The sequence below is a fragment of the Klebsiella sp. CTHL.F3a genome (genome assembly GCF_019890895.1).
Taxonomy (GTDB): Bacteria; Pseudomonadota; Gammaproteobacteria; order Enterobacterales; family Enterobacteriaceae; genus Klebsiella; species Klebsiella grimontii.
The window spans coordinates 168,678-284,020 of sequence record NZ_CP082360.1; the positions used below are offsets into that span (position 1 = coordinate 168,678).

Sequence of the window (115,343 nt, forward strand, 5' to 3'; positions counted from 1 at the left end):
GCATCATTGTCGAACGTACGACCTGCTGGTAGCGCAGCTTTTGCATTGCCAGCAGGTCCGCATCGCTCTCATCAAATAGCGGCGTTGGCGGCAGAGCGGCTACGCAGTGCAGTTCGCCAAACGGTCCAAGGATCTCATCGTCGGTAAAGCTGTACTCATTACCGTCGTGGTTCAGTTCTTCGCGCAGGGCCATCAGCAGTTCAGCGTCTTCATATTCGGCGCGGCTAATCACCCCAAGGCCGTAAATCAGCTTCAGGCGTACAGAAAGGTCGCCAAGCGGCCCGTCGCCGTCCAGCAACGGCTCCACTGCGTATTTCACCGCGTAGTCGTCTTTACGGAATACCTGAAGCACCAGAATATTGACCGCTTCCGTCAACAGTTCAACGGTGGCGATCAGGAAGCTTCTTACGGTTTTGCCAGCATTCAGACGTTCAAGCACACGGTTTTCAAATGCCTGTGTTTCTTCCATTATTGCCTGCATATCTGACATGAGTAATGGGCGCGGTTCGGACCGCGCCAGGTCTTGCCTCATTTGGTGGCGCTGTAGTCGTTAACGGCCTCCGCCACCACTTCGCTTGCCGCGTCCAGACCCGAAATCTGCGCCAGCGCAGCCTGCGGACCTTTCTCGGCAATCAGCGCCGCCAGTTCCTGCGCCTGCGGGTCCTCTTCGCTGCGGAAATGCATCGCCGCGGCGATCCCTTTCACCAGATTCCGATGCGGCAGGCCATATTCCAGCGTGCCGAGCAGCGGCTTAATTAAGCGATCCCCCGCGCTCAGTTTGCGCAGCGGCTGGCGGCCAACGCGCTCAACGTCATCTTTCAGATACGGGTTCTCAAAACGACCAATAATTTTCTGGATGTATGCAGCGTGCTTTTGCGCATCAAAGGCATAGCGTTTGATCAGCACCGCGCCGCTCTCTTCCATTGCCCCTTTGACCACAGCGCGAATATTCTCATCAAGAATCGCGTCGCGAATCGTCTGGTGGCCCGCCAGTTTTCCGAGGTAGGCGGTTATAGCATGTCCGGTGTTTAAGGTGAATAGCTTACGTTCGACAAATGCCATCAGGTTATCGGTTAATTCCATACCTGGGATGTTCGGCAGTTCGCCTTTGAACTGGGTCTTGTCGACAATCCACTCGCTGAAGGTTTCCACGGTGACTTCCAGCGGATCGTGAGTGGCGGAAGCGGACGGCGGAACGATGCGGTCAACGGCGGAATCAACGAAGCCGACGTTGGCTTCAACCCAGGCTTTATCCTCTTCGGCCAGGGCGTTAAAAACGTGGCCCTTAAGCTGGCTGGTGCCGCGAACCATATTCTCGCAGGCGATGATATTCAGTGGGGCCGTAACGCCCTGGGCCTTGCGTTTAGCCAGGCCTTTGGCAATCGCCGGAGCGATGCGCTCGAGCACGACCGGGCCGACGGCGGTGGTCAGCAGATCCACGTGGGCGATCAGCTCCACGACTTCATCGCCGATGCTGCTGACGGCATCAACGCCGGAAACGGTATCAACCTGCTCGTTCTCGCCGACTACGTGAACCTGATAGCTATGACGGGCATTCAGGGCATCAAGAACGACCTGATTTACATCCGCAAACGTCAGCTGTATCCCCGCGTCCGCCAGCAGTTTGCCGATAAAGCCACGACCGATATTACCTGCGCCAAAATGTAATGCTTTCATAGTATTAACCTTAAATTAATGTTTTTACCTGAGAGGGCTGGGGTGAGGCTTTTCCCTCACCCAAACCCTCTCCCCATGACTAAGGAGAGAGGGGGGCGTTTCCCGGCGCACCGCCGGGAGACAAATTACCCTTTCAACAGCGTCAGAACTTCTTCAACGCTGGTGGTTTTCGTCAGACGCTCAATCACAGATTCATCGTCCAGCGCGTTCGTCAGGCTGGTAATGACCTGAATATGCTCGTTATTACGAGCCGCGATACCGATAACCAGGCGAGCCACCTCGTCCTCTTCTTCGCCGAAGCGCACGCCTTCGGGATACTGGCAGAAGACGATGCCGGTTTTCAGGACGCGATCTTTCGCTTCAATCGTGCCGTGCGGTACCGCGATAGACTCACCCAGATAGGTGGAGGTCAGCTTTTCACGGTCCAGCATCGCCTGGACGTATTCCGGCTCAACGTAGCCGCCTTTCACCAGCTGCTCGCCGGCAAACAGAATCGCTTCTTCTTTGGTCGCCGCTTTACGACCGAGGAAGATGTTCTCCGCGCCGAGTTTGAACAGGTTGGTGTCAGCCGCCTCGAAGCTGTCTTTCAGGCTATCGCGGACTTTCTCTTCGTTGTCAGTATGGCGCTGCGCCGCAACCAGACGTTCAGTCAGGCTGGTGTACAGGCCGCTGTCGAGGAAGTTAGTCAGCGAAATATGCTGCGCCTGCGGCACCTGACGCATCGCCCGCTCGGTCAGATCGCGGTGGGTGATGACCAGGTCCACATCCGGCGGCAGGTTGTTAATCGCACAGTTAGTCACGGAGATATTGCTCAGCCCGGCATCCTGCACTTTCTTACGCAGCACGCCTGCGCCCATGGCGCTGGAGCCCATACCGGCGTCGCAGGCGACGATGATTTTACGTACGTGGCTCAGGTCGTTCGCGACATCGCCAGCGGCCAGCGGAGTAGCGGCGCCTTTGGATTCGGCTTTCATATCGTGCATGCGACGGGTCGCGGCTTCGATATCATCTTCTTCTTTCACTTTGCTGGTTTTCAGCAGAACCGCTGCGACCACGAAGGAAACGGCCATCGCGGCGACAATCGCGGCGATATTAGCGAAGTAGGCGCCCTTCGGCGTCATCGCCAGCACGGCCAGGATGGAGCCCGGGGAAGCCGGAGAGACCAGACCGCCGTTAAAGATGGTCAGCGTGAACACGCCGGTCATCCCGCCGAGGATAACGGCCAGAATCAGGCGCGGGTTCATCAGCACGTACGGGAAGTAAATCTCGTGGATACCACCGAGAAAGTGGATGATTGCCGCACCGCCCGCAGACTGTTTGGCGCTGCCGCGGCCGAAGAACATATACGCCAGCAGGACGCCCATCCCCGGACCTGGGTTAGCTTCGATCAGGAAGAAGATCGATTTGCCCAGCTCGTGGGATTGCTGAATACCCAGCGGCGAGAAAATACCGTGGTTAATGGCGTTGTTGAGGAACAGGATTTTCGCCGGTTCAACAAAGATAGACGCCAGCGGCAGCATCTCGTGCGCCACCATGAAGTTAACGCCTGCGGCCAGAATTTTCGACAGGACTTCAACCGCCGGGCCAATGCCGAGAAACGCCAGAATGGCGAGGATCATACCGATGATGCCTGCGGAGAAGTTATTCACCAGCATCTCAAAACCGGATTTGATCTTACCGTCTACCCAGACGTCGAATTTTTTAATTGCCCAGCCGCCCAGCGGGCCGGCGATCATGGAGCCGAGGAACATCGGCATATCCGCGCCGACGATAACGCCCATGGTGGTAATCGCGCCGACCACGCCGCCGCGCTCGCCGCCAACCAGCTTACCGCCGGTATAACCGATCAGCAGCGGCAGCAGATAGGTGATCATCGGACCAACCAGCTTCGCCAGCGTTTCGTTCGGTAACCATCCTGTCGGAATGAATAGAGCGGTGATAATACCCCACGCGATAAACGCGCCGATATTTGGCATCACCATATTGCTGAGGAAACGACCAAAGCTTTGCACTTTGATCTTGATATCGGATGACATAAAACACCCCTTCTTCTGTTTTTGCTATCGGCAGGCTGAAAGCCCGAGGCTTGTTGTTAATAAGGCGGCAGAGGTAGCCGGGCCCTGAGTGATAGTGCGAAATCTGGCACTGAATCGTTAAGCTGTCCAGTCGATGGATTTTTATGTGATTTGGATCACATGAATATAGGGCGATGACGGTCTTTTGTAGTGATCCACATCACAAAATGGATGTGTAAAAAAACAACAGACCGGGTTTTAAGGGGGGATAATGCATTTTTATGTGATGAAAATCACAAATTTAATTTGGCACTTTGTTATTTATCTGTGATGTTTATCACAAAATATTTTCACCAGGATTTAGCCTGGTGTGATCTCGCGCAGGTTATGCCGCGTTCCGCTTGCTGATACGTCACTCAGTAACGCGATAGCTTAAAGAACATTTTAGTCGTCAATGGCGAAAATGATACGGGTGAATTATGCTCATTTTGTCGGCCCATTTTTCATCCGGCCCGGCACACATCCTGAAAATAATTAGCGTAAATCCGAGGAAATTATGTTTCTCAATTATTTTGCGCTCGGTGTTCTGATCTTTGTATTTCTGGTGATTTTTTATGGAATCATCATTCTTCATGATATTCCTTACCTGATCGCGAAGAAACGTAATCATCCGCATGCCGATGCGATTCACGTCGCGGGCTGGGTGAGCCTTTTTACGCTGCACGTCATCTGGCCGTTTTTATGGATATGGGCCACGCTTTACCGGCCAGAACGCGGCTGGGGTATGCAGCATCGGCGGGACGAGACGCCGTCTGAGGCGGTGGAAGAGGGGGACGAAATCAGCGAACTGCGCCAGCGGGTTATCGCGCTCGAGCAGCAAATAACCGGTCTTAGACCGTCAGCTCAACCTCCTTCGGTGGAGAAATAACTCATGGATCTGCTAATTATTTTGACCTATGTGGCAATTGCCTGGTCGATATTTAAAATATTTAAGATCCCGGTAAATAAATGGACGGTTCCCACCGCGGCGCTGGGCGGCGTATTTATTGTTAGCGCGCTTATTTTATTAATGAACTATAACCACCCGTATACCTTTACCGCGCAAAAAGCGGTTATTTCTATTCCTATTACGCCGCAAGTCACCGGGGTGGTCAGCAGCGTCACGGATAAAGCAAATCAACGGGTTAAAAAGGGCGAGGTGCTGTTTACCATCGATCCGGCGCGTTATCAGGCCCGGGTGGACAGGCTGCAGGCCGACCTTGTTACTGCGCTGCACAGCATTAATACCCTTAAAGCCCAGCTTTCTGAGGCTCAGGCCAATACCACGCGCGTTTCGGCGGAGCGCGACCGTCTGTACAAGGATTATCAGCGCTACCTGAAAGGAAGCCAGGCGCGGGTCAATCCGTTTTCTGAAAGCGATATCGATAATGCCCGGCAAAACTATCTGGCGCAGGATGCAATGGTGAAAGGGTCTGTCGCGGAGCAGGCACAGATCCAGAGCCAGCTCGACAGCATGATAAACGGTGAGCAGTCGCAGGTGGTGAGCCTGCGCGCGCAGCTGGCGGAGGCGAAATATAACCTCGATCAGACGACCGTGCGCGCGCCCAGCGATGGTTATATCACCCAGGTGTTAATTCGTCCTGGGACCTATGCCGCCTCGCTGCCGCTGCGTCCGGTGATGGTCTTTATCCCCCAGCAAAAACGGCTGATTGTGGCGCAGTTCCGGCAAAATTCGCTGCTCAGGCTGGAGAAGGGCGACGATGCTGAAGCGGTGTTCAACGCGCTGCCGGGACAGGTCTTTCGCGGCAAGCTGGTTAGCATCCTGCCAGTCGTGCCGGGGGGAACATACCAGGCGCAGGGCACGCTGCAGGCGCTGACGGTGACGCCGGGCACCGACGGCGTGCTGGCGACCATTGAGCTGGAGCCTGATGCCGCCGTAGACGCCCTGCCTGACGGCATTTACGCCCAGGTGGCGGTCTACTCCGATCATTTCACCCACGTTTCGGTGATGCGCAAGGTGCTGCTGCGGATGACCAGCTGGATGCACTATCTCTATCTGGACCATTAGCGGGGTCGGTCCGGCATGAGGTGATTTCTCTCTCTGCTATTTGCCTGCGTCTGCGCCATACTTACTACTTTGTTGGCGAAAGGAGCAGGCAATGAAACTGATCGGCAGCTACACCAGTCCCTTTGTGCGCAAAATTTCCGTCATATTGCTGGAAAAAGCGATCCCCTTCGAGTTCGTCAACGAATTCCCTTACCACGAGACCAACGGCGTGGCGCAGTATAATCCGCTGGGAAAAGTACCCGCTCTGGTCACCGACGACGGTGAATGCTGGTACGACTCGCCCATTATTGCGCAATATCTGGAGCTGCTCGGCATCGCGCCGGATATGTTGCCTGTGGCACCGAAGGCCGCGCTGAAATTGCGTCAAATTGAAGCGCTGGCTGATGGCGTGATGGAGGCTGCGCAAACGCTGGTACGGGAGAAAACGCGCCCGGCGGCCCAGCAGTCGGAAAGCGAACTGCTGCGCCAGCGCGAAAAAATTGCGCGCGGGCTTGATGCGCTGGAAGGGTATGCAGGTGACGGGACATTACGTCCTGATGAGGTCAATCTGGCAACCATTTCGACCGCCTGCGCCATTGCTTATCTCAATTTCCGTCGCGTCGCGCCGGGCTGGTGCGCTACTCGACCGAAGCTGGTTCGGCTGGTGGATTCCCTCTTTCAACGCGCCAGCTTTGCGCGCACTGAACCGCCGGTGAGTTGACCCAGACAGGTAACAGTTTTTGCGCGGAGGCATTACAATTGCTGCTCATTTGTTGACTCCCTCTCCCGTTGGGAGGGGGGAAAATAGGTTCATTCATGACTAGCGAAATTCGTGCGCTTTATACCCGGCTTCCGGCCATCGACCGTTTACTCCGCGACCCCGCATTTTCACCGCTGTTGATGCAATACGGTCATGCCCAGACGGTGGCGCTGCTGCGTCAGATGCTGGACGAGGCGCGGGAATACATCCGCCTGAACCAGGCGCTGCCGGACTGGTGCGAAGCGTGGCTATTGGAGACCTCGCGTCGTTTGACGCAGAGACAGCAAAGTGCGCTGCGCCCGGTGTTCAACCTGACCGGTACCGTGCTACACACCAACCTTGGGCGGGCGATTCAGGCGGAAGCGGCGGTGGAGGCGGTGACCCAGGCGATGCGCGCGCCGGTGACGCTGGAATACGATCTTGACGATGCCGGACGCGGCCACCGCGATCGCGCGCTGGCCGACCTGCTTTGCCAGATCACCGGCGCGGAAGACGCCTGTATCGTCAACAACAATGCGGCAGCGGTGCTGCTGATGCTGGCGGCAACCGCCAGCGGCAGTGAGGTGGTGGTGTCGCGCGGCGAGCTGGTGGAGATCGGCGGCGCGTTCCGTATTCCCGACGTGATGCGCCAGGCGGGCTGTGTCCTGCATGAGGTCGGAACCACGAACCGCACCCACGCGAAAGATTATCGTCAGGCGGTGAATGACAATACCGGCCTGCTGATGAAGGTGCACACCAGCAACTACAGCATTGAGGGCTTTACTAAAGCGGTCGATGAGGCGACGCTGGCGCAGATTGGCCGCGAGCTGAATATCCCGGTGGTCGCCGATCTCGGCAGCGGCTCGCTGGTTGATTTAAGCCAGTACGGCCTGCCGAAAGAGCCGATGCCGCAGGAGATGATTGCCGCCGGCGTCAGCCTGGTGAGCTTCTCCGGCGATAAACTGCTGGGCGGTCCGCAGGCGGGAATTATCGTCGGTAAAAAAGCGCTGATCGACCGTTTGCAGAACCACCCGCTCAAGCGCGCCCTGCGGGCGGATAAAATGACCCTCGCGGCGCTCGAGGCGACGCTGCGCCTCTATCTGCATCCGGAAAAGCTGGCCGCTGAACTGCCGACCCTGCGTCTGCTGACTCGCCAGGCGGACGAGATCCGCCTGCAGGGCGAGCGCATTCAGGCCGCGCTGGCTGCGCATTATGCTGATTTTGACCTGCAAGTTGAGCCATGCCTGTCGCAGATTGGCAGCGGCTCGCTGCCGGTGGACCGCTTGCCCAGCGCGGCGTTGACCTTGACCCCGCGCGATGGCCGCGGCAGCCGGCTGGAAGCCCTGGCGGCGCGCTGGCGTCTGTTGCCCGTGCCGGTTATTGGCAGGATCTACGATGGCCGCCTGTGGCTGGACCTGCGCTGTCTTGAGGATGAAACCCGGTTTATGGAGATGTTATTGAGATGATTATTGCCACTGCCGGCCACGTTGACCACGGCAAAACCACGCTGCTGCAGGCGATTACCGGCATCAACGCCGATCGCCTGCCGGAAGAGAAAGCGCGCGGGATGACTATCGACCTCGGCTACGCCTACTGGCCGCAGCCCGACGGGCGGGTGCTGGGTTTTATCGACGTCCCCGGTCACGAAAAGTTTCTGTCCAATATGCTGGCCGGCGTTGGCGGTATCGATCACGCGCTGCTGGTGGTGGCCTGCGATGATGGGGTGATGGCGCAGACGCGCGAGCATCTGGCGATCCTCCAGCTTACCGGGCAGCCGACGTTAACCGTGGCGCTGACCAAAGCGGACCGCGTAGAAACGGCGCGGGTTGAGGAAGTGAAGGCGGAGGTCGAGGCGGTGCTGGCGGAGTTCGGCTTTACCGGCGCGACCCTGTTCGCCGTCGCGGCGACGGAAGGTCTGGGTATCGCCGGGCTGCGCGATCATCTCCTGCAGCTTTCCGCGCGCGCTCACCCGCAGCATCAGCGTTTTCGCCTGGCGATCGACCGGGCGTTTACCGTCAAAGGTGCGGGGCTGGTGGTCACCGGGACGGCGTTATCCGGCGAGATTAACGTTGGCGATACGCTGTGGCTGACCGGCGTCGATAAACCGATGCGCGTGCGCGGCCTGCACGCGCAGAATCAGCCGGTGGCAAAAGCGTGGGCCGGTCAGCGCATCGCCCTGAATATTGTCGGCGATGCGCAAAAAGAGGATCTCAACCGCGGTGACTGGCTGCTGTCGCTACGGCCGCCGGAAGCCTCTGAACGGGTCATTGTCGAACTCCAGTGCCACACGCCGCTTAGCCAGTGGCAGCCGCTGCATATCCACCATGCCGCCAGCCATATTACCGGCCGCGTGTCGCTGCTCGAAGGCGCGCTGGCGGAGCTGGTTCTCGATACGCCGCTGCGGCTGGCGGATAACGACCGTCTGGTGTTGCGCGATATTTCCGCGCGCCTGACGCTGGCCGGCGCGCGAGTGGTGACCCTCAATCCGCCGCGCCGGGGCAAGCGTAAGCCGGAGTATTTACAGTGGCTGCACGCGCTGGCCGCCGCGCAGGGCGATGACGTCCAGGCGCTGGATATTCACCTTCAGCGCGATGCGGTGCGCCTCGATGATTTCGCCTGGGCGCGTCAGCTCAGCGACGAAGGGCTGAAGGCGCTGATTAACCGTCCTGATTACCTGCAGGCGGGCAATAGTCTGCTGAGCGCCCCGCTCGCCGCGCGCTGGCAACGGAAACTGCTCGACGCCCTGGCGCGTTACCACGACCAGCATCGCGATGAGCCCGGGCCGGGCCGCGAACGCTTGCGGCGTATTGCGCTGCCGATGGAAGATGAAGCGCTGGTGCTGCTGCTGATTGAGCAGATGCGTGAAAGCGGTATTGTTCATAGCCACCACGGCTGGCTGCATCTGCCGGAGCATAAAGCGGGCTTTACCGACGAGCAGCAGGCCATCTGGCAGCGGGTTGCCGGGTTGTTTGCCGATGAGCCATGGTGGGTTCGCGATCTGGCGCGTGAAGCCAACGTAGAAGAGTCGTTAATGCGGGCGGTATTACGCCAGGCGGCGCAGCAGGGGATGATTACCGCGATCGTTAAAGATCGCTACTATCGCAACGATCGGATTGTGGCGTTTGCCAAAATGATCCGCGAGCTGGATCTGGAAAGAGGCTCAACCTGCGCGGCGGATTTTCGCGATACCCTGAACGTCGGGCGTAAGCTGGCGATTCAGATCCTCGAGTATTTCGACCGTATCGGCTTTACCCGTCGTCGCGGTAATGACCATATTCTGCGCGATAAGGCATTGTTCCTTTAGAATAAGCCGGTTGTCCCGGGTCGCGGCGTGAACGCCTTACCCGGGCTACGATAACGCACAAACCTTGTAGCCCCGGTAAGCACAGCGCCACCGGGGAATGTTCACACTTACGCTTCCGTCTCGTTCACCCAGATACGCATCTCGCCTTCGCCGCGGTTGGCCCAGCTAAACCACGGAATAAAGGTTAATACTTGCGGCTGACTGGAGGACTGCGCACGGTCATAGTTCCACAGAGCCTGGTTTTCGGCATCTTCCGCCGTTTGCTTATAGCCAGGCGCCTGGAGAAGTATCTTGCGGGCAAAAATCCCTTTGCCCTCTACAGTGCTAAACCGGGCGTCGCGCGGCAGCTGCAGGTTATGCAATTGCTCGCCGTTATCCGCCTGCTCCAGGCAGTAAACCAGCGGACCGCGCTGGACGGCGACCAAACCGGCCTGGTGGCGCACCAGCGGGTTACCGTAAATGCGGCGCACCGGCATCGGCAGGGTTAACTGTAGCGTGTCGCCCTCCTGCCAGAGATGGCTGATGTGCAGATACCCTTTGCGTACGTCCTGCGTAACCGGCACGCCGTTGAGCGTCACCTGCGGCTTATCGCACCAGTCCGGCAGGCGCAGGGCCAGGGTATGATGCACAGGTGAAGATGAATCGACGACTATCTTCACCTGTTCCTGCCATGGATAGTTGCCGCTGATGCGCAGGCGCAGTGCCTCATTGCCGACCGGGATCTCCACGCTGTTGCCGACATACAGGTTGATGTACAGGGCGTCGTCGTGCGGCGTGTAGATATAGTGCCCCAGCGAGGTGAGCACGCGGGCGATATTCGGCGGGCAACAGGCGCATCCGAACCAGCGCTGGCGGACGGGCTTAACGTGATCGTAAATATGGTTGAATTTTAAGGATTTTGGATTCACTTCCAGCGGGTTGACGTAGAAGAAGTGCTTGCCGTCGAGCGCCATTCCACCCAGCACGGTGTTATACAGCGCGCGCTCCATCACGTCGGCGTACTGGCTGTCGGCTTCCATCTCCAGCATCCGGCGGGCAAACATCATCAGGCCAATGGAAGCACAGCTTTCGGCATAGACCGTGTCGTTTGGCAGGTCATAGTCGCTGCTGAAGGCCTCCCCGCTGCTCTGCGAACCGATGCCGCCGGTGATATACAGCTGACGCTGGGCCATATTTTTCCACAGACGCAGACAATCCTGGCGCTTGCCCTCGTCCTGACTTAAACGGGCGAGATGGGCAACACCGGTCATCAGATAGACGAAACGGACCGCGTGGCCGATGGCGACCGGCTGTTCGGAAATCGATTGATGCGCCTGGCTGTAGGGCTTATCCATCACCATCCACGCCGGACCGTAGGTGTTCCAGTAAGAAGTTTTGCCGCGCTTCTCATATTCGATATCGTAAAAATGCGGCTGCGTTCCGCGCGCCTCAACGAAGTACTTCACCAGCGCGATATAGCGCGGCTCCTGAGTGACGTCGTACAGGCGCATTAACGCCAGCTCGATTTCCGGATGGCCAGGATAGCCGTGCAGCTGATTATCTCCGGGGCCAAACACGCTATCGATGTGGTCAGCGAGGCGGCAGACGACATCCAACAGACGACGTTTTCCGGTGGCCTGGAAGAAGGCGACGCCCGCTTCAATCATGTGCCCGGCGCAGTATAGTTCATGGCATTCGGCGAGGTTTGTCCAGCGCTCCTCTGGCGCTTTGACCGTGAAATATGTATTCAGATAGCCATCTTCACACTGGGCGGCCGCGACCAGTTCAATCACCTCGTCGGCAGTTTTTTCCAGCCCGGCGTCCGGCTTCTGGCACAGCGACCAGGCCACCGCCTCCAGCCATTTCGCCACGTCGCTGTCCTGAAAGACCATGCCGTAGAATTCGCCCTCCTGTCGACCGGCGGCGATGCGGAAGTTCTCTATCGCATGACTCGGGTCCGCCTCTTCGATGCGGTCATTAAGCGCATCCCACTGGTAGGGGATGACGACATCGCGTACCAGTTGCTGGTACTGGCCGAGGAACGGGTCGTTGATTTTCAGTTTGTGCAGATCGACTTCCATAACGGGCATGACGGACTCCTTAAGACTGAACGTGACGCGTGCGCAGGTCAGTGGCAATGCGCGCCATCATAGGATTGTTAAGCTTGCAGGCGCGAATAGTGAAGGCCAGCAGCAGATGGAACAGGGCGGGCAGCAGGGTCTCCATTGAGGAGATGCCCGCCAGGGATGAGGCCGTTTGGTTTTCCACGCCCGGCTGATAAGCCACGTAGATAAACACGACGCTGATAATGCCGGCGCTGGAAGCCCATGCCAGCTTGATAAAGAACAGGTTAAAAGCGAAGTTCATCCCGGAAGAGCGCACCCCGGTTTTCCATTCGCCGTAGTCGTCGGAGAAGGCCATCAGCGAAAAGTGCAGCGGAAGGGTAAAGCCGAGAATAATGCCGTTACCGAGAATGACGACCAGCCACAGGGTCTGGTACGCTTGCCCGGTTGGCAAAAACCACATCGCCACGGCCAGCGCGGCTAGCACCAGGTTGGTGTAGTAGTAGAGTTTGACGGTATCGAAGCGGCGCGAGAGCAGGTTGATGATCACGGAGCCCGCAATCGAGGCGAAGGTTACCATGGTGAAGAACAGCGAGGTGTAGCCGGTGGAGCCGCCCAGCACGTAGGTGATGAAGTACATATAGCCGCCGCCGCGGATATTAAAAACGTTGATCAGCAGGAACGACATTACCAGCATCAGCAGCAGCTGGTCGTTTTTACGCAGCCCGGCGATGTGCTCGCGCAGGGTAAATTTCCCCATGACATCCAGCGAGACGCGTTCGCGAACCCAGAAGAAGCAGCACAGGAACATCGCCACCGCGATGGCGCAGAGTACGCCGACGCCGTACTGATAGCCCTGCGCGGTATCGCCCTTGCCGAGCGCTTTCACCAGCCACGGCAGCCCAACGGAGACTAAGAATCCCGCCACGCCGCACAGCACAAAACGCCATGCCTGACATGAGATAACCTCGCTATGGCGCGTGGTCATGGTGTTGATCAGCGCGCAGTAGGGGACGTTAATCGCGGTGTAGCTCACCGACAGCAGCAGATAGGTGCCGAACGCCCAGGCGATTTTTACCCCCATGCTGGCGTCGGGCACGGTAAACGTCAGGACGCCGATAACGCCGATTGGCACGGCAATCCACAGCTGCCAGGGACGAAAGCGTCCCCAGCGGCTCTGGGTACGGTCGGCCAGCACGCCCATGATCGGGTCGGAAACAGCGTCGAAAACGCGCAGGGCCAGGAATAGGGTCCCGACCAGCGCGGGCGTCAGGCCGAAGACATCGGTATAGAAAAAAGTTAAAAAGTTCATGATCAGGCAGGTAATCACCGTCCCGCCCGCGTCGCCGAGTCCGTAGCCTATTTTTTCCCGAAGGGATAATTTGTCGTCCTGGGCACGCTGTGCCAAATCAGTTGTGGTAATCGGAGCCGAAGTCATAAATAACTCCCGGAGAGGATGTGCGAATAATATCCCACTGAAGTGCGGGCTTTAATTGTGTTATTTGCAAATTACGCTATTTATTCTGCACCAAATGTTGGGGGCAACAAGGGAAGGGAAAAGTATAAAAAGAGGACGATTCCGACCTGATGGTAAAAATGTGATTTCGATCCAGCAGACGGCTATTTTATCGTGAATAATCAAAGGGAATAGGGGTTGTTAATGATATTAAAAGCGGAATATTGAATATCTATGCTTGAATTATCCATGTCACTTCCGATTAAAGTGCAGAACGGCGGATTGTTTATTTCCCGCGGCGTCGGCAGCCATCCGGCGCGCCGGCTTCACTCCTGGGAAATAATCTTTGTGGAAAAAGGGACATTAACGATTCGCGAAAACAACGAGATTTTTAGCGTCAATGCCGGGGACAGTTTGCTGCTCTGGCCGCAGCGATTACATGTGGGGATCGGACAGTTTCCGGCAGATTTAAAATTCTACTGGCTGCATTTTGAAGTGATGTCGGGTGAGGGTGATACGCTGCTTTCTATTCCACAACACATGCGCGTTAATGACCCGCAGTATATTATTTCGTTGTTCCGCCAATTCTTACGCGAGCAGGAAAATATTCATCGTAGCGTGGCGCTGGAGCTGATTCTGTTGCTGATTTTGCAGCAAATTTCGGCGGCAGCAGGCGAACAGCCCGCCGACAGTCCCGGTAACGCGCTGGCGTGGCGAGCGCAGCAAATCATTCGTACCCGGTTTCATTTGCCCCTTTCCGCATCCACACTGGCGCAGGAGCTGCACTGCAATGTGGATTATCTGGGGCGCGTTTATCGCCATGTTTTCCGGCTGACGTTAACCGAAGCGCTGCACCGTCAGCGGGTAAGGGCGGCGGAAAAGCTGCTTATCAGCGATTCCCTGTCGCTTACCGAGGTGGCGATGAAATGCGGGTTTAACGATGTTGGCTATTTTCGCAAGATTTTCCGCAAGCACACCAGCCTGACGCCGGCGGCGTGGAAGCGTCGTTACTGCAAGGAACATATTAATTCGGCGTAGGGTTGATGGGCTTTTCCCGACGGGGACGGGCAGCTCGGACAGATGCGCAGCATCGCCTCCGGGAGAATTCTGCAACATCCTGCACGCTTTCCCCGGGGGCGGCGCAAAGCGCCTGCCCGGGCTACGGGACCGCAGACCGCCGGTAGCCCTGATAAGGCGTTAGCCGCGATCCGGGGAGTCCCGAGGTGTTAGTTTTGTCCGTAATAGGCGTTTGCGCCGTGTTTACGCAGATAGTGTTTATCGAGCAGTTCAGACTGCATATCCGGCAGCTGTGGCGACAGCTGGCGCGAGAAGAGACCCATATAGGCACACTCCTCCAGCACCACGGCGTTATGTACGGCGTCGGCCGCATCTTTACCCCAGGCAAACGGGCCGTGCGAATGGACCAATACCGCCGGGATTTGCGTCGGATCCAGGCCGCGCTGTTCAAAGGTTTTGATAATCACCTCGCCGGTCTGATACTCATACTCGCCGTTAATCTCCTCAACGGTCATCCGTCTGGTACAGGGGATCGCGCCATAGAAGTAGTCGGCGTGGGTGGTACCCCAGGCGGGGAGATCGAGCCCGGCCTGCGACCAGATCGTCGCGTGGCGGGAGTGGGTATGCACGATCCCGCCTATCTGCGGATAGCGACGATAAAGCGCCAGATGTGTTGGCGTATCCGAAGAGGGTTTTTTAGCGCCTTCAACGACTCTACCGCTGGCGATCTCTATGACCACCATATCGTCGGCGGTCATCTCCTCATACTCGACGCCGGAGGGCTTAATGACCATCAGCTTGCGCGTTTCATCGACCGCGCTGACGTTGCCCCAGGTAAAGGTGACCAGTTCGTGCGCCGGGAGCGCCAGGTTTGCCGCCAGTACCTCGGCTTTCAGTTGTTCTAACATGTGAATCCCCCTTCCTGCATCCGTGATTCAATCCAGCGCCGGGCCTGGATAATCTCCAGCACCGGCTCGCTGGCTTTCTCCGTCCACATCTCAATCAAAAATGAACCGCGGTAGTTCAGCTCGCGCAGCGTCTTAAAAATGCCGACAAAATCGACGCATCCTTCGCCGAACGGCACGTCGCGGAACTGTCCGGGGCTATCGTCGGTCACGGGCAGCGTATCTTTCAGGTGGATGGCGGCGATACGATCGATGCCCAGCTTCAGCTCGGCGGTGACGTCGTTTCCCCAGGCGCTGAGGTTGCCGACGTCCGGGTAGACGGTAAACCACGGTGACGAAAGCATCTCGTCCCACTTTTTCCATTTGCTGATGGAGTTCATAAAGGCGGTGTCCATGATCTCCACCGCCAGCATTACCTGCGCGGCAGCGGCCTGTTCTACCGCCCAGGCCAGCCCTTCGGCAAAACGCTGCCGGGTGCCTTCATCGTGCTCTTCGTAATAAACGTCGTAACCCGCCAACTGGATGGTGCGGATCCCCAGATCGCGCGCCAGGCGGATGGCTTTGGTCATGATCTCCCGCGCCCGATCGCGTACCGCTTCATCGCGGCTGCCAAAGGGGAAACGGCGATGGGCGGACAGGCACATTGAGGGGATGGCGACGCCGGTTTCCAGCATTGCGCTCACCAGCGATGCCCGCTGGCCCGGGGTCCACTCCAGGCGCGAAAGGCGTTCGTCGGTCTCGTCCACCGACATTTCGACAAAATCAAAACCGCAGCTTTTGGCCAGCACCAGCCGCTCAGGCCAGCTGAGATCCTTCGCCAGCGCTTTTTCATAAATACCTAACGGGTGGCTACGCATGCTGTTCTCCCCAGATAGCGTCGATTTGCGCGTGGAATTCGGCGGCAACCCGCGCCGGATGGGCGGCGCCTGCCAGCGCACGCCCGGCAATAAAGGCTTTGACGTTGATATCTTTGAACAGCGGCAGATCCGCCGGGGTAATGCCGCCGGTGATCGATAGCTCAAGGCCGATGTCGGAGAGCGCTTGCATGCGCGCCAGATCCGCCTCCCCCCACTGCTGCCCGCTGGCCTGGGCATCGCGTCCGCGATGGTAAATCGCCTGATGGACGCCGGTACGGTACCAGGCGCGGGCGTCATCCAGCGTCCAGTTGCCGAACAGCTCCATCTGAATCTCACCGCCGCAGGCCTGGGCCACGGCGTGGCCTTTCTCGACCGTGGCGAGCGGCGCGGCGCAGATGATGGTCATCCAGTTGGCGCCAGCGCGAAAGGCCTGCTGCGCCAGGGTTTCACCGGCGTCGGCGACTTTCCAGTCGGCGACGATGATCTTCTGCGGACACTGGGCGCGCAGGGCTTTAACCGCGCTAAGCCCTTCGGTTAAGCAGAGGATGGTTCCCGCCTCCACAATATCAACGTGATCCTGTAGCAGGGCGACATCGCGCTGCGCAGCCTGAAGGCTGGTGTGGTCGAGCGCCAGCTGCAGTAATGGTCGGCTCATAATGCGTGCTCCTTAATACGGGCGTGATAGCCCTGTAGTGCTTCAATCAAATGCAGGTAGTGGCGGTATTTGCGCTGATAGCGCGCGTGGGCGGTCATATCGGGCAGCAGCGTGCGCACCGGGTGCTGCCGGGCGTGCCGGGCTTCGCTAAAGCTGCGGTATACGCCAGTGCCGACGCGAGCGGCGAGGGCCGCGCCATAGCAGCCGGTCTCTTCCACCTGCGGCAGTTCAACGCGTAAGCCGGTGACGTCCGCCAGCATTTGCATCCAGACGTCGGAGTGCGCCGGGCCGCCGGTGACGCGCAGGGCCTGAACGCTTGTAAAGCGTTCGCGCATACGGTTGAGATGGGTCATATGGCTGAATACCACGCCTTCATAAACCGCCTGCAGCAGGTGGGTGCGGGTATGCAGCGCCTGCATGCCGTAAAAGCCGCAGGTCATCTCCAGCCCGGCGTTGCTGCCGTAGAGAAACGGCAGAAAAAACAGCTCGCTACCGGCTTTCGGCAGGCTGGCTACGGCCTGATTGATCTCAGCAAACGAGAGATCGCCCCACTGGGCGGTAAACCATTCGAGGTTGCCGGACGAGGTCGGGCTGGCTTCGTGAACGATATACTGGCCGTCATTGACGTAGCGGCCATAGACATAAGGATGGGCTTCGTGCTCGCGCAAACCGTTGGCGATCCCGCTGGTGACGGCCCAGGTTCCCATTACCGCATTGAGGGCCGATTCATCCTCAATCCCGGCGCAAAGGGCGGTGGAGACCACGTCAAACAGGCCGCCAACGACGGGAGTACCCGCCGCCAGACCGGTTAAAGCGGCTGCCTGAGCGGTGATCTCCCCGCAAATTTCGGCTGACCCTACAACGGGTGGCAGCGCGTTATCGATTTCACCGATGCCCAGCCACTCGGTCAGGCGCGGGTCGTACTGGCCCGCGGCCATGTTGTAAAGGTTTGACTCGGAGATGTTGCTCTCCTCACAGCCTTTCACGCCGGTTAAGCACCAGCGCAGATAGTCATGCGTCATCATGACGCAGCCTATCTGCGCATAGCGCTGAGGTTCATTGTCTTTCATCCAGCGTAAAAGGGAGACCGGATGGCCGGTCCATAACGTTTGTCGGGTAATGGGGTAGAGTTGTTCCGGAATACCATCCTGCTGCCATTGATGGATGATGCCCATCGCGCGCCTATCGGATGAGAGGATTGCCGCTCCCAGCGGTTTGTCATTTTTATCTAGTAAAAACAGCCCCTTGCCTTGAGCTGAGATGCCTACACCGCGGATGCGGGTATTGTCGATGCCGGTACGTGAGAGCAATGTGGCGATAACCGCAGCACACTGTTGCCATAACGCATACATGTCGCGCTCTGCTCTACCCGGCTGTGGACTGAGCGTGCGCAGCGGCAGGCGCTCTACGCCTGCCTCCCGGCCTTCACGGTCATACAATCCGGCTTTCAGCCAGCTTCCGCCGCAGTCTAACCCCAGCCAGTAATCGCTCATAACTTATTGCACCTCATCAACGGCTTTCAGGAGATCTGCGCCCTGAGGGCTGTCTTTCAGGAACATATCGCGTACCTGGTTACCGAGCACATCGCTAAAGGTTTTACGATCGATATCGGTCAGAACTTCCACTCCGGCTTGCTTCATGCCGTCGATGATTTTTTGCTGATCTTCGGCGACCAGTTTGCGCTGATATTCGCCGGCTTCTTTGGCGGAACTTAGCAGCGCTTCCTGAAACTGCGGGCTTAAAGAATCGAATTTGGTTTTATTGATCACCAACAGCAAAGGAGAATAAGCGTGGTGAGTCAGAGAAAGGTACTTTTGTACTTCATAGAATTTGGCCGACCAGACGACATTAATAGGATGTTCCTGGGCATCAATCGTGCGGGTTTCCAGCCCGGTATAGACTTCGGAGAACGGCATCGGAATCGGATTCGCACCAAAGATTTTAAAAGCCGCGATATTCATTGGGCTGTTATTGGTACGAATTTTTAACCCTTTTAGATCGGCAGGGTTTTTTACCGGCGTACGGGAGTTAGTAACGTCACGCCAGCCATTTTCCCAGTACGCGAGAACTTTTAGCCCTTTTGACTCGAGTGATTTTTTCAGTTCATCGCCGACTTTACCGTCGAGCGTTTTATGCGCATGTGGGGTATCGCGAAACAGGAATGGAACATCAAGTAAGTTGAATACCGGGGCCAGGCCGGTGAAATTGTTTGAACCGGACATTTCCATATCAATGGTTCCGCCACGCACCCCGCTGATCATCGCCTGTGCGTTACCTAATGTGCTGTCAGGAAAAAGTTTTAAGGCCAATTCGCCATTGGTTTTTTCTTTTAATAATTCGTTAAATTTTTTCGCAGCAATATGTTGGGAGTCAGTTTGCGGTGTTTCATAACCAAAACGTAAAGACTGCGCCGCCAGAGACGACATGCTGAAAACTGTCAGGCCAGCTATGAATAATGAACGAGCAATAACATGTAATTTCATAATATTATCCTTTAATTAATCCATTTAAGCGGTGTGGTAATTAGCTCGGGAATAAAAATAAATAGAACCAGCAGCGACATCAGGACAGCAACGTACGGGAATACGCCTCTCACCGCGTCATCAAACTTTAATTTTGCTACGCCGGATATCACGTTAAGAACGTTACCGACCGGCGGTGTGATTAACCCTATAGAGCAGTTAATAATGAACATGACTCCGAAATAAATAGGGTCAATGCCTGCTTCTTTAACCAGCGGTAATAATACGGGGGTAAGAATTAACACCGTTGGCGTTAAATCCATCACCATACCCACGACCATAATTGAAATCATAATGACGATAAATAAGAGTCGCGGAGAGTCGACCAGCGGCTGCAGCAAATCTGACACCATCATTGGCAATTCCGCGATAGTAATCAGCCAGGCGGATACTTGTGCCGCGGCGACCAGAAACATGACGACAGAGGTTGTTTTGGCAGCATTGACCAGCACGTGGTAAAGACTGGAAAACGTTAATTCCCGATAGATAACGACGGCGACAAAGAGGGCGTAAAACGCGGCAACTGCCCCAGCTTCTGTTGGCGTGAAGAGCCCGGAACGGAAGCCGCCGATGATAATCACCGGTAAAAACAGCGCCCAGATGCCTGAAACTAATGATTGCCAGATTTCACGCGTTGTTGCTTTGGGCTGGGAGGGAAGATTTAATCGCCCGGCTTGCCACCACCATGTGAGCATAAGCGCCGCGCCCATCATGATTCCCGGTGCGATGCCAGCCATGAACAGCTTGCTGATAGACAGACCGCTGGAAACGCCAAAGATAATAAAAGGAATTGAGGGTGGAATAATGGGTGCAATGATCCCGCCGGAAGCGATTAACCCAACGGAGCGGTTGATCGGATAGTTTGCCGAACGCATCATCGGCACGAGCAGCGCGGCAACCGCGGCGGTATCCGCCACCGCAGAGCCAGAAAGACTGGCCATGATCATGGCTGCAATAACGCCTACGTAGCCCAGGCCGCCGGGTTTATGGCCGACCAGCTTCATTGGCAGATCGACGATTCGCTTTGACAGGCCGCCCGCGTTCATGATTTCCCCGGCCAGAACAAAAAAAGGAATCGCCAGCAGGGAGAAACTGTCTGCCCCGTTAACCAGAGTCTGCGCCATAATCTGCACGTCAAACATATCCAGGTATGTCATCAGAGCAGCGCCGCAAAGTAGTAACGACCAGGCGATGGGTAAACCAATCGCGATCCCGCCGAGCAGGCAGCAGAGAAATATCACCACGGCCATGATTAGGCTCCTTGCTGTGGTTGTTGAAAGGAATCGTTACGCGTTATTAAGCGATACAGCCGACGCAGTTCGATTAATGCGATGGCAACGCTTGTGGGCAGACAAGCGATATACATCAGGCCAATCGGTAAACCGAGGATTGGCGAGTGATCGCTCCAGTCCTGCATCGCTTTTTGCAAACTGCCCCAGCCTAGTGCGATGCATAACAATAAAATCAGCGAATGTGTCAGTAGCGAGAGACGGCGTTGATTCGCTGGTGAGAGTTTTTCCACTACAAAGGTGACCTGAACGTGAGCGTTATCCATAAATGCAACGATGGCACCGATAAATGTCAGCCATACAAAGAGATAACGAGATAATTCATCCACTGATAAAATACTGCTCTCAAAACCATAACGTAAAACCACATTAATAAATACAATGCAGGAAAGTACGGCAATTAATACCGCAAGTATGCCCTCAAGTACCCGCTTCATAACGACTCCATCAGGTTGTGGAACTTATATTTTTTGCGCTGAATATTGGAACTTAACTTCTTATGCCTGGTGTATATTAGGTCCGGTACAAAAACGAATTGTTCGTCGTAAATTAAGATTTTAATACTTGAGTCAGGTCAACCGCTGGGTGGCTTTCGCCAGAGTATTAATACCGTCACGTAATATACTAATGCGGTGATTAATATCGGCGCTGGCATTGATTTCCAGCAATTTAATCCCGGTAAACCGCAGCGGATCGGGATCGGCGGCGGTAATGAGCTCCCTGGCATGTTTCTCGGTCATCAGGCTTTGCGAGCAGAAAGGGGAGAATGGAGCATGGAGATCTTGCCACGCGCCGTACTCTCCGCTCTGCGTCGTGCCGGAGAACATCAGCGCACCGAGCTTTCCTGCCCGTTTGGCCTGATGCACGTGGGTTAGTGGCAAACGACTATTCTGCCCTTCAATGGCGGAACGCGCCCAGTTAATGCAGATGCTGATGTCATAGTCAGCAATGGTTTCCAGCACGTTTTCTAACGGTAAGAATCCTTTGCGCGGTGCGGGGCCATTCATTGCGTCGCAGTGTTCGAGCACCAGCTCGCAGGACCAGTCCCAGCGGGTAATTTCTTTTAATGAACGGGCAAAGGCGTCGGTCGCCTGAGCCACGTTGGCATTGCCCGCCAGCGGGGCGGCGTGAAGCTCAAGGGCAATGACCTTTCCGTCGTTATTGCCATTGATTTTAGCGATCTTCTGCTGCAGGTGGCGATAGTACTCCACGCAGGCTTTGCGCTGCTCTTCGTCGCTGGACGCCAGCCCAAAGCCGCCGTTTTCACCGCGGCGGCGCATGGTCTCCATAATGGCGGTGACAACGATTTGCCAATTTCCCGGCGTATGGCGCAATAACCACTCGTCGCCGAGTGGATGCAGATGTTCAAGGCAAGGCTGCTCCAGCCCACGAATGTTTGGGGTATCGGAGAGCTGTCGCCAGAATTCCGTCTCTTCCTCTTCACTCTTTTGGTGAAATGAGGGGGCACAGGGGTACGCACCGATAATGTAACCGGTATTATTCGAATTCATAGTGTGCTCCTGAAAATAATTTTCTATAAAGCCGCTATTGCAACTTTAACGACTATTTTCCTGATTGGCGTAGCGATATTTTTATTACAACCTGGCCGATGAACATCCTGCGGGAAAAAAATCGCGTAACTTCCCGGTATCATTTCAATGAACGACTCATGCTCACTATCGTGGTAAAAAATAATATCACGCTGTTCTAATAAGGCTTCGTTTATTTCATTATTGCCGGTATCAATAGCAATACCGATTTTCTCTTCACCCGACGCCAAAAATTGAATATCCAGATAGCGGCGATGCACCTCGGGACGATTGTCAGCGGCATCGCGGGTGGTTAAATCGATGATCTGCGCGTAAATATTTTTACCATCAATCTCCACGACGCCGGGTTCGTGCGTGCGAAAGTCTGTGGTGCGTAAAAAATGAAGCGCTTTCTCAATCGCGTCTGGCAGATGACATGGATTCGGCTGCGCGATATGACCAAAGATCATATTTTAACTCCCTACAACGCTTGAATTTTAGCCCAGACGCTATCGTCAATGGTGATGCCGTTACGACGATTTTCATCCAGCAGTTTCGTAAATTCATGACCAGGCAGACGAATGGCCACGTTTTCATCTGCCCGTTCAGCGGTGGTGACGAAATCCATAATCCGCTGCAGTTTGGCATCACGGGTTGCGCCGTCGATCAGCTTATCCACTTCAATGGCGATGAAGATCTGCGAAACGCCATATTCATCGCTGTTTTCCTGGGTGACTTCAGCAACGGAGGAACCGTTAGAAAGCAGAGTGGCTATCATATCCAGCACGATGGACAGACCGGAGCCTTTCCAGTAGCCCATTGGCAAAATGCGGCGATTTTTTTCGATTACGCCAGGCTCTTTGGTCAGATGACCCTCATCGTCGAATCCACCATCCACGGGCAGTTCGCGGCCGGCAAGGCGGTTAACTTCCAGCATACCGTAGGAGAACATCGACATCGACATATCCACCATGGTGATCGGCGTCGACGGAATGGCGACGATCAGCGGGTTGGTACCGATGCGGCACTCTTTAGCGCCCCAGGGTGGCATCACGGCGATGGAGTTGGTCCAGCAAATGCCGATATAGCCTTTTTCCGCCGCCTGCCAGCCGTAGCTGCCGCCGCGCATCCAGTGATTGGCATTACGTAGTGCGATCAAACCGATACCGTGCCCGGAGGCCAGCTCAATGGCCCGATCCATCATCTTTTTCGCCGTCAGGTTGCCGATGGAGCGTTGGGCATCCCATTGTTCGATGGCGCCGAGGCTGGTCACCCGCTGCGGTTTAGCTTCAGGGATAATGTCGCCGTTATCTAACTGTTGGATGAAACGCGGAAAACGGTTAACACCATGGGAATAGACCCCGGACTCGGTTGTTCTGGCGAACATTTCAGCGCACTCGTCCGCCGTTTCTTCCGTGATATTTCGTGACCGTAGCACACGATAGAAGGCCTCTTTTAACTCTGCGAAAGTTACTTTCATCCCAGCTCCCCTGGTCGATTCTTAAAAATGATGGTATGTTTTTTTATCTCTAAATTTCACAATGCGAAACCTGATTCCAAATATATAGATCAAAAATTAACAAGGCAACGATATGTAACTTTTTTAAAAATCATTAAAATCAAAATTTTATGCTTTTTATGTTGAGATCGTGAACTACAACACACTTTGAGCTACCATCTGAGTGCCAGGAAAAGGAGGGGTATTTCTGATGAACCTGAACGATGAAAAAGAGAAACCAGCAGGAAGTCAGAGCCTGTTTCGTGGCCTGACGTTGATAGAAATTTTGAGTAACTATCCGAACGGCTGCCCGTTGGCGCACCTGTCGGAATTGGCGGGATTGAACAAAAGTACCGTTCATCGCTTATTACAGGGGCTGCAGTCCTGCGGGTACGTGACGCCTGCCCCGGCGGCGGGGAGCTATCGTCTGACGACAAAATTTATCGCCGTTGGCCAAAAGGCTTTGTCGTCGCTGAATATTATCCACGTCGCGGCGCCGCATCTTGAGGCGCTCAATCTTGCCACCGGCGAGACGGTGAACTTCTCCAGCCGTGAAGATGACCACGCCATCCTGATTTATAAGCTGGAGCCGACCACCGGCATGCTGCGTACGCGCGCTTATATTGGTCAGCATATGCCGCTGTACTGTTCGGCGATGGGGAAGATCTACATGGCGTTTGGTCACCCTGATTATGTTGAGACTTATTGGGACACGCACCAGGACATCATCCAGCAGCTCACCCGTAATACCATCACCACGTTACCCGCCATGAATCTAGAGCTGGCGCAGATCCGCGAGCGAAACATGGCGATGGACAGGGAAGAGAACGAGCTGGGCGTATCGTGCCTGGCTGTTCCCGTTTTCGATATCCATGGGCGCGTGCCTTATGCCATTTCTATCTCTCTATCAACATCGCGCCTCAAGCAGGTGGGAGAGAAAAATTTACTCAAGCCGCTGCGCGATACGGCAGAGGCGATTTCCCGCGAACTGGGCTTTTCCGTGCGGGAAGGGTAAGGCAGATGACCAGATTATCCCGGGCATCTGAGAGAAAACGCCGCTGACTCCATTCAGGATCAAGGCGCGGAAGCGGTTTTTTCTGGCACTCTGCGTTTTTATCCCCAATGGAGCAAGGATGAACCGGTTTATTCTCGCGGATGCGCAAAAGTGCATCGGCTGCCGTACCTGTGAAGTCGCCTGCGTGGTGTCCCATCAGCAGGACCAGGACTGTTCTGGCGTCTCCGCCGCGCGCTTTGCGCCGCGGATCCGCGTGGTGAAAAATGATGAACTCTCGACGGCGACGCTGTGCCGCCAGTGCGAAGATGCGCCCTGCGCCAACGTCTGCCCCGAGGGCGCAATCCGCCGCGAAAACGCGGTCTGGCACGTGGATCAGCGCCGCTGTATCGGATGCAAAAGCTGTATGGTGGCGTGTCCCTATGGCGCGATGACCGTGATGCGGGTGGAGGAGGGCGTACAGGCGCTGAAGTGCGATTTATGCAGCCATCGCGAAGAAGGCCCGGCCTGCGTGGCGGCGTGCCCGACCCAGGCGCTGCGCTGCATGGAGCCGATGGAGCTGGAGAGAATAGCCGCTGAACGTCGCCAGCGGATGGCGCTGGCGATGTAGCGATGACGCCTTCTTACGGTGTGTTCCCGGAGGCGGCGCTTGCGCGCCTTGTCCGGGCTACCTGTCCGCAGATCGCTGGAAGCCTGTAGCCCGGCTGAGCGCAGCGCGAGCCGGGAATATATCTGGATTATTCAGGATTCTGGCGCCCGTTTACGCGCCCTGTTCACCCCATGCGCGTTCAACCTCTTCGGCGAGAATCTTCACGCCCGCTTCAATCTTCGCCGGGTCCGGCACGTAGTTCATGCGCATGCACTGATGCGTGTGCGGCCACGGCTTATCCAGGCCCGGGAAGAAGTAGTCGCCCGGCACCATCAGGACGCCGCGCTTTTTCAGGCGCTGGTACAGCAACTCGGTAGAAATCGGCAGATCCTTAAACCACAGCCAGAGGAATATCGCCCCTTCCGGCTTATGAATCAGGCAGCGATCTTCCGATAAATAGCGGCGAATAATGGCGATAGTCTCCAGCACGCGCTGGTAATAGAAAGGCTTAATCACCGTTTCTGACAGGCGCAGAAGATCGTTGCGCTTAATCATCTCGCACATCATAGCCGGCCCCATTCCACCGGGGGCGAGGCTGATAATGCCGTTCATATTGCTGATGGCGGTGATGATTTTTTCGTTTGCGATGATAATCCCGCAGCGGCTACCCGGCAGGCCCAGCTTGGAGAGGCTCATGCACAGCACGATATTCGGATTCCACAGCGGCCTGGCGTCGCTGAAAATAATCCCCGGGAACGGAACGCCGTAGGCGTTATCAATCACCAACGGGATGCCGTGCTGGTTGGCCAGCGCATCCAGCTTGATCAGCTCATCGTCGGTGATCACGTTACCCGTTGGGTTGGTGGGGCGGGAAACGCAGATCATTCCCGTCTCGTCCGTGACCTGCAAATGTTCGAAATCCACGTGGTATTTAAACTGGCCTTCCGGCAGCAGCTCAATATTCGGGCGAGTGGCGACAAACAGATCTTCTTCGAGGCCGGAATCGGCGTAGCCGATGTACTCGGGCGTTAACGGAAACAGCACTTTACGGGTGGTTCCATCCGCACGACGGCCTGCGAAGAGGTTAAACAAGTAGAAAAACGCGCTCTGACTGCCGTTTGTCAGTGCAATATTCTGTGGTTCGATCTCCCAACCCAGTTCATCACGCAGCATCTGCGCCAGCAGGGCCAGCAGCTCGCTTTTACCCTGCGGACCGTCATAATTACAAAGCGCATCAAGGGCTTTGCCGCTGTTCAGCATGTCGGCCAGCAGGCTATGGAAGTAATCATTCATTTCCGGAATCTGTGCGGGATTGCCGCCGCCCAGCATGATGGCGCCCGGCGTACGCAGGCCGTCATTGAGGTCTTCCATCAAGCGGGTGATGCCCGAATGACGGGTAAATTTGTCGCCAAAAAGTGAAAATGTCATCGCGATTAGTCTGTCGGTATTCCAGGAAAGTGGGTAACCATAACGCCAGTGCAGACAGGGTGCAAATCGAGGTATCAGGAAGATATTTTGTTTTTATGCTGTGAGAGAAAATATTTTTGGATGTTTATCCTGAAAAGGCTCCCCCGAACGCCAGGGGAGCCATGGGGCAGAAAGCTACTGCTGACCTGCCCATACCACCATCACTTTGTCATCGCCGTTCTCGCGAATAAAGCCGTAGCCTTTCGCCATCGATAGCGTGGTTTGTTTACCCATGCCAATCGCCGGGTGACGGGCGCGGAACTGGCCCAGTTTCTCCCAGTGGGTCACGCTGCGCGCGGCTTTGCCGTTGACGTCCTGCCAGTTCATATCTGAACGCGTCCCCTGAAGCGGATCGGAGCCGGTCGGACCGAACGGTCGTGAGGATTCATCGCCGTAGAAGATCTGCACTGCGCCAGGCGCGAGCAGCAGCAGTTCCGCCGCCGTGCTGCCGCCTTCTCGGAACAGGCTGGTATCGTGTGAGGAGAGGTAGCTTAATACATTGAAATCCTGAAGCTTCTCCGCCATATGTTGCCAGGTGAGGTCTATGTTCGCCAGGCAGCTTGTCGCTTTCGCCGCCTGATCCTGGTAATCAAAGTTCAGCATGGCGTCAAAGCCGTGGCGATAGTAGTCGCTCTGCATCACGCCGTGGCCCCAGGCTTCGCCGGTCATCCAGAACGGCGCGTTATCCAGCGCTTTGTCCGGATTGGCTTTTTTCCATTCCGCCAGCGCTTCAGTGGCCTGAGTTTTTAATTGCAGCCAGGCGGCCTGCTCGACGTGCTTGGCGGTATCGACGCGGAAGCCGTCGATACCGTAATCGCGCACCCATTGGCTCAGCCAGTGGGTCAGATAATCGCGCGGCGTATAGCCGGGGATCGCTTTGGCCGCGGTATCCGGCTTATGGCGATAGAAGTTCGGCAGGCCGGATGGCTCCGTGGATTCGGTTTTCAGATCCGGCAGGAAGGCCAGCGACATGGTCAGGTCGTCAAAGCCGGGGTTGTCGTAGTCGCCGATATCGGTGCGGATCCATTTTTTACCCCACCATTTCTCCCATCCGGCTTTGTCGCTGAAGTTGATGTAATCGTTAAAGCTGTGCCAGCTTTGGCCCGCGCGGGGCTTCCAGTCGGTCCAGCGCTCTCCGAAGGTCTTTTTCAGTTCATCTCCCTGGATGTACAGCGAGCCGAACTGAAACTCCTGCATATCGGCTAGGGTCGCGTAGCCGGTATGGTTCATCACCACGTCGAACAGAATGCGGATCCCGCGCTTGTGGGCTTCATCGACGAGGCGACGCAGATCGTCTTCCGTCCCCATATTAGCATCCAGCTTCGTCCAGTCCTGGATGTAATAGCCGTGATAGGCGTAGTGCGGGAAATCGCCTTTCGTACCGCCGCCGACCCAGCCGTGGATTTGTTCCAGCGGCGAGCTGATCCAAAGGGCGTTGACGCCGAGCTGCTGGAGGTAATCCAGTTTGCTGGTCAGGCCCTGCAGGTCGCCGCCGTGGAAGGTGCCAATTTCCTGCATGCCGTCTTTGTGGCGGCCATAGCTATTGTCGTTGGCCGGGTTGCCGTTGACAAAGCGATCGGTCAGGACGAAATAGACGGTGGCGTTATGCCAGTTGAACGGCGCGGCGGCTTCCGTTTCCGCGCGTTCAAGCAGCAGCAGACCATTGCTGTTGAATGCCGGCTGGAGGGTAATTTTACCGCCGCTGACGGTCGCGATATTGCCGCTGTAGAAATCGCGAACTTGACTGCCTTCGGCGAAGGATTTGCTGACGTCAATGGTGAGCGGCTTGCCATCCCATTTCGGACACTGTTTCATCTGCGGCGCGGCGGCGGCGGTCTGCTTCTCCTCCAGAGAGACCATCAGGGTTGGCGTACCTGAACGGGTATCGACTTCCAGTGTATAGCGGCCATCGCGGAATACGCGCCACTGCGGCGCCGGATCGCGGCAAGGCTCCATAGAGAGCATCTGGTTGAGCTTGATCGCGCCGGCAGGCTGCCAGCACTGTTGGTCAAACGTAATCCGCAGAGGGCGCGTACCCTTTGCTACCTCGTTTTGACTGATAAATCTGCCGGTGCCTTCTTCGGTAAAGGCGGGGAAATCTGCGGTAGTCCAGGCGGCGAAGGCCATCCCAGGCAACAGCAGCGACGCAAGCGCAGCGAGTTTCATTCCGGAGTCCTGTGTGCGGTTTTTTGTTCAGTTTGCGCGTCCGGCAGTCCCATGAACTCATCCCAGCGGCGCTTTTCCAGGGAGGATGGAAAAGGGTGAGTGATCGCGTTCAAAAAATGAGCAAAAAATGAGAAGGTAGTCGCATTTTTGTACTGTTGTCAGGATGCGGAAACCGATTTCAGATGACAGCTTTTCGGAATTGGACTATTTCTGTGGGTGCGTCATCTGGGTATTTTTGATACTATTCGCGATTCAACTATCGATTTTTTGTGAAAAACAAGGCGTTGGAATGATTGCATCCGACCAGGAGACCTAATGATATCGACTCCCATTCGACGATATGGGGCCGCGATACTCATGTTACTTACCTGCATATTTTCAGGTAGTGTGCTGGCAACAACACACACAGCAACAACGAGTCATAAAGCCCCAATCGTTAAGAAGCAAAGTACCGTTAAAGTAAGCAAGGTAAGCAGTAAACAAGAGTATTCTCGCAATAGTGTAAAGAGCAGTTCACTTCCTGATTTGCGAAAATACCCTTCCGGGACACCAAGGAAAAAAGCGTTTCTCCGGACGGTAATGCCTTATATTACGAAACAGAATCAGGTGATTACCGCCGATCGTAACTGGCTTGTTTCAAAGCAGTACGATGCGCGCTGGTCGCCAAGTGAGCGTACTCGACTGAAAGAGATCGCCTCTCGCTATAAAGTGAAGTGGTCCGGCAATACTCGCCATATTCCATGGAACTCGTTGCTTGAGCGCGTCGACATTATCCCGAATAGCATGGTTGCCACCATGGCAGCGGCGGAAAGCGGCTGGGGAACGTCAAAGCTGGCGCGGGTGAACAACAATCTGTTTGGTATGAAGTGTGGCGGTGGAAACTGCCGCGGCGCGGTGAAGGGCTACTCCCAATTTGATTCGGTGGAAGAGTCCGTTCAGGCCTATGTCCGAAATCTGAATACGCATCCGGCCTACTCGTCATTCCGTAAATCGCGTGCGCAGCTGCGTAAAGCCGATCAGGAAGTGACCGCCAGCACGATGATTCATAAGCTGAAGGGCTATTCGACCAAAGGGTCGAGCTATAACAACTATCTCTTCGCGATGTATCAGGATAACCAGCGGTTGATAGCCGCGCATATGTAATGGATTATCCATGACATTATTAATGCCCGGCGCGTAAGCCCGGGCATTTTTCTTTGCGCGCTACATCATCACTTCGCTGTGCCGGTCGCGGTACTCCTTCGGCGTCACGTCGTACTCTTTCTTAAACACCGAGTAGAAATACTGCAGCGAGGGATAGCCGCACATCTGTGAGATTTCGTTAATCGAAAGGGTGGTCGATACCAGCAGGCTGCGCGCTTTTTCCAGTTTTTCGCTGTGGATCACCGTATGAATGGTTTCGCCGACTTCCTCTTTGAAGCGCTTTTCCAGGTTCGAGCGGGAAATGCCCACGGCGTCCAGCACCTGCTCCACTTTTATCCCTTTACAGGCGTGGTTACGAATATAGTGCATCGCCTGGATAACCGAGGGGTCGGTGAGCGAACGGTAGTCGGTGGAGCGGCGTTCTACCACGCGCATCGGTGGGATAAGCTGACGCTGAAGCGGCAGCTCTTCATTCTCCAGCAGGCGATGCAGCAGCTTTGCCGCCTGGTAGCCCATCTGACGGGTGCCCTGCGCAACGGAGGAGAGCGCCACGCGCGACAAGTAGCGGGTCAGCTCTTCGTTATCTATGCCGATAACGCACAGCTTTTCCGGTACCGGAATATGCAGGCGCTCGCAGGCCTGTAATACGTGGCGGGCGCGGGCGTCGGTAACGGCGATGATGCCGGTTTGCGGCGGCAGGGTTTGCAGCCAGTCGGCGAGGCGGTTTTGCGCATGCTGCCAGTTTTCGGGCGCCGTCTCTAGACCCTGATAGACCACGCCGCGATATTTCTCTCTGGCGACCAGCTGGCAAAACGCGTGTTCGCGCTCGGCGGCCCAGCCCTTACAGCTGGAAGCGGGCAGGCCGTAAAAGGCGAAGCGGTTGATGCCTTTTTCTTTGAGGTGTAGAAAGGCGCTCTCGACCAGCGCGGCGTTGTCGGTGGCGATATAGTGAACCGGCGGATAGCATTCCGGCCGGTGAAAGGAGCCGCCAACGCCGACAATCGGCACATTGACGTCGATCAGCAGATTTTCAATTTCCGGATCGTCATAATCAGCAATGACGCCGTCGCCTAACCACTCCTTGATGTTTTCAATCCGCGCCCGAAAATCTTCCTCAATGAAGATATCCCATTCCAATTGCGATGCCTGAAGATACTCGCCAACGCCCTCAACGACCTGACGGTCATAGGCCTTGTTGGCGTTGAATAACAGCGTAATACGGTGACGCTTTTCAAACATAGTGTTGTTCCTGGTCTCTCTTGCAGGCCATACAATACCGGCCAATGCCCGGATTATTTCAAGTTACTTGTGCCTAAGTTTGGCTGTAGCGCAAATAATTCGGGCATTTTTTTTCACTGTCCTCAGTTCCGACGTTTAGTGGCTGAATCCATCCACACCGCGAGCAATAAAATGACCCCTTTGACGATGTACTGCCAGAAGGTGGCGACGTCCATCATGCTCATGCCGTTATCCAGCGCGGACATGATGAAAGCGCCCATGACTGCGCCCGCGACGCTGCCAATGCCGCCGGCCAGGCTGGTACCGCCGATCACGCAGGCGGCGATGGCGTCCAGTTCGGCGATGTTGCCGGCGGAAGGGGAACCGGCGCCCAGGCGCGAGCTGAGAATCAACCCGGCGATCGCCACCATCAGGCCGTTAATGGCGAACACCGCCAGCTTGGTGCGCTCCACGCTGATACCGGATAAACGCGCGGCCTCCAGGTTGCCGCCGATGGCGTAGATGCGGCGCCCAAACGCGGTACGGGTGGCCATAAACATGCCCGCCAGCAGCAGCGCGGCGAGGATCAGTACCGGCGTCGGGACGCCGCGATAGTCGTTTAACAACCAGATGGCGCCCAGCACGATAACGGCGGTGATCGTCTGACGGCCAACGGTTGAGGCGGAGGCGGGCGTGGAGAGGCCCAGAGCCTGGCGTCGCATACGGCCGCGCCACTGCCAGATAATAAATGCCGCCATACCCAGCACGCCGATGCCAAAGCCAATACCATCAGGTAGATAGCTCTGGCCGATTTGCGACATCGCCGGGCTGGTGGGAGAGACGGTGGTGCCGTTGGTGATGCCTATCAGAATACCGCGAAATGCCAGCATCCCGGCGAGCGTCACGATAAACGAGGGGACCTTACGATAGGCAACCCACCAACCGTTCCAGGCCCCCAGCAGCAGACCCAGGACGAGGGTAACCACAATTGTCAGCGGTAGCGGCCAACCGAGCCAGACGTCAAAGATTGCCGCCGCGCCGCCGAGCAGGCCCATCATTGAGCCCACGGAGAGGTCGATCTCGGCGGAAATAATCACAAACACCATGCCGACCGCGAGAATGCCGGTGATAGCGGTCTGGCGCAGCAGGTTGGAGATATTACGCGCGCTCAGATAAGCGCCTTCGGTAGTCCAGGTGAAAAACAGCATAATGGCCACGATGGCGGCGATCATCACGAATACCTGGAGGTTCATCCCCTTCAGCCCTGACAGCGCGCCGGCAGTAGGCGGGGTGAGTTTCATTTCAGACGACGTGTTCTTCGACATGGCGTTCGCTCCTCAGTGCGGCTTCCATTACCTGTTCCTGGGTCAGACCCTGGTTGATCAAATTAGCCTTCAGCTTACCCTCATGCATCACCAGCACCCGGTCGCTTAGGCCAAGCACTTCGGGCAGCTCGGATGAAATGACAATGACGGCGATCCCCTGCTGCACCAGCTGATTAATCAGCTTGTAGATTTCATACTTGGCGCCGATGTCGATGCCGCGGGTAGGCTCATCGAGTATCAGAATGCGCGGGTTCAGTAGCAGGCAGCGGGCGAGGATCGCCTTTTGCTGATTGCCGCCGCTCAGACGACCGATCGCCAGCTCCGGCGATGAGGTTTTGATCTTCAAACGCTGGATGGATTGCTGAATACAGTGCTGCTCTCCGGCATCGTCAAGACTGCTCAGCGGACCGGTAAACTGGTTTAACGCGGCGAGGGTGATGTTTTTACCCACCGCCATGACCGGCACAATACCGTCTTTCTTTCTGTCTTCCGGTACCATGGCGATGCCCTGGGCAATAGCCTGCTGGCAGCTGTGAATCGTCACCTGCTGGCCATCAATAAAGATTTTTCCTTGCCAGCGGCCCGGCCAGACGCCGAACAGGCACTGCACCGCTTCGGTACGGCCCGCGCCGACCAGCCCGGCGATCCCCAGAATTTCGCCGCGCCGTAGCGAGAAGGAGACGTCATTGACGCGCTTAATGTGGCGATTCACCGGGTGCCAGGCCGTCAGGTTCTCCACCCGCAGGATTTCCTCGCCGCAGCTGTGGGCTTCGCTCGGGTAGAGGGCGGTAAGCTCGCGGCCGACCATCATGGTGATAATGTCATCTTCGCTCATGCCGTCAGCGTTGCGGGTGCCAATATGCTGCCCATCGCGGATCACGCAGATGGTGTCGGAGATGGCTTTGACTTCATTGAGCTTGTGGGAAATGTAAATGCAGGCAATACCGTGATTTTGCAGATCGCGAATAATATTCAGCAGAATTGCCGTCTCTTGTTCCGTTAATGAGGCGGTGGGTTCGTCGAGAATTAACAACCGCACCTGCTTGTTCAGCGCTTTTGCTATTTCAACCAACTGCTGCTGACCAAGGCCTAAATCGCCGACGCGGGTGTCGGGTGATATGGCTAAATTGACCTGGGCCAGCAGCTTCTCGCAGCGCAAAGTCATGGTTTCATAATCCAGCAGACCGTGGCGGGAGATTTCCGCGCCGAGAAAAATATTCTCCAGAACGGTCAGATGTTTTACCAGCGCCAGCTCCTGATGAATGATGGCAATCCCTTTGCGCTCGGTATCGCGTATATGGCCCGGCCGCAACGTTTCCCCGGAAAAAATAATCTCTCCCTCATAGCTACCGTGCGGATATATTCCGCAAAGGACCTTCATGAGCGTGGACTTACCGGAGCCGTTTTCGCCGCACAGCGAGACCACTTCTCCGGCGTTAAGCCGCAGACTGACATTATCAATCGCCTTCACCGTACCGAAGGTTTTAGTAATGTTTTTCATTTCGAGTAACCAGGACATAGAGACTCCACATAAGCGATATCCGGCTGAATGGGGCAACGCCCCCGGGAGAGGGCGTCAGAGATTACAGCTCGCTTTTTTTGTGGAAACCGTCTTTGATCACCGTCTGATCAATGTTGTCTTTATTGACCTCAATGGGGGTCAGCAGCCGTGACGGGACATCTTTCAGCCCATTGTTGAGCGTGGAATCGGCCTGCGGCTGCTTGTCGTTGCCTAGTTCGACGGCGATTTCAGCCGCGGTGGTGGCAAGGGTGGTGATAGGTTTATAGACGGTCATCGTTTGGGTGCCGGCGATAATGCGCTTCACGCCGGCGAGGTCGGCATCCTGTCCTGATATGGCGACTTTGCCTGCGAGTCCCTGGGCGCTTAATGCCTGGATGGCGCCTCCAGCGGTGGCGTCGTTGGAGGCGACGACCGCATCAATTTTATTGTTGTTGGCGGTCAGGGCGTTTTCCATAATTTTCAACGCATTTTCCGGTAACCATCCGTCGACCCACTGATCGCCGACGATTTTAATTTTCCCTTCATCAACATAAGGCTTGAGGACTTTCATTTGTCCGGCACGGAAAAGCTTGGCGTTATTGTCCACCGGCGAGCCGCCCATCAAGAAATAGTTACCCTGAGGCACTTTATCGACCAGACTTTGCGCCTGCATTTCACCCACTTTTTCATTATTAAATGAAATATAAAAATCAATGTCGGCGTTATTGATAAGACGATCGTAGGCGAGAACTTTAATTCCCTCCTGTTTCGCCTCTTTTATGACATTGCTCAGCACCTGGCCGTTATAGGGAATAATCACCAGAACGTCGACGCCACGGTTGATCATATTTTCGATTTGCGACATTTGCGTTTCTTCGTTGCCATTGGCTGACTGGACGAATACTTTTGCACCTAATGATTCTGCTTTGTTGACAAAAATATCGCGATCTTTTTGCCAGCGTTCAAGACGCAAGTCGTCAATCGCCATGCCAATTTTAACTTCTTTAGCAATGCCCGACAGGCTGGTGAGGATGAGTGAAGCGCAGAGCGTTAGGCAAAGGTTCTTTATCTTCATAATAATAACACCTTTTTTGTAAAGTGCAGGATAAGACGAACGATAAAAATAAACGGCCTGATACGTAGCAGATTTTTAACGCGGAAAGGAACGCTGGCAATTATCTATGCTTATTTTGCCGTTATGAAATTTTGTTTATTTGTTAATTTATGACCGCGATCGTACTTTAATAATTAGTTCTCACCGTATTTCATTGATCTTTCGTGGCGGAAGCGGCGGAATGGGGCCGCTGACGTATTATTTTTGCGACCTGGCGCACGTTTGTGGATTCTCTCAATCACGGTGTGAAATAACGTAATTGAGGAAACTAAAAAGAGAATTCTATATTGGCTTATGACTTATTACTCGCCGCATCCCTGAATATGGAGTTCATTATGCAGACCTATTTTGACCAGCTCGATCGCGTTTGTTATGAAGGCCCGAAATCCGCTAACCCACTGGCTTTCCGTCATTACAACCCGGATGAGCTGGTGCTGGGCAAACGGATGGAAGACCATTTACGCTTTGCGGCCTGCTACTGGCACACCTTCTGCTGGAACGGTGCCGATATGTTCGGCGTGGGCTCCTTTAACCGCCCGTGGCAGCAGCCGGGTGAAGCAATGGAAATGGCGAAACGTAAAGCCGATGTCGCTTTTGAGTTTTTCCATAAACTGAACGTACCGTACTACTGCTTCCACGACGTCGACGTTTCTCCTGAAGGGGCATCGCTGAAAGAGTATGCCAATAACTTCGCACAAATGGTTGATGTGCTTGCGGAAAAACAGCAGCAAAGCGGCGTCAAGCTGCTGTGGGGCACGGCAAACTGCTTTACGAACCCGCGTTACGGCGCCGGTGCGGCAACCAATCCGGATCCGGAAGTGTTCAGCTGGGCGGCGACCCAGGTGGTGACCGCGATGGATGCGACCCACAAACTGGGCGGTGAAAACTACGTCCTGTGGGGCGGTCGCGAAGGCTATGAAACCCTGCTGAACACCGACCTGCGTCAGGAACGCGAGCAGATTGGCCGCTTCATGCAGCTGGTCGTGGAGCATAAACATAAAATCGGCTTCCAGGGTACGCTGCTGATTGAACCGAAACCGCAGGAGCCCACCAAGCATCAGTACGATTACGACGCGTCTACCGTCTACGGCTTCCTGAAACAGTTCGGCCTGGAAAAAGAGATCAAGCTGAATATCGAAGCGAACCACGCGACGCTGGCCGGCCACACGTTCCACCACGAAATTGCTACCGCCATCGCCCTCGGCCTGTTTGGTTCCGTTGACGCTAACCGCGGCGACCCGCAGCTGGGCTGGGATACTGACCAGTTCCCGAACAGCGTTGAAGAGAACGCGCTTGTGATGTACGAAATCCTTAAAGCGGGCGGCTTCACCACCGGCGGCCTGAACTTTGATGCTAAAGTGCGTCGTCAGAGCACCGACAAATACGACCTGTTCTACGGCCACATCGGTGCGATGGACACCATGGCGCTGGCGCTGAAAGTCGCTGCCCGTATGATTGAAGGCGGCGAGCTGGATAAACGCGTTGCCAAACGCTATGCCGGCTGGAACGGCGAGCTGGGTCAGCAGATCCTCAAAGGCCAGATGAACCTGGCGGACATCGCCCAGTATGCCACTCAGCATAACCTGGCGCCGCAGCACCAGAGCGGCCATCAGGAACTGCTTGAAAACGTGGTTAACCGCTACCTCTTTGATCGCTGATGATGGCGAAAATGCCCGGCGGGTCCGGGCATTGGTTTAACCGATGCTTTATTCCCGTTAGTAAGGAGAGGCTGTATGTATATCGGGATTGATCTCGGCACCTCGGGCGTTAAGGCCATTCTGCTCAACGAGCAGGGCGAGGTCGTGGCTTCGCACACCGAAAAGCTCAACGTGTCGCGTCCGCACCCTTTATGGTCTGAACAAGATCCTGAGCACTGGTGGCTGGCGACGGACCGCGCGATGAAAGCGTTGGGCGCGCAGCACTCTTTGCGCGCGGTTAAAGCGTTGGGCATTGCGGGTCAGATGCACGGCGCGACGCTGCTCGATAAGCAACAGCGCGTCTTGCGCCCGGCGATCTTGTGGAATGATGGCCGCTGCGGCGAGGAGTGTGCGCTGCTGGAGGAGGAAGTCAGCCGTTCGCGACAGATCACCGGTAATCTGATGATGCCGGGATTTACCGCGCCGAAGCTGTTGTGGGTGCAACGTCACGAGCCTGAGATTTTTAGGCAAGTCGATAAGGTTCTGCTGCCAAAAGATTATTTACGTTTGCGTATGACCGGTGAGTTTGCCAGCGATATGTCCGATGCCGCCGGAACGATGTGGATGGACGTGGCGCGCCGCGACTGGAGCGATGAAATGCTCGCCGCCTGTGGGTTGAGCCGCGATAACATGCCAGCGCTTTTCGAAGGATGCGAAGTGACGGGCTCGCTGCGTCCGGCCGTCGCGCAAGCGTGGAATATGCCGGAAGTATTGGTGGTGGCCGGCGGCGGCGACAACGCGGCGGGAGCGGTTGGCGTAGGTATGGCGGATGCGGGCCAGGCGATGCTGTCGCTGGGGACCTCGGGCGTCTACTTTGCCGTCAGCGACGGCTTTCTTAGCAAACCGGAAAGCGCCGTTCACAGCTTCTGCCACGCGTTGCCTGGACGCTGGCATCTGATGTCGGTCATGCTGAGCGCGGCTTCCTGCCTTGATTGGGCGGCGACATTAACTGGCCTGGGCACGGTTCCGGCGCTGATTGCGGCAGCGGAAGCGGCGAACGACGATGCCGATCCGGTCTGGTTCTTGCCTTATCTCTCGGGTGAACGCACGCCGCACAACAATCCGCAGGCGAAAGGCGTCTTTTTCGGCCTGACTCATCAACACGGTCCGGCGGAGCTGGCGCGGGCGGTGCTGGAGGGAGTCGGTTATGCTCTGGCGGACGGCATGGATGTGGTTCACGCCTGCGGCGTCAAACCGGAGAGCGTCACGCTGATTGGCGGCGGCGCGCGCAGCGCCTACTGGCGGCAAATGCTGGCGGATATAAGCGGCCAGCAGCTTGATTTCCGCACCGGCGGCGATGTCGGACCGGCGCTTGGCGCGGCGCGGCTGGCGCAGCTGGCGCTGCATCGAAATGTCGCGTTTTCCGATCTGCTCCCGCAGCTCCCGCTGGAACAGGCTCATCTTCCGGATGCCGAACGCTTTGCGCGTTACGCACCTCGTAGGGAAACTTTCCGCCAGATTTATCAGCAGCTTTTACCGCTGATGTCCTGAAACATTCGCCCCTTTCACGGGGCGAATTCATCTAATGAATATTTTTAAAATCATCTAGTTATCGAGTGTATTGATATATTCCGAATTTGTCGTTTCAGATGCGAAAAGTGCGGATAATCACGTTCTGGCAGTACACAATGGGGCCTGTCTTATGCCAGGGAGGCCTCATGAAAAATAATATTATTCCTAAGCTATTGATGTCCCTTGGGGCACTGGTTTATCTGCTGGGGATCTGGCGCACCTGTCCGTTATTTAGCGGCAAGGGCTATTTTCTCGGCGTTCTGGTGATGGGCATGTTCGCGATTTTAGCGCATCAACGTACGATGCAGGAGAAGGGGCCAGACGATGGCTTTGCTTCGCTGTGCCGCCTTGTGCTCCTGCTGTCGGTCGGTTTACTGATGGTCGGCGCCTGGTTCGTACCCGCCGGATGGAACGAGAAGATCATCTACGTGGCGGCCTGGTTTGTGTGCTTATACGGCGTTTCCGCGATGCCCCAGAAAGCGCTGGACGCACAGGCTGCGCAGAAAGATTCCTCAGAACGGCCTTAACTGACAAAGCGGCGGACATCAAACCGCTGAACCAGCATTGAGAGCAATAAACTTCCCAGCAGCGCAGCGCTGAATATCCAGACAATATCTAATAACGGCCAGCGGGACAGCGCCAGTCCGCTGGCGCGGAGCGCGTGGATAATCAACGCATGAAAACCGTAAATCCCTAATGAATGGCGTGCAACCAGCGCAATAAGAGGCAACTCACGCGTATTCAGCGTATTTTTTACCAGCGTCAGAAGCGCTATCGCGCAAACAAAAACCGCGGGACCGCAATATAAATACCAGGTATCGCCAAAGTCGCCGCGCCAGCGCAGTTCGTGCAGCGTACCGCGTGATATGACCCATACTCCCGCGATGAAAAGGCCAGCGCTGAGCGCAGTCAGCCATTTTTTATCGCTATTCATCATACCGATTGCCCGGCCTAACACGCCATACATCACATAGTAGAACGTATCCCCGTTGATATAGAGATTGATCGGCAGCCACTCGACTCCTCCCGCTTTCACCGCCACCATATTAGGATTCGCCAAAAGCCCGATGATCGCCATCAGCGCCAGCAGCATCTTGCCGCTAACCGGTTTGACCTGAACCAGCGGTGAAAGCAGGTAAATGACGACGATTGCGAAGAAAAACCACAGATGGTAGAACACCGGTTTTTGCAGCAAATTCTTCAGCGATAGCTCAACGTTGATGTGGGTAAACAGGGTGATATAGAGCAGCGACAGCGCGCTATAAAAGAGGATGCACAGCGCGATGCGCAAAAAGTGCCGGGGCTGGGCGCTGCGCTCGCCGAAAAACAGATAGCCTGAAATCATGAAAAATAGCGGCACGCTGACGCGAGACGCGGAGTTGAGGATATTGGCTACATCCCACGTCAGCAGACTGACGGTGTGCGGGTGCGTGATATACCAGGTGGTGCTATGAATCATGACGACCATCAGGCAGGCAATACCGCGCAAATGGGTAATCCAGTGTATTTTTTCCTGCATCAGTACCTCTGTTTCTCCTTCTCAGACAGGGTCTGACTGCCCTTATCCGCTTGTATCGCAGTGGAATAATCCGAGTTTTTCATCATAGACTTGTCGAGGTGTGGTCCAATTCGCACAATGAGCCGGTTATTTAACGTAACCTGCACGATAACAATTTACTAACAAGGCGGTCGAGAAAAAATGGTGATGAAATATGCGTTTTCTGGACTGCTGCTGTGCATGCTTGCGGGCTGTAGCGCAACGCCGCCTCAGCCAGCGCAGAAGGCGCAAAAAGCGCGGATAACGCCGCAGGCAACACTCAATATGGCGCAGCTGTGCAAGGATAATGCCGCCGTACGTTACAGTACAGGCGTGCGTCAGATTGACGTCAGCCATTTCGAACAGTTCCGGGGGAGCTACGAGCTTTCGGGCAAGACTGCGCGGAATGAACGCTTTATCTGTTCTTTTGACCCGGACGGGCAGTTTTTGCATCTTTCCATGCGCTAGATGCGCCCGCGATGGCGCTTATTTCCGCAATTTTCCCTAAACAATCCCGTTTCATACTGTATATCTCGCAGCCAGCGGGTATACTGGCTCCTTCCTTTAAATCCACACGTATCCAGCACGAAATCATATGCAAAAGTTTGATACCAGGACCTTCCAGGGCCTGATCCTGACCTTACAGGATTACTGGGCTCGCCAGGGCTGCACCATTGTTCAACCACTGGACATGGAAGTCGGCGCAGGCACTTCTCACCCAATGACCTGCTTACGCGCATTGGGCCCAGAGCCGATGGCAACCGCCTACGTGCAGCCTTCCCGCCGTCCGACCGATGGTCGCTACGGTGAAAACCCGAACCGTTTACAGCACTACTATCAGTTCCAGGTGGTGATAAAACCTTCTCCGGATAATATTCAGGAGCTGTACCTTGGGTCTCTGAAAGAGCTGGGTATGGATCCGACCATCCACGACATTCGCTTCGTTGAAGACAACTGGGAAAACCCGACGCTGGGTGCCTGGGGTCTGGGTTGGGAAGTGTGGCTGAATGGTATGGAAGTGACGCAGTTCACCTACTTCCAGCAGGTTGGCGGCCTGGAGTGCAAGCCGGTAACCGGCGAGATCACCTACGGTCTGGAGCGCCTGGCGATGTATATCCAGGGTGTTGACAGCGTTTACGATCTGGTCTGGAGCGATGGCCCGCTGGGTAAAACTACCTACGGCGACGTATTCCATCAGAACGAAGTGGAGCAATCCACCTATAACTTCGAATACGCCGACGTGGATTTCCTGTTCTCCTGCTTCGAGCAGTATGAGAAAGAAGCCCAGCAGCTGCTGGCGCTGGAAAACCCGCTACCGCTGCCTGCTTACGAACGCATTCTGAAAGCCGCCCATAGCTTTAACCTGCTGGACGCGCGTAAAGCCATCTCCGTCACCGAGCGTCAGCGCTATATTCTGCGCATTCGCACCCTGACCAAAGCAGTGGCTGAAGCTTACTATGCTTCCCGTGAAGCCCTTGGCTTCCCGATGTGCAACAAGAATAAATAAGAGGCGGCCATGTCTGAGAAAACTTTCCTGGTGGAAATCGGCACTGAAGAGCTGCCACCAAAAGCCCTGCGCAGCCTGGCTGAATCCTTTGCTGCGAACGTGACCGCGGAGCTGGATAACGCCGGCCTCGCGCACGGTAAAGTTGAATGGTTCGCCGCGCCGCGCCGTCTGGCGCTGAAAGTGGCGAATCTGGCGGCTGCGCAAGCAGACCGTGAAGTCGAAAAACGCGGTCCGGCGATTGCCCAGGCGTTTGACGCCGAAGGTAAACCGAGCAAAGCGGCTGAAGGCTGGGCGCGCGGCTGCGGTATTACCGTCGATCAGGCTGAACGTCTGGCGACCGATAAAGGCGAATGGCTGCTGTATCGTGCCCACGTGAAAGGCGAGAGCACCGAAGCGCTGCTGCCGAACATGATCGCTACCTCGCTGGCGAAGCTGCCGATCCCGAAACTGATGCGCTGGGGCGCGTCTGACGTGCACTTCGTGCGTCCGGTTCACACCGTGACCCTGCTGCTGGGCGACAAAGTGATCCCGGCAACGATTCTGGGCGTACAGTCCGACCGGATTATTCGCGGCCATCGCTTTATGGGCGAGGCGGAGTTCACCATCGATTCTGCCGATCAATACCCAGAAATCCTGCGTGAGCGCGGTAAAGTGATTGCGGATTACGCTGAGCGTAAAGCCAAAATCAAAGCCGATGCCGAAGAAGCGGCGCGCAAAATTGGCGGTAACGCCGATTTGAGCGAAAGCCTGCTGGAAGAAGTCACTTCCCTGGTGGAATGGCCGGTGGTATTGACCGCGAAGTTCGAAGAGAAATTCCTTGCAGTGCCTGCCGAAGCGCTGGTTTATACCATGAAGGGCGACCAGAAGTACTTCCCGGTTTACGACAACGCGGGCAAGCTGCTGCCAAACTTTATCTTCGTGGCCAACATCGAATCGAAAGATCCGACCCAGATTATTTCCGGTAACGAGAAAGTAGTTCGTCCGCGTCTTGCGGATGCGGAGTTCTTCTTCAATACCGACCGCAAAAAGCGTCTGGAAGACAATCTGCCGCGTCTGCAAACCGTACTGTTCCAGCAGCAACTGGGTACGCTGCGCGACAAGACCGATCGCATTCAGGCGCTGGCCGGCTGGATTGCCGGGCAGATTGGCGCAGACGTTAACCACGCGACCCGCGCGGGCCTGCTGTCCAAGTGCGATCTGATGACCAACATGGTCTTCGAATTTACCGATACTCAGGGCGTGATGGGGATGCACTACGCGCGCCATGATGGCGAAGCGGAAGATGTGGCGGTTGCCCTGAATGAGCAATATCAGCCGCGCTTTGCCGGTGACGCCCTGCCGTCAAATCCGGTTGCTTGCGCGCTGGCGATTGCCGACAAGATGGATACTCTCGCGGGTATCTTCGGGATTGGTCAGCGCCCTAAAGGCGACAAAGATCCGTTCGCGCTGCGCCGCGCTGCGCTGGGCGTGCTGCGTATCATTGTTGAGAAGGACCTCAATCTGGATCTGCAGACCCTCACCGAAGAAGCGGTGCGCCTGTACGGCGATAAGCTGACGAACGGCAACGTGGTCGATGATGTTATCGACTTCATGCTGGGACGCTTCCGCGCCTGGTATCAGGACGAAGGCTACACCGTCGATACCATTCAGGCGGTACTGGCGCGTCGTCCGACCCGTCCGGCAGACTTCGATGCGCGCATGAAGGCGGTTTCGCACTTCCGTACCCTCGAAGAGTCCTCCGCGCTGGCGGCGGCGAACAAGCGCGTTTCCAATATTCTGGCGAAATCGGACGTTACGCTGAACGATATCGTTCACGCCTCCGTGTTGAAAGAAGCGGCTGAAATCAAACTGGCAGGCAATTTAGTCGTGCTGCGCGATAAGCTGCAGCCGTACTTCGCCGAAGGGCGTTACCAGGATGCGCTGATCGAGCTGGCGTCCCTGCGCGAGCCGGTTGATGAATTCTTCGAGAACGTGATGGTCAACGCCGAAGACCAGAACGTGCGCGTGAACCGTTTGACGCTGTTGTCCAAACTGCGCGATCTGTTCCTGCAGGTAGCGGATATTTCCCTGTTGCAGTAAGCGTATCGCTAATAATAAAAAACCTGCCTCAGTGCAGGTTTTTTTTATGCGTATACTATAAATAAGCGAACCATTAATAATTCTCTGATCAATATTTTTGTTCAATATATAGATTCAAGAAAAATATTTTAGGAATATGCCAGCGCAGTCTGGTCAGATATTTGCGGTAGAATAGTTGTGGGTGTTTGAGACTGTTTGTCTCAGGCGTTCAGCAGGAGACAAATAGAGAAAAGCCCCACCTGATGATAAATCAAAGTGAGGCTCCCCTATGCATCAACACCATAAGAGTAGCCTCTTACCTGTTGGAAATCAACACCGGAGGCGAGGAATGCCGCAAAAGCATCTGTTGTTTGGCTTAATAGTGATTTGCTTCACTATTTTATTATTCACCTGGATGGTTCGTGATTCACTGTGTGAATTACAGGTCAGACAGGGGAATATCGAGCTGGTGACATTCTTAGCCTGTGAAATTAAACGGTAAGAGCATCTGGCGGGGAGCGATTCCCGCCAGACTTACGGCGTTAGGTATTTTCAATGCACCCTGTTTTTTTCATTAATTAATTATTTTGCCTCCTGATACAGGAGGCTTTTTTTTCGCAACCATCGTCTGTTGAAAAAACAGGCTTGAAAAGTATACCGCAGTATGGCTATCCTATGCTCCGACGAATCCCTCGTCTCACCGGAGAGCACGCGCCAAATGAACAAACACGACTGATGAATTTCGCTCCTTGCTTAGCGCTATTTGCGAGCAGGGGAAGTATTGATTTCATTCAGGAGTGCTTATGGCTCATTGTGCCCAATCCCCCTCTTTTCTTTTGCATCAGGTCACCTGTCAATTTGCGACGGGAGATACGCTTTTTGGTCCGCTGAATTTATCGCTGGAAGGCTCCCTCTGCGGGCTTGTCGGGCGCAATGGCGTCGGTAAAACCCGACTGTTGCGTTTACTGGCGGGCCTGGACTCGCCGTCGAGCGGCCATATCGAACGTATGGTTTCGGTAAGCTACGTTGCTCAGCAGCATGCGATGACTCCTGATACGACGCTGGCGGAGTGGCTAAGCTTCGAATTCGTTTTTTCTGCTCTGGCGCGTCTTGAGCGAGGCGAAGGGCGAGTTGACGATCTCGAACGTCTTGATGGCTTTTGGGATCTTCCGGATCGTTTGAATGCAGGCTTCCTGGCCGCTGGCTTAGGGGAATTTTCTCCCGGACGGCTCGCCTCTTCGTTGAGCGGCGGGCAAAGAGTGAAGGCGCAGCTCTGCGCAGCATTCTTGTCCGGCGCGGATTTTCTCCTGCTTGATGAACCCACCAACCATCTCGACAGACAAGGCCGGGCGTGGTTCTATCAGCAGCTTGAGCAATGGCGCGGCGGCGCGCTTATCGCCAGCCATGACCGCGAGCTGCTGGCCCAAACGCCGCGCATCCTCGAGCTGACGTCCGCAGCTTTGCGCAGCTACGGCGGTAACTATGCGGATTATCAGCAGCAGCGTGAGCTGGAGCAGCAGGCGGCTCGCGCCGCGCTGGAGCATGCCGTCATCGAACGGCGGCGTACTCGCGCAAGGATGCACAAAGAGCATGATGCCTGCCTGCGGCGCTCTGCGCAGACGTTGCGTACTATTGATACGCTAAATATCGCTTCATTCGAGCGGGTTGCTTACAAAGGCGCGGCGAAAGAGCGCCCCGGAACCCTTAAGCGCCAGCATCGTGAACAACGTAGCGCGCTTAACGATGCGGTGGTTCAGGCGCGGGAGCGGGTCGAGGAGGACAACCCGGTGATGTTTACTCTGCCCGGTAGCCAGGTCGCTGCGGGAAAACAGGTGCTGGAGCTGGAAGCGTTGCGGCTGGCGTATGCACCTATGGCGCCGCTGAACTGGCGCATGGATGGGCCGATGCGCGTGGCGCTGCGGGGCCCCAACGGCTGCGGTAAGACGACGTTGCTTAAAACGCTGCTGGGCCTGGAGTCGCCGCTTTCAGGACGCTGCCGCTTATCGGTAAACGCGGCGTATCTGGACCAGCATCTGACCCAGCTGGATCTGTCATTATCCGCAATGACGCACCTGAATCTCGGCGATACGCCTTTGGAAGAGGGCGTGCTGCGCAGCCAGCTGGCGCAGCTACAGCTGGGGGCGGACAAAGTCCATTTGCCGCTATCGGCCCTTAGCGGAGGAGAACGCCTGAAGGCGGCGCTGGCCTGCGTGCTCTGGCGGAGGGAAGCCACGCAGCTACTGTTGCTGGATGAGCCCACCAATCATCTCGACCTGGCGTCCACCCAGGCGATTGAAAAAGCGCTGGCGCAGTTTCCCGGCGCGATGCTGGTGGTATCGCATGATGACGCCTTTTTACAGGCGCTGAAGCTGACCCACTGCCTGGAATGGCGGGAAGATGGCTGGCGCTTTGAGCGGCGATAAATGCAAAACCGCCATCCCCGGGATGGCGGTTTCTTATCGCACAAATAAAAAAATCCCCGCCGTTTGGCAGGGACTTAAGAATTTTGAGCTTTTTAAGCTTACAGGCTGGTTACGTTGCCAGCTGCCGGGCCTTTAGCGCCGCTTTCGATGGTGAAGGAAACTTTCTGACCTTCGTCCAGAGATTTGTAGCCTTCGTTCTGGATAGCAGAGAAGTGTACGAACACGTCTTTAGAACCATCGTCAGGAGTGATGAAACCAAAACCTTTGTCAGCGTTGAACCATTTTACGATACCAGTCATTTTACCGGACATAGTGAATTACCTTTAAAAAAAATAAATGAGCCTTTCGGCGTTACGGTCTGGACTACAGATTTGAAGCGATAAAGGGAAAGTTCACTACCGGGGTATCAACGGATAACCTTTGAAGGACTGCTCTATTCGAATGCTCTGTGGTCTTTACATCAAACCTGCGAGCATTAACGCATGTTCACGTTGTGATAGCAAACTTTTTTTTCATTGGCATGAAAACGGTCCTTTATCAGGACCGCTAGCCGAAACCAAAAAACGCTAAAATTATGAGTCAATAAGCTGTCTTGAAAGCTGCGGATTCGCCTGTATCAGGCGCATCAGCTTAAGCTCCGTGGGAGAGGGCTTCACGCGTCTCGATTCCCACTCTTGTACCATTGCTACACTGACGCCCATGGCGCTGGCAAAATCATCTATTTTCAGCCCGGTGCCTTTGCGTAGCTGGTCAAATTCAATGCTTGCGGCGGGCTTACGCGTCAGCGAGGCCGCCTGTGCCTGATCTTTAAAAATAATTTGTTCAAGGTTGCTCAGCAGTTCAAATGCAGGATCTTTATATTCCATTGAGAACTCCTCTCTTTCATACGGCGGAGGGTGAATTATGTAGAGCCTCTTAAGAATAGTCGGAAAAAAAAGTCAGGAATGATTACCGTGGTAATTATTTATCACTTGAGGTTCTTTACGTCCGTTTCCAGCGGTATAACGTGCTGAAAAGTAATAGAGAGAGCCGTTAAGAAAATTATTGTAAACAGATAAGAAGAAAAGCGGAAAAGGCCAGCGCGCGCCCGCTGGCCGGTGTATTACGCCTTTTGCAGCTTCTTCACATCGCCTTGCGAAGCCGCGGGTTGCCGTTGGCCCAGCTTATATTTGACCAGCAGCGCAATGGCCGACAGGAAGGCCGGAATAGCCAGCAAGGAGAAAATCGTTTCGAAAGAGAGCTGGGCCTGCATCAGGAACGCGCCGCTAAAGGCGCCGAGGATACCGCCAAAGCGGCCAATCCCTAACATCCAGGCCACGCCGGTCGCACGTCCCTGTGTGGGATAGAAACCGGCGGCCAGCGCAGGCATTGATGATTGCGCGCCGTTCATAATGCTGCCGGCGATAAAGACCATTATCCCCATCAGCAGCAGGTTATGGGTCGAGAAACCAACCAGACAAACGAACACGCCGGTCAACAGCCAGCCCACGGCAACCACTTTGTTTGGGTTGAGCTTATCCATCAGCGCGCCGAGGATAAGCACGCCAATACCGCCGCCCAGCGGGAACAGCGCGGTGATAATAGAGGCCTGACTCATCGTCGCGCCGGTTTCGCGGATGAGCAGCGGCAGCCAGCTGGTCAGCAAATAGAAGATCAGCAGGCCCATAAAGTAGGTCAGGCAGAGCATGATGGTGCCGACGGCGTAGCGCGGAGAGAAAATCACGCCGATGGATGATTTCTCTTGTATCTGGCCCGCTTCGCGTAGCTCAAACTCAGCCTGCTCGGGAACCGGCGCGATGCGGCGCAGGATCGCGGCGATACGCTGGGCAGGTTGGCGTTTGACCACCATATAGCGCGCGGATTCCGGCAGAAGAAAGAGCAGCACTACCGCCAGCAGCAGCGGCATCACTCCGCCAAGCACCAGCACGCTTTGCCAGCCGTAGTGGGGGATCATCCAGGCGGAGAGGAAGCCGCCCAGCGAGGAGCCCATCGGAAAGCCGACGAACATCAGGTTGACCATCAGCGCCCTACGCCGCTCGGGGGCGTATTCGCTCATCAGCGTCGCGGCGTTCGGCATGGCGGCGCCCAGCCCAAGGCCGGTGAGAAAACGCAGTAGCGTCAGTTGGTTAAGGCTGGTAGCAAAGGCGGTCAGCAGACTGAAGCCGCCGAAAACCACGATGGACATAATCAGAACTTTTTTCCGCCCAACGCGGTCGGCGAGCGGTCCGGCGGTCAGCGCGCCGACGGCAAGCCCGACTAAGGCGGCGCTCATCACCGGGCCTAACGCCGATTTTTCGACGCCCCATTCCTGCACCAGGTCAGAGGCGATAAAGCCGATTATCGCGGTATCGAATCCGTCCATCGCGACGGTGATAAAACATAAGGCCAGAATCATCCACTGGTATTTCGTGAAGGGATGTTCATTGATAAAAGCCTGAATATCGATGGTTGTGTTCTTCATGCGGCATTCCTGGCAGGCAGAGGGGGGGACAGAGATATACCCGTCATACTTCAAGTTGCCTGTGCGTTGGCTTCGCTCGTTCACCCTAGTCACTTACACCAGTAAGCTCCTGGGGACTCCCTCACTTGCCGCGTCACTCGGCCTAAGGCCTCGCCCCTTACGGGGCCAGCGCAAGCGCTGTTCAAAACGGTTTAACGTTTTGTCCCGCAACTCGAATTATTTTGGGTATAGATTATTGTTATCTCCCTCGCGATCGTTGATGTTGTTTGTGCGATTATCGAACAATACGCCGTTAATCGCTCATTTAATAAAATCATCGAACGGTGGTTCAGGCAATGCGGGAGAAAAGGGAAGCGTGCGATTATCGTCCGCTTTACGGGCAACTCGGGAGTGAGGTTAAAGTAATCGTAGTAAAATCATATTATTAGATAAACTCGCTGCGCGCTGAACGATGGTGGTAATTGTGATGAACTTAACAGAGGCCGCCGCCGCGCGCTAAAACGTCGAAAACCCGGTTTTAAAGGCGGAAGATTGTCAGGAAAAGGTATCCTGCAAGGCCGACCTGGACTATCCTTGTCAGCGTCTGGCACGTGTGTGTCTGTTTGCGCTTTTTTTGGCTGAAAGGAGTAAAAAAATGGCGACAGGAAAGTCCTGCTCTCGCTGGTTTGCGGCTATTGCGGCCCTGTTAATGGTGGTTAGCCTGAGTGGGTGTTTTGATAAAGAAGGCGATCAGCGCAAAGCGTTCATCGACTTCCTGCAAAATACGGCAATGCGTAGCGGCGAACGTCTGCCGACGCTGACCGCCGATCAGAAAAAACAGTTCGGGCCTTTCGTTTCCGATTACGCGGTGATTTACGGCTATTCACAGCAGGTAAGCCAGGCGATGGATGCGGGTTTGCGTCCGGTAGTTGATAGCGTGAACGCGATCCGCGTACCGCAGGATTATGTTACCCAGCGCGAGCCGCTGCGTCAGGCAAATGGCGCTTTGGGCGTACTGAGCCAGCAGCTGGAGAACGCAAAAATACAGGCGGATGCCGCCCACGGCGCGCTGAAACAGGGTGACGATCTCAAGCCGGTCTTCGACCAGGTCTATAATAAAGTCGTGACGGCCCCGGCGAATGCGCTACAGCCGTTAATTCCGGCAGCGCAGGTATTTACCCAGCAGCTGGTGCAGGTGGGTGATTTTATCGCCCAGCAGGAGACTCAGGTCAGCTTCGTGGCGAACGGTATTCAGTTCCCGACTTCGCAGCAGGCCAGTCAGTATAATACGCTGATTGGACCGCTGGCCGCTCAGCATCAAGCTTTTAATCAGGCGTGGACAGCGGCAGTTAACGCGACCCGTTAATGGCTCTGACAACCCGGGCAAGGCTTCACCTTAGCCCGGGTTTTCTTTTTTCACTTCTCACTTCACCTGCGGATTCACGCAGTTCTTCTCAACATTGCCGTTCAGGGCATCAATCAGATTATCCACCGCGCAGGCCGCCATGTTATAGCGGGTTTCATGCGTGGCTGAGCCAATATGCGGCAACGCGACGACATTCGGCATGCTCAGCAGCGGGGAGTCTTTCGCCAGCGGCTCTTGTTCAAAAACGTCCAGCCCGGCAGCATAAATTTCACCTTCCTGCAGCGCGGCAATCAGCGCCTTCTCATCCACTACCGGTCCGCGCCCGGCGTTAATAAAGATGGCGGAGGACTTCATTTTGGCAAACTGCGCTTTGCCGAACAGGTGATGAGTCTCTTCGGTCAGGGGCAGGATCAGACAGACAAAATCCGCTTCCTCCAGCAGGGTATCGAGATCGCAGTAGCGGGCGTTAAAGCGCTCCTCCGCCTGCGGGTGCTGGCGGCGGGCGTTGTAGAGAATGGGCATGCCGAAGCCCGCGTGGGCGCGCTGGGCGAGCGCCATCCCGATACGCCCCATACCGACGATACCGAGGGTTTTATGGTGCACGTCGTTGCCAAACCAGTCCGGGCCGATGCTTTTGGTCCACTCGCCGGCCTTCACGCGGTTAGCCACTTCCACCACCCGACGCGCGGTGCTCAATACCAGCGCCATCACGGTATCGGCGACGGTCTCGGTCAGTACCGTCGGGGTGTGCATCAGCAGTACTTTACGCGCGTTCAGCGCATCGACGTCGAAGTTATCGTAGCCGACGGAAATGGTCGAAGTTGCACGAAGCTTGGGCATTTTCTCCAGTAACGCGGTATCGACTTTTTCGCTGGAACCCAGCAGACCTACCGCCTCAGCAAACGCGGCGGCGTGCTGTGAAACGGTCTCCGGACGCAGGTTTTTCACCTGCGTGACGGTAAAGTGTTGTTCCAGACGCTGTTGCAGGTCGTCGGGAAGCGTTTTGTAGAGAATGACTGACGGCTTCATGCGGTTCTCCGTTGCGTTAAGGTTTCAGGCGTGACGTGCGCCGAGCGGAAGTTTTTGATTATTAGCAGGCTTAACAATCAAAGTAAGCCATACCGAGACGAAAAGCGCCACTCCCATAAAAATGTACGAGGCTGACGGGCTGCCGGTGGTGCCGTTCAGGTAGCCGACAAACCATGAGCCAAAGAACGAACCCAGCGCGCCCATGCTGTTAATCAGGGCCATGGCGCCCCCAGCGACGTTACGCGGCAGCATCTCGGGAATGATGGCGAAGAACGGCCCGTAGGGGGCGTACATCGCCGCGCCAGCAATCACCAGCAGGGTATAAGAGACCCAGAAATGGTTGGCGCCAACGGCCCAGGAACCAATAAAGGCGAAGGCGGCAATCAGCAGCAGCGGCCAGACGAACAGCTTGCGATTCTGCATTTTATCGGAGGCCCATGACACCACGATCATCGCGATGGTTGCCGCCAGATAGGGGACGGATGAGAGCCAGCCGACCTCGACCATGCCCATATTCTCGCCGCCGCTGCGGATAATTGACGGCAGCCACAGCACGAAACCGTAAACCCCGATGCTCCAGGCGAAATACTGCATGCACAGCAGGACAACGTTGCGCGAGCGGAAGGCTTCGCCGTAGTTGCGCACCGGTTTGATTCCCTGCTGTTCACGCTCCAGCTGCTCCTGCAACGCGGCTTTTTCGCTTTCCGCCAGCCAGTTGACCTGCGAAGGTTTGTCTTTCACCAGCACCCACCAGCAGAAGGCCCAAATTACCGCCGGAACCCCTTCGATAATAAACATTTCCCGCCAGCCGAATGCCTGAATCAGGTAACCGGACACCACCGACATCCACAGCACCGTCACCGGGTTGCCGAGGATCAGGAAGGTATTGGCGCGCGAGCGTTCAGATTTGGTAAACCAGTTGCTGATGTAAATCAGCATCGCCGGCATGACCGCGGCCTCGACGACGCCGAGAATAAAGCGAATCGCCGCCAGCGCGGGAATATTGTGCACCATCCCGGTCAGCGAGGCGCAGGCACCCCACAGGATCAGGCAGATAAAAATGAGTTTGCGTACGCTGCGGCGTTCGGCGTAAATCGCGCCGGGGATCTGAAAGAAGAAGTAGCCGAGGAAGAACAGCGCCCCCAGCAGGGAGGAGATACCTTTGGTGATCCCCAGATCTTCAGTAATACCGGCCGCCGAAGCGAAGCTGAAGTTAGCGCGGTCGAGGTAGGCCAGGCTATACGTGATAAACACGATAGGCATGATGTACCACCAGCGTTTTGTTGCATTCGTCGAACTATTCATAGGTATGCCTCTGTGAGTGAGGTGACGCTCATCATAGAAAAGATCCGTTACGCCGCGCTGCATGTAGGGTACAGAACGGCCTGACGTTGTGCTGAATCTGTTTACTCGCCCAGCGCCTCACGCGTGGGTAAGCCTTCGCTATCGCCCTGAACCTGAATGGCCAGTGAGCCGATTTTGTTTCCGCGTTTCACCGCCTGCCGCAGCGGTTTTCCTTCCAACAGGGCGCTAATCACCCCGACGGCAAAGCCATCGCCGGCACCAACGGTATCGACGACGTTATCTACTTTTATCGCCGCCACGGCCCCCTGTTCGCCGTCGGCCGTTTTATACCAGGCGCCGTCGGAACCGGTTTTAATGATGACCGCACGAACGCCCTGGCCGAGATAAAAGTCGGCGATGGCTTCCGGCGTTTGTAGACCGGTCAGAATCATGCCCTCTTTTAAACCCGGTAGAACCCAGTCGGCCTGAAACGCCAGCTGGTTAAGCTTCTCGATCATTTCGCCTTCGCTTTTCCACAGCGTTGGCCGCAGGTTGGGGTCGAACGAAATCGTTTTTCCCTGCGCTTTCATCGTGCGCGCCGCGCGCTCCAGCAGGGCGTATGAGCTTTCCGACAGCGCGGCGGCCACGCCGCTTAAGTGCAGGTGACGGGCGCTGGCGAAATACGATTCATTAAAATCGTCCGGCGACAGATGGCTGGCGGCGGAGCCTTTGCGGAAATATTCCACAATGGGATCGGTTCCATTTTCGACTTTAGATTTCAGCTGAAAGCCGGTAGCGTAGCGGCCATCGGTACTCACGGCGCGGGCGTCGATTCCCTCTTTCGCCAGCGCGTTGAGGACGAAGCGGCCAAAGCTGTCCTTGCCGATGCGGCTTACCCAGCCGACGCTCAGGCCGAGGCGAGCCAGCCCGGTCGCGACGTTCAGTTCCGCGCCCGCCACGCGCTTCATAAAATGTTCTACTTCAGCCAGCTCGCCGGTCTCTGTGGCGACAAACATCGCCATGGCTTCGCCTATCGTGATGACATCTAATGCTTTTTGCATAACTTAATCCTCGCGTAGCAGGTTGACGTAGCGGCGGGTCACGGCCGTCAGGTCATGGCCAGTCAGCGGAAATTCAATCCCGCGCGGGGCATCGGCGGGCAGGTTATCGAGCAGCGCCAGCCAGCGTCCGGAGGCTTCATCCGGCGGTACGGCGCGAAAGTGCGAATGGTGCGGCTCAGCCGCCTTAACATGAATATAGCTGACGGCCGGGGCCAGGTGGCGCGCGGCCTCTTCCGGCGAGTCGCCGACCCATAGCCAGTTGCCCATATCAAAGGTGAGAGTGATCGGCAGCTGGTTAACCCGGCAGGCGGCTTTGAAGCGCTGCATCGGCGCCAGCTGGCCGCAGTCGGTTTGATCGTTTTCCACCACCAGCGCCATGCCGCTCTCGCGCAAAATATCGCGCAGGGTTTCCAGGCCATGGTGGTGGGTAAAATGGCCCAGCGAGAGCTTAAGCCACAGCGCGTTAAGGGTTTGCGCTTCCTGTAAAAGGTCAGAAAGATGGGGGTTAAGCGCTCCGTCTGCGGCAAACAGGGCTTCCGGCGCGGAATAGCAAACCAGCAGGCCGCGGCGCTCAATATCGGCGGCCAGCTCCGCCAGGCTGTTCAGCTCATCCGCGCTGAAAAGTTCCCGGCGGATCTCTACGCCGTCCGCGCCGGAACCGGCGATAAACGGCAGTACGGCGGACTGCCCGCCAAGCGCTTTAACATGGTCATTCCCGTACGCGGCGGTAACGACAATAATCTTTCTGGCCATCCCAATACTCCCGACGATAATCTGATGCGTTGTTTATTACGCTAGATGGTATCGGTTCCAAAGCAAAGGCCAGGATGTCTAATTTATGATCGCCATCACGAAGGATCGTTAGCGGGAGGTGGAGCCTCTGACGATCAGCTCGCCGGAAAACACCCGTTCGCAGACCGGGTCGTTGCTGCCTTCAATCCGACGCACCACCTGCTCGACGGCGGCGAAGCCAATCTGCCAGGTCGGCTGTTTGAGCGTGGTGATCCCCACGCCCGCCAGTTCGGCCCACTCCAGCTCATCGAAGCCTAGCAGGCCGATATCGCTGCCCCAAATCAGGCCAACGCGTTTAAGCGAGCGTGCCACCTGCAGCGTCAGCGCGCCGTTGGCGGAAATCACCGCCTTGCGCATGCCGCGATGGTGGGAGTGGAAATGGCGCAGGACGTTATCCAGCATCGCGCCATCGTTCAACGGTACTTCGGCGTTTTCCGCGACGATACCGCTGTGGCGCTGCAGGGTGTGACGAAAGGCGCTCAGGCGCTCGCGGCGGGTATTGACCGAGCCAAGGGGTTCGCTGAGGAACAGCAGGGCTTCGAAGCCTTTTTCCACCAGGTGTTCGGTGGCGGTAGTGGCGGCCTGGGTATTATCGAGGCCGACGACATCGCAGGCGAATTCTGGAATCTTGCGGTCGATAAGCACCATCGGCAGCGCCGACTGCTGCAGGCGGTTCAGGCCGTCCTCGCGCATCCCGACGGCGTTGACCACGATCCCTTCCACCTGGTAACTGCGCAGCAGGTCGAGGTAGTGCAGCTCCTGGTCCAGCTCGTTATTGGTATTACATACCAGCAGGGTGAAACCCTTTTCGCGACAGGCGGCTTCAATGCCGCTGAGCACGTTGACGGAGTAGGGATTGGTGATATCGGCGATGATCAGGCCGATCAGCCGGGTGCGGCCATGCTTCAGGCCGCGGGCCATCAGGCTGGGACGATAGTCGAGCTCGGCAATGGCTTTTTCAATCCGCCCCAGCAAATCCTCGGAAAGCAGATGCTTTTCGCCGTTCAGATAGCGTGAAATGCTGGTTTTGCCGGTCTGTGCGGCTTTCGCCACATCGCTAATGGTTGCTCGCGCCGCTTTCGCCATGGTGGCTTCCTTTGCTGAAATCTGCACACACCTTAGCGCGAAAATTCGCTATATCAAGCATTTTGCCCGGCGAGTCGCCGGGCAAAGAGGGCATTACTGCAGCGGGCTGAGGGTAATTTCAACGCGGCGGTTCTGCGCTTTGCCTTCCGCGGTGCTGTTGCTGGCGATCGGGTTCGCCGGGCCCATGCCGGTAGTGCGGATGCGGTTAGCCGCTACGCCCTGGGTGATAAGCGCGCTGGCGACGCTCTCCGCGCGCTGCTGAGAGAGGCGCATATTCAGATCCTGGCTGCCGGTGCTGTCGGTGTAGCCAACCACGTTAACGGCGGTTTTCTCATACTCTTTTAGCACCATCGCTACCCCGGTCAGGGTATTGGCGCCCGCCGGTTTCAGATTGGCGCTGCTGCTGTCGAAGGTCACATTGTTTGGCATGTTCAGCACGATATTGTCGCCATTTCGCGTCACGCTTACGCCGGTTCCCTGCATTTTCTCGCGCAGCTTCGCTTCCTGCACGTCCATATAGTAACCAATGCCGCCGCCCAGCGCCGCGCCGGCCGCCGCGCCGATCAGCGCGCCTTTGCCGCGGTCATGTTTGGAGGAAGAGAGCACCCCTACGCCTGCGCCGACTAACGACCCAATGCCCGCGCCGATCCCGGATTTACCCGCTTCGCGCTCCCCGGTGTAGGGGTTGGTGGTACAGCCAGAAATAGCCAGTGCGCCGCTAACGACAGCCGCAATCATGAGTACGCGTTTTTTCATCTTATTTCCTTAATCCTTTTTATTCTTTGCCACAGCGACCGTGACGGTTGATTATGACGCGCGAAACCGGAGAAAATTCCGCAGAGAGCATCTCAATTTGTAAATAACATTGAACGGCTGAATAACGTGCCGTCACCACACCTGCTATCGCTGACCAGGAGCCCGCATTGCCAACCTCATCCGCCACCAAAACTATCCTCACCGCAGCCCACTGGGGGCCAATGCTGGTCGAAACCGATGGCGAGAACGTCATCTCATCGCGGGGGGCGCTTGATACCCCTTTCGCCAACTCGCTGCAAAGCGCCGTACGCGATCAGGTGCATAGCAAAACCCGCGTACGGTACCCGATGGTACGTAAGGGATTTCTCGCCTCGCCTGAAAGCCCGCAGGGCGTGCGCGGGCAGGATGAGTTTGTGCGGGTAAGCTGGGATCGGGCGCTGGATCTGATTCACGCCCAGCATCGCCGAATTCGCGAAAGCTACGGCCCGGCGTCGATTTTTGCGGGTTCCTACGGCTGGCGCTCAAACGGCGTGCTGCACAAAGCGGCGACGCTGCTCCAGCGCTATATGAGCCTGGCGGGCGGCTATACCGGGCATCTGGGCGATTATTCCACCGGCGCGGCTCAGGCGATCATGCCGTACGTGGTTGGCAACAATGAGGTTTATCAGCAGCAGACCAGCTGGCCAATGGTGCTGGAACATAGCGATGTGGTGGTGCTGTGGAGCGCTAACCCCTTAAATACGTTAAAAATCGCCTGGAACGCTTCCGACGAACAGGGTATCCCATGGTTCGACCGTCTGCGCCAGAGCGGGAAGCGGGTGATCTGCATCGATCCGATGCGATCGGAAACGGCGGAATTCTTTGGAGATGCGGCGGAGTGGATCGCCCCGCATATGGGCACCGACGTCGCCCTGATGCTTGGTATCGCCCATACGCTGGTGGAAAACGGCTGGCAGGATGACCAATTTTTGGCCCGTTGCACCAGCGGCTATGACGTTTTCGCCCGCTATCTGGCCGGCGAGAGCGACGGAACGGCAAAAACGGCGGAATGGGCGGCGGCGATCTGCGGCGTTAGCGCGGATAAAATTCGCGAACTGGCAAAACTTTTCCACGAAAACACTACCATGCTGATGTCCGGCTGGGGCATGCAGCGCCAGCAGTTTGGCGAACAAAAACACTGGATGCTGGTGACCCTTGCGGCCATGCTCGGCCAGATCGGCACTGAAGGCGGGGGTTTTGGCCTTTCCTATCACTTTGCTAACGGCGGCAACCCTACGCGGCGTGCGGCAGTGCTGGCCTCAATGCAGGGTAGCGTGGCGGGCGGTACCGACGCGGTAGCGAAAATTCCGGTCGCGCGCATCGTTGAAGCGCTGGAGAACCCCGGCGCCGCTTATCAACATAACGGGATGGATCGTAGCTTCCCGGATATTCGCTTTATCTGGTGGGCGGGCGGCGCCAACTTTACCCACCATCAGGACACCAACCGGCTGATCCGCGCCTGGCAAAAACCGGAGCTTATCGTGATTTCAGAATGCTTCTGGACCGCGGCGGCGCGCCATGCCGATATCGTCCTGCCCGCGACAACCTCGTTTGAACGCAATGATATGACCATGACCGGGGATTACAGCAACCAGCATCTGGTGCCGATGAAGCGGGTGGTCGCGCCGCGCGATGAAGCGCGCGATGATTTCGAGGTCTTCGCCGACCTCAGCGAGCGCTGGGAAGCGGGCGGGCGGGAGCGCTTCACCGAGGGTAAAAACGATCTGCAGTGGCTGGAGACGTTTTACCAGATTGCCGCCCAGCGCGGGGCGCAGCATCAGGTTACGCTGCCGCCGTTCGCCCAGTTCTGGCAGGATAATCAGCTGATTGAAATGCCGGAGAGCCCCGAAAACGCGCGCTTCGCCCGTTTTGCCGCCTTCAGGGCCGATCCGCAGGCGAACCCGCTGAAAACCGCTAGCGGTAAAATTGAGATTCACTCACCGACCATCGCCGGGTATGCCTATCCGGATTGCCCGCCGCATCCGATGTGGCTGGAACCGGACGAGTGGCATGGCAATGCGCAGGAAGGTCAGCTTCAGGTGCTGTCAGCGCATCCGGCGCACCGCCTCCACAGCCAGCTCAACCATACGTCGCTACGCGAACGCTACGCGGTGGCGGGCCGTGAACCATTAACCATTCATCCGCGCGATGCGCAGGCGCGTAATATCGCCGATGGCGATCTGGTGCGGGTATGGAATTCACGCGGCCAGGTGCTGGCCGGCGCGGTAGTGACTGACGGTATTCGTCCTGGGGTTATCTGCTTGCATGAAGGAGCATGGCCCGATCTCGACCCTCAGGCGGGGATCTGCAAAAACGGTGCGGTGAACGTGCTGACCAAAGATATTCCGACATCGCGGCTGGGCAACGGCTGCGCCGGAAATACGGCGCTGGCGTGGCTGGAAAAATATATCGGGCCCGAGCTTACGCTGACGGCATTTGATCCGCCGACCAATGCATAATCCAGGTCGGATGCTGGGTTTCATCCTGCCATGCGCAGTCTTCAATACGGAAGCCTTGCGCATGGTAGAAATTCACCGCCTGAACGTTTTTCTGGTATACCTCAAGGGTTAGCCAACCGTAGTGTTTTTTGACTTCGCCAATCAGCGCGCTGCCGATACCCTGTCTGGCTGCATCCGGTGCGACGAACAGCGCGCCGATGAAGCGTGACTCCATCACGCTGATAAAACCCTTCAGCACGCCTTCCTGCTCCCATACCCAGGTTTGGGCGGAGGGCAGGTAAACGTCGCGCACTATCGCCAGACTGTCATGCCAGTAGCTTTCGGCGATAAATGGGTGGGCGTGGATCGTACTCTCCAGCCATAGCTCAAGCAGCGGGCCGGTTTCGTTAGCGTCCCAATTGCGAATCATCCTGGCCTCCTGAGCGACAGAAACAGCCGGTAACGTGGTCATTGACCAGACCGCAGGCCTGCATAAAGGAGTAGCAGATCGTTGAGCCGACAAACTTAAAGCCCCGTTTTTTCAGCGCTTTTGACAGCGCATCAGAAGCCGGAGTGGTTGTCGGGATCTCCGCCAGCGCGGCGGCGGTAGTCACCTGGGGATGATTATCGACGAATGACCAGACGAAATCTGCGAAAGGCTCGCCATTTTCCTCCATCGCCAGAAAGGCCCGGGCGTTGCCGATGATGGCCTGAATTTTCCCGCGATGGCGAATAATACCGGCATCGAGCACCAGACGTTCAACATCTTCTTCGCCCATCGCCGCGACGCGAACCGGGTCAAACTGATGAAAGGCGCTGCGGTAGTTTTCACGCTTTTTCAGTACGGTGATCCACGATAGCCCGGCCTGCTGGCCCTCGAGACAAATCATCTCAAACAGCTTGCGGGGATTTTTTTCAGCAACGCCCCACTCGTTATCGTGGTACTCAATGTATAAAGGATCCTGACTGACCCATCCGCAACGTTGCATCTGTCTCTCCCTTTTGTCATAAAAATCAGCCGGGCAACTTGACGGCTGTAAGATAAAGATAATAGTTAATACAGGGTTATTATCCCCAAAACAGGGATAGGATACCCCATAAAAAAACACAGCAACCTTGCCGTTTCGGCTCTTTTTGGAGTCGCATTAATGATAATAAAGAAATGCAATGGCCTCCGGGTATTCCTGGTCCCGGCGTATGTATCCGTCTGGGCGTCGTGTGTTGCCGGTGCGAATGCCTGGCAACAGGAATATATCGCTATCGATACAAAAAGTAATACTGCGGAACGCTATACATGGGACAGCGATCACCAACCGCGCTATGAAGATATTCTCGCGGAGCGGATAAATGCGTCCGACGATCCTTCCGGACTGGCGTTTAATCAGGCGGTCTCTCCAGTGGATAGCGCACGCGGTATGAGCGTCGGCTGGAATTTCTCTCTGACCGAGGGTATGACGTCCGGCCCGGTCGCCAGTTTACATTCCGATCTGACGTCGCCGCCGCTGACCCGCAATACGGCCGGAACCGGCTACGTGAATACGCTGGGCTGGCGGGTAGATTATCAGAAGCTATGGGGCGTACATCCGTGGGCCCAGGTGAGCTATAACCAGGGATTCACGGCTGATGCCGGCGGACAGAATCGCACGCAGGACGGTGCCTGGCGGGACGTGACCTTTGGCGCCGATATGTCGCTCAACTCTCATCTTGCCGCCTGGGCGGCGTTGTCGCAGGCGGACAACTTGCCCAACGGGGCAAACTATCTCTATTTAATGGGCGTGAGCGCCAATTTTTAATTTATTCGTCATGCTTCAAGCTGGAGATGCGTTGGCTGCAATTCTAATTATTTAGGCTAATTATGTAGCATATTTGATACGTTTAATTTACTTCATAATTACAGTAATGACGCATCTTCTGGCGGTGGCAGGTACTAACTTTTCAATGAAAATTTAAGGCGTGAATGTTTTTCACTGTCATTCATTCCGCCTTTAGTGCATTTCATTCCGCGGTGACGGCAGTTCATGCCTTTTTTCCCCAGACTTAAAGGGGACTTCGTTATGGTGGCGGCAGTTAATTATCCAGGACAACTGCTATGAACGCTGCAAACCGTCAATACACCCGCTGGCTTACGCTGCTTGGCACTATCATTACGCAATTTGCGCTGGGATCGGTTTATACATGGAGTTTGTTCAATAGTTCGCTTTCCACCAAGCTGGACGAACCGGTCAGCCAGGTGGCGTTCTCATTCGGCCTGTTAAGCCTTGGCCTGGCGCTCTCCTCATCCGTGGCGGGCAAATTACAGGAACGTTTCGGCGTCAAACGCGTCACCATGGCGTCCGGCGTCTTGCTGGGCCTCGGATTCTTCCTGACCGCGCATTCAAACAGCCTGATGATGCTGTGGCTTAGCGCGGGCCTTCTGGTCGGGCTTGCCGACGGCGCCGGCTATCTGCTGACGCTGTCGAACTGCGTCAAATGGTTCCCGGAACGTAAGGGGTTGATTTCTGCTTTCTCTATCGGTTCTTACGGGCTTGGCAGCCTGGGTTTCAAGTTTATTGATTCCCATCTGCTGGCGACGGTCGGTCTGGAAAAAACCTTTATTATCTGGGGCGCTATCGTGCTGGTGATGATCGTTTTCGGCGCGACGCTGATGACAGACGCGCCGAACCACACCGTCTCCGCGAACAATGGCGTGGTCGAAAACGACTTCACCCTCGCCGAATCGATGCGTAAACCTCAGTACTGGATGCTGGCGGTGATGTTCCTGACCGCCTGCATGAGCGGCCTGTACGTGATTGGCGTAGCGAAAGATATTGCCCAGGGAATGGTGCATCTCGATGTGGCGACGGCAGCCAACGCGGTGACGGTGATTTCCATCGCTAACCTGAGCGGCCGTCTGGTTCTGGGCATTCTGTCGGATAAAATGTCGCGCATCCGGGTGATTACCATCGGACAGGTCGTTTCGCTTATCGGTATGGCGGCGCTGCTGTTCGCTCCGCTGAACGCCACGACTTTCTTCGCCGCCATCGCCTGCGTGGCCTTTAACTTCGGCGGCACGATTACCGTCTTCCCGTCGCTGGTCAGCGAGTTCTTTGGCCTCAATAACCTGGCGAAAAACTACGGTGTGATTTATCTCGGTTTCGGTATCGGCAGCATCTGCGGTTCGCTGATTGCTTCCCTGTTCGGCGGTTTCTACGTGACCTTCTGCGTCATTTTTGCGCTGCTGATTCTTTCCCTGGCGCTTTCGACAACGATTCGCCAGCCGAAAAGTGAAATTTACCACCAGGCTCATGCCTGAAACCGGGCGTTATTACGGCCCCGATGGTTAATTACCTAAGCTAATAGTGCCAATCCAACCAAATGTTTTGTAAATGTTTGGTTGGATCACATTCCCTCCTGATACTTTTTCCTTCCGCTGTGGTCTACTTATCGCGCTTTGTAGAGGTTTCTTATAACCAAGCTAAACGCACTTTATTAACCTGCTTACTTATATCGCTTAAGTCGGGCGGTTTTATCTCTTCGTTTTCCAGGTTTTTTGCATGAAATACATTAAAACGATGACGCAGCTGAAGCTCAGTATCTGGCTGGCGCTGTACATCGGCTGGTTTATGAACGCTGCCGTATTCTTCCGCCGCTTCGAAGGGTACGCTCAGGAGTTTACCATCTGGAAAGGACTCTCCGGTGCAGTTGAGCTGATTGGGACCTTTCTGGTCACCTTCTTTCTGCTGCGTATTTTGTCGCTGTTTGGCCGCCGGGTCTGGCGCATCCTCGCGACCATCGTCGTACTATTCTCCGCCGCCGCCAGCTATTACATGACCTTCCTGAACGTGGTGATCGGCTACGGGATTATTGCCTCGGTGATGACTACTGACATCGACTTGTCCAGAGAAGTTATCGGCTGGCACCTGATTCTCTGGCTGGTGCTGATGAGCGCGCTGCCGCTGGTGCTTATCTGGAGCAACCGCTGCCGCTTCACGCTGCTGCGTCAAATTCGTACGCCCGGCCAGCGGATGAAGAATATTACCATCGTGCTGCTGGCTGGCCTGATGGTTTGGGGGCCAATTCGTCTGCTGGAGGTTCGCCAGAAGAACTTCGAGCGCAGTTCCGAAGTCGATCTGCCAAGCTATGGCGGGGTGGTGGCTAATTCCTACCTGCCGTCTAACTGGCTTTCAGCGCTGGGTCTTTACGCATGGGCGCAGGTGGATGAGTCTTCCGATAATAAATCTCTGATCAATCCAGCGAAAAAATTTACCTACGTTGCGCCGCAAGGGCTGGATGACACTTATGTGGTGTTTATCATCGGCGAAACCACCCGCTGGGACCATATGGGCATCCTGGGCTATAACCGCAATACCACGCCTAAGCTGGCGCAGGAGAAAAACCTGGTCGCTTTCCGCGGATACTCCTGCGATACCGCGACTAAGCTGTCGCTGCGCTGTATGTTCGTTCGTCAGGGCGGGGCGGATGATAACCCGCAGCGGACGCTGAAAGAACAGAACGTCTTTGCCGTCCTCCACCAGCTCGGCTTTACCGGCAATCTGTACGCCATGCAGAGCGAGATGTGGTTCTACAGCAACACAATGGCGAACAATATCGCCTATCGCGAGCAGATTGGCGCTGAGCCGAGTAACCGCGGCAAGAGCGTTGACGACATGCTGCTGGTAGATGAAATGAAGCGCGGGCTGGCGAAGAATCCCAATGGTAAGCACCTGATTATTCTGCATACCAAAGGATCGCACTTTAACTATACCCAGCGCTATCCGCGCAGCTTTGCCCAATGGAAGCCGGAGTGCGTTGGCGTCGATAATAAATGCTCGAAGGCTGAGCTGATTAACTCATACGATAACAGCGTGACTTACGTCGATCACTTTATCGTTAGCGTGCTGGATCAACTGCGGGATAAGAAGGCGATTGTTTTCTATGCAGCCGACCACGGCGAGTCCATCAACGAGCGCGAACACCTGCACGGGACGCCGCGCAAGATGGCGCCGCCGGAGCAGTTCCGCGTGCCGATGCTGGTGTGGATGTCCGATAAGTATCTGGAGTCGCCTGACCACGCAGCCTCCTTTGCGCGCCTGAAGCAGCAGGCGGCAATGAAGGTACCGCGTCGTCACGTAGAGCTCTATGACACCATTATGGGCTGTCTTGGCTATACCTCGCCGGACGGCGGGATTAACCAATATAACAACTGGTGCCACGTTCCTGACGCTGCGGCGAAGAAGGAGTAGCAGAGTGGCGAGTTTCTCGCCGCTTGAGCGACTTTTTCATAATAAGGCATTGACGGGTGTGTATCGCAGCAGTAAGATGCGCCCGCATTCGGTGATTGGCGCAGCCTGGTAGCGCACTTCGTTCGGGACGAAGGGGTCGGAGGTTCGAATCCTCTATCACCGACCAAATTCAAAAAGCCTGCTCAACGAGCAGGCTTTTTTGCATCTGCGCTTTATGAGGATGAGAACCTCCGGGGGTAGAGGTTCGACTCGAGCGGAGCGAGAGAACGTTGCGTCAGCAACGGCCCGCAGGGCGAGCCACGGAGTGGCGAGTTATCCTCTATCACCGACCAAATTCAAAAAGCCTGCTCAACGAGCAGGCTTTTTTGCATCTGCGCTTTATGAGGATGAGAACCTCCGGGGGTAGAGGTTCGACTCGAGCGGAGCGAGAGAACGTTGCGTCAGCAACGGCCCGCAGGGCGAGCCACGGAGTGGCGAGTTATCCTCTATCACCGACCAAATTCAAAAAGCCTGCTCAACGAGCAGGCTTTTTTGCGTCTGTCGCCGGTAAAGGCGCCCAGCACCGCCTCCGGGAATTTCAGCGACTCTGCGCTCGGCTCCCCGGTGGCGGCTGACGCCTTACCGGGGGGGGGGCTACGGGTTCACCGTTGTCTGCGGGCCGGTAGCCCGGACAGATGCGCAGCATCGCCTCCGGGAAAATACGCTGCTTGCTAAGAGTGTAAAAAAACGCCTCCACCCTCATTTCCTGGCGCCAATTCCCTGTTTTGTGACATCTTCCATTGTATTTTTTTATATATACTCCGATCTTTTTTCGCGAAGCTTATGGATAACTTCAGCATTTTCCGCTGTGCGTTTTAACGTTCACGCTATTTATCGCTCACATATTGGTCACATCGCAAGAAATTTTTACCATTTGCCATAATTGCTTATCACTGGCTACCGGAAAATATTAAGGCGTTTATTCTGTATACTGGCCGCTAGCATAAATTTCTCTGCTGGAAATAGCGCTTTGCACTTTTTTTAATCTTTGCCTGCCGATTCTCACCCCGGATGTAAAACCTGGTTGGCTGTATTGACGTTTCCCCATTCTGTTGACAGATTGTAGGGCATGAGGGGCATTTCATGGAGAATCCGTACTGCAACTCAGTCGTTTTTGTGAAAGGAATCCCCATCTCTCTCAACGCTTTCGGGCACCACCGACCGGACCGGGTATATTCTAAATAGTTCGAGCTGCGGGAAGGCGGCAAGCTTGAGAATCCCCAGGAGCATAGATGACTATGTGACTGGGGCTATCGAGCGCAGCCAACGCATCCGTAGTTCGAAATATGACGAATAAAAATAAATAAAGGTCTGGCGGATATATGCAAACAACATCACATTTGGAGCAGAATAATGAGTATTTCCTTGAAAAAATCAGGGATGCTGAAGCTTGGTCTGAGCCTGGTTGCCATGACCGTCGCAGCAAGCGTACAAGCGAAGACCCTGGTTTATTGTTCAGAAGGTTCGCCGGAAGGCTTTAACCCGCAGCTCTTCACTTCTGGTACCACCTATGACGCCAGCTCAGTGCCGATTTATAACCGCCTGGTAGAATTCAAAACCGGCACCACGGAAGTCATTCCGGGCCTGGCTGAAAAATGGGAAGTTAGCGAAGACGGGAAAACCTATACTTTCCATCTGCGTAAAGACGTGAAGTGGCAGGATAACAAAGATTTTAAACCGACCCGCACGCTGAACGCCGATGACGTTGTCTTCTCATTCGACAGACAAAAAAATACCAACAACCCGTACCATAAAGTGTCTGGCGGCAGCTATGAATACTTTGAAGGCATGGGGTTACCTGACCTGATTAGCGAAGTGAAGAAAGTGGACGATAATACCGTCCAGTTCGTGCTGACCCGTCCGGAATCGCCGTTCCTTGCCGATCTCGCTATGGACTTCGCCTCTATTCTGTCAAAAGAGTATGCCGACAACATGCTGAAAGCCGGTACGCCGGAAAAAGTGGACCTCAACCCAATCGGTACCGGCCCGTTCCAACTGCTGCAGTATCAGAAAGACTCCCGTATTCTCTATAAAGCCTTCCCGGGCTATTGGGGCACCAAGCCGAAAATCGATCGCCTGGTCTTCTCCATCACCCCTGATGCTTCCGTGCGCTACGCTAAGCTGCAGAAAAACGAATGCCAGATTATGCCGTACCCGAACCCGGCAGACATCGCGCGCATGAAACAAGACAAGAACATCACTCTGCTGGAGCAGCCGGGCCTGAACGTCGGCTACCTCTCTTTCAACACCGAGAAGAAGCCGCTGGATGATGTCAAAGTTCGCCAGGCGCTGACCTACGCGGTTAACAAAGAAGCGATTATCAAAGCCGTTTACCAGGGCGCAGGCCAGGCCGCGAAGAACCTGATCCCGCCGACCATGTGGGGCTATAACGACGACGTTAAAGACTACACCTACGATCCAGAGAAAGCGAAAGCGCTGCTGAAAGAAGCAGGCCTGGAAAAAGGCTTCACCATCGACCTGTGGGCGATGCCGGTACAGCGTCCGTATAACCCGAACGCGCGCCGTATGGCTGAGATGATTCAGGCTGACTGGGCGAAAGTCGGCGTCCAGGCCAAGATCGTGACCTACGAGTGGGGTGAATACCTCAAGCGCGCGAAAGCGGGCGAACACCAGACCGTCATGATGGGCTGGACCGGCGACAACGGGGATCCGGATAACTTCTTCGCCACCCTGTTCAGCTGCGCGGCGGCAAAAGACGGTTCTAACTACTCCCGCTGGTGCTACAAACCGTTTGAAGATCTGATTCAGCCGGCTCGCGCCACCGATGACCACAACAAACGCATTGAGCTGTACAAACAGGCTCAGGTCGTGATGCACGATCAGGCTCCGGCGCTGATCGTCGCTCACTCCACCGTCTATGAGCCGGTGCGTAAAGAAGTCAAAGGCTACGTGGTCGATCCATTAGGTAAACACCACTTCGATAACGTCTCTATCGAATAATAACAGCGTGTTTCCCCTCTCCCCGCCTTGGGGGGAGGGAATTGACATTTGTGAGCAATACAGACGTCCTGTCACCAGGCGGGTCGTCTCCAGAGAGAATCCGGGTTATGTTGCAGTTCATTCTCCGACGTTTGGGACTTGTCATCCCAACATTTATCGGTATTACCCTTCTCACTTTTGCCTTCGTTCATATGATCCCCGGCGATCCGGTGATGATTATGGCGGGCGAACGTGGTATTTCCCCTGAACGTCACGCGCAGCTGCTGGCCGAAATGGGCCTCGATAAGCCAATGTGGCAGCAGTACGTCAACTATATTTGGGGCGTGATGCACGGTGATTTGGGCATCTCGCTGAAAAGCCGTATTCCCGTCTGGGAAGAGTTCGTACCGCGCTTTAAGGCCACCATGGAGCTGGGCGTCTGCGCGATGATTTTTGCCATCATCGTCGGGATCCCGGTGGGTGTGCTGGCGGCGGTCAAACGCGGCTCTATCTTCGACCACACCTCAGTGGGCCTCGCGCTGACCGGCTATTCCATGCCTATCTTCTGGTGGGGGATGATGCTGATCATGCTGGTGTCGGTACAGCTTAACCTGACGCCGGTTTCCGGGCGTATCAGCGATACCGTCTTCCTTGACGATACCCTGCCGCTGACCGGATTTATGCTGATCGATACCGCGATTTGGGGCGAGCCGGGCGACTTTATTGATGCGGTGATGCATATGATCCTGCCCGCCGTGGTGCTGGGGACGATTCCCCTGGCGGTGATCGTGCGTATGACTCGTTCGTCGATGCTGGAAGTGCTGGGCGAGGATTATATCCGTACCGCGCGCGCGAAAGGCCTGACGCGGATGCGGGTGATCGTCGTTCATGCTTTACGTAACGCGATGCTGCCGGTGGTCACGGTTATCGGCCTGCAGGTCGGTACGCTGCTGGCGGGGGCCATCCTGACCGAAACCATCTTCTCCTGGCCGGGTCTTGGCCGCTGGCTGATTGATGCGCTGCAGCGCCGCGACTATCCGGTGGTGCAGGGCGGGGTGCTGCTGGTGGCGACGATGATTATTCTCGTCAACCTGCTGGTCGACCTGTTGTACGGCGTGGTGAACCCGCGTATCCGGCATAAGAAGTAAGGGGCCATCATGTCACAAGTTACTGAAAATAAAGTTGTCGCCGCACCGGTGCCAATGACCCCTTTGCAGGAGTTCTGGCACTATTTTAAACGCAACAAAGGCGCCGTTGTGGGGCTGGCCTACGTCGCGGTGATGATTATCATCGCCGTCTTCGCCAATTTCATCGCGCCCTATAACCCGGCGGACCAGTTCCGCGACGCGCTGTTGGCTCCGCCGTTCTGGCAGGAAGGCGGCAGCGTGACCCACCTGCTCGGCACCGATGACGTCGGCCGCGATATCCTGTCGCGCCTGATGTACGGCGCGCGCCTGTCGCTGCTGGTTGGTTGTCTGGTGGTGGTGCTGTCGCTGATCCTCGGCGTGGTACTCGGCCTGATTGCTGGCTATTTTGGCGGCGTGGTTGACTCGGTCATTATGCGCGTTGTCGATATTATGCTGGCCCTGCCAAGCCTGCTGCTGGCGCTGGTGCTGGTGGCCATCTTTGGCCCATCCATCGTCAACGCCTCGCTGGCGCTAACCTTTGTCGCCCTGCCGCACTACGTGCGTCTGACCCGCGCCGCGGTGCTGGTGGAAGTCAACCGCGACTACGTGACCGCTTCTCGGGTGGCGGGCGCAGGGGCTATGCGTCAGATGTTCATCAACATTCTTCCCAACTGCCTTGCGCCGCTGATTGTTCAGGCGTCGCTGGGCTTCTCTAACGCCATTCTCGATATGGCCGCTCTTGGCTTCCTTGGCATGGGTGCGCAGCCGCCGACACCGGAGTGGGGCACGATGCTCTCCGACGTGTTGCAGTTCGCGCAGAGCGCCTGGTGGGTCGTCACCTTTCCGGGTGTCGCTATCCTGCTGACGGTGCTGGCATTTAACCTGATGGGTGACGGTCTGCGTGACGCGCTCGATCCCAAACTGAAGCAGTAAGAGGTTCGAGATGGCGTTATTAAATGTAGATAAACTCTCGGTGCACTTCGGCGACGAAGGGACGCCGTTCCGCGCCGTAGACCGCGTAAGCTACAGCGTAAACCAGGGCGAAGTGGTCGGTATTGTCGGCGAGTCCGGCTCGGGCAAATCGGTCAGTTCGCTGGCGATTATGGGGCTGATTGACTACCCCGGCCGGGTGATGGCTGAAAAGCTGGAGTTTAACGGTCGCGACCTGAAGCGCATTTCCGAAAAAGAGCGCCGCCAGCTGGTGGGCGCGGAAGTGGCGATGATCTTCCAGGACCCGATGACCAGTCTGAATCCGTGCTATACCGTCGGCTACCAGATTATGGAAGCCATCAAGGTCCACCAGGGCGGTAATAAGAAAACGCGTATTCAACGGGCGATTGACTTGCTGACGCTGGTGGGGATCCCCGACCCGGCTTCGCGTCTCGATGTCTATCCGCACCAGCTCTCCGGCGGCATGAGCCAGCGTGTGATGATCGCGATGGCGATTGCCTGTCGGCCAAAGCTGCTGATCGCCGATGAACCGACGACGGCGCTGGATGTGACCATTCAGGCGCAGATCATCGAGCTGCTGCTGGAGCTGCAGCAGAAAGAGAATATGGCGCTGATCCTGATCACTCACGATCTGGCGCTGGTGGCCGAAGCGGCGCACAAAATCATCGTCATGTACGCCGGCCAGGTAGTGGAAACCGGCGATGCGAAGGATATCTTCCGCGCGCCTCGCCACCCCTATACGCAGGCGCTGCTGCGCGCGCTGCCGGAGTTCGCTCAGGATAAAGCGCGCCTCGCCTCGCTGCCGGGCGTGGTGCCGGGCAAATACGACCGTCCGAGCGGCTGCCTGCTCAACCCGCGCTGCCCGTATGCAACAGACAAATGCCGCAGTGAAGAACCTGAACTGAACCTGCTTAACGGCGGTCGTCAGTCAAAATGTCATTACCCACTTGATGATGCCGGGAGGCCAGGGCTATGAGTACGCATGAGGCCACCACGCAACAGCCTCTGTTGCTGGCCACCGATCTGAAGAAATACTATCCGGTGAAGAAGGGGCTATTTGCGCCGGAACGCCTGGTCAAAGCGCTGGACGGCGTCTCGTTTACTCTTGAACGCGGTAAAACGCTGGCGGTGGTGGGGGAATCCGGCTGTGGTAAATCGACGCTCGGCCGTCTGCTGACGATGATTGAAATCCCCACTGGCGGCGAGCTCTATTATCAGGGGCAGGATCTGCTTAAGCACGATCCGCAGGCGCAAAAGCTGCGCCGGCAGAAAATCCAGATTGTGTTCCAGAACCCCTACGGTTCGCTGAACCCGCGCAAAAAGGTGGGGCAAATTCTGGAAGAGCCGCTGCAGATCAACACCAGCTTAAGTAAGGAGCAGCGCCGGGAGAAAGCGCTGGCGATGATGGCCAAAGTGGGCCTGAAAACGGAACACTACGACCGCTATCCGCATATGTTCTCCGGCGGCCAGCGTCAGCGTATCGCCATCGCCCGTGGTCTGATGCTTGACCCGGACGTTGTAATCGCTGACGAACCGGTCTCCGCGCTGGACGTTTCGGTGCGCGCGCAGGTGCTGAACCTGATGATGGATCTGCAGCAGGATCTGGGGCTTTCTTACGTCTTTATCTCCCACGATCTGTCGGTCGTGGAGCACATCGCAGATGAAGTGATGGTGATGTACTTAGGCCGCTGCGTGGAAAAAGGGTCGAAGGATCAAATCTTCAACAACCCGCAGCATCCTTACACTCAGGCACTGCTGTCGGCAACGCCGCGCCTGAACCCGGATGACCGCCGCGAGCGCATCAAGCTGACCGGCGAGCTGCCGAGCCCGCTGAATCCGCCGCCGGGCTGCGCGTTTAACGCCCGCTGCCGTCGCCGCTTTGGCCCATGCACTCAGCTTCAGCCGCAGCTGAAGGATTACGGCGGCCAGCTGGTGGCCTGCTTTGCCGTCGACCAGGATCAAAACGGCGAGAAACCGCTGAGCTGATAATCAGGTATTGTCTTCCCCGGTGGCGCTAACGCTTACCGGGGCTACGGGTTCACAGACGCCTGCGTTCCCGTAGCCCGGCTAAGGTGTTACGCCGCAAGCCGGGGAAAATCCCGGCAGCGGCGGTTTATGACTTAATGTACCACCTCATCGCCATTATCAATTGGCGACCAGTCGACTTTTCCTTCTTCCTTAACCTGTCGCCAGGCCATAAAGGTCAGGAACAGCGTGGCAACGCCATAGCCAAACGTCACCGTCGGTGAAGCGTTAAACGCCATCTGATGGCCGTGAATAAAGCCGAAGAACGACAGGACGGTGGCTGCTGCGGCATAAAGCGCCGCCCAGTTAAAGCGCCGGTCGATAATGAACGCGGCAATCGCCCCCATCATTAACCCCGCCAACACCGCACCGCCCCCGGTGGTTGCCATACCGTGATACAGCACACCGTTGTTGGCCATCGTATTAACGACGTCAGCCGGGAGGTTGACGGTATTCGCGCCGGCCGCCGCCAGCGCACCATCGACCTGGCTCTTCGCCCATTCGGCGATATTCGGTACCAGCGCCAACACGATCGCCGGAGCGTGGCGTTTCGGCGACACCTGGAACGCCTGAGCGCCAATGACCAGACCGATAAACAGCAGAATAGGTACGATTGCCACCAGTGGGATGATGGAGAGCAGCAGCGCGGTGAGGCCCAGGAAGCAGACGATGGCCATACAAACACCGGTTGCCAGCGAATAACCAATGCGCCCGCCCATCGCTTTCCAGCCCGGATGGCCGATATAAACCGCAGGTGGAAACGGCGAACCCAACAATGCGCCGACAATCGCGCCCAGCCCGTCAGCCGCCAGTACCGCGCGCAGGTTGTAGCTGTCGCCTCCTACTGCGGCGGATTCGACGTTATTGAGGATTTCGGTAAAGTTGAAAATCCCTAACGGGATCGCCGTCACCAGCAGTGGCCAGACCAGGCTCATCGGGACGTTAAAGACATCAGTAGAAAGCGTGGGTAAATAGAGCGAGAAACGCCCCGCGGCCTCTTTGACTTCCGCCGGATTCATAATGTCGCTAAAGCCAAGCCAGGTCGCGCCCCAGCCCAGCAGGCAACCCACCAGAACCACCGCCAGCCCGCCCGGCAGACCGAACGGCAGCCGCACGTTACCGACCCAGTTGAGCAGGATAATGGCGAAGCAGACAATGCCAATCCAGGCGGTATCAAACATCTGATACGCCGGGCGCATGGCGATAAACGCAATCGCAATCCCCGCCAGCGTCCCCAGCATTGCGGCGCGCGGCGTATATTTACGAATCGCCGGGCCAACCAGCACGCCTGCCAGCACAATAAGGCCGACAATCATTGCCCAGATAAGCCCGAGCTTCCACGCCAGCATCCAGTCTTTATGGATAAGCAGCGTTGGCAGCATGACAACGAACACCACGATGAACATGTGCGGTACGCTTGGCCCGTATGGCAGGGCGGTCACCGTGTCGCGACCCTCGCGTTTTGCCATCCGCCAGGCAAGCCAGGCGTAAAACAGATTACCCAGCGGCAGCGCGATACCTAACGCTGGTAGGATGCGGCCATAAACGGTGGTCGCCGGGATTTGCGCGACGTACAGCGCGAGGCCTGACAGGACCAGCACGTTCAGTAATACGTTGGTAAACAGTCCGAAAAAAGCGTTGAGATCGCCCGTCACCCATAGCGGTGGACGAAATGTGAGTTTTCCTTGCCCCATAATCCTTCTCCTGAAGTTATTCAGTCATGTGGTGGCCGGTGTATGCCCGCCAACCGCCGAGGTCAGTGATCTCCGGCTGGCCTTCCACCAGCCAGGATTCCGCCAGAACGCCCAACACTTCACTACCGTCGTCCAGTAACACTTTGCCGATACAGAGTCCGGCAGGTTCTTTTTGCAGAATATTCCCCAGTCCGGCAGGAGGAACCGCCCAGATTTCGAGCGCGATTTTTGCGCCGTTATCCGGTGAACGAATCATTCCGGGATGATCGTCGTTGATGCTCCAACAGCGGTAGCAGGGGGCCGTTTTATCCTCACGAACGAATTCGGCATTAACGGCAAGCATGTTGGGGTTTAGCTTCAGGCCGCGCATTAGCGTGCCGTTAACCGCAAGCAGGATTTTGCTATCTGACATCGTATTTATCCTTATTTATACCTGAATATAGGGCCGCCATTCGCCGTGCGCATGGCGGCGTAAACTTAACCGGTAAACCGGGTTCCACCGTTACCGTCAATGGCGCGAACGATGGTTTCCGGATTGGTAATCAGCCCAACCCCCGCAGGATTACATCGCAGGAAGGTCAGCATGGCTTCGACTTTTGGCGCCATGCTGCCGGCTCCGAACTGACCGCTTTGCAGCATGGCCTGCGCTTCAGCTAACGTTAAAGTATCGAGCCAGCGCTGCTCCGGTGTGCCAAAGTTGATGGCGACTTGCTCTACGCCGGTCGGAATCAGCAGCATGTCCGCCTGCAATTCGCAGGCCAGCAGCGCCGATGCGCGGTCTTTATCAATGACCGCCTGGGCGGCAATAAGCTTGCCAGACGTATCGCGCCAGACTGGAATACCGCCGCCTCCGCAGGCAATGACTAAGACATTTTGCTCAAGCAGGGTGCGAATAACCGGCGTTTCGATGACTTCTTTTGGTGCCGGTGATGCCACGACGCGTCGCCAGCCGCGGCCCGAATCTTCTGCGATATCCCAGCCCTGAGCCGCCGCCAGCGTCTCCGCCGTTTCCAGAGTCATATAGTCGCCGATAGGCTTATCAGGATGGCTGAAGGCGGTATCGTTTGGGTCTATTAACGTTTGCGTCACCAGCGCGACGGCGCTGACGCTATCAAGACCGCGTAAGGTCAATGCGTTATTCAGCGCGTTCTGGAACATAAAACCAATTGCGCCCTGGGTATCGCCGACCGCGTACTCCAGCGGCACCGCAGGAACGGCGTCTTTGGCGATTTCGCTACGGCGCAGGATAAAACCCACCTGCGGACCATTACCGTGCGTCACCACCACGCGCCAGCCTGCGGCAATCAGATCAACCACATTTTCAGCAGTGGCTTTTACCGCTTCGTACTGCTGTTCCAGCGCATTTTCTCCGGGGTTGCGGATCAATGCATTACCGCCGACGGCGACGACGGCGACTTTATTTTTTTTCATGGTCAGCTCCTTCTGCCAGCGCGCGAAGCGCGGCGGTAAAGCAGGCCAGCGGCGCAGTGGTGATCCCGGCACCGATCTGCCCTACGCCCGCGCGTTTATGCGCAATCCCGGTGTTGATGACCGGGAGAATATTGCGATCAACCACGTAGCGGGCATCGATACCGCAGCCGCTACCGGCAAAGTTCAGCGCGGGCAGCGTGAACGCCGGATGGGTGGCGAGCGTGATTTCCTGCATCGTCAGGCTATGACGGACGGCATCGGCTGGCGTGCCGCCGACGAATTTAACGATGGCCGGGGAGGCTGCCATGGCAAATCCGCCGATCCCGGCGGTTTCGGTAATTGCCGAGTCGCCTAAATCGGCCGCCGCATCGTCGATACCGTAGCCAGGGAAGAACAGGCCATCGACGGGATTAGCCGGGGCCTGGAACCAGCGTTCACCGGTACCAGAGAGGCGAATGCCGAAGTTGACACCGTTGCGCGCCATTACCGTAACCAGCGAGCTGTGCGGCACATCACAGGCGGCATCCAGCATTGATTTACAGGCAGCCATCGAAAGATTAAGGAAGAAATGGTCGTTGGCGGCGATAAACTCCAGCGCTTCCGGGCCGTGTTGAATACGCGCCAGATGCGGCGCCAGGCGTTTAAAGAACAGCCCGCTCGCTGCCGCGTTGCGGTTATGGCACTCATCACCCATATGCAGCGCCTGGGCAATCAGCGGTTTGAGCTCTATTTCGCCGCTGAGCGCCAGCGCCTGCTTCAATGCAGGAGCCAGCACGTTCCCCATCCAGGTCAGGCGGCTCAGCACATCCTCGTTATTGGCCCCGAAACGCAGAACTTTACCGAGTCCCTCGTTGAAGTTACAAAACGCGCGATTGCCGTGAGTGCGGTTTTCTACAATCCACACCGGCATGGAAGGACTGATAATCCCTGCCATCGGCCCGGTGGCGTGGTGATGATGGCACGGTTCGAGATCGACCAGCCCCGTCGCCGCCATTTGCATTGCTTCTTCCGTGCTGCTGGCCCAGCCTTCAAAAACAATCGCGCCAGCAATCGCGCCCTGCATCGGGCCGCACATATCGCTCCAGGCGATCGGTGGCCCGGCATGAAGAATTTTGCGTACGCCGTTCAGGCCGGAGATTGCCTCGCTGGCTTTGGCGACATCGACCAGTACCGGTTGGGCATCAAGATAGCGCTGTAGCGCCTGTTCGTTAGCGGCTTTTATACGCTCGTCGGCCAGCAGGGTCGCCAGCGTCCAGCCCGCCTGTTCATCACCCTGCGCCACGGGTTGCCATTGCAGATGAAGCACTTCGCCACCGGCTTCGCGCAGATTATCAGCAAAACTTTCCAGTCCGAGATTGATAACCGAAAGCGGTTGTTGAAATAAGGTCGTCATAGTTTATTTCCGTTGTTGCGCGATAAATGCCGCCAGGCGAGCGGCCTCGATATTGCTGTCAGCCACCAGGACGCCAGCGCTTTGCAGCAGCGTGATCTGCTGCGCTCTGTCCTGGGGATCGGTATCCGTGCCGCAGACATGAGCAAGCAAGACAATATGGCGCTGTTCAGCGGCTTCAATGCGCTGAATTTCTTCGATAATGGGCAGCAGGGCGCTGCACGGCTCGGCGCTGGCGCCATAGCCCAGCACGATGTCGAATAGCAGGACGGCGGTGCGCGGGTCCAGCGCTTCCGACAGCAGGCGCGCGTTACGCAGTTCCGGGTCAATCATCGGATGCGGGCGTCCCTGGGTGAACTCATCATCGCCCATATCCACCAGACTGTGGCCGTGACCATGATGTTTATCCTGCAGCGCCCGTGCGCCCGTTACAGGGGCATTGGATTCACAGGACAGTCCTGCCGCCTGGAGCGCGAGCTGGGCTTCGTAGCAGAAAGTCCCGCCCGCGAAAACGCCGCGAATGTCGGTTTGCTCCGCGGTCATCTCGCGAATCGATTGCACCGCTTGCTGCCGTAAGGCTTCAGGTAAGGAATGGCTGGCGGGGGCCGTTTCTCCCCGCAGCGTGGCGACCGCGATATCCGCGGCATGCTGCAGACTGTGGGCTGGGATGATGCCATACGTCAGCAGCGTCGCCTCGCTTGTCCCGAGGAAATGGGCTACAACCGGTTTGCCACACTGACGGGCGGATTCCAGCACTTTTTCCATGATGGCGGGTGACGGTGGTTTGGAGATCAGCGCAATGAGCTGCGTTTCGGGATCGTCCGCCAGCATGGCGATCCCTTGCAGCATGCTCAGACCACCAATCTCTTCGTGCAGATCGCGACCGCCGGTGCCGATAGCTTGCGAAACACCTTCACCGAGGTGGTGAATGCGGCAGCTCACTTCCTGTAAGCCGGTACCGGAAGCGGCAACCAGACCAATCGCTCCGCGGCGGACTACGTTGGCGAATCCCAGCGGCATTCCGTTGATGATGGCGGTACCGCAGTCCGGCCCCATCACCAGCAGGTTATGCTCGCGGGCATACTGCTTAATGGCCGCTTCCTGTTCTTCCTGGACGTTATCGCTAAAGAGCATCACGTGCAGCCCGGCGCTCAGGGCTTTAAGCGCTTCGGCGGCGGCGTAGCTGCCGGGAACCGAAATCAGCGCCAGATTAGCCTGCGCGGACGCTCCCACACCTGCGGCGATGCTGGTGGCCGGGCGTCGGGTTGTACCTTCGGTGTTTTCCGTTGCGGCTGGAGGGCTCAGTAACTCACCCGCCAGCGTCAGCGCCTGTTTTGCCGTTTCGTCATCGGCCAGCAGGGCAATAAGCAGATCGTTAGGTCGGGCCTCAAGCGTAATGGGCATTCCCGCATCGCGCATGCGTTCGATATTGGCCGCCGTCGCCATGGCGACAGAAGCTTGCTCAACGCCCTCTAAAGCATTGAGTTTTGCGGAAACCTGCATCAGAGAAACGGAATCTTTATACAGGTTTGGGAAGCAGTGGTAATGCAGAGTCATTTCCTGTCCTCGGGCAATAAGAGGCCACCGCCACAGATGTGGCGGAATGGGGTTATTACCAGTTGTCGAAAAATTAGTTTTGCAGCGCGCCGATAATGCTGGCTGAATCGCTGACCCAGCCGACGATGGCGCCCTGGGCTTTCATCATGTCGAGCGCGGCGCGGTGGAATTCTGGAAAGTAGGAGGCGCAGCAGTCTTCCGGGATGACCAGCTCGTAGCCTCTGTCGTTGGCTTCTCTGGCCGTGGTTTGCACGCACACTTCCGTGGTCACGCCGCAGATAATCAGTGATTTAATGCCGCGAGTTTGCAGAATCAGCCCCAGGTCGGTGGCGTAAAATGCTCCCTTGCCGGGTTTATCGATAATCGGTTCACCGGGGAGTGGCGTGAGCTCCGGGATGATATCGTGCCCTTGTTCGCCACGAATTAAAATACGCCCCATCGGGCCGGATTCGCCGATAAATGTTTTCCCGCCGCGTGTTTTTTTCGCTGGAGGACAGTCCGCCATATCCGCGCGATGGCCTTCGCGGGTGTGAATAATAAATAACCCTGAGGCTCGGGCTTGTTCCAGCAGTTGACGGCATGGCGCGATAGTCCGGCGCAGATGCGAGACGTCATTACCCAGCACCTCGCCAAAACCGGCGGGTTCGACAAAGTCGCGTTGCATATCGATGATGACCAGCGCAGTGCTGGCAGGATCAAACGTGAAATCAAAAGGTTGAGCTTGAATAGTACGCATAAACGATCCCTTGTTAGCTATGACTACACTAGCAGTGTATGGACAGAACGCGATGGCTGCGCAGAAAGGTTTTCTGCTTATCCCTCAAAAAATATGAGGGATAAATCCATATCGGCAAGGCAAAATGGCTGGGGTCCTGATGCCGTGGGGATTACGGCGAACAGGGGAGATCAGCCGGTCGGTCAAGGGGGCGAAAATGGATGTGCAAAAGTGTGAACCCCCTCGGGAAATAAGGTTAACGTATGGCTTTGAATGCACTAAAACATTGCGCCAGGCTGACTTCTGGCCAAGCGGGGCGCGTGCACTCGGTCTTCACCCACGCCTGTAATCTGCTCATGCCGAATGGCGAACTCTGGGTTGTGCAAACCCGCGAAATGCCGCTGGCCCCCAACGGTATCATTGTCGACGTCGACGATTTGCGACTCCGTTTTATCGCCGGGACGAGCGTGGCCTGTTTGCCCCGCGGGGGCGATGTGTCGATGCTCGGTTCGACTCCTGTCTCCACGCAGCTTATTTCTGCCGGAAACGCCGCGAATTTACGGCGTTTCGCCAGCGCATTATCTGTTTTCCTCGCAGGGCAACCCTGCAATGGTATTCGGCTGGCCTTGCAGCAAGAGCCCGCGCTGGCTGATGTCTATCAACGCTTTACCCGCTGGCTGACGAATGGTGAAGGTGATGTCGTTCCCCTGCTGCGTTTTCTGATTGGGCGCGGGGAGGGGCTAACGCCCTCAGGCGATGATTTCCTGGTGGGCGTATTGCTGGTCATGGAGAACTGGCAACATCCCCGGCTCTCCTTGCTGCGCCGGGCTATTCCCCCGCTGTTGTTAGCTACCACGGATATCAGTCGGGAAATGCTGGGACATGCGTGTCAGGGGCGCTATAGCCAGCATTTGTTAGCGCTGATGGCGACGCCTGCGGTTAATTTTCCTGCGGTTGCCGGGTATGGTCATACGTCTGGTCTGGATATGCTGGCCGGGATGGCGGCGGCGGTCAGCGTTTTATACCCGTCATACTTCAAGTTGCATGTGCGTTAGTTTTGTTACTCGGCTCATCCATGAGCCTCGCCCTGCAATCTGTTCCGGACAGATTTGTCGCTCACCCCTGTCACTTACGGAAGTCAAGCTCCAGGGGATTCCCTGCGTCACTGCCTTCCTGCAACTCGAATTATTTAGGGTATATCAGCAAACCCGGTCAACTGAGTTCGGTTAAAAACCCTTCGATGACATCCGCCCGCTGCAACTGCGTCAGCCACCAGTGGCAACAAGGGCGGGGAGGTTCGTTTTGCCAGGCCAGAAAAAGCGGCGTCGGCGGTTTACTGACGTCCACCGGCACGCTAACGAGTCTGCCGTCGTCAATGTAGCGCTGGCAAAAATGGCGGGGAAGAAAGCCAATGCCCAGACCGTGGAGATGCATCGTAATTTTGCTGTGGTAATCGGGAGCGAGCAGCGCTTTTTGGCCGCGCAGTTGCCAGGCAACCTGTGGCTCGAGCTGCACGGAAGTATCCTGGATACAGATTGCCGGGTAGCGGCGCAGATCTTCTGCCTGTAGCGGGCGGTGAACCGCCGCCAGCGGATGGTCGGGCGCAATGGCGAACAGCCACTCAACGGCGGGCATTTCTGCACAAAGGACTTCACCGTGGCGTACCACCTGGTTAGGCGCGCCGATAGCGATATCCGCACGCTTTTCCAGCAGCGCGTCCCAGACGCCATCATGCACATCAATACTCAACTGAATTTCCGTTTGCGGGAAGTGGTGTTCACTTTGTTTCAACAGCGCGTAAATAGGTTGCAGGCTGATAATGTTATTGAGCGAGAGGCTTAAGCTCGTCTCTGTACCGCTGGCAATGCGCCGAGTGGTGTGCTGCAACTCTCCCAGTTCGCTCAGGATCAACTGCCCTTTTTTGATAAAATAACGGCCCGCTTCCGTCAGGATCAGCTGTTTGCCCTGGCGCTCAAACAGTTTGGCGCCCAGCTCGTTTTCCAGCTTATGTACCGTGTAGCTGAGAGCCGTGGGCACCTTGTGCAGCTCTTCGGCGGCAGCACTAAAGTTGCCACAGCGCGCGATGGTGACGATGACGTTCAATGCCTGGACGCTTATCAACATACCCTCTTCCTACCGATATACCCGTCATCCTTCAAGCTGCCTCTTTGTTGGCTGCACTCAGAAACCCCAGTCACATAGTTATCTATGCTCCTGGGGATTTCTTCCCTTGCCGCCTCGGTGCATCTCGAATGATTTTGTGTATAGACTGAAAAACCCCTTCACAATCGGGAACATAAAACGAACATTTATCGAATATAGAGGATCTGAAATCACTATGTCTATCAACTAAGCTAACTCTCTGAATATATTTTATTTTACGCTATTCAAGCTTTCAGGTGGTCTAAAAGGGGGGCAGCAATGATTTCTGATGTTGTTCTTTGTTGTTCGCTCAACGCTTTATATTCCTGGTTTTTGGATAACATCCTGAGCTATTTATTTTGCGGCAGAACATTATTTATTATTTTAATTAAGCGCGGGAGGTGATTTCTAAACGCCTTAAAAAATATTAAAATGTATTCTCTTTAGCCATCGGTTGGCGTGTATTACGCCGTTTTTTAAAATTAAGGCAGTATAAAAAACTACTCTCTGCGAATAGCCTGGCAGGCTGCGGGGGGAAAGACGGCGCCGCCGCCTAAAAAATGGGGCTATCATTTTGAAAAAGAGCTGTTAGTGTAGCCGCACTACCACTATGGTATTACACCAGCCTGACTTATTCATAATAATCAAATCGCGACTAAAGTTAGCATATTGTGACGGGCATGACGCCGGATAAATGCCCAAAAAACAACAAATTAAACTATGCTTTAGCGGCGTAGAATGACAATTAAAACAGATTAAATATGATGTATTTAAATCATGAGGTTATCTATGAACCATTATGATGATTTGCAGCGCTTCAAGGAAAAGACGCGGACACACAGTCTAAAATTCAAGGACCTCTCATCAGAAACCGGCGCCGGTGAAAAAGGCGATTGGGTTATTCTCAATCAGCTTATTCCCGCGGAGGAAGCATCCTCTTTGGCTATGGGCGGATCGGTATCTTTACCCGTGCCGCAGCTGGTACCTGCCAATATGTTTCATCAGGTGGAGCGGACAGCCGTTCAGACCGCGCCGGCGGCATCGTCGGTTGTGCCGTCGGTAATGATTCCAGACCCTGTCGCATCATCCGCGCCGCAGCCTGTTCCCGCGGTGAGTCCTGTTGCTCCGGTGGCCGTAGAACCGGTAGTGCAGGCAAGCGAGGCCGCGACCGGGCAAGCTCCCCGGGCAGCCGTGTCGCAACCTGCTGCACCGCTATCTGACCACGTGACAGCTCCGGCTGTCAGACATCGCCCGGCGATAGCGCCGACGGCGGAAGGGTTTGCCCATCTCTTTGCGACAAAAACCGCAGAGCCGGTAGCAAAAGATAAAGATCAGTCACTGAAATCACTCCTGGAGAGGATCGCGACATGCCGTTGATCTGCGTGTGTTCACCGAAAGGCGGCGTAGGAAAGACGACCCTGGCGGCAAATCTGGCCTGGGCGCTGGCCCGCGCAGGCAGCAAAGTTCTGGCCCTCGATTTTGATGTGCAGAACGCCCTGCGCCTGCATTTTGGCGTCCCGCTTAGCGATGAGCGCGGCTATGTCGCGAAAGCGCTGGAGCTCCATGACTGGAGCCAGTGCGTATTAAGCGCCGGCAGCAATATTTTCGTCTTGCCCTACGGCGACGTGAGTGAAGCCCAGCGACAGGCTTTTGATGAGCGTTTGACCCACGACGAGCATTTCCTGACCCGCGGCCTGGCGGCATTACTCAACTATCCGGGGCTGATTACCATCGCCGACCTGCCGCCCGGCCCTTCACCCGCGCTGAAGGCGCTCACTTCGCTTGCCGACCTGCATCTGGTACCGCTGCTGGCGGATACCGCTTCAATGTCGGTGCTGTCGCACGTCGACAATCAGCGGCTGACCGGGGGCGAACTCAACCAGAAACACGGACACTATTTTGTGATTAACCAGAGCGATAGCCGTCGCCAGGTCAGTCGCGATGTCACGGCGTTGATGGAAGAAAAGCTGGGCGATCGTCTGCTGGGCATCATTCATCGTGATGAAAGCGTGGTGGAAGCGAATGCTTCCCAGAAGTCGATCCTTGACTTTAATTCATCCTCCGCAGCCGCCTTTGATATTGAAATTATTGCCAAAAAAATTTCTGCGCTGTTGGGTATCAATATTGGTGACGGCAAGGTGCATAGCCAGCCTCGCAGGTCAGGGCTTTAATTTAATTGCAGGGCTGCTGAATGAAAAAGACGCTTTTCTGGTTGCTGGTACTGGTGCTTTCGCCGATTGCCGTGCTGGTGGTGATCACGCCGATGGACAGCCAAAAGCAGTATATTTTTGGCCTGCTGAGCATCGGTATTCTTTTCCTGATGGGATTCAGTAAAAATCGCAGCGTTTCCGTCATCATGGTGGTGACATCGCTGCTGATGTCGACCCGTTATATGTATTTCCGTCTGACGCAGACCCTGCATTTTAACTCCACCATCGAAGCGATTCTGGGGATGGGGCTGTTTCTGGCGGAAGTCTATATCTGGGTGATGCTACTGCTTAACTACCTGCAAACGGTCTGGCCGCTAAAGCGTGAAATCGTCCCGCTGCCGGATGATATGAGCAAGTGGCCGACGGTCGATATCTATATTCCCAGCTATAACGAACCGCTTGAAGTGGTGCGTGATACCGTACTGGCCGCACAGTGTATTGATTATCCTAAAGATAAATTAAAAATCTATTTACTGGATGACGGGAAGCGCAATGAATTTGCGGTCTTCGCCGCCGACGTTGGGGTGGGGTATATCACCCGTAACGACAACAAACACGCCAAGGCGGGCAACCTCAACCACGCGATGACGCTGACCCACGGCGAGCTTATCTGCGTGTTTGACTGCGACCATGTGGCAACCCGCGTTTTCCTGCAGGCGACGGTAGGCGGATTCCTCAACGACCCGATGCTGGCGCTGGTACAGACGCCGCACTACTTCTACTCGCCGGATCCCTTTGAGCGCAACCTCTCCGTTGGCCGCAATATTCCTAACGAAGGGATGTTGTTTTATGGCCCGATTCAGCAGGGGAACGATAACTGGAACGCGACCTTTTTCTGCGGCTCCTGTGCCGTCATTCGCCGCGCCGCGCTGGAGCAGATCGGCGGCTTTGCGGTAGAGACCGTGACCGAAGATGCCCATACCGCGCTGAAGTTCCAGCGTCTGGGCTGGAAGTCGGCATTCCTCGATATCCCACTGGCGGCCGGCTTAGCCACCGAACGTCTGGTGGTGCACGTCATTCAGCGTACCCGCTGGGCGCGAGGGATGACGCAAATATTCCGTCTGGATAACCCGCTGCTGGGCCGCGGGCTGACCTTTCAGCAGCGCCTGTGCTACCTCAGCGCCATGCTCTATTATCAGTTCGCCCTGCCGCGCGTGGTCTTTGTCACTGCGCCGCTGGCCTACCTGCTGTTCAACCTGAATATCATCTACTCCTCGGCCAGCCTGATCGTCTCTTACGCGCTGCCGCATCTCTTCCTCGCGATCTACGTCGGTTCGCGCATGAACGGTCGCTATCGTTACAGCTTCTGGGGCGAAATCTACGATATCGTGCTGGCGTTCCACCTGGTGCTGCCGACGCTGGTGACCATGATTTTCCCCAAACGCGGGAAATTCAACGTGACCGATAAAGGCGGCCTGCTGGACGTAGGCTACTTCGACTTTACCGTCGTCAGACCGCACCTGGTCGTCGCCTGTCTGCTGGGCCTGGGCGTGGTGGTCGGTATCGTCCGCGCCATCGGTCACGACTACTTTGCCTCAGACCCGAACGTTATCGCGCTGAACGTCGGCTGGGGAATTTACAGCCTGATCTTCCTGCTGGCGGCCATCGCCGTGGCGCGCGAAACCCGCCAGGTGCGAAAAACGATTCGTATTGACGTCGATATCCCGGTGCTTATCCACTACGCCAGCGGCATTGTCTCCCGCAGCCACACCGCGGACCTGTCAATGGGCGGCTGTCGCGTTAGCGCGCCGGATAACCGTCACCTGCAGGATGAAATTGAAGAGATTGAGCTGATCCTCCAGTCCGGGGCGATCTCGATTCCGGTACGCCAGATCACCGCCGATGAGCGCTTTATCCGCCTGCAATTTGATGAAAATATTCAGCTTTCCCGCCGCCGCGAACTGGTGCGCGTGGTATTGGCCCGCGCCGATGCGTGGATTAACCCGCCGCGCCCGCAGGATAACCCGTTCCGCTCTTTTGCCACCATTTTGCGCTGCGTGTTTGAACTGTTCTGGCTAACGTGGAAAACGCGCCGCAGCCAGCGCCGCCAGCCGCCTGCGGCCAATCCGGCGCAGGAGGATGGTAGCTTATGAAACGCTTAACGACGCTTGCGCTGCTGGCCGGGATGCTCTCTGCGCCGACGCTGCATAGCGAGGAAACGCCCGCTGACGCATTGCCGCAGCTTAACTTTCCGCTATCCGGGACGGAAGCCAACGGCGCATCGGCGGCCGAGGCGAATTCGCCCGCCGCGACGGAGCCCGAGCCGGCAAACGCCGTTCAGCCGGCTTCGCTACCCGCGATGCCGCCGCCGATCGCCCCCGGCATTCCTGATACGGTACCACTAACGCCGATTGTCGGCGGTAACCTGAACCTGACGCAGATGGGTATGCCGGACGGCATCATCCTTAGCGGCGGGCAAAACCAGGGCGGCGCCAGCTTTACGTTGCCCTCCGATCAGGTGGTGACCCACGCTCAGCTGATGCTGGACGTTAAGGTCTCGCCGGAGATGGCGGCCCGCAACGCCACGCTGCAGTTAATGCTCAATGGCCAGCCCCTCGGCACCTTGCCGCTGGGCGCGGACGGCGAGGATATTTCGCACTATCAGCTGGATATCCCGGCGGCGCTGATGGTCTCCAGCAACAACCTGAGCTTTAAGATTAACGACGGCGACGCGATGCAGTGCCGGCTCGATATTCACGACACCTCGCGGGTGACCATTTTACCCGCCTCGCACTTTAGCTGGGAGAGCCAGCAGCTCAATATCAGCAACGATTTAAGCCACTTTCCGCGGCCGTTTTTCGACAGCATGCAGATGACGCCGGCGGATATCGCTATCGCTTATCCGGAGAAATCGACGGCGGATATCTTCAGCGCTGCGGCGCTGGTGTCGTCGTGGCTGGGTATTCAGGCCGACTATCGCGGTATCGCCTTTGACGCGCTGCGCGATCGCCTGCCTGAGAAGCACGGCATTATTATCGGCCACCCCGGCGATCGGGTGGGCGGCCTGACGCTACCGCAAACCGACAAGCCGCTGCTGCGGATCGTTGAGAATCCCGGCAACCCGGCCTATAAGCTGCTGCTGATTGTCGGGCAGAATGACGCCGCGCTGCGGATGGCCGCCTGGCGTCTGACCCGCGGCGATTTCGCCCTGCAGACGGCCAGTATGGAGGTTGATCCGCAGGCGATTCCCGTCGGCAAGCCGTATGACGCCCCGCGCTGGATCGCCACCGATCGGCCGGTAAAAATCAGCGAGCTGATCCGCCAGGATCAAAGTATGACCGTCAGCGGCGTGTGGCATGAACCGCTGCGCGTCGCCTTCCGCGCCGCGCCGGATCTCTACCTGTGGGATGGCGAAACCATTCCGTTGCAGATTGGCTACCGTTTCCCGTCGGAGAGCTGGATTAACGAGGACAAGTCGTTGTTGAGCGTGACGCTCAACAACACCTTTCTCAACAACCTGCCGATGAACAAACAGGGGCCGCTGGAGAAGCTCTGGCGTCACCTGGGCGGCGACGCGCGTCAGGAGCGTTTTACGATCCCGCTGGCGCCGTATCTGATTTACGGCGATAACCAGCTCTCGCTCTATTTTAATCTGGTGCCGAAGGATAGCGCTCCCTGTTCAGTGCTGCTGAACAGCACGATCAAGAGCCGCATTACCGACGACTCGTGGATCGATTTGAGCGGCACCCGGCACTTCTCGCTGTTGCCGAATCTCTCCTACTTTGTCGGCGCGTCGTTCCCATTCTCCCGGCTAGCGGATTACTCGCAAACCACGCTGCTGCTGCCGGAGCGACCTTCGGAAACCCAGGTCGCGATGATGCTGAATCTGGCCGCCCGCTCGGGGAACTCGACCGGCAAAGCGCTGGCCAATAACCGCGTGATGCTGGGCGTTCCTGACGACGTCGCCAATTCGCCTTTTCTACGCGATCGCGATGTGCTGGCGGTGAGCGCGCTTGACCAAAAAGCGTTCAACCAGCGCCTGTTGGCCGACTCTCCCTATAACCCAGTCGAAAACCTGCTGAGCGTGCGTGAACCGGCGCTATGGGCGAAAATTCAGCGCAGGCTGAGCGGCGACTGGGCCTCCGACGGCGTGGATGCCGATCGCTATTTCTCTTCCAGCAGCGCCTGGCGTGGGTTTATTAGCTATCGCTCGCCGTGGAACCCGCAGCGAGTAGTGGTGGTGGCGATGGCCAGCAGCGACGATCAGCTGGCGAAACTCGAAGACGACCTTAATTCACCGCGTATCAATGCCGGTATTCGCGGCGATACGGCGGTGATTACCAGCGATAACGGCGTGCGTAGCTTCCAGGTCAGTACGCCGTTCCCCAGCGGCCAGATGCCGTGGTACATGATGGCGGTGTGGTATGCCAACCAGCACTCCGGCCTGCTGGCTGTGCTGGGGTTAATCGCCACATCGATTCTGGGTCTGGCGCTGACCGCCATGTTTAAACGTCATGCTCGTAAGCGCCTGGAGTCGGGAGATAGCCAATGAAAAGAGTCAGCAGAATGAATAATAAGGCGGCCCGTCAATTTTCCACGCTGTGCCTGTCCGGCGCGCTGACGCTGGGCGCCTTTGGCGAGGCGCAGGCGGCGGGTAACGATGCGGCGCTACAGGCGCTGTTTGCGCAGGCCAACTACTGGCATGAAAAATCCCACGATGAGCTGGCGATGGAATCGCTGCAAAAAGTGTTGTCGGTGGATGCCAACAACGCTCAGGCGCTGTACCTGATGGCGCTGTGGGCGCAGCAGGGAGGCAACCTGCAGGCCGCGGCCCAGTGGCGGGCGCGACTGGAGAAAGCGGCGCCCAACAGTCCCGGCTTGCAGGATCTGGATAGCGCCAAAAAAATGGCCCAGGTCCCGCAGGGGCAGCTAAACCTGGCGAGACAGCAGGCGCGCAGCGGCAACGTGCCCGCCGCGCTGGCGACCTGGCGGAGTATGTTTAACGGCAACGTTCCGCCTTCCGGTCTGGCGGCGGAATACTACCTGACGATGGCCAGCGACAAGTCGCTCTATCCGCAGGCGGTGAGCGAACTGCGTCAATACGTCGCTCAGCATCCGCAAGAGAACGGGCCGCGCGTAGCCCTGGGTAAGGCGCTGACCTGGCGCGAAGAGACCCGGCGGGAAGGGATCGCTATGCTGGAGCCGATGGCCAGCGGCAGCAAAGAGGCCGATGCCGGACTGCGCCAGGCGCTGCTGTGGATGGGACCACAGCCGGGGGATGAACCGTTTTACGATACCTGGATGCAGCGCCACCCGCAGGATAGCGAAGTGCAAAACTACTTCCGTGAACGGCGTAGCGGCCAGGCGCGCGGTCAGGGCTACTCTGACCTGAACAGCGGCAATACCGCCGCGGCGAAGCAGCAGTTTGAACAGGTCCTGCAAACCAATCCGCAGGACGCTGACGCGCTTGCCGGGATGGGCTATATCGCCCAGCGCAGCGGCGATTTTCAGGCGGCTTCTCAATATTTGAGCCGGGCGGCGGATCTCGGCGGCGAGAGTTCTGAAACCCGGCGCCAGCAGGCGGCGGATGCGCTGTTTTACGGCCAGCTCGCGCAGGCGCAGCAGGCCTACAAGCAAGGCAACATTAGCCAGGCGCTGGCGCTCTCCGCGCCCCTGGCGCAGCAGAGCGGAGCCCAGGGCTCGGCGGCGAAGCTGTTCCGCGCCGACGTTCTGCGCCACAACAAAGATCTGCCTCAGGCCGAACAAACGCTGCGGGCGCTGCTCAACGACCAGCCGCAAAATGGCCCCGCCCGGGAGAATCTCTATTACGTCTTGCGTGAACAGAATAAAACTGCGGAAGCCCAGGCGATGCTGCGAACGCTGCCAGAAAGCCTGCAGCAAAAACTGCAGCCGCGCGTGGTCACCGGGACGCCGGGAGACTCCCTGCGTCGGCAGGCGCAGGAGCAGGCCAGCGGTGGTAACGTGACCGGGGCTATCGCCACGCTGCGCCAGGGCGTTTCTCGCTATCCGGACGATGCGTGGATGCGCCTCGATCTGGCCCGACTGCTGCAAAAGTCTGGTAACGACGGCGAGGCGAACGCGATCATGGGCGCCGCGTATCGTCCCGGCGCCAGCAGCAGCTCGCTGTACGCCGCGGCCCTTTTCGCCAGCGAGAACGGCGGCTGGCAGCAGGCGCAAACCCTGCTGGCGAGAATTCCTCCCGCCAGCCAGACCAGCCAGATGCGCGATTTACACCAGCGGGTGAACTACAACCTGCAGCTGGCGACGGCGCAGGGCTATCTGGCGCAGGGGAATACCGTCGCGGCTTCCAATACGCTAAGGGCGATGGCCGCGACGCCGCCAAAAGCCCCGGCTGATGTCGGTAAACTGGCGCGTCTGCTGGCCCAGAGCGGCGATGTGACCACCGCGGTATCGCTGGTACGCAACAATATTAACGGCGGTATCTCGGGTAATGCCGGGGATTACGCAGACCAGGTGACGGTACTTAACCAGGCAGGCCTGACGAACGAAGCGCAGAGGCTGCTCACCAACCCGCAGCTGCAGGCGAGCAGTACGCCGACGCAGCTAGCCAGTATCCGCAACGGCTATGTGATTAACGAAGCGGACCATCTGCGCGAGCAGGGCAACTACGCGGCGGCGTATGACAAGCTGATGGGCGCGATGCAAAGCGACCCGCAAAATACCGACCTGATGTTCGCCATGGCGCGTCTCTATCAGAGCGGCAAAATGAATAAAGAGGCCGGGGTCGTCTATGACTACCTGATGACCCGCGATACGCCGACCCAGGACGCGCGCAGCGGGGCTATTGATGTCGCGTTGTCGGCAGGCGATAACGACCGGGCGGCGCAGCTGGCAGGCGGGCTGCGCCCGGATAATTCGCCGGACCGTTTGCTGCTGCTGGCGCGCGTTGCCGAATCGCAGGGGCATCATCAGCAGGCGATGACCTATCTGCGCAGCGCTCGCGGAAGGCTGCTGGGGTTACAGAGCAGCAACGGTACGCAAACGCCGACCGTGGGCGGCGTGCTGGCGGCGGATAATCCGTTTGTCGGCGTCTCGCGTACGCCGGCGGCGACGCGTACTGCCTCCACCTACGGGCAATATATGCCGTGGCAGGTTTCTCAGGTATCGACGGGCGATGGCAGCACGCTGCCGGGGATCCAGCGCACCGATCTGCCGGTCGAAACCGCGCAGACCCGAATGCTGCGCCAGGTGGACACCATGATGGAGACGTTGCAGGAAAAAACCGGCACCTGGCTGCAGGGGGGCATGGAGGTTCGCGGTCGTGATGGTGAATCCGGCACCAGCAAGCTGACCGAAATAAAAACCCCCCTGACCTGGTCCTCCTCGCCGTTCGGTGATTCGCGTTTCGACTTTACCGTGACGCCAATTACGTTGAACGCAGGGACGGCAACCGGCGACGCCTGGCGGCGCTATGGCGCGAATCCGCTATCAAACGCGGTCTCCAATATGATCTCCACGGCCACCAGCGAGCAGGCGGCGATTGCGGCGATGACCGCTACCGAGCGCACGACGTACTTTGCCAACAATCCGGGGGCGGAGACATTGAGCGGCCTCGGCACGCTGAATGCTTCAGATTTTAATGCCACCACCAGCAGCGGCATGGAGAATCTGGCAAAGCTCGGCACCTATGACTCCGGGCAAGTTGCCAGCTATCTGGCTTCTTCAAATCTGAAACCTAACGTTGATCAGGCCAGCGGTTCGACGGATTCACAGAAGGCGAACGGCGTGGAGCTGGCGCTGGCGCTGAGCGGCGACGAATATCGCGTCGATATCGGCAGCACGCCGCTGGGTCAGGATCTGAATACCGTGGTGGGCGGTGTGAAGTGGTCGCCAAAGCTGACCAACTACCTGTCGCTGATTTTTACCGGCGAGCGTCGTTCGCTGACCGACAGCCTGCTCTCCTACGTGGGGCTGAAGGATTCCTACTCCGGCAAGACCTGGGGTCAGGTGACCAAAAATGGCGGCACCCTGCAGCTAAGCTATGACGATGGCGATGCTGGTTTTTACGTCGGCGGCGGGGGCTATAGCTACCTTGGTCAAAACGTCGCCAGCAACACCAGCATTAACGCCAACGCTGGGGTTTACCTGCGGCCTTATCACGATGAATATCGTCAGTTACAAACCGGGTTGAGTATGAGCTACATGGATTACTCGAAAAACCTCAGCTACTTCACCTACGGGCAAGGGGGCTACTTCAGCCCGCAGAACTACGTCAGCGTGTCGCTGCCGGTCAGCCTGACGGAGAAATATGATAACTGGACGATGAAGCTTGGCGGTTCGGTGGGGTATCAATCGTACAGCCAGGATAAGAGCGCCTATTTCCCGACCAACGCCGAGTGGCAGCAGACGCTCGAGACCGCTGTGAGCAACGGTTTTGCCAAAGAGGCGTACTATTCAGCCACGTCGAAGAGCGGCATCGGCTATACGCTGCGCGCCGGCGCGGATTACAAAGTGAATAAACAGATGACGCTCGGCGGCCAGGTGGGCTATGACACTTTCGGCGATTATAACGAGAGCACCGCCGGCCTCTATATCCGCTACATGCTGGGAGATCGCTGATCATGACGGACAATAATAATGCGCTGGTGACGACCTGGTTTCAGCAGCAGCAAACGCCTGCCGGGTGGTTCGATCTGCTGCTGATTATGGTTGATGGCATGGTCAACAACGCGGGTGAACTGGAGAGTCAGCCCTTTCTGCGACAAATGGGCGAGGCGTTGGCCGATGAGCATCCGCTGCCGGAGTCGGAGACGATCGGTGAGCTGGAAGCCCATATCAATGCGCAGCTCAGCCGCTTTCAGTGGGGGCTGGTGAGCGTTGAGGTGAGCGATGATGGCCTGCGGTTACGCCATCAGGCGCTGCCGGTGAGCCGCGATGAAGCGCGCCGCGTACGCTGGTGTAATGCGTTTTGTGCCATACTCGAGGGGCTTTATTCCCGCTGGCTACAGGGACAGGGCGGCGCGGCGCATGTGGTTTTACAGCGCGAGCGGTTGTTTTCGGTCTCTGACGTTCAGTTTCTTTACTTCCATCCCTGAAGGGTGAATTTATGTCCTTGCGTGCTTTAGCGACAGTCGTGGTGACGACGGTGATGATGCTTCCCCACGCGTGGGCCGATACGGCGTGGGAAAGCTATAAATCGCGTTTTATGATGCCGGACGGGCGCATTATTGATACCGGCAATGGCAACGTCTCTCATACCGAAGGGCAAGGTTTTGCCATGCTGTTAGCGGTGGGCAATAACGATCGCCCCGCCTTTGACAAGCTATGGCAGTGGACCGATAAAACGCTGCGTAACAAAGAAAATGGGCTGTTTTACTGGCGCTACAATCCGGTGGCGCCTAATCCGGTGGCGGATAAAAACGATGCCACCGATGGCGATACCCTGATTGCCTGGGCGCTGCTGCGCGCGCAGCAGCAGTGGCATGAAAAATCCTACGGCAGTGCGTCGGATGCGATAACCGCTTCGCTACTGAAGTCCACGGTGGTCACCTTCGCCGGCCGTCAGGTCATGCTTCCGGGCGCGAAGGGATTCTATCTCAACGATCATCTGAACCTTAATCCCTCCTACTTTATCTTTCCGGCATGGCAGGCTTTCGCCGCGCGGACGCATTTAACCGCCTGGCGAAAGCTGCAGAGCGATGGTCAGGCGCTGCTGGGGAAAATGGCGTGGGGGACATCTCAGCTTCCCAGCGACTGGGTCGCCTTAAGAGCGGACGGCAGGATGGAGCCGGCAAAAGAGTGGCCGACGCGGATGAGCTTCGATGCGATCCGTATTCCGCTGTATGTTTACTGGAGTGACCCGAAAAGCAGCCTGTTGACGCCATGGAAAAACTGGTTCCAGCGCTATCCGCGTCTGCAAACGCCGGCGTGGATCAACGTCAACACCAATGAAGTGGCGCCGTGGTTTATGACCGGCGGGCTACTGGCGGTACGCGATTTAACCCTTGGCGAAGCGCAGGCCGAGCCGCAGATTAGTGCCCAGGACGACTACTACTCCGCCAGCCTGAAGCTGCTGGTATGGCTGGCAAATAAAGACCAGGCGTAAACTGTGGAAGGCGCCTCGAATAACGCGCCAGGGCCGGGTGCTGAAATCGGAAGAGCGCCGTAGAATCATCGGCAAGCCGGGATTACCCGGTGAGGCGCAATGTTGCGGGGGCTTGAACCCCGGCGGCATAGAGAGATGGTTGCTGGAAAGAGAAAACCCCCGCACGTTGTTTGGTATCAACCTGGCAACGTATCGGGGGCTAACCTCGCATCTAGACCATTCGAGGATAGCCGCGAACGGTTGCCATTGCAACAAGGCGGCTGTATGACGCTCGCTCAGTTAGGCCTGGTGCTGTGGGACGATCTGGCGGCTCCGGTGATTGCTGGCATTCTGGTCAGCATCATCGTGAGCTGGATGGATAACCGCAAGTAGCCAGCCGGTGGGTATCTGCCTGCCTTAGTGGCAGCATGCGCCCGAACGGGGCCGCAGGGGTAACATCCTGCGGCCTTTTTCGTTTACTGCGGATAAGGGACCCAACTGCCGCCGTTCAGCTGAACATACGGTTTCCCCTGGTACTGAATGACGATAGCGTTGGAGTTTTCCGACACCGCCGCGCTCTGCGGCAGGTTGGCTATATACTGCTGCCAGTTGATGTCGTTTTCGTCAAACATCTTGCCGTCGAGGGCGCGAACCACCAGCTCAGAAATCGCCAGGTAGCTGCTTGGCTGGTTGATGATTATCGGCGCATCGGGATGTTGCGCTTTAATGCCGAAGAATTTCACTGCCGCCGGAACGTTAGTAATGGACGGACTGGGAATATCGCGCAGGCCGGAAACCTGCATTTTGTCGCCTTTCAATGCTGCACCGTGTTCCGGTACGACGATGACCAGCACCTTACGCCCCGATTTCTCCAGTTCAGTGAAGAAACTGTCCAGCTCATCGAAGAACTTCTGCGCACGGGCTTTATAGTCCGCGGTTTTGCTCTGGCCCGGATAGTGGTTACCGTCATGCAGCGGCAGCGTGTTGTAGAAGGTCGCCGTGCGCGGCGTATTCAGCTTATCCAGCGTCTGCAGCCAGCGGTTCAGCGTTGCCTGGTCGTCATAGACCGGGGAGCCGTCAAAGCCCTGCAGAATCACCGGCAGGCCGGATTGATCCATCAGCGGGCTCTGGATACCGCCCAGCGAGCGCAGTTCTTTCAGGAAATCGCCGAAGATACCGTTGTGACCGAGCATCAACTGCTGAGTAAAGCCCAGCTTCGCGAGGTTTTCAAACAGATAGCATTCGCTACCTGACGGCTGGTAGAGGTTGGCGTGCGAGAGCTGGCCGCAGCTGGCGCGCAGCAGACGCGCCGCCGCCGGGCCGCTGTAGGAGGTCGCCGAGTTAAAGTTTTTGAACAGCAGGTCGAAATGCTTCCACAGCGGATGGTCCGTCAGCCCGGCTGCTTCAATGTCTGACCATGAGAGCGAGCAGATATTGATAATCAGGACATCAAACGGCTGGGCATCGGCCGGAAGCGCGTCCGGGAAAGTGGTTTTACGTTTCTGCTCAGAAGCATAAAAGGCGTTCAGCCAGTTGGTCAGATTGGCTGAAGTCGGCGGCTCGGTTTGCGGCGGAATATCGTTATTCGCCGGCGCGGTATTGGTCGCGATGGCCGTACCGCCGGTCGTATTCGCGGTGGTGTTCGCCGCCACTGCCGTTGGCTGACCTGCCGGCCAAAGGGTGAAAGAGGGCAGCAGCGGGCTGACGACCAGCCAGACCATGATTGCAGAGACGAAAACCGTCACCCGCAGCCACTGGCTGATAAACAGCCACAGAACCAGCAGCACGAAGAAAGCGCCGACCATATTCCAGTTAATAAAGCGGGTCACCAAATCCCAGATATAGTCGGCGCTGAAGCCGGCAATCTGCGAGCCCTGGCTGGCAATGCTTTCCGGGCCGGGCAGCCAGGTGTCGTGCCAGAACAGCATAAAGCCCAGCGGGATCGCTATCCAGTGGCGGATGCGGTGCAGCTTATACTGCGGAATCGGCACCAGCAGGAAGGCCAGAAACACCAGGTTTAACATGGGATGAAAATTGAGGTATCCCGCCCATAGCAAAGCGAACTTCACCAGAAAGTAGAAGTTCCAGCCAGATAAGCCTCGCCAGTACCGCCAGAGCGGAAGCGACGCGGTGGGTGTTTTGGGTTTGGTCATTTCGTTGGTTTGCCTTGCCTGGATGCCGCTTCCCGGCGCAGCACGCCAGCCGGTTTGACATAACGGGGTTTAAAGAACATCAGTCTTAACGTGGTGCGAATACGCCGCTGGTAGTGGCGCGTCAGGTATCCCAGCGGGAAGAACAGCAGGGCGCACAGGACGACCAGCTGAATAATATCGGCGATAGACATCATAAGGTTGGCTCCCCATCAAGGGACAGACGGTGCGCCTCGGGGTTGCGCCGCCAGCTTCGCCCGTCATGGGTCGCGTTGATGGTTTCATTTTTGCCAAGCGAAATGGGCAGCGGCGTGTTCCAGTTTTCCGGCAGAATCCCGCGCATCTGGATGATCTCTGCCGCTATTTGCTTATCTTCAAACCAAATCATACGGTTAGAAAAAATATCGCCGGTTGGTAAAGGGAAAATATGGTTTAACGCGGTATCCAGGTCGTTCACCCGGCAAAATGACAGAAACAGCACCAGGCGATTGTTGCCGATGGTCATAATGTCGCCCATGCGGTTGGGCTTGCACAGCGTCAGCGCCTGCTCTACGCGCAGGCCGGGCGCCGGGCGCAGCGCCACCATCACGCCTTTGCCATCGGCGGGCAGCATGGTGTTGGCCATAATATTATGCACCGCTTCGCAGAAGTCCTCCCATTTCTGGTAGCCGCGCAGTTTTAGCGGCTGGCTCCAGGTCAGCAGAGTATTAAAATCTTCCGGAATATGGCGAGTAAACTGCTGTTTCTGAACGCTTTCTATAAGCGTAAGGCAGCGTGATAACGGCGCGCCGCTGGGAATAACCATATTGGCGCCGCTACTCAGCAGCAGGCGTTCATCGGTGGCGCGGAGGCTTGGCGTTTGCTCACGGACGATAATTTTTAACGCACTGCCGCGCTGTCGGCGCAGGGTATGGATATAGCGTCCCAGCTGTTCAATCTGCTCATTCTGGGTAATGGAGAAGATCAGCGTCGCCGCCTGCGCCATCCTCCCGGCGTTGAAAACGGCGTCGTTGGTATCGAACAGCGTCCAGTATTCGGAAAGCGCGGGAGCCCCCTCCAGTACGCGCAGATTGCTGAGAATGACTTTCTCATCGCTGCGCGGCTGCACCACCGTTTCTTCATCCTGCGCCAGCTGCCAGCCGTTCTCATCCTGGAGAACAATGAGCTGCTGCCGGGCGCTGATGCCTTTTTCACTTCCCCACCAGGCGATATCGAACAGGTGATTATCCCCCTGGTAACGAATACTTGCCAGGCCGGAAAGCGAGCGGTACTCGCGTAATAAAGGGGAGAGTTGCTTATCGATATCGTGCCCGGAATTAAGTACTAATAATGAACAACGATGGTAATTAGTCCATCGATATGATTTTTCAACCCAATTGCATAGATCTTCACTTTTTATATTTTGCCAGGCATTTTCAGCGCATAGCAGAATAAACAAATAATTGCCAGGTTCGAGGGAGCAAACTAAATCACGGTGCATTTCTGCCAGACCCTCAAAGCGGTTCGGCATGCTAAACAACGCGATCTTTTCTGGGCCGCGATCTTTTCCTGGTGCAATGATTTTATTGGGGTTATCGCCCATGACTATCGCCGCAACCTGACTCTTTTTATCCTGGGCTGCCAGCGTATGGTTGAGCAGGCTTACTGCGTCGGCATGGCGGTCGACATTCAGCCACCATACTCCACCAACGGGCATATGGCGTACTTCGTCCCATAATGATGAAATACCCAAAGAATATACGATATCCACGGCGTCCCTCGTGAGACTTGATTTACACTTGATTAGTTTACTAGCGAAAGCGTCAGAGTAAACCTAACATTGAAATTAAAGGACATCAGTTTTAGCATGTAAACATATTTTAAGGATGAACTTACGCCTCTCGGTTTAATTTATTGTATTTTCCAACGGACAGAGAAATGCCAGCAAAAGAGCCTGCTGTACCCACCGATGCGACTTTGGGCTACACGTTTCAAAATGATTTCCTGGCGTTAAGCCGGGCATTTTCCCTGCCTGATATTAACTACCACGATATTTCCCGACGCGAGCAGTTAACCGCGGCGCTAAAACGTTGGCCATTACTGGCTGAATTAGCAGAGAAAAAGTAAGGAAGCCATCGATGGCGATTCTGGGATTACAGGGCGTGCGCGGCGGTACTGGCACCACGTCGATAACCGCTGCGCTGGCCTGGGCGCTGCAGTTACTTGGTGAAACCGTACTGGTGGTGGATGCCAGCCCGGACAACATGCTGCGCTTTTTTTTCAACGTCGATTTCAGCCACAAAGCGGGCTGGGCGCGCGCCCTCATCGACGGGAACGACTGGCGAGACGCCGGGCTGCGCTACACCTCGCATATCGATCTGCTGCCCTTTGGCCAGCTAACGCCGGGCGAGCGCGAGAATATTGACCAGCTTCAGCCGACGCTGGCGCCGATGGCCGGGATCGTGCAGAAGCTCCATCAGCAGGGCGATCACCGCTGGCTGCTGATTGACCTGCCGGACGGTTACTCGCCGCTGACCCGCTCTCTCATTGACGTCTGCGACCGCACGCTGGTCGTCGTGCATCCGGACGGCAATAGCCATATTCGCCTGCATCAGCAGGCGCTGCCGGTCAATAGCGATATTTTGATTAACGATCTGCGCGTCGGCAGCCAGCTGCAGGAGGATTTGTATCAGCTGTGGCTGGAGAGCCAGCGGCGCATTCTGCCGGTAACGATTCATCGTGATGAGGCGATGGCGGAGTGTCTGGCGGCGAAGCAGCCCCTCGGCGAATACCGCCAGGACTCGCTGGCGGCGGAAGAGATACTGACGCTTGCCAACTGGTGTCTGCTGCACTACGCCGGCAAGGGGGCGGAATGATTCGCCTGAGCGCGCTGCTGCTGGCGCCGCCGGTCGGGAAACGGCTGAGCGAGCGCTATCTTGATTACCGCCAGCACGGCGCCTCGTGGTTGTCGGCCGCGCTGGGCTGCCTGTGGGCGTCTCTGGCATGGGCGTTTATGCCGTTGGAAACGCCGCGCTGGCAGGCTATCCGCGAACGTCACGGCGAGTTTTTCCCACATATTAATCCGCATCGGCCGCGCCCGCTGGACCCGATTCGCTACCTGCTGCAAGCCGTGTGGCTGCTGGCGACGCGGGCGCCGGAGCCGGATAAAAAGATCAACTGGCGTTCCCTGGCGGCGCTGGAAGGCGTCCACGGGCGCTACGCCCAGTGGCTGGAAAAGCTGCCGGAAAAGGTCAACGCCCGTACTGGCCATCTGGATAAGCATAAAGAGCTGGGGCACCTGAATCCGAAAATACGGCGGCTTATTCTGGGCACGATAACCTTTTTCTCGCTGATCCTCGCGCTGCTCTGCATTACCCAGCCGTTTAATCCGCTATCGCAGTTTATTTTCCTGCTGCTGCTGTGGGGCGTAGCGCTGCTGGTGCGCCGTATTCCGGGACGCTTTTCGGCCCTGATGCTGATCGTGCTGTCGCTAACCGTCTCCTGCCGCTACATCTGGTGGCGCTACACCTCGACGCTCAACTGGGATGATCCCGTGAGCCTCGTGTGCGGGATAATTCTGCTGTTTGCTGAAACTTATGCCTGGGTGGTGCTGGTGCTGGGGTATTTCCAGGTCGTCTGGCCGCTGAACCGTCAACCGGTTCCGCTGCCGGAGGATATGGCGCAGTGGCCGACGGTCGATATTTTTGTGCCGACCTATAACGAAGACCTTAACGTGGTGAAAAACACCATTTACGCTTCTCAGGGAATCGACTGGCCGAAAGACAAGATCAATATCTGGATCCTCGACGACGGCGGGCGCGAAGAGTTCCGTCAGTTCGCCAAAGACGTCGGGGTGCACTACATCGCGCGCACCACCCACGAACACGCGAAAGCCGGCAATATCAACAACGCCCTGAAGTACGCCAAGGGCGAGTTCGTGTCGATTTTCGACTGCGACCACGTGCCGACCCGTTCGTTCCTGCAGATGACCATGGGCTGGTTCCTGAAAGAGAAAGAGCTGGCGATGATGCAGACGCCGCACCACTTCTTTTCCCCGGACCCGTTTGAGCGCAACCTGGGACGATTCCGCAAAACGCCGAACGAAGGTACGCTGTTTTATGGCCTGGTGCAGGACGGGAACGACATGTGGGATGCGACCTTCTTCTGCGGCTCCTGCGCGGTGATCCGCCGCGGCCCGCTGGATGAAATCGGCGGCATTGCCGTGGAAACGGTGACGGAAGACGCCCACACCTCCTTGCGCCTGCACCGTCGCGGGCACACTTCAGCCTACATGCGTATTCCGCAGGCGGCTGGTCTGGCGACGGAGAGCCTGTCGGCGCATATTGGCCAGCGCATCCGCTGGGCCCGCGGGATGGTACAAATTTTCCGCCTTGATAACCCGTTGTTTGGCAAAGGGCTGAAGCTGGCGCAGCGCGTCTGCTACGTCAACGCGATGCTGCACTTTCTGTCCGGTATTCCGCGGCTGATCTTCCTGACCGCGCCGCTGGCGTTTCTGCTGCTGCACGCCTATATCATCTATGCGCCAGCGCTGATGATCGCCCTGTTCGTGCTGCCGCATATGATTCACGCCAGCCTGACCAACTCGAAGATTCAGGGCAAATACCGCCACTCTTTCTGGAGTGAAATTTATGAAACGGTGCTGGCGTGGTATATCGCGCCGCCGACCTTTGTCGCGTTGATTAACCCGCATAAGGGCAAATTCAACGTGACGGCGAAAGGCGGCCTGGTGGAGGACGAGTACGTCGACTGGGTGATCTCTCGTCCCTATATCTACCTCGTGCTGCTGAACCTGGTCGGCGTCGGGGTGGGGATCTGGCGCTTTATGTACGGCCCGGAAAACGAAATTCTGACCGTCTGGGTGAGCATTATCTGGGTGTTCTATAACCTGATTATTCTCGGCGGCGCGGTGGCGGTCTCGGTTGAGAGCAAGCAGGTGCGGCGATCGCACCGCGTGGAGATGTCGATGCCAGCGGCGATTGCCCGCGATGACGGGCACCTGTTCTCCTGTACCGTCCATGATTACTCCGACGGCGGCCTCGGCGTCAAGATTCACGGCGAGGCGCAGGTGCTGGAAAGTCAGCACGTCAAGCTGCTGCTGAAGCGCGGGCAGCAGGAGTACGCCTTCCCGGTGCGGGTTGCGCGGGTCAACGGCAGCGAGGTTGGGCTACAGCTGCTGCCGTTAAGCAATCAACAACATATCGATTTTGTACAGTGTACGTTAGCCCGCGCAGATACGTGGGCGCTTTGGCAGGATAGCTTCCCGGAAGATAAGCCGATGGAAAGCCTGCTGGATATCCTGAAGCTGGGGTTCCGTGGATATCGTCACCTGGCGGAGTTCTCTCCGCCGTCGGTGAAGGTTATTTTCCGCTCGCTCACCATGCTGGTGGCCTGGTTTGTCTCGTTTATTCCGCGCCGTCCGGAACGCGCAGCGGCGACACTCTCGGCAGAACCGGCGATGGCTCAACAATGATGATAATGCGATGAACAGAAAACTCTCTTTGATTTGTGCAGTAGCGGTGGGCATTGGCGGCTGGTCTCCCTTCGCTTCGTATGCGGAACCGGCGCCGCAGGCCACGCAGACGACGACGGTACCCGGTATCGCCGGTACGGTGGCGGACAGCCAGCCCACGGCGACGCTTGCCGACCCGGCGGCGCCGGTGGTGGTGCTGGATAACGCCCCGACCCGCGACGTGAAGCTGACCTTCGCTAAAATCGCCCCGCCTCCGGGCAGCATGGTGCTGCGCGGCGCGCGCCCTGAGGGTTCGGTAGAGTTCGGCATGCGCAGCGATGAAGTGGTAGCGAAAGCGCTGCTGAATCTCGACTACACGCCCTCTCCGTCACTGCTGCCGGTGCAGTCGCAGCTGAAGGTGTATCTTAACGATGAGCTGATGGGCGTGCTGCCGGTCACCAAAGAGCAGTTGGGCAAAAAAGTCAGCGCGCAGATCCCTATCGATCCGCTCTATATCACCGACTTTAACCGCGTGCGTCTTGAGTTCGTTGGCCACTATCGCGATGTGTGTGAAAACCCGGCCAGCAGCACCTTATGGCTGGACGTCGGTCGCGAAAGCTATCTGGATTTAACCTACCAGTCGCTGAATGTGCGCAACGATCTTTCGCATTTCCCGGTGCCGTTCTACGATTCGCGCGATAACCGCCAGCTGACGCTGCCGATGGTCTTCGCCTCCGCACCGGATGTCCTGCAGCAGCAGGCGGCGGCCATTATCGCCTCCTGGTTTGGTAGCAAGGCGGGCTGGCGCGGCCAGCAGTTCCCGGTCCAGTTCAACCAACTGCCTGACCGTAACGCCATTGTTTTTGCGACCAACGATAAGCGCCCTGACTTCCTGCGCGAGCATCCGCCGGTTAAGGCGCCGACGATTGAAATGATCGACCACCCGGATAATCCGTACGTCAAGCTGCTGGTGGTCTTCGGGCGGGATGATAAAGACCTGCTGCAGGCGGCGAAGGGGATAGCCCAGGGCAATATTCTGTTCCGCGGCAGCAGCGTGACGGTTGACTATGTCAAACAGCTGCAGGCGCGTAAACCGTACGATGCGCCAAACTGGGTGCGTACCGATCGGGCGGTGACCTTTGCCGAGCTGAAAACCTACGAACAGCAGCTGCAATCCAGCGGTCTGGTGCCGGATTCCATCAACGTGGCGCTGAACCTGCCGCCGGATCTCTACCTGCTGCGCGCCAACGGCATCGATATGAACCTGAACTATCGCTATACCATGCCGCCGATCAAGGACAGCTCGCGCATGGATATCAGCCTTAACGATCAGTTCTTACAGTCCTTCAGCCTCAACAGCTCGCAGGATGTGAATAAGCTGATACTACGCCTGCCGGTGCTGCAGGGGCTGCTGGACGGCAAAACGGAAGTGACGATCCCGGCATTGCGCCTCGGCGCCATGAATCAGCTGCGCTTCGATTTCCAGTATATGAACCCGATGCCGGGTGGCTCCATCGATAACTGTATTACCTTCCAGCCGGTGCAGAACCACGTAGTGATTGGCGATGATTCGACCATCGACTTCTCGAAGTACTATCACTTTATGGCGATGCCGGATCTGCGCGTCTTTGCTAACGCGGGCTTCCCGTACAGCCGGATGGCCGATCTCGCCGATACCCTGGTCGTGGTGCCCAAATCGCCGACTGAGGGCCAGGTTGCCACGCTGCTGGAAACCGCCGGCGGCATCGGCGCGCAAACCGGCATGGCGGCCATTAACCTGCGCATGACTGACGACGGTAGCCAGATTAAAGATAAAGACGCCGACCTGCTGCTGATTGGCTCCATTCCGCAGGCGCTGAAGGACGACACGAAAATCAACCTGCTGGTTGAAGCGACCAAAAGCTGGGTGAAAATGCCGATGCGCCACTACGATCTGGCCAGCATCTATCCCGATACCGAGGCCAGAACGCCGAATACCCGCACCGACGTCACGTCGACCGGGCCGATGGCGGCGATTATTGGCTTCCAGTCACCGTACAACGATCAACGCAGCGTCGTGGCGCTGCTGGCCGACAGCCCGCGCGGCAACGAACTGCTGACCCAGGCGCTTAACGACAGCGGTAAACGCGCGGCGATGTTTGGTTCCGTTGCGGTCATTCGTGAGTCGGGTGTTAACAGCCTGAGGGTGGGCGATATTTACTATATCGGCCACCTGCCGTGGTTCGAACGCATCTGGTTTGCGCTCTCCAGCCATCCGGTGCTGCTGGCGATTCTGGCGGCGGTCAGCATCGTTCTGCTGGCATGGGTACTGTGGCGCATGCTGCGTATTATCAGCCGTCGCCGCCTCGATCTTGATGATGAGTAATTGATGATGAACGCGGTACGTAGTGTGGTGTTATCAGTATTGATGCTGGCGGCGGCGCAGGTGAGCGCCGCCTGCCAGTGGCCGGCCTGGGAGCAGTTTAAAAAAGAGTACGTCAGCGCCGAAGGTCGGGTTATCGATCCCAGCGATGCGCGAAAAATCACCACCTCAGAAGGACAAAGCTACGGGCTGTTCTTTGCTCTGGCGGCTAACGATCGCGACGGCTTCCGCAAGCTGTTTGAGTGGACGCAAAACAATCTTGCTGAGGGCGATCTGCGCGCGCACCTGCCGGGCTGGCTGTGGGGGAAAAAGAGCGATGACCAGTGGACGGTGCTGGACAGCAACTCCGCCTCGGACTCCGACCTGTGGATAGCCTGGGCGCTGCTGGAAGCCGGACGTCTGTGGCAAACGCCTCACTATACGGAAGTCGGCAAAGCGCTGCTGGCGCGTATTGCCGAAGAAGAGGTCGCCACGGTGCCGGGACTGGGGCCGTTGGTACTGCCGGGAAAAGTCGGCTTTGTTGATGACGGCGGCTGGCGTTTCAATCCCAGCTACCTACCGCCGCAGCTGGCAACCTATTTTGCCGCTTTTGGCGCACCCTGGCCGAAAATACGCGACAACAATCTGCGCCTGCTGCTGGAGACCGCGCCAAAAGGCTTCTCGCCTGACTGGGTGCGCTACCAGAAAGGGAAAGGCTGGCAGCTAAAAGCGGATAAACCGATTATCGGCAGCTATGACGCCATCCGCGTCTATCTGTGGACCGGTATGCTCGATGACGGCGATAAGCAAAAAGCCCCCCTGCTGGCGCGCTTTAAACCGATGGCGGCCCAGACGGTTGCACAGGGCGTGCCGCCAGAAAAAACCAACATCGCGACCGGTAAAACCACCGGTAATGGCCCCGTCGGCTTCTCTGCGGCGTTACTGCCGTTCTTGCAGAAGGAAGATGCCCGCGCCATTCAGCGCCAGCGCGTCGCCGATGACTATCCCGGGGCGGATGCATACTACAGCGCGGTCCTGACCCTTTTCGGCCAGGGATGGGATCAACACCGTTTTCGTTTCACCGCCGGCGGTGAATTACGGCCTGACTGGAACCAGGAATGCACAAGTTCTCACTAAGCTTATTCACTCTCTCCCTGGGCGTCGCGCTGATGCCGCTGGCGCATGCCGCGACTACCCCTGTTCAGGAGCATCTACTGGAGCAGGTCCGCCTCGGTGAGGCCAGCAAACGTGAGGATTTGGTGCGCCAGTCGCTCAATCGCCTGGAATTGATCGACCCGAATAATCCGGACGTTGTTGCCGCGCGGATGCGCTATCTTCTCCGCCAGGGCGATACCGCCGGCGCGAAGCAGCAGCTGGAACGTCTGGCGAAGCTGGCGCCGGAATCGCCTGAGCTGAAAGCCTCGCGCGATGAGATGAAAAGCAGCACCGGCGATGGTCGCCAGGAGCTGCAGCAGGCTCGTCTGCTGGGCGTGGCAGGGAAGGTTGATGAAGCCATCGCCGCTTACGAGAAGCTGTTTAACGGCGTTCCTGATGATGATGACGCGGCGATTGAGTACTGGACGCTGGTGGCGCGGCTTCCCGCCCGTCATAACGAAGGCATCAATCAGCTGAAAAAACTTAACGCCCGCTTGCCGGGCAACGTCTCGCTGCAAACGGCGCTGGCGAAACAGATGTTTGGCGATAATAAGCCCGAAGAGGGATTTGCTTATCTGGAGCAGATGTCCCGCTCGGCGGCGGGCCGCGGTATCGCGGCGGACATCTGGTTTAACGAAGTGAAAAGCATGCCGGTCAGCCGGGCCAGCGTGCAGGCGCTGCAGCGCTTTCTCATGCAGTTTCCCACCGGTTCCACCTCGGCCAATGCCCGCGTCCTGCTCGATCAGCAGCAGACGCAGCTAAAAGACCCGACGTTCCGCGACCGCGCGGAGGGGCTGGCGGCGGTGAAGGCCGGGAAAGGTTCGGTGGCCGTGGCCGATTTGCAGCAGGCCGTACGGGCGGATGCCAAAGACAGCGACGCGGTTGGCGCATTGGGGCAGGCGTACTCCCAGCGCGGCGATCGGGCGCGGGCGGTGGCCCAACTGAGTAAAGCCATCAAAATGGACCCGGATAGCCCGAGCCGCGATAAGTGGGACAGCCTGCTCAAGACTAACCGCTACTGGCTGCTGATTAAGCAGGGCGATAGCGCCCTCAAAAGCGGCCAGCTGGCGCAGGCGCAAAATAATTACGCCCAGGCGCAGCGTATAGACAATACCGACAGCTATGCGGTGCTGGGGCTGGGCGACGTGGCGGCGGCGCGTAAAGAAAACGCGGCGGCGGAGCGCTACTACCAGCGCGCGCTGCGAATGGATCGCGGCAACAGCCTGGCGGTGCGCGGTCTGGCGAATCTGTATCGCGCCGAATCGCCGGAAAAAGCCAGCGCGTATATCGCCAGCCTGTCGCCGGGCCAGCGGCGCAGCATTGATGATATTGAACGCAGCCTGACGAACGATCGGCTGGAGAAACAGGCCGAAGCGCTGGAGAGCCAGGGCAACTGGGCGCAGGCGGCGGAAGTGCAGCGCAGACGGCTGGCGCTGGATCCGGATAGCGTGTGGATCGCCTACCGTCTGTCGCGGGATCTGGTCAGCGCGGGCAGCCGCAGCGAAGCCGATGCGATCATGCGCGCGATGGTCAACCGCCAGCCTGGCGATGCCGACCGGGTTTACGCCTACGGCCTCTATTTATCCGGAAATAACCAGGATGAGATGGCGCTGGCGCAGATTAACGCCCTGCCTCGAGGGCAGTGGACGGATAATATCCGCGAGCTGGAGGCGCGTCTGCAAAGCGACAGGATCTTGCGGCAGGCAAACCAGTTGCGCGATAGCGGCCAGGAAGACCGGGCGATCGCGCTGATTCAACAGCAGCCGACGTCGGTGCGCTACGCGCTGACGCTAGCGGACTGGGCGCAGCAGCGCGGCGACAGCCTGACGGCGATTGCTGAATATCAGCGGGTGCTGGGGCAGCAGCCGGACAACGGCGATGCGCGTCTGGGCCTGGCGGAAGTGTATCTTGCCGATGGCGACAAAAATGCCGCCCACGCCCAGGTGGCGCAGCTCAAGGGCGAAGACATCGATTCTATCAATATGCAGCGGCGTATAGCCCTGGCGCAGGCCGGGTTGGGCGATCGCGCTCAGGCGCAGCAAACCTTCGCCCGCATCGTGCCACAGGCGAAAGCGCAGCCGCCGTCAATGGAAAGCGCGCTGGTGCTGCGCGACGCCGCGCGTTTCCAGGCGCAGAACGGCGAGCCGCAGCAGGCGCTGGAAGGCTATAAAGATGCAATGGTGGCCTCCGGCGTCGCCCGCGAGCGCCCACAGGATAACGACACCTTTACGCGGCTGACGCGTAACGACAGCAGCGATGACTGGCTGAAGCGCGGGATCCGCAGCGACGCCGCCGATCTTTATCGTCAGCAGGATCTTAACGTCACCCTCGAACATGATTACTGGGGCTCCAGCGGTACCGGCGGCTATTCCGACCTGAAAGCGCATACCACAATGCTGCACGTGGACGCGCCGCTGGCCGACGGGCGCATGTTCTTCCGTACCGATCTGGTGAATATGGACGCCGGGAGTTTTTCGACGAAGAGCGACGGCAGCTATTCGCCGAGCTGGGGTACCTGCGGTGAAATCGCCTGTACCGGCGGCAGCAAACACCAGAGCGACAGCGGCGCCAGCGTCGCGGTGGGCTGGAAGAATGATACCTGGAGCGGCGATATCGGCACTACGCCGATGGGCTTTAACGTCGTTGATGTGGTGGGCGGCCTGAGCTACAGCAGCGACGTTGGCCCGCTGGGCTACACCGTTAACCTCCACCGACGCCCCATCTCCAGCTCGCTGCTGGCCTTTGGCGGGCAGAAAGATAACCCTAACGGCGGCCATACCGGCAAGACCTGGGGCGGAGTGCGCGCCGACGGCGGCGGTGTGAGTCTGAGCTACGATAAAGGCGAGGCCAACGGCGTCTGGTCTTCGCTGGGCATCGACCAGTTGACCGGGAAAAACGTCGCCGACAACTGGCGCGTGCGCTGGATGACCGGCTACTACTATAAAGTGATTAACGAAGATAACCGCCGGGTCACCGTCGGCCTGAACAATATGCTCTGGCACTACGATAAGGATCTCAGCGGCTATACGCTGGGTCAGGGCGGTTACTACAGTCCGCAGGAATATGTCTCCTTCTCGGTGCCGGTCACCTGGCGTCAGCGGACGGAGAACTGGTCATGGGAGCTGGGAGGCTCGGTGTCATGGTCCCATTCGCGCACCAAAACCGAGGCGCGCTATCCGCTGCTCAATTTGATTCCCTCGCAGTATCGCCATGATGCCAGCCAGCTAACGGAAGAGGGCAGCAGCAGTTCCGGCGTCGGTTATACCGCGCGGGCGCTGATTGAGCGACGGGTGACCAGCAACTGGTTTGTCGGGGCGGCGGTGGATATTCAGCAGGCGAAAGATTACACCCCGAGCCACGCGCTGCTGTACGTCCGCTATTCAGCTTCCGGCTGGCAAGGCGATATGGATATGCCGCCGCAGCCGTTGGTCCCTTACGCTGACTGGTAGCAGATTAGACTGAATTATGCGACAGGGCGCCACTCCACGGCGCTCTTCGCGTATACTCGTTGCCTTCAGCCAGGCACGCAGATTCCCTTTCCGGTGGCGCTGAAGCTGCACTGCGCGCTGCATCCCGGAGGCGGCGCCAGGGGCGCCTGTCCGGGCCACCGGCCCGATGGCGGTGGTGAACTTATCACCCGGACGGTTTTGTAGCCCGGTAAGGCGTCAGCCGCCACCCGGGAATGTTCCCCGGTCGCGCTGTGCTTTACCGACCCGTGTAGCCTGCGGGAAAGCCTCCCGATGGCATTGCTTCGCGCCTGGCGGGCGTGAGCGAACAATTTAAGTATATAATCAGCCTGATAACGATCGGTGAGAGGGATCTATACCCGATATACGTTCAGTTTCAGTGGAGAACCCCCGTTGCGCGTCAGCCGTTCACTTACAATTAAACAGATGGCGATGGTCGCGAGCGTGTCCATGGCGTTTGTACTGGTCTTCTGTTCTATTCTGCTGTTTCACTTCGTCCAGCAGAGTCGCTTTACCACGGCCACGCAGTTAGAAAGCATCGCGCGTTCCGTTCGCGAACCGCTGTCAGCGGCTATCCTGAAAGCCGATATCCCTGAGGCGGAAGCCATTCTGAGCCGTATTCAGCCCGCAGGCATCGTCAGCCGGGCGGATGTCGTGCTGCCCAACCAGTTCCAGGCGCTACGGATGCGTTTTATTCCCGAACGCCCGGTGCCGGTAACGATCACCCGCATGTTCGAACTGCCGGTACAGATTTCTCTGCCAATTTACTCCCTGGAGCGCCCGGCCAACCCGCAACCGCTGGCCTATCTGGTGCTGCAGGCCGATTCCTACCGCATGTATAAATTCGTCATGAGCGCGCTCGCAACGTTAGTGACTGCTTACTTACTCCTGGTGCTGATTCTGACGGTGGCGATCACCTGGTGCATCAACCGCCTGATCGTCCGCCCGCTGCGTAAAATCGCCCGTGAGCTGAACGATGTCCCGCAGCATGAGCGTTTGGGCCATCAGCTCACGCTGCCGCGTTTACATCATGATGATGAAATCGGCATGCTGGTGCGTAGCTACAACCGCAACCAGCAGACGCTGCTGCGCATGCACGACGAGCTCTCTTTGCAGTCGACCCGTTTCCCGGTATCCGAGCTGCCGAACAAAGCCTTTCTGATGGCCATGCTGGAGCAAACCGTCGCCCGCCCGCAGGCCTCGGCGCTGCTGATTGTCGCCTGCGAAACGCTACAGGATACCGCTGGCGTACTGAAAGAGACGCAGCGTGAAATGCTGCTGCTAACCCTTGTTGAAAAGCTGCGGGCGATTATCCCGGCGCAGATGGTGCTGACCCAGGTGAGCGGCTACGACTTCGCGATTCTGGCCCACGGTATCAGCGAACCCTGGCAGGCGGTGACGTTAAGTAAGCAAGTACTTACTGTCTTAAATGAACGTTTGCCGCTGCACGGGATCCAGCTGCGCCCCTGCGCCAGTATCGGTATTGCGATGTTTAACGGCGACATTAACGGCGAACAACTCTACCGTCGGGCGTTTTCCGCCGCCGTGACCGCGCGTCGTAAAGGGAAAAACCAGATTGAATTCTTCGATCCGCACCAGATGGAAAAAGCGCAGCGCCGCCTGATGGAAGAGCACGATATTCTGACGGCGCTTGATAACCAGCAATTTGCTATCTGGCTACAGCCGCAGGTGGACGCCAGCAGCGGTAATGTGTGCGGAGCGGAAGTGCTGCTGCGTCAACGGCAGGCGGACGGGAGCTGGTCGCTGCCGGGCGATCTGATTGAGCGTATTGAAGCCTGCGGACTGATGATCCCGGTTGGCTACTGGGTGATGGAGGAGGCTTGCCGTCAGCTTGCCGCCTGGCAAAACCAGGGCATCATGCTGCCGCTGTCGGTCAACGTGTCGTTGCTACAGCTGCTGCATCACGATCGCGGCGAGGAGATGCTGGCCCTGCTCGCACGCTATCGCATCGCGCCGGGTACGTTGGTTCTGGAGGTCACCGAAAGCCGGCGGATAGACGACCCGCAGGCGATTATTTCCCTGCTGCGTCCGCTGCGTGAAGCGGGAGTGCGGATTGCGCTGGATGACTTTGGTATGGGCTACGCGGGACTGCGCCAGCTGCAGCATATTAAATCGCTGCCGGTGGATATCCTGAAAATCGATAAAGTCTTTATCGATATGCTGCCGAATGACATCAGTATGGTGCCTGCGATTATCCAGCTGGCGCGCGGACTGAATCTGCGCATTGTCGCGGAAGGCGTCGAAACCGATACCCAGTACCGCTGGCTGCAGGTGGCGGGGGTCGAGACGGTGCAAGGGTATCTTTTTGGCTGCGCCATGCCGCCTGAAGCTTTTATCGCCCGCTTTTTACCCGCCGCCGTAGAGGATGCAAGTTTGTAAACGCATTGTTAGCTTACGCGAGTCAGCTCAAATAAATTAACAATTACATTTCAATTTCATCACTCGTTATTTCTGAAATGTTTCATGGGTGTTATTTTTAAGCCACGGACGCAATACCCCCTCACGGTCTGTGGTTATATCCAAAGGACACCCTATGAAAATCTCTTTCTTTAAAAGCCTTTATGTCCAGGTTCTCTCGGCCATAGCGATCGGTATTCTGCTGGGCCATTTTTACCCGGAATTGGGTGCGCAGATGAAACCCCTCGGCGATGCCTTCGTTAAGCTGATTAAAATGATTATTGCCCCGGTTATCTTCTGTACCGTCGTGACGGGGATTGCCGGGATGGAGAGCATGAAGGCCGTCGGCCGCACCGGCGCGGTGGCGCTGCTCTATTTTGAAATCGTGAGTACCATTGCGCTGATCATCGGCCTGATTATCGTTAACGTGGTGCAACCCGGCGCGGGAATGAACGTTGACCCGGCGACCCTCGACGCGAAGGCCGTGGCGGTTTACGCCGAACAGGCGAAGGACCAGGGGATCGTGGCATTTTTGCTCGATATTATCCCCGGCAGCGTGATTGGCGCTTTCGCCAGCGGCAACATTTTGCAAGTACTGATGTTTGCGGTGCTGTTTGGTTTCGCGCTGCACCGCCTCGGCAGCAAAGGCCAGCTGATTTTTAATGTTATCGAAAGCTTCTCGCAGGTGATCTTCGGCATCATCAATATGATTATGCGCCTGGCGCCGATTGGCGCTTTCGGGGCCATGGCCTTTACCATCGGCAAATACGGCGTCGGTACGCTGGTGCAGCTTGGCCAGCTGATCGTCTGCTTCTACATCACCTGTATCCTGTTTGTGGTGGTGGTGCTGGGGTCAATCGCCAAAGCCACCGGCTTCAGCATCTTTAAATTTATCCGCTATATCCGCGAAGAGCTGCTGATCGTGCTGGGCACCTCTTCATCCGAGTCGGCGCTGCCGCGTATGCTCGATAAGATGGAAAAGCTGGGCTGCCGTAAGTCGGTGGTGGGGCTGGTGATCCCGACGGGGTACTCCTTTAACCTCGATGGAACCTCAATCTACCTGACGATGGCGGCGGTGTTTATCGCCCAGGCGACGAACAGCCATATGGATATTTTCCATCAGATAACCCTGCTGGTGGTGCTGCTGCTCTCCTCGAAGGGCGCGGCGGGGGTGACGGGCAGCGGCTTTATCGTCCTGGCGGCGACGATTTCCGCCGTCGGCCACTTGCCGGTCGCCGGTCTGGCGCTGATCCTTGGTATCGACCGTTTTATGTCCGAGGCGCGCGCGCTGACCAACCTGGTGGGTAACGGCGTCGCGACTATTGTGGTCGCGAAATGGGTTAAAGAGCTGGACTCACAGCAGCTCGATGATGTGCTGAATAACCGTACGCCGGTAAACAAATCGCACGAATTATCCTCATAAATCCATCTGTTAGGCCCGTAGTCCCTTGCTGGAGTACGGGCTCCTGCGCATAATTAGGGGTCACTGTCGCTGACGCGGCGGTGGCCCTTATGATTATTTCACGTCAACATGCGACATTTTCATCTCCGTGTGGTCTAACCGACGTACTTAACTCACCATATTTTTTCGGCGGCCCTCCCGTGGGCCGCTGTTGTAACCAGGATTGTTCATCAGGGGTTCACATGCAGGGCACAAAAATTCGACTCTTAACCGGTGGTTTGCTGATGATGGCGACGGTCGGTTATGTGCAGGCAGAAGCGCTCCAGCCGGACCCGGCCTGGCAACAGGGGACACTGGCGAACGGGTTTCAGTGGCAGGTTCTGGCCACCCCGCAGCGTCCCAGCGATCGTATCGAAGTTCGCCTGTCCGTGAATATTGGCTCGCTGAGCGAAAGCACTCAGCAGAGCGGCTTTAGCCACTTTATCCCGCGTCTCGCGCTGACGCAAAACGGCGGCCTCCCGACCATGCAGGCCCGTTCGCTATGGCAGCAGAGTATTGATCCGAAGCGTCCTCAGCCGCCCGCCATCGTCTCTTATGACTACAGTTTGTTTAACCTGAGCTTACCGAATAACCGTAACGATCTGCTGAAAGAGGCCCTGAGCTGGCTGGCCAGCGCCGGCGGTAAAATGTCGATCACCCCGGAAGCGGTCAACCACGCGCTGCAGGGCGAAGATATGGTGGCGACCTGGCCTGCCGATACCAAAGAAGGCTGGTGGCGCTATCGGCTGAAAGGGTCCACCATGCTGGGGCACGATCCGGCGGCACCCCTGAAGCAACCGGTTGATATTGCTCAGCTAAAAGAATATTACCAGAAGTGGTACACGCCGGATGCCATGACCCTGATTGTGGTCGGCAACGTTGACAGCCGCAGCGTTGCGGAGCAAATCAACAAAACGTTCGGCGGCCTGAAGGGCAAGCGCGAAACGCCGGTGGCGGTTCCTACACTGTCGCCGCTGCCGACGACACCGGTCAGCATCATGACCGATGCGGTGCGCCAGGATAAGCTGTCGCTGATGTGGGATGCGCCGTGGCAGCCGATCCGCGACTCGGTCGCTCTACAGCGCTACTGGCGTGACGATCTGGCCCGGGAAGCGCTGTTCTGGCACGTACAGCAGAATCTGAGCAAAAGTAATATTAAGGATATCGGCCTTGGCTTTGACTGCCGCGTCCTCTACCAGCGCGCCCAGTGCGCGATCAATATCGAATCGCCGGGCGAGCGCCTGAACGCCAACTTAACCACCGTAGCGCGCGAGCTGGCGAAAGTACGCGATAACGGCCTGCCGCAGGAGGAGTTTGATGCTCTGATCGCGCAGAAAAACCTCGAGCTACAGAAGCTATTCGCCACCTATGCGCGCACCGATACCTGGATCCTGATTAGCCAGCGGATGCGTTCGTTGCAAAATCAGGTAGTGGATATCGCGCCCGAGCAGTATCAGAAGCTGCGCCAGGAGTTTCTCAATTCGCTGACGGTCGACATGCTGAATCAGTACCTGCGTCAGCAACTGTCGCAGGATATGGCGCTGGTGTTGCAGCAGCCGCAGGGCGAGCCGGAATACAACATGAAGGATCTGCAGGCGACGTGGGAAAAGCTGATGGCGCCAGCGCCGGCGGCCGCAGCGGCGCCCAGCAGTAACGGAGACGTTGTGCAAGGGCGTAACGAAGCGACGGATATCCCGCCAGGGCAGTAAAGCAAAACCGGATAGCGTGGCTATCCGGTGAGGTTTATGGCTAATCTGTTTTAAGTATTGCTGGGTTGGCCCGGTGATTTTCCCGGAGACGGCGCTGGCGCGCCTTGTCCGGGCCACCGGCCCGCAGACGGCGGTAAACTCGTAGCCCGGCTAAGCGCAGCGCAAGCCGGGAAGCAGCAGCGCCGATGCTTCTGCTATAGCTCCTGCGGCATCGCCTCGCGCGGGATAATCGCGCCGCGATACTGGATCACCGTGCTGGCGGTCAGATGCCCGCGTTTGGCCGCCGATTCAGCATCGCCCCCGGTCAGGCGCACGGCCAGGTAGCCAGCGCTGAACGAATCGCCCGCCGCGGTGGTATCAACCACTTTCTCTTTCGGCAGCTTAACGGCCGGGACTTCCCGCTGCGGCTGTCCGGCAATCGCCACCAGGCAGGAGTCTGCGCCGCGCTTAACCACCACTTCTTCCACGCCGGCGGCGTGGGTGCGGGCAATCACTTCCGCAACCGGCTTCTCGCCCCACAGCGCGTCTTCGTCATCGAGGGTCAGGAAGGCGATATCGGTGCAGCTCAGCATCTGCTGATAAACCTGCTGCGTCTCCTCTTTGCTGCTCCACAGGCGCGGGCGATAGTTGTTATCAAAGATAACTTTGCCGCCGTTCGCCCGGCACTCACGCAGCAGGGTCAGCAGCTTCTCGCGGCTGGTTGGGCTAAGGATCGCCAGGCTAATGCCGCTGAGATACAGATAATCAAAGGTCGCCAGCTCTTCACAGATGGCCGCGGACTGTTCGCTCTCCAGCCAGAACTTCGCCGCGGCTTCATTACGCCAGTAATAAAAGGTGCGCTCGCCGGTATCGTCGGTTTCGATGTAGTAGAGGCCCGGTAGCCGGTCGGCCATGCGCTGAATCAGGTCAGTCTGGACATTCTCGCTCTGCCAGGATTCAAGCATTTGCTGGCTGAAGGTATCCGTTCCCAGGGCGGTAACGTAGTGCACGCCCAGCGCACTGGCGTCAGTCTGACGCGCAATGTAGACGGAAGTGTTTAAGGTATCGCCGCCAAAGCCGCGATTTACCGCCGCGCCTTTCTCTGACAGCTCAATCATGCATTCGCCGATGACGGCAATTTTCTTAGACATAGTGATGACCTGAAATTAAATCAATATTAACCCTAGTGTGCGCTGGGCCGCTTTTATGGTCAATGATATTAAAACAACGTTCCATTATTTTTTTGACCTGGCGCGGATTATGTGACGAAAACCTCATTCGACGGAGCAACTGGCGTTTCTCAACTATATTCAGGACTGGCGATACGCAAAAGGAGTGCAGAAGGGATGAGCAGAACCCGAAAAACCGTTGCTATTATTTCTGGAACGATAGTCATACTGATCGTTTTGTTTTTTATCGTGCTGGCGACCTTTGACTGGAACCGCCTGAAGCCGACGATTAATCAGAAAGTATCGGCCGAGCTGAACCGCCCGTTTGCTATTCGCGGCGATCTGGGCGTCGTCTGGGAACGCCAGCCCGGTGAAAGCGGCTGGCGAAGCTGGATCCCCTGGCCGCACGTTCACGCCGAAGATATCGTTCTCGGCAACCCGCCTGATATCCCACAGGTCACGATGGTCCATCTGCCGCGCGTTGAGGCGACGCTCGCCCCGCTGGCGCTGCTTAGCAAAACGGTCTATCTGCCGTGGATAAAGCTTGAACAGCCCGACGCGCGACTGATTCGACTGTCGGAGAAGACCAACAACTGGACCTTTGACCTGGCCTCGGCGGGGGCGTCGGAGAAAGATGCGCCGCCTTCCAGCTGGTCTTTCCGTCTCGACAATATTCTGTTTGACCGCGGCAAGATTGCTATCGACGACAAGGTGTCGCGCGCAGACGTGACGATTGTGGTTGACCCGCTCGGTAAGCCGCTGGCGTTTAGCGAGGTGACTGGTGAAAAGGGGAAAGGGCAGTCGCAGAAAGTGGGCGATTACGTCTTCGGCCTGCAGGCGAAAGGCAGCTACAACGGGCAGCCGCTTGCCGGTAACGGCAAAATCGGCGGCATGCTGGCGCTGCGCAGCGAAGGCACGCCGTTCCCGCTGCAGGGGGATTTTCGCTCCGGCAATACCCGGGTCGCTTTTACCGGCACGGTCAGCGACCCGCTTAACCTCGGTGGAGTCGATCTACGGTTGAAGTTCTCCGGTGATTCGCTGGGCGATCTCTACGACCTGACCGGCGTACTGCTGCCGGATACGCCGGCGTTTTCGACCGACGGGCATCTACGGGCCACCTTCAAGGATAAGGCCGGTTCACGCTTCGCCTATCAGGATTTTAATGGCCGTATCGGCGAGAGCGATATCCACGGCTCCCTGACCTACACCACCGGTAAACCTCGACCTAAGCTGGAGGGCGACCTGGAGTCCAGGCAGCTAAGGCTGGCGGATCTGGGACCGCTGATTGGCGTCGACTCCGGCGGCAAAGGAAGCAAAACCGAACAGCGTAAAGGCGAGTCCTCTCCGCAGCCGGCCGGAAAAGTGTTGCCGTATGACCGCTTTGAAACCGATAAGTGGCAGGTGATGGATGCCGATGTGCGCTTTAAAGGACGGCGCATTGAGCACGGCGGCACGCTCCCTATCAGCGACCTCTCCACCCACGTGATCCTCGAACGGGGCGACCTGCGCCTGCAGCCGCTGCGTCTGGGGTTGGCCAACGGCACCATTGCCGGCAGCATTCATCTGGCGGGGGATAAAAAACCGTTGCAGGGGACGGCGAACCTGCAGGCGCGCCGCCTGAAGCTGAAAGCGCTGATGCCAAACGTGGAGATGATGCAGAAAACCCTCGGCGAAATGAACGGCGATGTGCAGCTTCGCGGTACCGGCAACTCCGTCGCCGCGCTGCTGGGCAACAGTAACGGTAACCTGAAGCTGCTGATGAACGACGGGCTAATCAGCCGCAACCTGATGGAAATCCTCGGTCTGAACGTCGGCAACTATATCATCGGGCAGATCTTTGGCGACGATGAGGTGCGGGTAAACTGCGCGGCGGCCAATATCGACGTGGTCAACGGTGTCGCCCGGCCGCAGGTATTTGCTTTTGATACCGAAAACGCGCTGATCAACGTCACCGGTACCGCCAGCTTTGCGTCGGAGCAGCTCGACCTGACCATCGATCCGGAAAGCAAGGGATTCCGCATTATCACTCTGCGCTCACCGCTTTACGTGCGCGGTAGCTTTAAGTCGCCGAACGCGGGCGTGAAGGCGGGTCCGCTGATTGCGCGCGGCGCTGTGGCGGCGGCGCTGGCGACGCTGGTGACGCCAGCCGCCGCGCTGCTGGCGCTGATCTCACCCGCCGAAGGCGAGGCGAATCAGTGCCGGACCATACTGTCGCAGATGAAAAAATAGTCGGCAAGGTGACTCCCCTGGCCGGATGGTCAGGGGAGCGAGTGGAGAATTACAGCGACTGGTGACGCGTTTCGTGAGTCAGCAGCAGCGCGATCATCGTCAGCGCCGCCATGGCGGCCAGATAGAGTCCGACCGCAGGCAGACCGTAGTTACCCTGCAGCCAGGCGGCGATATACGGCGCGACGGACGCCCCGAGGATCGACGAGACGTTGTAGGAGAACGATGCGCCGGTATAGCGAACTTCCGTCGGGAACAGCTCCGGCAGCAGTGCGCCC

90 protein-coding genes, 1 tRNA gene, 2 other RNA genes and 1 pseudogene (2 of these 94 cut by a window edge) are annotated in these 115,343 nt (G+C 57.0%); 49 read left to right on the forward strand and 45 right to left on the reverse strand.

Annotated features, from left to right (window positions below; translation table 11 throughout):
* The 3 genes from mtlR to K7H21_RS00825 form a co-directional block, all read right to left on the reverse strand.
* Positions 1-532: the 5' portion of a mannitol operon repressor MtlR gene (gene mtlR / locus K7H21_RS00815; RefSeq protein ID WP_004137764.1), read on the reverse strand. It extends 65 nt beyond the left edge of the window; only the first 532 of its 597 coding nucleotides appear in the window; the start codon lies at positions 530-532; its stop codon lies off the left edge, out of view.
* Positions 529-1,677: a mannitol-1-phosphate 5-dehydrogenase gene (gene mtlD / locus K7H21_RS00820; protein ID WP_049114683.1), complete on the reverse strand. Its 1,149-nt coding sequence runs from the start codon at positions 1,675-1,677 to the stop codon at positions 529-531. Before mtlD ends, mtlR begins: the two co-directional genes overlap by 4 nt.
* A gap of 125 nt (positions 1,678-1,802) precedes the next feature.
* The gene (locus K7H21_RS00825) at positions 1,803-3,713 is read right to left on the reverse strand and encodes a PTS mannitol transporter subunit IICBA (RefSeq protein WP_049114682.1); all 1,911 of its coding nucleotides are present in this window, start codon (positions 3,711-3,713) and stop codon (positions 1,803-1,805) included.
* Between the two features lie 535 nt (positions 3,714-4,248).
* Between K7H21_RS00825 and K7H21_RS00830 the strand changes: the two genes are divergently transcribed.
* The 5 genes from K7H21_RS00830 (at position 4,249) to selB (ending at position 9,782) form a co-directional block, all read left to right on the forward strand.
* Positions 4,249-4,620, forward strand: coding sequence for a DUF3302 domain-containing protein (locus tag K7H21_RS00830; RefSeq protein ID WP_004126542.1), 372 nt, complete (start codon positions 4,249-4,251; stop codon positions 4,618-4,620).
* A 3-nt stretch (positions 4,621-4,623) separates the two neighbouring features.
* Positions 4,624-5,760 carry an HlyD family secretion protein gene (locus tag K7H21_RS00835; RefSeq protein WP_024359733.1) on the forward strand — a complete coding sequence of 379 codons (1,137 nt, stop codon included), beginning with the start codon at positions 4,624-4,626 and terminating at the stop codon, positions 5,758-5,760.
* 91 nt (positions 5,761-5,851) lie between these two features.
* Positions 5,852-6,460 carry a glutathione S-transferase gene (locus tag K7H21_RS00840; protein ID WP_004126536.1) on the forward strand — a complete coding sequence of 203 codons (609 nt, stop codon included), beginning with the start codon at positions 5,852-5,854 and terminating at the stop codon, positions 6,458-6,460.
* A gap of 95 nt (positions 6,461-6,555) precedes the next feature.
* The gene (gene selA, locus K7H21_RS00845) at positions 6,556-7,944 is read left to right on the forward strand and encodes an L-seryl-tRNA(Sec) selenium transferase (protein WP_142470215.1); all 1,389 of its coding nucleotides are present in this window, start codon (positions 6,556-6,558) and stop codon (positions 7,942-7,944) included.
* Positions 7,941-9,782, forward strand: coding sequence for a selenocysteine-specific translation elongation factor (gene selB / locus K7H21_RS00850; protein WP_087828420.1), 1,842 nt, complete (start codon positions 7,941-7,943; stop codon positions 9,780-9,782). The genes selA and selB overlap by 4 nt, the downstream gene beginning before the upstream one ends.
* A 107-nt stretch (positions 9,783-9,889) precedes the next feature.
* Here the strand turns inward: selB and K7H21_RS00855 are convergent, their stop codons facing one another.
* Together K7H21_RS00855 and K7H21_RS00860 are read right to left on the reverse strand one after the other, a co-directional pair.
* Positions 9,890-11,851 carry a glycoside hydrolase family 127 protein gene (locus K7H21_RS00855; protein WP_087828421.1) on the reverse strand — a complete coding sequence of 654 codons (1,962 nt, stop codon included), beginning with the start codon at positions 11,849-11,851 and terminating at the stop codon, positions 9,890-9,892.
* A gap of 10 nt (positions 11,852-11,861) precedes the next feature.
* Positions 11,862-13,262, reverse strand: a complete 1,401-nt coding sequence (locus tag K7H21_RS00860) for an MFS transporter (protein WP_087828422.1) — start codon at positions 13,260-13,262, stop codon at positions 11,862-11,864.
* A 252-nt stretch (positions 13,263-13,514) separates the two neighbouring features.
* Here K7H21_RS00860 and K7H21_RS00865 point away from each other — a divergent pair, with 252 nt between their 5' ends.
* Entirely contained in the window at positions 13,515-14,318 is an 804-nt protein-coding gene (locus tag K7H21_RS00865) for an AraC family transcriptional regulator (protein WP_004126526.1), read from the forward strand.
* 188 nt (positions 14,319-14,506) lie between these two features.
* Here the strand turns inward: K7H21_RS00865 and araD are convergent, their stop codons facing one another.
* The 10 genes from araD to yiaK all read right to left on the reverse strand — a co-directional run bounded on the left by araD (position 14,507) and on the right by yiaK (position 23,534).
* The gene (gene araD / locus K7H21_RS00870) at positions 14,507-15,205 is read right to left on the reverse strand and encodes an L-ribulose-5-phosphate 4-epimerase (RefSeq protein WP_142445859.1); all 699 of its coding nucleotides are present in this window, start codon (positions 15,203-15,205) and stop codon (positions 14,507-14,509) included.
* Positions 15,199-16,059 (reverse strand): L-ribulose-5-phosphate 3-epimerase, encoded by an 861-nt coding sequence (locus K7H21_RS00875; protein ID WP_004126521.1) that lies wholly within the window; start codon positions 16,057-16,059, stop codon positions 15,199-15,201. Before K7H21_RS00875 ends, araD begins: the two co-directional genes overlap by 7 nt.
* Entirely contained in the window at positions 16,052-16,714 is a 663-nt protein-coding gene (gene ulaD, locus K7H21_RS00880) for a 3-keto-L-gulonate-6-phosphate decarboxylase UlaD (RefSeq protein WP_049113623.1), read from the reverse strand. The genes K7H21_RS00875 and ulaD overlap by 8 nt, the downstream gene beginning before the upstream one ends.
* Positions 16,711-18,207 (reverse strand): FGGY-family carbohydrate kinase, encoded by a 1,497-nt coding sequence (locus tag K7H21_RS00885; RefSeq protein WP_223035511.1) that lies wholly within the window; start codon positions 18,205-18,207, stop codon positions 16,711-16,713. Before K7H21_RS00885 ends, ulaD begins: the two co-directional genes overlap by 4 nt.
* Positions 18,208-18,210: 3 nt before the next feature.
* Positions 18,211-19,197, reverse strand: coding sequence for a 2,3-diketo-L-gulonate TRAP transporter substrate-binding protein YiaO (gene yiaO, locus K7H21_RS00890; RefSeq protein WP_223035512.1), 987 nt, complete (start codon positions 19,195-19,197; stop codon positions 18,211-18,213).
* Positions 19,198-19,208: 11 nt separating this feature from the next.
* Entirely contained in the window at positions 19,209-20,486 is a 1,278-nt protein-coding gene (yiaN, locus tag K7H21_RS00895; protein ID WP_004126509.1) for a 2,3-diketo-L-gulonate TRAP transporter large permease YiaN, read from the reverse strand.
* Between the two features lie 2 nt (positions 20,487-20,488).
* Positions 20,489-20,962 carry a 2,3-diketo-L-gulonate TRAP transporter small permease YiaM gene (gene yiaM, locus K7H21_RS00900; protein ID WP_004126507.1) on the reverse strand — a complete coding sequence of 158 codons (474 nt, stop codon included), beginning with the start codon at positions 20,960-20,962 and terminating at the stop codon, positions 20,489-20,491.
* A gap of 132 nt (positions 20,963-21,094) precedes the next feature.
* Complete coding sequence (locus K7H21_RS00905) at positions 21,095-22,036, reverse strand: DUF4862 family protein (RefSeq protein WP_142468079.1); 942 nt, start codon at positions 22,034-22,036, stop codon at positions 21,095-21,097.
* A gap of 23 nt (positions 22,037-22,059) precedes the next feature.
* Entirely contained in the window at positions 22,060-22,524 is a 465-nt protein-coding gene (locus tag K7H21_RS00910; RefSeq protein WP_004126501.1) for a YhcH/YjgK/YiaL family protein, read from the reverse strand.
* Between the two features lie 11 nt (positions 22,525-22,535).
* A complete protein-coding gene (gene yiaK, locus K7H21_RS00915; protein WP_049113629.1) occupies positions 22,536-23,534 on the reverse strand; it encodes a 3-dehydro-L-gulonate 2-dehydrogenase in 999 nt (332 codons plus the stop codon).
* Positions 23,535-23,763: 229 nt separating this feature from the next.
* On the opposite strand from yiaK, the gene yiaJ reads away from it, so the two are divergent.
* Both yiaJ and K7H21_RS00925 read left to right on the forward strand, forming a co-directional pair.
* Positions 23,764-24,567, forward strand: coding sequence for an IclR family transcriptional regulator YiaJ (yiaJ, locus tag K7H21_RS00920; protein WP_004126495.1), 804 nt, complete (start codon positions 23,764-23,766; stop codon positions 24,565-24,567).
* A 118-nt stretch (positions 24,568-24,685) separates the two neighbouring features.
* Complete coding sequence (locus K7H21_RS00925) at positions 24,686-25,174, forward strand: 4Fe-4S binding protein (protein WP_004126493.1); 489 nt, start codon at positions 24,686-24,688, stop codon at positions 25,172-25,174.
* Between the two features lie 150 nt (positions 25,175-25,324).
* Here K7H21_RS00925 and avtA read toward each other — a convergent pair whose 3' ends face one another.
* Both avtA and K7H21_RS00935 read right to left on the reverse strand, forming a co-directional pair.
* Complete coding sequence (gene avtA / locus K7H21_RS00930; protein ID WP_223035513.1) at positions 25,325-26,581, reverse strand: valine--pyruvate transaminase; 1,257 nt, start codon at positions 26,579-26,581, stop codon at positions 25,325-25,327.
* Between the two features lie 174 nt (positions 26,582-26,755).
* Entirely contained in the window at positions 26,756-28,786 is a 2,031-nt protein-coding gene (locus K7H21_RS00935; protein WP_004126487.1) for an alpha-amylase, read from the reverse strand.
* Between the two features lie 315 nt (positions 28,787-29,101).
* On the opposite strand from K7H21_RS00935, the gene K7H21_RS00940 reads away from it, so the two are divergent.
* On the forward strand, positions 29,102-29,929 hold the full coding sequence (locus K7H21_RS00940) for a protein bax (protein WP_071988248.1): 828 nt from the start codon (positions 29,102-29,104) through the stop codon (positions 29,927-29,929).
* Between the two features lie 60 nt (positions 29,930-29,989).
* Here K7H21_RS00940 and xylR read toward each other — a convergent pair whose 3' ends face one another.
* From xylR to xylF, 4 genes are all read right to left on the reverse strand, one after another.
* Positions 29,990-31,168 carry a D-xylose utilization transcriptional activator XylR gene (xylR, locus tag K7H21_RS00945; protein WP_004126484.1) on the reverse strand — a complete coding sequence of 393 codons (1,179 nt, stop codon included), beginning with the start codon at positions 31,166-31,168 and terminating at the stop codon, positions 29,990-29,992.
* Between the two features lie 122 nt (positions 31,169-31,290).
* On the reverse strand, positions 31,291-32,472 hold the full coding sequence (gene xylH / locus K7H21_RS00950; protein ID WP_049113636.1) for a xylose ABC transporter permease XylH: 1,182 nt from the start codon (positions 32,470-32,472) through the stop codon (positions 31,291-31,293).
* Entirely contained in the window at positions 32,450-33,991 is a 1,542-nt protein-coding gene (locus tag K7H21_RS00955; protein ID WP_004126478.1) for a xylose ABC transporter ATP-binding protein, read from the reverse strand. The genes xylH and K7H21_RS00955 overlap by 23 nt, the downstream gene beginning before the upstream one ends.
* A 64-nt stretch (positions 33,992-34,055) precedes the next feature.
* Positions 34,056-35,048 carry a D-xylose ABC transporter substrate-binding protein gene (gene xylF / locus K7H21_RS00960; RefSeq protein ID WP_223035514.1) on the reverse strand — a complete coding sequence of 331 codons (993 nt, stop codon included), beginning with the start codon at positions 35,046-35,048 and terminating at the stop codon, positions 34,056-34,058.
* Positions 35,049-35,422: 374 nt separating this feature from the next.
* Between xylF and xylA the strand changes: the two genes are divergently transcribed.
* The 3 genes from xylA (at position 35,423) to yiaB (ending at position 38,823) form a co-directional block, all read left to right on the forward strand.
* On the forward strand, positions 35,423-36,745 hold the full coding sequence (xylA, locus tag K7H21_RS00965) for a xylose isomerase (RefSeq protein WP_223035515.1): 1,323 nt from the start codon (positions 35,423-35,425) through the stop codon (positions 36,743-36,745).
* A gap of 75 nt (positions 36,746-36,820) precedes the next feature.
* Positions 36,821-38,275, forward strand: coding sequence for a xylulokinase (gene xylB, locus K7H21_RS00970; RefSeq protein WP_004126469.1), 1,455 nt, complete (start codon positions 36,821-36,823; stop codon positions 38,273-38,275).
* A gap of 167 nt (positions 38,276-38,442) precedes the next feature.
* Positions 38,443-38,823, forward strand: a complete 381-nt coding sequence (gene yiaB, locus K7H21_RS00975) for an inner membrane protein YiaB (RefSeq protein WP_004126465.1) — start codon at positions 38,443-38,445, stop codon at positions 38,821-38,823.
* On the opposite strand, the gene K7H21_RS00980 is transcribed toward yiaB, so the two are convergent.
* Positions 38,820-39,815, reverse strand: coding sequence for an acyltransferase (locus K7H21_RS00980; protein WP_223035516.1), 996 nt, complete (start codon positions 39,813-39,815; stop codon positions 38,820-38,822). The two genes, yiaB and K7H21_RS00980, sit on opposite strands and share 4 nt — an antisense overlap.
* 180 nt (positions 39,816-39,995) lie before the next feature.
* Here K7H21_RS00980 and K7H21_RS00985 point away from each other — a divergent pair, with 180 nt between their 5' ends.
* From K7H21_RS00985 to K7H21_RS01005, 5 genes are all read left to right on the forward strand, one after another.
* The gene (locus tag K7H21_RS00985) at positions 39,996-40,301 is read left to right on the forward strand and encodes a YsaB family lipoprotein (RefSeq protein WP_004126460.1); all 306 of its coding nucleotides are present in this window, start codon (positions 39,996-39,998) and stop codon (positions 40,299-40,301) included.
* A gap of 127 nt (positions 40,302-40,428) precedes the next feature.
* Positions 40,429-41,340, forward strand: coding sequence for a glycine--tRNA ligase subunit alpha (gene glyQ, locus K7H21_RS00990; RefSeq protein WP_004126458.1), 912 nt, complete (start codon positions 40,429-40,431; stop codon positions 41,338-41,340).
* 9 nt (positions 41,341-41,349) lie between these two features.
* Positions 41,350-43,419: a glycine--tRNA ligase subunit beta gene (gene glyS, locus K7H21_RS00995; protein WP_223035517.1), complete on the forward strand. Its 2,070-nt coding sequence runs from the start codon at positions 41,350-41,352 to the stop codon at positions 43,417-43,419.
* A gap of 328 nt (positions 43,420-43,747) precedes the next feature.
* The gene (gene hokA, locus K7H21_RS01000) at positions 43,748-43,900 is read left to right on the forward strand and encodes a type I toxin-antitoxin system toxin HokA (protein WP_139155932.1); all 153 of its coding nucleotides are present in this window, start codon (positions 43,748-43,750) and stop codon (positions 43,898-43,900) included.
* Positions 43,901-44,201: 301 nt separating this feature from the next.
* Positions 44,202-45,821, forward strand: coding sequence for an ATP-binding cassette domain-containing protein (locus tag K7H21_RS01005; protein ID WP_004126449.1), 1,620 nt, complete (start codon positions 44,202-44,204; stop codon positions 45,819-45,821).
* A gap of 98 nt (positions 45,822-45,919) precedes the next feature.
* Here the strand turns inward: K7H21_RS01005 and cspE are convergent, their stop codons facing one another.
* From cspE to K7H21_RS01020, 3 genes are all read right to left on the reverse strand, one after another.
* Entirely contained in the window at positions 45,920-46,132 is a 213-nt protein-coding gene (gene cspE, locus K7H21_RS01010; RefSeq protein WP_004126446.1) for a transcription antiterminator/RNA stability regulator CspE, read from the reverse strand.
* Between the two features lie 261 nt (positions 46,133-46,393).
* A complete protein-coding gene (locus tag K7H21_RS01015) occupies positions 46,394-46,687 on the reverse strand; it encodes an HTH-type transcriptional regulator (RefSeq protein WP_004126445.1) in 294 nt (97 codons plus the stop codon).
* A gap of 236 nt (positions 46,688-46,923) precedes the next feature.
* Complete coding sequence (locus tag K7H21_RS01020) at positions 46,924-48,282, reverse strand: MFS transporter (protein WP_004126444.1); 1,359 nt, start codon at positions 48,280-48,282, stop codon at positions 46,924-46,926.
* Between the two features lie 634 nt (positions 48,283-48,916).
* Between K7H21_RS01020 and K7H21_RS01025 the strand changes: the two genes are divergently transcribed.
* Positions 48,917-49,627, forward strand: coding sequence for a DUF3053 domain-containing protein (locus K7H21_RS01025; protein WP_004126443.1), 711 nt, complete (start codon positions 48,917-48,919; stop codon positions 49,625-49,627).
* A gap of 57 nt (positions 49,628-49,684) precedes the next feature.
* Here the strand turns inward: K7H21_RS01025 and ghrB are convergent, their stop codons facing one another.
* The 6 genes from ghrB to K7H21_RS01055 form a co-directional block, all read right to left on the reverse strand.
* On the reverse strand, positions 49,685-50,656 hold the full coding sequence (gene ghrB, locus K7H21_RS01030; RefSeq protein WP_004126442.1) for a glyoxylate/hydroxypyruvate reductase GhrB: 972 nt from the start codon (positions 50,654-50,656) through the stop codon (positions 49,685-49,687).
* A gap of 24 nt (positions 50,657-50,680) precedes the next feature.
* On the reverse strand, positions 50,681-51,961 hold the full coding sequence (locus K7H21_RS01035; protein WP_004126424.1) for an MFS transporter: 1,281 nt from the start codon (positions 51,959-51,961) through the stop codon (positions 50,681-50,683).
* Between the two features lie 101 nt (positions 51,962-52,062).
* Positions 52,063-53,001, reverse strand: coding sequence for a sugar kinase (locus K7H21_RS01040; protein WP_223035518.1), 939 nt, complete (start codon positions 52,999-53,001; stop codon positions 52,063-52,065).
* Positions 53,002-53,004: 3 nt separating this feature from the next.
* Positions 53,005-53,754 carry a sugar phosphate isomerase/epimerase family protein gene (locus K7H21_RS01045; RefSeq protein ID WP_004126418.1) on the reverse strand — a complete coding sequence of 250 codons (750 nt, stop codon included), beginning with the start codon at positions 53,752-53,754 and terminating at the stop codon, positions 53,005-53,007.
* Positions 53,755-53,862: 108 nt separating this feature from the next.
* Positions 53,863-54,879: a LacI family DNA-binding transcriptional regulator gene (locus K7H21_RS01050; RefSeq protein WP_087828553.1), complete on the reverse strand. Its 1,017-nt coding sequence runs from the start codon at positions 54,877-54,879 to the stop codon at positions 53,863-53,865.
* A gap of 93 nt (positions 54,880-54,972) precedes the next feature.
* Positions 54,973-55,635: an OmpA family lipoprotein gene (locus tag K7H21_RS01055; RefSeq protein ID WP_004126414.1), complete on the reverse strand. Its 663-nt coding sequence runs from the start codon at positions 55,633-55,635 to the stop codon at positions 54,973-54,975.
* Positions 55,636-55,802: 167 nt separating this feature from the next.
* Here K7H21_RS01055 and K7H21_RS01060 point away from each other — a divergent pair, with 167 nt between their 5' ends.
* Positions 55,803-58,133, forward strand: a complete 2,331-nt coding sequence (locus tag K7H21_RS01060) for a molybdopterin guanine dinucleotide-containing S/N-oxide reductase (RefSeq protein ID WP_004126411.1) — start codon at positions 55,803-55,805, stop codon at positions 58,131-58,133.
* On the opposite strand, the gene K7H21_RS01065 is transcribed toward K7H21_RS01060, so the two are convergent.
* Positions 58,096-58,542, reverse strand: a complete 447-nt coding sequence (locus K7H21_RS01065; protein ID WP_004126407.1) for an N-acetyltransferase — start codon at positions 58,540-58,542, stop codon at positions 58,096-58,098. The genes K7H21_RS01060 and K7H21_RS01065 overlap by 38 nt on opposite strands.
* Positions 58,520-59,101: a DNA-3-methyladenine glycosylase I gene (tag, locus tag K7H21_RS01070; protein ID WP_004126404.1), complete on the reverse strand. Its 582-nt coding sequence runs from the start codon at positions 59,099-59,101 to the stop codon at positions 58,520-58,522. The genes K7H21_RS01065 and tag overlap by 23 nt, the downstream gene beginning before the upstream one ends.
* A 159-nt stretch (positions 59,102-59,260) precedes the next feature.
* Between tag and K7H21_RS01075 the strand changes: the two genes are divergently transcribed.
* The 11 genes from K7H21_RS01075 to dppF all read left to right on the forward strand — a co-directional run bounded on the left by K7H21_RS01075 (position 59,261) and on the right by dppF (position 70,377).
* Positions 59,261-59,905 carry a hypothetical protein gene (locus tag K7H21_RS01075; RefSeq protein WP_004126401.1) on the forward strand — a complete coding sequence of 215 codons (645 nt, stop codon included), beginning with the start codon at positions 59,261-59,263 and terminating at the stop codon, positions 59,903-59,905.
* A gap of 296 nt (positions 59,906-60,201) precedes the next feature.
* Positions 60,202-61,404, forward strand: a complete 1,203-nt coding sequence (locus tag K7H21_RS01080; RefSeq protein WP_004126398.1) for an L-lactate MFS transporter — start codon at positions 60,202-60,204, stop codon at positions 61,402-61,404.
* Positions 61,405-61,645: 241 nt separating this feature from the next.
* On the forward strand, positions 61,646-63,334 hold the full coding sequence (eptB, locus tag K7H21_RS01085) for a kdo(2)-lipid A phosphoethanolamine 7''-transferase (RefSeq protein ID WP_004126395.1): 1,689 nt from the start codon (positions 61,646-61,648) through the stop codon (positions 63,332-63,334).
* Positions 63,335-63,423: 89 nt separating this feature from the next.
* Positions 63,424-63,500 (forward strand) — tRNA-Pro (locus K7H21_RS01090).
* 34 nt (positions 63,501-63,534) lie between these two features.
* A non-coding RNA gene (locus tag K7H21_RS01095) (RtT sRNA) lies at positions 63,535-63,666 on the forward strand.
* A gap of 34 nt (positions 63,667-63,700) precedes the next feature.
* A non-coding RNA gene (locus K7H21_RS01100) (RtT sRNA) lies at positions 63,701-63,832 on the forward strand.
* A gap of 894 nt (positions 63,833-64,726) precedes the next feature.
* Positions 64,727-66,334, forward strand: a complete 1,608-nt coding sequence (gene dppA / locus K7H21_RS01105; RefSeq protein ID WP_049113785.1) for a dipeptide ABC transporter periplasmic-binding protein DppA — start codon at positions 64,727-64,729, stop codon at positions 66,332-66,334.
* 107 nt (positions 66,335-66,441) lie between these two features.
* Positions 66,442-67,461: a dipeptide ABC transporter permease DppB gene (gene dppB / locus K7H21_RS01110; RefSeq protein ID WP_004126390.1), complete on the forward strand. Its 1,020-nt coding sequence runs from the start codon at positions 66,442-66,444 to the stop codon at positions 67,459-67,461.
* A 9-nt stretch (positions 67,462-67,470) separates the two neighbouring features.
* The gene (gene dppC / locus K7H21_RS01115) at positions 67,471-68,373 is read left to right on the forward strand and encodes a dipeptide ABC transporter permease DppC (RefSeq protein WP_004126388.1); all 903 of its coding nucleotides are present in this window, start codon (positions 67,471-67,473) and stop codon (positions 68,371-68,373) included.
* A 10-nt stretch (positions 68,374-68,383) separates the two neighbouring features.
* Positions 68,384-69,367, forward strand: coding sequence for a dipeptide ABC transporter ATP-binding protein (dppD, locus tag K7H21_RS01120; protein ID WP_004126385.1), 984 nt, complete (start codon positions 68,384-68,386; stop codon positions 69,365-69,367).
* Positions 69,364-70,377, forward strand: a complete 1,014-nt coding sequence (dppF, locus tag K7H21_RS01125) for a dipeptide ABC transporter ATP-binding subunit DppF (protein WP_004126382.1) — start codon at positions 69,364-69,366, stop codon at positions 70,375-70,377. Before dppD ends, dppF begins: the two co-directional genes overlap by 4 nt.
* A gap of 134 nt (positions 70,378-70,511) precedes the next feature.
* On the opposite strand, the gene K7H21_RS01130 is transcribed toward dppF, so the two are convergent.
* The 6 genes from K7H21_RS01130 to K7H21_RS01155 all read right to left on the reverse strand — a co-directional run bounded on the left by K7H21_RS01130 (position 70,512) and on the right by K7H21_RS01155 (position 77,224).
* Positions 70,512-72,110 (reverse strand): hypothetical protein, encoded by a 1,599-nt coding sequence (locus K7H21_RS01130; RefSeq protein ID WP_004126379.1) that lies wholly within the window; start codon positions 72,108-72,110, stop codon positions 70,512-70,514.
* Positions 72,111-72,126: 16 nt separating this feature from the next.
* On the reverse strand, positions 72,127-72,522 hold the full coding sequence (locus tag K7H21_RS01135; RefSeq protein WP_004126376.1) for an allophanate hydrolase-related protein: 396 nt from the start codon (positions 72,520-72,522) through the stop codon (positions 72,127-72,129).
* Between the two features lie 65 nt (positions 72,523-72,587).
* A complete protein-coding gene (locus K7H21_RS01140; protein WP_142445854.1) occupies positions 72,588-73,541 on the reverse strand; it encodes a carbamate kinase in 954 nt (317 codons plus the stop codon).
* The gene (locus K7H21_RS01145) at positions 73,528-74,934 is read right to left on the reverse strand and encodes a YlbE family protein (protein WP_142445853.1); all 1,407 of its coding nucleotides are present in this window, start codon (positions 74,932-74,934) and stop codon (positions 73,528-73,530) included. Before K7H21_RS01145 ends, K7H21_RS01140 begins: the two co-directional genes overlap by 14 nt.
* A 3-nt stretch (positions 74,935-74,937) precedes the next feature.
* A complete protein-coding gene (gene fdrA / locus K7H21_RS01150) occupies positions 74,938-76,488 on the reverse strand; it encodes an acyl-CoA synthetase FdrA (protein WP_049113789.1) in 1,551 nt (516 codons plus the stop codon).
* A 73-nt stretch (positions 76,489-76,561) separates the two neighbouring features.
* Positions 76,562-77,224, reverse strand: a complete 663-nt coding sequence (locus tag K7H21_RS01155) for a cysteine hydrolase family protein (protein WP_004126364.1) — start codon at positions 77,222-77,224, stop codon at positions 76,562-76,564.
* A 242-nt stretch (positions 77,225-77,466) separates the two neighbouring features.
* On the opposite strand from K7H21_RS01155, the gene K7H21_RS01160 reads away from it, so the two are divergent.
* Positions 77,467-78,258, forward strand: coding sequence for an oxamate carbamoyltransferase subunit AllH family protein (locus K7H21_RS01160; RefSeq protein ID WP_087828560.1), 792 nt, complete (start codon positions 77,467-77,469; stop codon positions 78,256-78,258).
* A gap of 157 nt (positions 78,259-78,415) precedes the next feature.
* Here the strand turns inward: K7H21_RS01160 and K7H21_RS01165 are convergent, their stop codons facing one another.
* Positions 78,416-79,327, reverse strand: coding sequence for a LysR substrate-binding domain-containing protein (locus K7H21_RS01165; protein ID WP_004126358.1), 912 nt, complete (start codon positions 79,325-79,327; stop codon positions 78,416-78,418).
* An 807-nt stretch (positions 79,328-80,134) separates the two neighbouring features.
* Between K7H21_RS01165 and K7H21_RS01170 the strand changes: the two genes are divergently transcribed.
* From K7H21_RS01170 to K7H21_RS01205, 8 genes and pseudogenes are all read left to right on the forward strand, one after another.
* A complete protein-coding gene (locus K7H21_RS01170; RefSeq protein WP_004126356.1) occupies positions 80,135-80,722 on the forward strand; it encodes a cellulose biosynthesis protein BcsO in 588 nt (195 codons plus the stop codon).
* Position 80,723: 1 nt separating this feature from the next.
* Positions 80,724-81,516, forward strand: a pseudogene (gene bcsQ, locus K7H21_RS01175) (cellulose biosynthesis protein BcsQ).
* A 20-nt stretch (positions 81,517-81,536) separates the two neighbouring features.
* A complete protein-coding gene (gene bcsA / locus K7H21_RS01180) occupies positions 81,537-83,648 on the forward strand; it encodes a UDP-forming cellulose synthase catalytic subunit (RefSeq protein WP_087828562.1) in 2,112 nt (703 codons plus the stop codon).
* Positions 83,645-86,047: a cellulose biosynthesis cyclic di-GMP-binding regulatory protein BcsB gene (bcsB, locus tag K7H21_RS01185; protein WP_049114976.1), complete on the forward strand. Its 2,403-nt coding sequence runs from the start codon at positions 83,645-83,647 to the stop codon at positions 86,045-86,047. The genes bcsA (K7H21_RS01180) and bcsB (K7H21_RS01185) overlap by 4 nt, the downstream gene beginning before the upstream one ends.
* Complete coding sequence (locus K7H21_RS01190; RefSeq protein ID WP_004126349.1) at positions 86,044-90,096, forward strand: cellulose biosynthesis protein BcsC; 4,053 nt, start codon at positions 86,044-86,046, stop codon at positions 90,094-90,096. The genes bcsB (K7H21_RS01185) and K7H21_RS01190 overlap by 4 nt, the downstream gene beginning before the upstream one ends.
* The gene (gene bcsD, locus K7H21_RS01195) at positions 90,096-90,572 is read left to right on the forward strand and encodes a cellulose biosynthesis protein BcsD (RefSeq protein ID WP_162626056.1); all 477 of its coding nucleotides are present in this window, start codon (positions 90,096-90,098) and stop codon (positions 90,570-90,572) included. The genes K7H21_RS01190 and bcsD overlap by 1 nt, the downstream gene beginning before the upstream one ends.
* An 11-nt stretch (positions 90,573-90,583) precedes the next feature.
* The gene (locus tag K7H21_RS01200) at positions 90,584-91,582 is read left to right on the forward strand and encodes a glycosyl hydrolase family 8 (RefSeq protein ID WP_004126345.1); all 999 of its coding nucleotides are present in this window, start codon (positions 90,584-90,586) and stop codon (positions 91,580-91,582) included.
* 264 nt (positions 91,583-91,846) lie between these two features.
* Positions 91,847-91,954 carry a type I toxin-antitoxin system toxin Ldr family protein gene (locus K7H21_RS01205; RefSeq protein WP_042926890.1) on the forward strand — a complete coding sequence of 36 codons (108 nt, stop codon included), beginning with the start codon at positions 91,847-91,849 and terminating at the stop codon, positions 91,952-91,954.
* Positions 91,955-92,037: 83 nt separating this feature from the next.
* Here K7H21_RS01205 and bcsG read toward each other — a convergent pair whose 3' ends face one another.
* Genes bcsG through bcsE form a run of 3 tightly spaced genes read right to left on the reverse strand, consistent with a single transcriptional unit; the run spans position 92,038 to position 95,461 of the window.
* The gene (gene bcsG / locus K7H21_RS01210) at positions 92,038-93,714 is read right to left on the reverse strand and encodes a cellulose biosynthesis protein BcsG (protein WP_004126343.1); all 1,677 of its coding nucleotides are present in this window, start codon (positions 93,712-93,714) and stop codon (positions 92,038-92,040) included.
* Positions 93,711-93,908, reverse strand: coding sequence for a cellulose biosynthesis protein BcsF (bcsF, locus tag K7H21_RS01215; protein ID WP_004126340.1), 198 nt, complete (start codon positions 93,906-93,908; stop codon positions 93,711-93,713). Before bcsF ends, bcsG begins: the two co-directional genes overlap by 4 nt.
* The gene (gene bcsE, locus K7H21_RS01220; RefSeq protein ID WP_112165994.1) at positions 93,905-95,461 is read right to left on the reverse strand and encodes a cellulose biosynthesis protein BcsE; all 1,557 of its coding nucleotides are present in this window, start codon (positions 95,459-95,461) and stop codon (positions 93,905-93,907) included. Before bcsE ends, bcsF begins: the two co-directional genes overlap by 4 nt.
* A 167-nt stretch (positions 95,462-95,628) precedes the next feature.
* On the opposite strand from bcsE, the gene bcsR reads away from it, so the two are divergent.
* The 9 genes from bcsR (at position 95,629) to K7H21_RS01265 (ending at position 111,691) form a co-directional block, all read left to right on the forward strand.
* A complete protein-coding gene (gene bcsR / locus K7H21_RS01225; protein WP_004126335.1) occupies positions 95,629-95,817 on the forward strand; it encodes a cellulose biosynthesis protein BcsR in 189 nt (62 codons plus the stop codon).
* An 11-nt stretch (positions 95,818-95,828) separates the two neighbouring features.
* Positions 95,829-96,566: a cellulose biosynthesis protein BcsQ gene (gene bcsQ, locus K7H21_RS01230; RefSeq protein WP_112165992.1), complete on the forward strand. Its 738-nt coding sequence runs from the start codon at positions 95,829-95,831 to the stop codon at positions 96,564-96,566.
* Positions 96,563-99,181, forward strand: a complete 2,619-nt coding sequence (gene bcsA, locus K7H21_RS01235; RefSeq protein WP_223035519.1) for a UDP-forming cellulose synthase catalytic subunit — start codon at positions 96,563-96,565, stop codon at positions 99,179-99,181. Before bcsQ (K7H21_RS01230) ends, bcsA (K7H21_RS01235) begins: the two co-directional genes overlap by 4 nt.
* 10 nt (positions 99,182-99,191) lie before the next feature.
* Complete coding sequence (gene bcsB, locus K7H21_RS01240; protein WP_223035520.1) at positions 99,192-101,525, forward strand: cellulose biosynthesis cyclic di-GMP-binding regulatory protein BcsB; 2,334 nt, start codon at positions 99,192-99,194, stop codon at positions 101,523-101,525.
* A gap of 3 nt (positions 101,526-101,528) precedes the next feature.
* Positions 101,529-102,638 (forward strand): cellulose synthase complex periplasmic endoglucanase BcsZ, encoded by a 1,110-nt coding sequence (bcsZ, locus tag K7H21_RS01245; protein WP_004126327.1) that lies wholly within the window; start codon positions 101,529-101,531, stop codon positions 102,636-102,638.
* Entirely contained in the window at positions 102,620-106,105 is a 3,486-nt protein-coding gene (bcsC, locus tag K7H21_RS01250; RefSeq protein WP_223035521.1) for a cellulose synthase complex outer membrane protein BcsC, read from the forward strand. The genes bcsZ and bcsC overlap by 19 nt, the downstream gene beginning before the upstream one ends.
* Before the next feature lie 411 nt (positions 106,106-106,516).
* Entirely contained in the window at positions 106,517-108,523 is a 2,007-nt protein-coding gene (hmsP, locus tag K7H21_RS01255) for a biofilm formation regulator HmsP (protein ID WP_004126323.1), read from the forward strand.
* A 154-nt stretch (positions 108,524-108,677) separates the two neighbouring features.
* Entirely contained in the window at positions 108,678-109,964 is a 1,287-nt protein-coding gene (locus K7H21_RS01260) for a dicarboxylate/amino acid:cation symporter (RefSeq protein WP_004126321.1), read from the forward strand.
* Between the two features lie 221 nt (positions 109,965-110,185).
* Entirely contained in the window at positions 110,186-111,691 is a 1,506-nt protein-coding gene (locus K7H21_RS01265) for a M16 family metallopeptidase (protein WP_004126319.1), read from the forward strand.
* A gap of 194 nt (positions 111,692-111,885) precedes the next feature.
* Here K7H21_RS01265 and kdgK read toward each other — a convergent pair whose 3' ends face one another.
* Entirely contained in the window at positions 111,886-112,821 is a 936-nt protein-coding gene (gene kdgK, locus K7H21_RS01270; protein WP_004126317.1) for a 2-dehydro-3-deoxygluconokinase, read from the reverse strand.
* Positions 112,822-113,016: 195 nt separating this feature from the next.
* Here kdgK and K7H21_RS01275 point away from each other — a divergent pair, with 195 nt between their 5' ends.
* Positions 113,017-115,068, forward strand: a complete 2,052-nt coding sequence (locus K7H21_RS01275; RefSeq protein WP_004126316.1) for an AsmA family protein — start codon at positions 113,017-113,019, stop codon at positions 115,066-115,068.
* Between the two features lie 49 nt (positions 115,069-115,117).
* Here the strand turns inward: K7H21_RS01275 and K7H21_RS01280 are convergent, their stop codons facing one another.
* Positions 115,118-115,343, reverse strand: the 3' end of a protein-coding gene (locus K7H21_RS01280; RefSeq protein WP_004126314.1) for an MFS transporter. 1,097 nt of this gene lie beyond the right edge of the window; 226 of the gene's 1,323 nt are visible here — the last part of the coding sequence; its start codon lies off the right edge, out of view; it ends in the stop codon at positions 115,118-115,120.

What these genes read in the sequence shown, in the direction of transcription:
- mtlD (WP_049114683.1), bottom strand. Translation starts at nt 1,677, where the DNA reads ATGAAAGCATTACATTTTGGCGCAGGTAATATCGGTCGTGGCTTTATC.
- K7H21_RS00825 (WP_049114682.1), bottom strand. Translation starts at nt 3,713, where the DNA reads ATGTCATCCGATATCAAGATCAAAGTGCAAAGCTTTGGTCGTTTCCTC.
- K7H21_RS00830 (WP_004126542.1), top strand. Translation starts at nt 4,249, where the DNA reads ATGTTTCTCAATTATTTTGCGCTCGGTGTTCTGATCTTTGTATTTCTG.
- K7H21_RS00835 (WP_024359733.1), top strand. Translation starts at nt 4,624, where the DNA reads ATGGATCTGCTAATTATTTTGACCTATGTGGCAATTGCCTGGTCGATA.
- K7H21_RS00840 (WP_004126536.1), top strand. Translation starts at nt 5,852, where the DNA reads ATGAAACTGATCGGCAGCTACACCAGTCCCTTTGTGCGCAAAATTTCC.
- selA (WP_142470215.1), top strand. Translation starts at nt 6,556, where the DNA reads ATGACTAGCGAAATTCGTGCGCTTTATACCCGGCTTCCGGCCATCGAC.
- selB (WP_087828420.1), top strand. Translation starts at nt 7,941, where the DNA reads ATGATTATTGCCACTGCCGGCCACGTTGACCACGGCAAAACCACGCTG.
- K7H21_RS00855 (WP_087828421.1), bottom strand. Translation starts at nt 11,851, where the DNA reads ATGCCCGTTATGGAAGTCGATCTGCACAAACTGAAAATCAACGACCCG.
- K7H21_RS00860 (WP_087828422.1), bottom strand. Translation starts at nt 13,262, where the DNA reads ATGACTTCGGCTCCGATTACCACAACTGATTTGGCACAGCGTGCCCAG.
- K7H21_RS00865 (WP_004126526.1), top strand. Translation starts at nt 13,515, where the DNA reads ATGCTTGAATTATCCATGTCACTTCCGATTAAAGTGCAGAACGGCGGA.
- araD (WP_142445859.1), bottom strand. Translation starts at nt 15,205, where the DNA reads ATGTTAGAACAACTGAAAGCCGAGGTACTGGCGGCAAACCTGGCGCTC.
- K7H21_RS00875 (WP_004126521.1), bottom strand. Translation starts at nt 16,059, where the DNA reads ATGCGTAGCCACCCGTTAGGTATTTATGAAAAAGCGCTGGCGAAGGAT.
- ulaD (WP_049113623.1), bottom strand. Translation starts at nt 16,714, where the DNA reads ATGAGCCGACCATTACTGCAGCTGGCGCTCGACCACACCAGCCTTCAG.
- K7H21_RS00885 (WP_223035511.1), bottom strand. Translation starts at nt 18,207, where the DNA reads ATGAGCGATTACTGGCTGGGGTTAGACTGCGGCGGAAGCTGGCTGAAA.
- yiaO (WP_223035512.1), bottom strand. Translation starts at nt 19,197, where the DNA reads ATGAAATTACATGTTATTGCTCGTTCATTATTCATAGCTGGCCTGACA.
- yiaN (WP_004126509.1), bottom strand. Translation starts at nt 20,486, where the DNA reads ATGGCCGTGGTGATATTTCTCTGCTGCCTGCTCGGCGGGATCGCGATT.
- yiaM (WP_004126507.1), bottom strand. Translation starts at nt 20,962, where the DNA reads ATGAAGCGGGTACTTGAGGGCATACTTGCGGTATTAATTGCCGTACTT.
- K7H21_RS00905 (WP_142468079.1), bottom strand. Translation starts at nt 22,036, where the DNA reads ATGAATTCGAATAATACCGGTTACATTATCGGTGCGTACCCCTGTGCC.
- K7H21_RS00910 (WP_004126501.1), bottom strand. Translation starts at nt 22,524, where the DNA reads ATGATCTTTGGTCATATCGCGCAGCCGAATCCATGTCATCTGCCAGAC.
- yiaK (WP_049113629.1), bottom strand. Translation starts at nt 23,534, where the DNA reads ATGAAAGTAACTTTCGCAGAGTTAAAAGAGGCCTTCTATCGTGTGCTA.
- yiaJ (WP_004126495.1), top strand. Translation starts at nt 23,764, where the DNA reads ATGAACCTGAACGATGAAAAAGAGAAACCAGCAGGAAGTCAGAGCCTG.
- K7H21_RS00925 (WP_004126493.1), top strand. Translation starts at nt 24,686, where the DNA reads ATGAACCGGTTTATTCTCGCGGATGCGCAAAAGTGCATCGGCTGCCGT.
- avtA (WP_223035513.1), bottom strand. Translation starts at nt 26,581, where the DNA reads ATGACATTTTCACTTTTTGGCGACAAATTTACCCGTCATTCGGGCATC.
- K7H21_RS00935 (WP_004126487.1), bottom strand. Translation starts at nt 28,786, where the DNA reads ATGAAACTCGCTGCGCTTGCGTCGCTGCTGTTGCCTGGGATGGCCTTC.
- K7H21_RS00940 (WP_071988248.1), top strand. Translation starts at nt 29,102, where the DNA reads ATGATATCGACTCCCATTCGACGATATGGGGCCGCGATACTCATGTTA.
- xylR (WP_004126484.1), bottom strand. Translation starts at nt 31,168, where the DNA reads ATGTTTGAAAAGCGTCACCGTATTACGCTGTTATTCAACGCCAACAAG.
- xylH (WP_049113636.1), bottom strand. Translation starts at nt 32,472, where the DNA reads ATGTCGAAGAACACGTCGTCTGAAATGAAACTCACCCCGCCTACTGCC.
- K7H21_RS00955 (WP_004126478.1), bottom strand. Translation starts at nt 33,991, where the DNA reads ATGTCCTGGTTACTCGAAATGAAAAACATTACTAAAACCTTCGGTACG.
- xylF (WP_223035514.1), bottom strand. Translation starts at nt 35,048, where the DNA reads ATGAAGATAAAGAACCTTTGCCTAACGCTCTGCGCTTCACTCATCCTC.
- xylA (WP_223035515.1), top strand. Translation starts at nt 35,423, where the DNA reads ATGCAGACCTATTTTGACCAGCTCGATCGCGTTTGTTATGAAGGCCCG.
- xylB (WP_004126469.1), top strand. Translation starts at nt 36,821, where the DNA reads ATGTATATCGGGATTGATCTCGGCACCTCGGGCGTTAAGGCCATTCTG.
- yiaB (WP_004126465.1), top strand. Translation starts at nt 38,443, where the DNA reads ATGAAAAATAATATTATTCCTAAGCTATTGATGTCCCTTGGGGCACTG.
- K7H21_RS00980 (WP_223035516.1), bottom strand. Translation starts at nt 39,815, where the DNA reads ATGCAGGAAAAAATACACTGGATTACCCATTTGCGCGGTATTGCCTGC.
- K7H21_RS00985 (WP_004126460.1), top strand. Translation starts at nt 39,996, where the DNA reads ATGGTGATGAAATATGCGTTTTCTGGACTGCTGCTGTGCATGCTTGCG.
- glyQ (WP_004126458.1), top strand. Translation starts at nt 40,429, where the DNA reads ATGCAAAAGTTTGATACCAGGACCTTCCAGGGCCTGATCCTGACCTTA.
- glyS (WP_223035517.1), top strand. Translation starts at nt 41,350, where the DNA reads ATGTCTGAGAAAACTTTCCTGGTGGAAATCGGCACTGAAGAGCTGCCA.
- hokA (WP_139155932.1), top strand. Translation starts at nt 43,748, where the DNA reads ATGCCGCAAAAGCATCTGTTGTTTGGCTTAATAGTGATTTGCTTCACT.
- K7H21_RS01005 (WP_004126449.1), top strand. Translation starts at nt 44,202, where the DNA reads ATGGCTCATTGTGCCCAATCCCCCTCTTTTCTTTTGCATCAGGTCACC.
- cspE (WP_004126446.1), bottom strand. Translation starts at nt 46,132, where the DNA reads ATGTCCGGTAAAATGACTGGTATCGTAAAATGGTTCAACGCTGACAAA.
- K7H21_RS01015 (WP_004126445.1), bottom strand. Translation starts at nt 46,687, where the DNA reads ATGGAATATAAAGATCCTGCATTTGAACTGCTGAGCAACCTTGAACAA.
- K7H21_RS01020 (WP_004126444.1), bottom strand. Translation starts at nt 48,282, where the DNA reads ATGAAGAACACAACCATCGATATTCAGGCTTTTATCAATGAACATCCC.
- K7H21_RS01025 (WP_004126443.1), top strand. Translation starts at nt 48,917, where the DNA reads ATGGCGACAGGAAAGTCCTGCTCTCGCTGGTTTGCGGCTATTGCGGCC.
- ghrB (WP_004126442.1), bottom strand. Translation starts at nt 50,656, where the DNA reads ATGAAGCCGTCAGTCATTCTCTACAAAACGCTTCCCGACGACCTGCAA.
- K7H21_RS01035 (WP_004126424.1), bottom strand. Translation starts at nt 51,961, where the DNA reads ATGAATAGTTCGACGAATGCAACAAAACGCTGGTGGTACATCATGCCT.
- K7H21_RS01040 (WP_223035518.1), bottom strand. Translation starts at nt 53,001, where the DNA reads ATGCAAAAAGCATTAGATGTCATCACGATAGGCGAAGCCATGGCGATG.
- K7H21_RS01045 (WP_004126418.1), bottom strand. Translation starts at nt 53,754, where the DNA reads ATGGCCAGAAAGATTATTGTCGTTACCGCCGCGTACGGGAATGACCAT.
- K7H21_RS01050 (WP_087828553.1), bottom strand. Translation starts at nt 54,879, where the DNA reads ATGGCGAAAGCGGCGCGAGCAACCATTAGCGATGTGGCGAAAGCCGCA.
- K7H21_RS01055 (WP_004126414.1), bottom strand. Translation starts at nt 55,635, where the DNA reads ATGAAAAAACGCGTACTCATGATTGCGGCTGTCGTTAGCGGCGCACTG.
- K7H21_RS01065 (WP_004126407.1), bottom strand. Translation starts at nt 58,542, where the DNA reads ATGATTCGCAATTGGGACGCTAACGAAACCGGCCCGCTGCTTGAGCTA.
- tag (WP_004126404.1), bottom strand. Translation starts at nt 59,101, where the DNA reads ATGCAACGTTGCGGATGGGTCAGTCAGGATCCTTTATACATTGAGTAC.
- K7H21_RS01075 (WP_004126401.1), top strand. Translation starts at nt 59,261, where the DNA reads ATGATAATAAAGAAATGCAATGGCCTCCGGGTATTCCTGGTCCCGGCG.
- K7H21_RS01080 (WP_004126398.1), top strand. Translation starts at nt 60,202, where the DNA reads ATGAACGCTGCAAACCGTCAATACACCCGCTGGCTTACGCTGCTTGGC.
- eptB (WP_004126395.1), top strand. Translation starts at nt 61,646, where the DNA reads ATGAAATACATTAAAACGATGACGCAGCTGAAGCTCAGTATCTGGCTG.
- dppA (WP_049113785.1), top strand. Translation starts at nt 64,727, where the DNA reads ATGAGTATTTCCTTGAAAAAATCAGGGATGCTGAAGCTTGGTCTGAGC.
- dppB (WP_004126390.1), top strand. Translation starts at nt 66,442, where the DNA reads ATGTTGCAGTTCATTCTCCGACGTTTGGGACTTGTCATCCCAACATTT.
- dppC (WP_004126388.1), top strand. Translation starts at nt 67,471, where the DNA reads ATGTCACAAGTTACTGAAAATAAAGTTGTCGCCGCACCGGTGCCAATG.
- dppD (WP_004126385.1), top strand. Translation starts at nt 68,384, where the DNA reads ATGGCGTTATTAAATGTAGATAAACTCTCGGTGCACTTCGGCGACGAA.
- dppF (WP_004126382.1), top strand. Translation starts at nt 69,364, where the DNA reads ATGAGTACGCATGAGGCCACCACGCAACAGCCTCTGTTGCTGGCCACC.
- K7H21_RS01130 (WP_004126379.1), bottom strand. Translation starts at nt 72,110, where the DNA reads ATGGGGCAAGGAAAACTCACATTTCGTCCACCGCTATGGGTGACGGGC.
- K7H21_RS01135 (WP_004126376.1), bottom strand. Translation starts at nt 72,522, where the DNA reads ATGTCAGATAGCAAAATCCTGCTTGCGGTTAACGGCACGCTAATGCGC.
- K7H21_RS01140 (WP_142445854.1), bottom strand. Translation starts at nt 73,541, where the DNA reads ATGAAAAAAAATAAAGTCGCCGTCGTCGCCGTCGGCGGTAATGCATTG.
- K7H21_RS01145 (WP_142445853.1), bottom strand. Translation starts at nt 74,934, where the DNA reads ATGACGACCTTATTTCAACAACCGCTTTCGGTTATCAATCTCGGACTG.
- fdrA (WP_049113789.1), bottom strand. Translation starts at nt 76,488, where the DNA reads ATGACTCTGCATTACCACTGCTTCCCAAACCTGTATAAAGATTCCGTT.
- K7H21_RS01155 (WP_004126364.1), bottom strand. Translation starts at nt 77,224, where the DNA reads ATGCGTACTATTCAAGCTCAACCTTTTGATTTCACGTTTGATCCTGCC.
- K7H21_RS01160 (WP_087828560.1), top strand. Translation starts at nt 77,467, where the DNA reads ATGGCTTTGAATGCACTAAAACATTGCGCCAGGCTGACTTCTGGCCAA.
- K7H21_RS01165 (WP_004126358.1), bottom strand. Translation starts at nt 79,327, where the DNA reads ATGTTGATAAGCGTCCAGGCATTGAACGTCATCGTCACCATCGCGCGC.
- K7H21_RS01170 (WP_004126356.1), top strand. Translation starts at nt 80,135, where the DNA reads ATGAACCATTATGATGATTTGCAGCGCTTCAAGGAAAAGACGCGGACA.
- bcsA (WP_087828562.1), top strand. Translation starts at nt 81,537, where the DNA reads ATGAAAAAGACGCTTTTCTGGTTGCTGGTACTGGTGCTTTCGCCGATT.
- bcsB (WP_049114976.1), top strand. Translation starts at nt 83,645, where the DNA reads ATGAAACGCTTAACGACGCTTGCGCTGCTGGCCGGGATGCTCTCTGCG.
- K7H21_RS01190 (WP_004126349.1), top strand. Translation starts at nt 86,044, where the DNA reads ATGAAAAGAGTCAGCAGAATGAATAATAAGGCGGCCCGTCAATTTTCC.
- K7H21_RS01200 (WP_004126345.1), top strand. Translation starts at nt 90,584, where the DNA reads ATGTCCTTGCGTGCTTTAGCGACAGTCGTGGTGACGACGGTGATGATG.
- K7H21_RS01205 (WP_042926890.1), top strand. Translation starts at nt 91,847, where the DNA reads ATGACGCTCGCTCAGTTAGGCCTGGTGCTGTGGGACGATCTGGCGGCT.
- bcsG (WP_004126343.1), bottom strand. Translation starts at nt 93,714, where the DNA reads ATGACCAAACCCAAAACACCCACCGCGTCGCTTCCGCTCTGGCGGTAC.
- bcsF (WP_004126340.1), bottom strand. Translation starts at nt 93,908, where the DNA reads ATGATGTCTATCGCCGATATTATTCAGCTGGTCGTCCTGTGCGCCCTG.
- bcsR (WP_004126335.1), top strand. Translation starts at nt 95,629, where the DNA reads ATGCCAGCAAAAGAGCCTGCTGTACCCACCGATGCGACTTTGGGCTAC.
- bcsQ (WP_112165992.1), top strand. Translation starts at nt 95,829, where the DNA reads ATGGCGATTCTGGGATTACAGGGCGTGCGCGGCGGTACTGGCACCACG.
- bcsA (WP_223035519.1), top strand. Translation starts at nt 96,563, where the DNA reads ATGATTCGCCTGAGCGCGCTGCTGCTGGCGCCGCCGGTCGGGAAACGG.
- bcsB (WP_223035520.1), top strand. Translation starts at nt 99,192, where the DNA reads ATGAACAGAAAACTCTCTTTGATTTGTGCAGTAGCGGTGGGCATTGGC.
- bcsZ (WP_004126327.1), top strand. Translation starts at nt 101,529, where the DNA reads ATGATGAACGCGGTACGTAGTGTGGTGTTATCAGTATTGATGCTGGCG.
- bcsC (WP_223035521.1), top strand. Translation starts at nt 102,620, where the DNA reads ATGCACAAGTTCTCACTAAGCTTATTCACTCTCTCCCTGGGCGTCGCG.
- K7H21_RS01260 (WP_004126321.1), top strand. Translation starts at nt 108,678, where the DNA reads ATGAAAATCTCTTTCTTTAAAAGCCTTTATGTCCAGGTTCTCTCGGCC.
- K7H21_RS01265 (WP_004126319.1), top strand. Translation starts at nt 110,186, where the DNA reads ATGCAGGGCACAAAAATTCGACTCTTAACCGGTGGTTTGCTGATGATG.
- kdgK (WP_004126317.1), bottom strand. Translation starts at nt 112,821, where the DNA reads ATGTCTAAGAAAATTGCCGTCATCGGCGAATGCATGATTGAGCTGTCA.
- K7H21_RS01275 (WP_004126316.1), top strand. Translation starts at nt 113,017, where the DNA reads ATGAGCAGAACCCGAAAAACCGTTGCTATTATTTCTGGAACGATAGTC.